Raw genomic sequence first — 115343 nt, 5'->3', positions numbered from 1 at the left:
GGCGCTGACCGGGTGTATTTCATCGAGAATTTTTCCGCCGAGCGTGGGCTGGGTGAGAATGTATTTTTGCAGATTCGCCAGAACGGCAAGATCTCGACCATTCTGGCCGATCAGGGTGGGATGGAAATCGACGAGCAGGGCGACCGCTGGATGTGGCTGAAAAATGCCACCGCGTATCAGGCCATTCCGGGTAGCCCGCAGTACGATATTCTGACCTTTGAAACGGGTAAAATCCGCATTGATGTGCCCAGCAAACCGCTGGTCAGCCCAGCCATCGAGGCGATGAAAACGCCCCAGTTGCTGGAAAACCTAAGCCCGCAAGCCTGGGCCGAGCTGCATTGGCGTATGGCTTTGCCGATTCAGGCGCTGATACTGATGCTGGCTGCCATCCCGCTGGCCTTTGCCAACCCGCGCGGCGGGCGCTCGTTCAATTTGCTATTTGCCGCTTTGCTGGCTTTCTCTTATTACAACGCGATTAACGTCTTGCAAGCATGGATTGCCACCGAAAAAATTCCCGGTCTGATCGGCATGTGGCCGCTGCATGTGCTGGCGGCGCTCCTGACGCTGCTGCTTTACCGCTGGCGCAGCAAGGTGAGGGCTTAACATGAATCGCATGGGCCGTTATGTCGTTTCTACCATCGCCTGGCATGTGCTGCTGGCCTTGCTGGTGCTGTTTGGCTTGTTTGTCTTTTTTGACTTGATCGGCGAGCTACGCGATGTGGGCAAGGGCAGCTATCAGTTCGGGCATGCGCTGGTGTATGTCTTGCTCAGCTCCCCGGCCCGCGCCTATGAATTACTGCCGGTGTCCTTGCTGATTGGCGGTATTTTTGCCTTGTCCAGCCTGGCCGATAGCTCGCAAATTACCGTGATGCGCGCTGCCGGTGTGTCTATTTTGCGCATTTGCCGCTGGCTGCTGGCTGCCGGCTTACTGTTTGGTGGTTTGACTTTTGCCATCGGCGAATATATTGCACCTTTAAGCAATGACGCGGCCACGCGCTATCAGGTGGCGGCCAAAGAGTCGGTGCTATTCGGGCGCTTTCGCTCTGGCGTATGGCTGAAAAATAATCAGGAAATTATCAATGTCTCCGCCATGCAGTCCGATTTAAGCCTGCAAGCCTTGCGGATTTATGTGCATGACAATCAGCATAAATTGCTGAAAATCATTGATGCGCAAGGTGGCCGTTATCAGGGCAACGGGATGTGGCAGCTCGAAGACGTGACACAAACGCGTTTTCTGGCCGATTCGGTGTCGGTGACGCGCGCTGGCAGTATGCCGTGGGCAACGCAGGTGGACCCGAAGATGCTGGCTGTGCTGATGATCAAGCCCAAAGATATGTCGGTGCAGGCTTTGCAGCAGTATGTTGAGCATCTGAAAGACAATAAGCAAAGTACGACGCGCTATGAACTGGCGCTGTGGGCCAAGATTTTCTATCCCTTTGCCTGTCTGGCCATGATGCTGATCGCCTTGCCCTTTGCCTTAAGCCAGCGCCGCAGCGGCAATGTCGGCATGAAAATCTTTCTCGGCATTTTGCTGGGCGTTTCGTTTAATTTTGTTAACCAGATGATGAGCCACATTGGCGAGCTTTATCAGCTGCCGCCTTTGCTGGCTGCGGCCCTGCCAACGCTGGGCTTGTCGATGCTGGCGATTTACTTTTTGTGGCGGCAGGAAAAAGGTTGAGCGTATTTCATGCGCTGTCGCTGGATGAGCGGTGATAAGTCGCTGAACACAAATTTCCGGGCACGGCGAAGCAGCTTGGCTATTTTTGATCTAGCCCAGGGTCACGCCCCACTCGCCGCTGGTACTTTATATATTCTTTGAGTTGGATGGATACCCTTGCTATGTATGTCTTGCTAACTGGCGGTGCAGGTTATATTGGATCACATACCTATATAGAATTGCTCGCAGCGGGTTTTACGCCCGTCATTTTTGATAATTTTTACAATTCAAAACCCGAAGTTCTGCACCGACTGAAAACGATTACCGGGCGCGATGTGCTGTGCATTGAAGGCGATATCCGAGATCGCGCCGCAATGGATGCCGCTTTTGCCCAGTACCCGTTTAGTGCGGTGGTGCATTTTGCCGGCTGGAAAGCGGTGGGTGAATCGGTCGCCAAGCCGCTGGAATATTACGATAACAATGTGGTGGGCACGCTGCGTCTGCTGGACGCAATGAAGGCTGCTGGCGTTAAAAACCTGGTGTTTTCATCAAGCGCGACAGTGTATGGCGACCCGCATGCGGTGCCGATTTTGGAGCATTTCCCGCTCTCGGCCACCAATCCCTACGGCCGCAGCAAATTGATGATCGAAGACATGCTGCGCGATTTGCGCGTCGCCGATCCGAGCTGGAATATCGCGCTGCTGCGCTATTTCAATCCCGTTGGCGCGCATGAAAGCGGCCTGATTGGTGAAGATCCGCAGGGTATTCCGAATAATCTGATGCCGTTTGTCACGCAAGTGGCCGTTGGCAAACGCGAAAAATTGTCGGTGTTTGGCGGCGATTATGCAACGCCGGATGGTACCGGCGTGCGCGACTATATTCACGTTGTTGATCTGGCCTTGGGGCACGTTAAGGCGCTGCAAAAACTGCAAACCAAACCGGGCAATGTCACTGTCAATCTCGGTACGGGCATCGGCTATTCGGTGCTGGATATGGTCAAAGCGTTTGAAGTGGCGTCCAATCGTGCAGTGCCGTATGAGATCGTCGCCCGCCGCGCTGGCGATATTGCCGCCTGCTACGCCGACCCGCAAGCCGCTTTCGAGCAACTGGGCTGGCGTGCCGAAAAGACCTTGCAGGATATGTGCAATGACAGCTGGCGCTGGCAAAGTGCCAACCCGAATGGCTACGGTGCTTGAGACTTATCTTTTTTCTGACTATACCTGTAAACACATAAGGTGCAGGTTGGGTCTATAGGGGTATTGCCCTGCAAGTTATGATCTACATGACTTAGAGGGCAATACCAATGATGGGTAATTGTGCGGCGCGACGCCTGGCTCAGCGAGGGGCGGCTTTATTACTGCTGCTGATGTTGCTGGTGCTGGCATGTTCGGCGTTTGCCTTATCGGCGCTACGTGGCCGTGACGCCGAATTACTGCGCCGCGAGCACAACGCCCGCATTCTGGCGCAAGCGCGTCAGGCCTTGCTGGCCTGGTCTTTAAGTCGTGATGGCACCGCCGGGCTGGGTCATTGCTCACCCACCTCATCCCCCAATGGCCGTGCCTGCTCGCCGCTTGAGCTGCCTTGCCCGGCCAATCCCAATGAAAGCGCCATCAACAGCATTGGCACGTCGATCACAAGCTGCAATAGTGCGGCCAATCCGGCTTCGCGCCAGGGCTGGCTGCCGTGGAAAACGCTGGGCATTCCCAAATTACTCGACGCCTATGGCGAGCCACTGTGGTATAGCGTGGATCGAGGTTTTGTAGTGCGCATGCAAGATACCGAGGCCCGCAAAATCAATCTGGATAGCCAGGCCAGCCTGCGGGTTTTTCAGGATGGTGTCGAGTTAACCGCCACAGGTGATGGTGCGGCGGCCATCCTCTTTGCCCCCGGCCCGGCACTGGCCGGGCAGAACAGATCGCCCCCGTATCAGGCGGCGCAATTCCTGGATGCGGCAGGTATTTATAATAATGCGCAGGCGGGCGGGCCGTATGTTGCTGCGGGATTGGCCAGTAATTTCAACGACCAATTGCTGTTGATTCGCGGGCAGGAGCTGATCGAACTGGTGCAGCCACGGCTAGGCGTGGCGATTGCCAGCCAGTTGCAAAGCCACTGGGAAGCGTTTCAAATCGCCTATCCACCAGCCCCTTCTGCGAGTCCTGTACCGAGTGCGCCGCCTGCACCAACTGCCATTCCCGAAGCGTATCCCTATCCCGCCAATATGCTGGGTGATGCCAGCTGCCGCGATAATGTGATTTACGCGGCCAATACCGGATGCCGCAGCCAGACCGACTTATGCGCAGGCATTTTGCCGCGAGCGGCGAACGATTGGACAGGGCAGGGGCGCTTTGCTACTCCGGCGATCAATCGACTTCCGGTATGGTTTCGGCAGAATATCTGGCACCGGGCAGTGTTTTACGCCGTCAAACAGGGCGCTCATTGCACGGCCGATTTTATTCTGGATAGTGTGGCTGAGCCGGATATTGACGTGCTGCTGATTCTGCCCGGTGCCAGTCAGAGTGCCAGAGCCGACAATACCCAGCTGGCTGCCAATGCCAGCCTTGATCTGGCGCTGTATCTGGAAGATGCGGCGCATCAGAACAAATGGTTGCAGCCGCAAACGCGTGAGTTTGTCACCCCTGCGTGCACCAGCAATGATCTGATGCTGGTGTGCCGGCAGGGCGTGTGTAGCGAAAGGACAAGACTATGTTAAAGCAGCGCGGGTTTTCATTGCTGGAGCTGGCCGTGGTGCTGCTGATCATCGGCATTATGCTGGCCAGCGGGCTTGGCGCATTTAGCGGGCAAATGGCCGCCCAGCGCCATCGGGAAAGCAAGCTGATGCTCGAGCGCGCCAACGAAGCCCTGCTTGGCTTTGCACTGGCCAACCATCATTTGCCATGCCCGGCAGACCCGGCCCTAGGCAATACCGAGGCCACTGCAGGCATGCAAGAGCGCCAGGACGCAGGCAACGCCAACGCCTATCGCTGTGTTCGCAGCTACGGCGATTTGCCATGGCGTGAGTTGGGGCTGCCCGAGCTCGATGCGTGGGGGCGACGGCTTAAATATGCCGTGGCCACCAATCCGGGCGGAGGTTCGGCCAGCTACGCAGGTGATTTTGCTGGATCCAACCCCACCGCTGGCACTGCCTGTGGTCTACCCGCCAGCAAACCCTGTTTCACACTACAAAGCGCCAGCAATCTGATCACCCTGCGCTCCGCCACCCGTCGCAATGGCGCAGCCGTGACATCCCGCATCCTCGTTAGCAACGCCGTCGCAGTGGTTTATTCCGAAGGCGAACTCGGTGCGCTAGGAACGAGCGATGAAAATGACAACCGCAACGCCGACGCTAATTACCGGGCGGATTCCCCGGATGCCGAGCTGGACGATATGGTGCTGTGGCTGCCTAGTAGCCAGTTTTTATACCAGATGACTCAAAGCCGGGTGCTACCGTGAATGGATAGTTGATTAGTAGTTACTGATAAGGGCAATGTACTGACGATAAATGTCACTCGCCCGGTATTGAGGTATCAGATGTGGAAACGTGCGCAGGGGAAACAATTGCAAAGCATGGCTGCAGATCGCCCGATTCAACTAGCAATACGGGGAATCCGCAGCGATTTTGCCCTGTTTGTGTAAGCAGGATCACACCAGAAATGGCCTGCGAGGCATAGAAAAACAAAGTTGGCACACCCTATGCTTATACTAAGCCCAAGCAAGGTGATAAGCCTGCTCAATCCAAACCCAAGGAGAAGCAAAATGACTCAAACTATGAAACGTGCTCAACAAGGTTTTACCCTGATCGAGTTGATGATCGTTGTAGCGATCATCGGTATTTTGGCTGCGATTGCGATTCCAACATACACCGATTACACCAAGAAAGCGAAAACTACGACTGCTTTGGGTAGCTTGGCAGGTCAAAAGTTGAAAGTGGGTGAAAAATATTCAGTAGATGGCGTTCTGGCTTGTACAGACTCGAATGGTGCAGCAATCCCAAATTGTACTAGTACTGGTATTCTTTCATTCACTTATGATGGCGCTACTGTAACCTTGACGCCAACAGCCCCTACTGTAGTGGGTGATAATATCACTTGGAATTGCGCTCCATCTGGTACAGCTGTTGCAATCAAGGGTTGTGGTGCGTAATTAATAGTGATATGTTGATATTCGTATGATGTAACCAAAAAAGCCCGCGAAAGCGGGTTTTTTTATTGGGCATAATCATTTTTATAATTTCAAGTGATGGTATATTTTTATGAGTGTCCTAACAATAGATGTCGTGCAGAAAATTTATAAATACTATGCACCATTTTATTATTTTATTTTTGGTTTTTCATTAGAGCACGGTCGCAAAGTATTGGGGGCCACATTATCACAGCAAAGATTTAATAATATTCTAGAGATTGGTGTTGGTACAGGTATGTTACTTCGGCATTACCCTTTTGAATGTCAAGTTGTAGGCGTTGATATTTGTGAACCAATTTTAGCTCTAGCGCAGAAAGAAGCAAATAAAATAGCGCATCCTTCTATATCATTGATGATGATGGATGCAGAAAATATGCATTTTCCGGATGAAAGTTTTGATTGCGTGGTGCTCCCCTATGTCTTGTCTGTAACCCCCGACCCTGAGGCCCTGATTGCTGAAGCCCGTAGGGTTTGTAAGAATGGTGGGCATATTTTTATTCTTAATCATTTTAGTGGAGGGGCTTTTTTATATAGAGCTTTTGAGTGTATTTTGGCTAAATTTCCATCATTGATTGGTTTTCGTTCTGATTTTTGTTTTAAAAAATATGTATTGGATCAGCCTTGGGAAATTCTTGATGTTTGTGCCGTCAATTTTGGCGGGCTGTCAAAGTTTGTAACAGTGCGGAATGTTAAATGATTAGAAATGCTACTTGTTTTCTGTATGAGCTATTCTTGTGGATTTTTTTTCCTTTTCTATTTTGTCTATATTATGTACTAGGGCATGATAAACCATGGTTGGCACTTGTTGAACATATCTACTTTGTTATTGTTGTTTTTTCTTTTTTTCAGGTTCTGAAAATAATATTGCTGAGAGTTTTAGGCTCGTCTGCTTGGATTAAAGTTCTTAACTCGATGTTGCAAGGAACATTTTTATTTTTGCTGCTGCTTTATTGGCTTGCAGTCGTTGCTTTGTTGAATATATGGGGTAGAGTAATTACAGAGGAAATTATTGTTAGCTATTCTGGGCAGCTTGCATATTTTGTAGAGATTTTTGGTTATTCTTTATATGAGGTTGCCGGGTTGTTCTTTCTTGTTTATGGTTGTTTTTTGATTTTTTTCTTTTATGTCGGCCAAGTGCGTACTTGGGAGCCGGCATGGTTTTTCCTGAAGATACGATTCTTCGGTTTTTTTATTTTTGTGGTAATGATGTTTTTTGGTAAGCTGATTTTTGATTGTTTTTATTTTGCATCTGATAACCTTGAGCCAATTTCAACTACATTATATTCAGGTAAAAAAAACCATCTCCTCACAAAATTTGATCAAGGCTTGATTGTTCCCGATTCAGTTAATCGCGAGGAGTTGCTGGCTTCTGAACACTATCTTCCAGGAGTAAATAAGAAAAATAAAAATATTATTATTATTGTTGTGGATGCATTGCGATTTGATCATATGAGTGTATACGGCTACGCACGCAAAACTACACCTTATTTGGACTCACTTGCTGATTTGGGCATTTTGTCTATTGCCAGTAATGTAAGGGCTTCCTGTGGTGAATCGGTGTGCGGGCTTTCTAGTATGGCTGGCAGTCGATATAGTCATCAGATGCCAAACTCTCCTTTTTCCTTATCTAAAGTTATGCTGAGGAATGGTTATGATGTTCGTATGATACTGAGTGATAATCACTTAAATACTTACAGTACATCTGATTTATATGGCGCAGTGACTCAGTACTACGATGGTGGGATGGCTGCCGCTTATATGTCTGATGATGGGCATGTCCTTAATGCTCTGCAAGGCGTTAAGTCTTGGAGTGGGCGGCCGACTATGATGCAATTTCATTTAATGTCAGCCCATCAATTAGGTAAAAAATATCCTGAATTTAAAAAGTACATTCCAGCAAAAGGGCATGCAGGAAAGATGAAAGGTGATCCTACAATCGAGAATACTAATTCATATGATAATGGTGTTTTGCAGGCTGATGATTTTATAAGAAAAATATTGTCGATGCTGGCTGAGAAAAATTATTTAAATGATGCGCTTGTAGTTATTACAGCAGATCATGGAGATAGTTTGGGTGAGCATGGTTTGTTTAATCATACTAATAGTGTCAGAGAGCAATTGTTGCATATTCCATTGCTGATGCTGAACTATCAGGAAGGCAAAGCGTCACCTGGTGTTCGTATTGATTCATTTATATCGCAAATAGATATTGCCCCATCAATTTTATTTGAACTTGGAATTGAAAGGCCTTCGGTTTGGGAGGGGAACCCATTTCAAATTTACAAGAAGAAAGATTTTACATATTTCCAAATGGTTCCCAGTATTGGTCTCTATGATCACCGAAACGATCAATTTCTTTGGAAGTATTGGATCGATAATAGCAATAATATAGAGTATGTTTTTGACTTGATTTCGGATCCTGCCGAGAATAATAATAAGATTCAAAGTGTTGATAGAGTGCTTCTTAGTCAGTGGAGGGAAAAAATTAGAGCCGTAAATTATGAAAGAAAGTAAAATACCTTCTGATTAAATTCTATGGTTTTGGTCTAATTAACGTTGAGACTTGAGTTGGTGTTGCTGTTCTCTGCCTCAGTGACTTTTACAATCTGGCATGCTTCATGCTTCTATTTAAATATGAAGGAGCCATAAAGTTATTCTATGCACGGAGGGCGTGTGATGACTCAACTTAATGTAAAAGCACAAAAAGGATTTACTTTGATTGAGCTGATGATCGTGGTAGCGATCATCGGTATCTTGGCTGCAATTGCGATTCCTAGTTATACGGATTACACGAAGAAAGTAAAAAGCACCAATGCGCTAGCCAGTCTGGTGGGGCAAAAAATTAAAGTAGGTGAGAAATACTCTGTAGATGCTGTATTGGCATGCACTGATTCCAATGGCGGAGTGATTCCAGGTTGCAGTGGGGATGGCATACTTTCCTATACCTATGAGGATGCAACAGCAACACTAACCCCTGCTGCGCCTTCCATTGCAGGTGAAAATATCGTATGGACTTGTGTCATGTCTGGTGCCAATGGCGTTGCAGTCAAAGGCTGTGGTCTATAGTCGCTAATCAAAAGGCGATGGAAGTGCGACCATCCGCTGATTCCCCGACCCCCGCCACGGCAGTGTGCTGGGGTTTTCTTTTTCGTATTTGCCGTCGATTACCACATCCACATACTCAAACACGGCCAGCTTGCGTACTTCTTCGTACAAATACCCCGTCCACAGCCAGATATTCTTGTCCGGGTAGCGGGTTTTGAAGGCTTGGCAGAGTTCCAGTATTGCTTCGCGGTTGGCGGTGTGAAGTGGATCACCGCCGGATAGGCTCAGGCCATCGTGCTCTTCGCAGGCGTCGAGGAGTTCTTGCTGCACTTGTGACGTAAAAGGTAAGCCCGATTTTCTATCCCACGTCGATGGGTTGTAGCAGCCGGGGCAGGCGTGGCTGCAGCCGGTGACAAACAGCGTCACGCGGATGCCGGGGCCGTTGACCAGATCGTGGGTGTAGTAGCGGTCGTAATTCATAGTGCTGGTAGCAATGCAGGGGTATTGCTCTGTGGCTCTTGATTGGTATTGCCTTTGGAGAAATACCCATTAGTGTATTGGGCTTGGGCGTGGTGTTTTACCCGGCGCATTACTTCTTTCTGTTTGCCGGTATTGAATGGGCGGGCGTTGGGGCTGCCCAGATAGCCGCAGACGCGGCGGGTGACGGAAAGTGTCGCACTGTCGTGGTTGCCGCATTCCGGGCAGGTAAAACCATTAGCTGTGGCTAATGTTTCGCCCATAAATCCGCATTTTCCGCAGGCATCGACCGGGGTATTACTGCCAAAATACGGCACCTTGGTGATGGCGTAGTCCCAGATGCGTTCCAGTGCCCGCAGGTTGTGCTGCATATTGGGTAATTCGACGTAGGTAATATGCCCGCCGCTGGCGAGCTCGGCGTAGCCTGCTTCAAAGTCGATTTTTTCAAATGGATTGACCTTATGCGCAACGTCCAGATGGAATGAATTGGTGTAGTAGCCTTTGGCGCATAATTCGTTCACCTCCGGCAGGTGGCCAAAGCGGGCCTGATCGAGTTTGCAGAAACGATGGCACAGTGATTCGCTAGGGGTTGAGTACAGCGAATAGCCAAAGCCAGTCTCGGCTTTCCAGCGTTGGGTGACCTCGTTCATGGTGTGCACGATGCGCTGCAGAAACGCTTGCGCGGCCTGGCTATTGGCGGGGTGTTCGCTAAACATCAATATGCCCACTTCGTGCAGGCCGATGAAACCGAGCGAGATCGACGCACGGCCATCTTTGAAAATACTGATGATGTCGTCATCAGGCTGCAGGCGAATGCCGAAAGCGCCCTCGGTATATAAAATAGGCGCCACATTGGCTTTGACGCCTTTCAGGCGCTCAATCCGTACCGACAATGCACGGAAACACAGCTGTAGACGTTCGGCGAGCAATTGCTCAAAGCGCGCCAGATCGCCCCGCGCTTCAATGGCAACTCGTGGCAGGTTCAGGCTGACGACGCCCAGATTATTGCGCCCGTCGAGTTCTTCCTCGCCTTGCGCATTGCGCCACACTGGCAGAAAGCTGCGGCAGCCCATCGGCGAGACGGGAACGCTGGAGCCGGTGATCTGGCGATTGAGTCTGGCCGAAATAATATCCGGGTACATGCGCTTGGACGTGCATTCCAGTGCGAGCTGCTTGATGTCGTAATTAGGGTCGGTCGGTTTGAGGTTGATGCCCTCGTCGATAAAGAATACCAGCTTGGGGAAAACCGGCGTTGTGCCTTCTTTACCCAGCCCCTTGATCCGCACGCGCAAGATGGCTTGCTGGATAATGCGCTCGGCCCAACTGGTGCCCATACCGAATGAGAACGTCACAAATGGCTGCTGGCCGTTCGAGCTAAATAGCGTGTTGATTTCATACTCGCAGGCCTGAATGCCATCGTAGGCTTCTTTTTCGGTGCGCTCCTTGGCATAGCGCTCGGCATCGGCGATTTGATATTCGCGGGCGACGCCGAGATTTTTCTCGTAGGTTTTTAATACATACGGCGCAAGGGTTTGGTCGATATTCGGAATCGTCGTGCCGCCGTATTGATGGCTGGCGACTTGCGCGATGATTTGCGCGGTGACCGCGCACGCCACGCCGACTGATTTCGGGCTTTCTATTTTGGCGTTGCCCAAGCGGAAGCCATTTTTCAACATGCCTTGCAGATCGACCAGGCAGCAATTGGTAAACGGCAGAAAGGGCGAGTAATCCAGATCGTGAAAATGAATATCGCCGCTGTGATGCGCTTCCAGGATATCTTTGGGCAGGAAGGTGCTGGCAAATTGCTTGGAGACGATACCAGCCATTAAGTCGCGCATTACCGGAAAAACATTGGCGTCTTTATTGGCATTTTCGGTAGTGGCTTCAAGATCGGTTTTATTAACCAGACCCATCAATTTGGCGTGCAGCTCCGAACCTTGGGCGCGGATCCGGTCGCGATCCGAGCGGTACTGTATATATATACGTGCCACTTCCGGGTATTGCGCCATCAGCGCGTCTTCGACCAATTGCTGAATGGTGGGAATATCCAGCTGCGGCGGCGTTTTGCTAAATAGATCGGCCTCGGTCAGCTTGCGGCATTCATCTTCGACGTAGGCGGTGATCTCGGCGGCCAGCAGCTCGGGCTCCGGATAGCGGGCGGCAGTGGCGGCGCGGCGGCACGCTTCAAAGATTTTTGCGCCGTCGTAAGCGGCTTTGGCACCGTCGCGTTTGATGACTTTCAGCATAAGCTTGGCTGTTCCTGTATCAGATTGTGCCCGGTATCGAGCTGCTGCCAGCGATGCCCAAGGCCAATACGCACCTGTCGCGCCAAGGCGGCGCGAAAAAGCGGGCGAGCTCGTGTGCTCGCCCCAAGTGGCTCATTTCAGCGGTATCAGACCTGAACCGGATCAGTGCTGCCATTGCGGTGTGCGCGCTGTGAGCTGGCGCTGCGGCGCAGGGCGGCATTGATCGGCGGTCTTTACGCGTAAACACAATATATGGTGTTTTTATGGCTTGATGTTCGCTAGATGTGCTGTTTTTGACCCGAATCAAATTCTGACGGCCAGCTCTTGAAGCTGACATCCACCAGTGGGGAGTGGGGCAGGAAAGTGCTTGATAGACAAGTAACTAGAAGAGGGTATTGCCCTGTAGGTATTGATAGGTTTGCGCTACAGGGCAATACAGTGTGGTGTATATTGGGTGATCGTTGTCTGCGCCGCGTTACAGCATATAGCGGGCCAGGTCTTCGTTGCTCGCCAGATTGCCAAGCTTTTGCTGCACAAAGCTCGCATCCACATTCACTGTGCCGCGTTTGGCATCAAAAGACACGTCTTCCAGCAGGCGCTCCATAATGGTGTACAGACGGCGCGCGCCGATGTTTTCGGTGCTTTCATTCACCGACCACGCCATTTGTGCCATTTCCTTGATCCCATCGTCGGTAAAACTCACCTCGATCTCCTCGGTGGCCAGCAGCGCCTGATATTGCTTGGCCAGGCAAGCGTCGGTGCCGGTGAGGATGGTGGCGAAATCGTCAACGGTCAGCGAGTTGAGCTCAACGCGGATCGGAAAACGGCCTTGCAGCTCGGGAATCAGATCGGATGGTTTGGCCAGGTGGAAAGCGCCGCTGGCGATAAACAGAATATGGTCTGTTTTCACCATGCCGTACTTGGTGGTGACCGTGGTGCCTTCCACCAGTGGCAGCAAATCGCGCTGCACGCCTTGGCGCGAGACTTCGCCGCCGCTGCCTTCTGATCGCGTTGTCACCTTATCGATCTCGTCGATAAACACAATGCCATTTTGCTCAACCGCTTTCAGTGCTTCGGCCTTGGCATCGTCTTCATTGACGAGTTTGGCGGCCTCTTCCTCGATCAGATGTTTAAGCGCATCGGTCACTTTCATTTTCTGTGTTTTGGTTTTGCCACCCATCGCGCCTTTGAACATTTGCTGGATCTGGCTGGAAAAATCTTCCATTCCCGGCGGGCTGAATACTTCCATGGTCGGTACGGCGGCGGCGACTTCGATGTCGATTTCCTTATCGTCAAATTTGCCCTCGCGCAGCATTTTGCGGAATTTCTGCCGCGTTTCCGCCATCGGATCTTCACCATTGACGCTACCGTAGTTATTGTTGGTCGACGGCGGTGGCAGCAGGACATCCAGAATGCGATTCTCGGCGGCGTCTTCAGCGCGGACGCGATTACGGCCAATGGCCACATCACGCACCTGCTTGATCGCAATTTCCATCAGATCGCGGATGATGCTGTCCACGTCTTTGCCCACATAGCCGACCTCGGTGAATTTGGTCGCTTCCACCTTGATGAAAGGCGCATCAGCCAGCTTGGCCAGTCGGCGGGCGATTTCGGTTTTGCCCACGCCAGTCGGGCCGATCATCAGGATGTTTTTCGGCGTGATTTCATGGCGCAGCGGCTCGGCCACCTGCTGGCGGCGCCAGCGGTTGCGCAGCGCAATTGCTACGGCTTTTTTAGCGGCAGCCTGGCCGACAATGTGCTTGTCGAGTTCGTGAACGATTTCCTGCGGCGTCATCTGCGTCATATTGGCGATCCTTTAATACGAATATGCAAGAGATCGGGGCAGGCGTACCACTTTTAAAGATGCGCCAGGCGACATTTCCCGCGCGGTGTTGTGTGGATGATTGTCTATAGTGGAAAAACCCTAACGAATCGAGCCGAGTGTTGAAAGCTGATCCACTCTTTGCATCCCGCCCCTCGCGCATCCTGCTGGCCCTGATTTTCGGTCTGCTGCTGGCGACTGATATTTATTGCCTGCAAGTGGGTTTCTATTCTATCGGTCTATGGGGTATTGCCGTACTGGTATTGATTCAGCTATTGTTGATGGCAATACCTATGCTGTTTGTGTATTCGCTGATTCAGCAGCATCTGCGTGAAGCTTTACATGTTTTGCCCACTCTAGGGCAGCTCAATGATCAGCAACTAGCGGGGTTAAGCGGATTTTTTGCGCCCTTATTGCGTGCGCTGCAGCCTATTTTGAGCGAGCAAAATCGCGCCATTATCGAGCTTAATAACAAGAATGAATTATTTGCCGATGCGCTCGATGAGATTAATGAAATGGGTTTGCAGCTGCGCCGCTCCGAGCGGCGCTGGTCTATGGCGCTCGATGCCACAGGCGACGGCATCTGGGAGTGGGATGTGGGCAAAGACAGCTGGTATTTCTCGCCACGCTGGAAAAGCATGCTGGGATACGCCGAGCATGAATTGCGCGATGAAGCCGCCACTTTGTATGCCCTGATTCATCCTGATGATGTAAGCGCGGTGGGGGCGCGTTTTTCTGCCTTTTTGCAAGGGCAACAATCCGCCGAGCATTGTGTACTGGAAGCGGAATTCAGAATGCAGCACAAAGCAGGCCATTGGCTCAATATCCTGTCGCGAGCGGTGGCCTACCGGGATGCCGAGGGGCAAATTCTAAATGTGGTTGGTGCGCAATCCGATGTCACTGAGCAGCGGTGCGCCACGGCCGATCTTTCTGCTGCCAAGGATGCCGCCGAGCTGGCCGTGGCGCAATTGCGCAGTGCGCAGCTGCAGATGATCGAGTCGGAAAAGCTCGCCGCTTTGGGCTCGCTCGTTGCGGGGGTGGCACACGAGGTCAATACCCCGCTAGGCATTGCGCTCACTGCCGCGTCCACTTTAAGCGAAGATACACAGGCGATCGTGGCCCAGATTCAGGACGGCCAGCTGAAAAAAACCGAGCTGCAGCACTATCTGGGGCTGGCTCAGGAGGCCAGCGCCCTGATCTTAAAACACTGTGATAACGCGGCCGCGCTGATTCGCAGCTTTAAGAATATCTCGGTCGATCAGACCTCCGATGCGCTGCGCGAATTTAATCTGGGCGCCTATCTGGACGAAATCCTGCAATCGCTCAAGCCCAGCCTCAAACAAACGCCACATCACGTCGAGCTCGCTTGTCCGCCCGAGCTGATGGTGCGTACCTACCCGGGCGCGTTTACGCAAATTCTGAATAATTTGCTCAACAACGCCATCCTGCATGCTTTTCCACCCGATCAGGTGGGGAGCATCATGATTCAGGCCGCTCCGTATGGCGACCGTTTTGTCGAGTTGCGCTTTATCGACAATGGCGTGGGCATTGCGCCAAGTGTTCGAGCAAAAGTATTTGAGCCGTTCTACACTACAAAGCGGGGACAAGGTGGCAGCGGTTTGGGAATGAGTATTGTCCATAACTTGGTCGTCGCCCAATTAAAAGGCACTATTAGCATTGAAGAAACGCCGGGCGGTGGCGCAAGTTTTGTGATTCTTTTTCCCCGAGTCTTATAAGGGAGACGTTTGGAATGAATATGCTTGACGATGATAACTGGCTGGAAGACGACACGCAGGATGATCATGCCGTCAAAGTAGCACCCTGGAATGTACTGGTGGTGGATGATGAACCCGATATCCATCATGTCACCAAACTGGCTTTGTCCAATATCGATTTTCTCAAGCGTCCACTCAATATCCTGTCCTGTTATTCAGGCAAGGAAGCATTGGCCTTGCTCGCGTCACGCGATGATATTGCGCTGGTTTTGCTCGATGTGGTGATGGAAACCGAAGATGCGGGCCTGGTGGTGGCGCGCGAAATCCGCGAAACGTTGGACAATCATCATATCCGCATTATTTTGCGTACCGGACAGCCGGGCGTGGCGCCCGAGCGCCATGTGATTGAAAACTACGACATCAATGATTACAAAGCCAAAACCGAGCTGACCCGCGACAAGCTGTATACCTCGGTGCTGGGGACGCTGCGCTCGTATAACGACATCATGCTGATCGAGCATCAGCGCCGCCAGCTCGATGCCAACCGCCGTGGCCTGATCAAGGTAGTTGATGCGTCGACTAGTATTTTCCGTTTGCAATCCATCCAGCAATTTGCCCAGGGCGTGCTTGAGCAGTTGCAATCATTGTTGTTCTTCGAACAGGATGCTTTGTATCTGGTGGTTAATGGGGGTATGGCTGCGCTAACCCATGATAATCAAGTGATGGTGATGTATGCTACCGGGGGGTATCAACAATATTGTGGCCGCCCGCTTGGGCAGACCGAGTTAAGCCGCCTGCAGCCTTCGATTGACGAGGCCATCGCCAAGCAGCAAAGCGTTTTTGCCAGCGATCATTTTGTCGGCTTTTTCCTCTCGCCACACGGCCCGATTAATCTGCTGATTATTGATGGGCCGGTTGAGCTATCGCATCCGGATGCCAATCTGGTCGATCTGTTTTGCAAAAATGTCTCGATTGCCTATGAAAACCTGATGTTGAATAAGGAAATCGAAGACACCCAGCGTAGCATTATTTACCAGCTCTCCGAGGTCATCGAGAACCGCTCCAAAGACACCGGCAAGCATATCCACCGCATGGCCGAGTTTTCCTATGTGCTGGCGCTGGAATTGGGGCTGGACGAAGAAGACGCGCAAATCATCCGCGCCGCCAGCCCTTTGCACGATATCGGCAAAGTGGGTATTCCCGATATGGTTTTGAACAAGCCCGGCCCACTCGATACCGCCGAGCGCGCCATTATGGATACGCATGCCCAGTTAGGCTATGACATGCTGCGCGAATCCAAACCCCGGATTTTGAAAATGGCCGCCATTATTGCGCATGAACATCATGAAAAATGGGATGGTTCGGGCTATCCGCGCAAACTCAAAGGAGAAGAAATTCATATTGCCGGGCGGATTATTGCGCTCGCTGATGTGTACGACGCGTTGACGCATGCGCGCTGCTACAAAGATCCATGGCCGCGTGCCAAGGTGCTGGAGACCATACGCGAGGGCTCGGGGCAGCATTTTGATCCGCGCGTTGTGGAGGCTTTTTTCAATTGTCTGCCCAAAATCGAAGAAATCAGGCAAGGTTTAACCGATCATTGAAATCGTTAGGTCTCTTTTAAGGTTAAAATGGGTGAATTGCGACGACATTTCGCCCATTTTGGCCAGACCGATATGACAAAAGACTATCTTGAACGCACGCTTTCCGCCCGGGTTTACGACGTAGCGGTTGAATCTCCACTGGATTTTGCGCCGAATTTGTCGCGCCGTATTGGTAATACGGTGTATTTCAAACGCGAAGACATGCAGCCGGTTTTTTCGTTCAAGATTCGCGGTGCCTATAACAAAATGGCGCAATTGAGCCGTGCCGACCTTGAGCGCGGTGTGGTTGCCGCATCAGCGGGGAATCACGCGCAAGGCGTTGCCATGGCGGCGCAACATCTGCAATGTCGTGCCACCATCGTCATGCCGGCAACCGCGCCACGCATTAAAGTCGAGGCGGTATCCCGCCGTGGCGCAGAGGTGGTGCTGGTTGGCGAGTCATACTCCGATTGTTACGAGCATGCCGTCAAGCTGGCGGCCGAAACCGGTGCCACGTTTGTTCATCCCTATGATGACCCCGATGTGATCGCCGGGCAGGGTACGGTCGCGATGGAAATTTTGCGCCAGCATCCCGATCCGATTTATGCCGTGTTTATTCCGGTGGGCGGTGGCGGCTTGCTGGCAGGGATGGCCGCGTATATCAAACGCTTGCGCCCCGATGTGAAAGTCATTGGTGTTGAGCCAACCGACGCCAATGCGATGTATTTGTCGCTCAAGCTTGGTGAGCGCATTACCTTGCCGCAAGTTGGCATTTTTGCCGACGGTGTTGCGGTCAAGCAGGTGGGGGAAGAGACTTTCCGCCTGTCGCGTCAGTTTGTTGACGATGTGATTCTGGTCGATACCGACGCGATGTGCGCGGCGATCAAGGACGTATTTGAAGACAACCGCTCGATTCTGGAGCCTGCAGGCGCGCTGGCGATTGCGGGCATGAAAGCTTGGGCGGCACGTGAAGGCGTGCAGGGGCAGACTCTAGTGGCGATTGCTTCAGGCGCAAACATGAATTTTGACCGCCTGCGCTATGTCGCCGAACAGGCCGAAATGGGCGAGCAGCGCGAAGCGATTATGGCCGTGACCGTGCCCGAGCAGCCGGGTAGTTTCCGCAAGTTCTGCAGCCTGATCGGCGCACGGGCGGTAACCGAATTTAACTACCGCTATGGTTCGGACAGCCAAGCGCATGTCTTTGTCGGCTTATCGATCCAGCAACGCAGCGAAGTAGTCGAATTAATCGAAAAACTGGCTGCCGAGGGCCTTCCTGCACTCGATTTGACCGACAATGAAATGGCCAAGCTGCATATTCGCCATCTGGTCGGCGGACAAGCGCCACAAGCCTTGCATGAGCGCGTGATCCGTTTCGAGTTCCCTGAGCGCCCGGGTGCATTGCTCAATTTCCTCAATGGCATGAGCGATAACTGGAATATTTCCTTGTTCCACTATCGCAATCACGGCGCAGACTATGGCCGCGTGTTGGTTGGCATTCAGGTGCCACCCGAAGACGACGCGCATTTTCAGGAATTCCTGTCCCGTTTGGGTTATCCGTACTGGGTGGAAACCCAAAATCAGGCTTACCAGCTTTTCTTGGGTTCGAATTAAGTTGTAATTAACCCCGTAGAAAGAGATCATGCTTGGAGGCAGGGAGATATACTGTAAGAATAAAAGGGGCTTTATGCCCCTTTTTTGATCGACCAAGGAGTTGGCTTTGCACTTGATCTGGGCATTCTCCCGACGCTACTTTGTCTTTTTCTCGGTATTGCTGGCCGGATTGCTGGTGATTGCCGGCACGCTGCTACTGATTCAGAAGCAGATTCAAGCCGCGGCACAGAACAGGCTGGAAATGATCGGTGCCGTGCAGGCCGCCCAGCTCGAGGCGCGGCTGGTGCAGCAGCAGGAAGTGCTGCTCGGTTTGCAGGCCGCTTTGACGCTCAACCCCAAGCTTGATCGCCAGCAGTTCTACAATTTATTGCTGCAAAGCAATGTCATGTATCGTCACCCCAGCTTGCTGGCCGTCGCACTGGCCAGACCAGTCGCTCATAATGAGCTGCCGCAGTATCTGGCGGCGGTGCGCGCCGATAAACGGGTTGCGCCGCTACCTTACAAAAAATTCACCGCCAGGCCCGTTGTGGGCGACTCATCCTTGCTGGTGCTGGAGCATCTGTACCCGATCAATCGCTTAACCGAGCAATTTCTCGGCAACAATCTGGCCGAGTCGGAAGATTTGAAGGAGGGTGTGGGTATTGCCCGTGATACCGGGCGCATGCTGGCCAGCCCTGTTATCCGGCTGGATCAGCACGATGAGCCCATTTTTTGCCTGTTTGCACCCATCTATGTCAATTTGCCCGTCGAGCCCACCGTGGCCGAGCGGCGCACGCATCATGTGGGCACGGTACTGGTTTATGTCCGGCTTAACGAGATATTGCGCCCGATCAGCCGCGTGCTGGAGGAGCATGATTTAAGCTGGCAACTGTTTGATCAGGGCTATGCGCTGCAAACCTGGCTTAAAGCGCGCGCTGCCAGCGAAGTAATGCGCAGCGCAACGACGGAGGGTGCGGCAGCGTCGCAATCAATGACGCAATTGGTGCACTTGCCAGGGCGACAATGGCGGATAGACCTGCATTCTTCGCAACCCATCTGGAGCGAGAAAGAAAATGAATGGCTGATCATGGTGGCGGTAATTGCCACGCTAAGCCTGATTCTGGTCGCAGCGCTGATGCAGTTTTTATATCTGTCGCGGCAGTGGTCGCTGCAAATGCTGATGAAGGCGCAAGGCGACGAGCAATTGCGCCAGCAGCAAAGCCAGCTATTGATGCAGGCCGTGCAAAATAGCCGAGATGCACTGGTGTTGCGTCAGCCCGACGGCAAGATCATTTATGCCAATGAAATGGCGCAGCAGTGGTTTGCCCCTGAGCAGCATGATTTGCTCGGTAAATACGACGTATTGCTGGGGCAGTCCGAGCTGGGTGATATGACGCATTCGTCCACTTTCTCGCTGCATTATCCGCCGGGCGATCCGGAGGGCCGGCAGCTTGATGTGGCGGTACAGCCAGTGCGCAATGAAATCTTGCAGCCGGTGGCGATCGTGATGCAAGTGCGCGATGTGTCCGAATCCTATGCCCAGTATCTGGAGCTAAAAGCCTCCAACCTGCGCCTGTCCGAAATGGTCGAGCTCTCGAGCGACTGGTTTTGGGAGCAAGACACCGAGGCGCGCTTTACGCTGGTGACAGGCGGGTTTTTTAGCCGTTTTGATGTCTCGCCCAGCTTCTTTATTGGCAAGCGGCGCTGGGATCTGGGCTCCGGCGGTTTGAGCCAGGTGCAATGGGACGAGCACCGCGCCATTCTGGCCAAGCAATTGCCTTATCGTGATTTTGAATATTCATCCACGCTGGGGCGTGAAACCATTATTGTCAGCGTTTCGGGCTTCCCTTGTTTTAATGCCGAAGGCCAGTTCACGGGTTATCGTGGTATCGGGCGTGATGTTACTGCCGTGCGGATGGCACAAAAAGCATTGCTTTCCGAGCAGCAGCGCGCGCAGGCAACACTGGAGTCCATTGCTGATGGCGTAATTACCACCGATATTTATGGTCGGGTCGATTACATTAACCCGGTGGCTTCATCGCTGGTCGGTTGGGAGTTGGCGGCAGCCAAGGGCCAATTGCTGTCGGTGATTTACCAATCGGTTGATCGCCTGAGCCGCTTGCCCTTGCCTGATCTGGTGGATGAAGTTTTGCGCGAAGGCGGGCAATACCATGGCACGCGGCGCAGCGTGCTGCTCAATAAATTCGGGCTTAATTTTCAGGTGGAAGAATCCGCCGCCCGGATTCGTGACGAGCAAACCCGCACCATCGGTGCCGTGCTGGTTTTCCGCGACATCAGCAATTGGCGGGATCTGGACGACAGGGTTGAATTGATGATTAATTAGTGATGATTTTGCCTTATTGAAAAATATAATGGGTATTGCCGTGTAGCCCTTTTTTAATAAAGGCTGTATGGCAATACCCATTGGTATTGCTGCGCCGCTTTGTTTTTCGGCGTTAGTTCGTCGCTGGCTTAGTCGGCCAAACCTTCAAACAGCTTGGTCGACAAATAGCGCTCGCCAAATGACGGGATAATCACCGCAATCAGCTTGCCGGCGTTTTCCGGCCGGCGTGCAACCTGAATCGCTGCCCATGTAGCTGCGCCGGCTGAAATGCCGCACAAAATCCCTTCCTGCGTCGCCATCGCACGTGCTGTCGCGAAAGCGTCGTCGTTCGTTACGCGAATCACTTCGTCGTAAATCGCTGTATTCAACACCGCTGGCACAAATCCCGCGCCAATCCCCTGAATCGGGTGCGGGCCTTTGGCACCGCCGCTGAGTACCGGGCTGGCATCGGGCTCGATGGCAATCGCCTGGAATGATGGCTTTTTCGCTTTGATCACTTCGGCCACGCCGGTAATCGTGCCGCCGGTGCCGACGCCGGAAATCAGAATGTCGATCTGGCCATCAGTGTCTTCCCACAATTCAACGGCGGTGGTGTTGCGGTGAATTTCCGGATTGGCCGGGTTTTCAAACTGCTGTGGCATAAAGTAATTGGTGTGCTCTTCGGTCAGCGCTTTGGCTTTGCCAATCGCGCCACCCATGCCTTCTGGCCCGGGCGTCAGGATCAACTCAGCACCGTATCCGCGTAAGAGTGCGCGACGCTCTTTCGACATCGTTTCCGGCATCGTCAGCACCAGTTTGTAGCCGCGCGCCGCGCAGACCATTGCCAGACCAATGCCGGTATTGCCCGAAGTCGGCTCGACAATCACCGTGTCCGGGCCGATTTTGCCAGCGGCTTCGGCCGCGTCGATCATGCTGACCGCGATGCGGTCTTTGACCGAATGCGATGGATTCATATATTCAAGCTTGGCGACGATGGTCGCGCCGCCGTCGTTGATGCGGTTCAGGCGCACCAGCGGTGTTTTGCCAATCAGTTCGGTCACATCATTTGCGATTTTCATACGGCCATCCTTGGAGTGAAATAGGGGATAATTAGAAGATTGTAGTCTTACTTGCTGGGCCAGTTGAAGTAACTCTTCATTTTAAGGAAAGAATATGCAGGTCTATCGTGTCGGCGGCGCAGTGCGCGACCGTTTATTGGGTTTGCCCGTCAAAGATATTGATTGGGTCGTTGTCGGCGCGACACCGCAGCAGATGCTGGATTTGGGCTATCAGGCGGTGGGCAAAGATTTTCCGGTGTTTCTACATCCAGATACCCGCCAAGAGTATGCGCTTGCACGAACCGAGCGCAAAAGCGGCCATGGCTATACCGGATTTACTGTTCATGCCAGCCCGGAGGTGACGCTGGAGGAAGACTTGCTGCGCCGCGATTTGACGATCAATGCCATGGCTCAGAGCGACGATGGCCAGATTATTGATCCATTCAATGGTCAGGCCGATTTGCAGGCTAAATTGCTGCGTCATGTCTCGCCGGCGTTTTCTGAGGACCCGGTGCGCATTTTGCGCCTCGCCCGATTTGCTGCCAGATTTGGTTTTAGTACCGCACCGGAAACCATGAGGCTAATGCAGCAAATGGTCGTCGACGGTGAAGTCGATCATCTGGTGCCCGAGCGCGTCTGGCAGGAGCTGGCTAAAGGCCTGATGGAAGATAAGCCCAGCCTGATGTTTGCGGTGCTCAGAGAATCGGGCGCGCTGGCGCGCATTGCGCCGGAAATCGACGCGCTGTGGGGCGTGCCGCAGCGCGCCGACTACCACCCCGAAGTCGATACCGGGCTGCACACGATGCTGGTGCTCGACTACGCCGCAGCGCAAGGGGCGCCGCTAGTGACGCGTTTTGCCGCGCTGTGCCATGACTTGGGCAAGGCAACGACGCCGCCCGATGTTTTACCACAGCACATCATGCACGAAGCGCGCGGCGTGCCGCTAGTTGAGGCGCTGTGCCAGCGTTTGCGGGTACCCAGCGATTGTCGCGATCTGGCGGTCATGACATGTCGCGAGCACACGCTGGTGCATACCGCGCAACAATTACGCGCTGAAACGGTGCTGAAATTATTTATCCGCTGCGACGCCTTCCGCCGTCCGGAGCGTTTCGGGCAGATGCTGGATGCCTGTTTGGCCGACGCGCGCGGACGTTACCAGTTTGAAAATTGCGATTATCCGCAGCCCGACTATTTGCGCCGCTTGCTGGCGGCGGCCAATGCGGTCAACGCGGGTGAAATTGCTCAGCAATGCAGCGATAAAAAGCAGATCCCACAGGCGGTGGAGAGCGCCAGAATCGCGGCGATCAAGGCAGCAATTTTGAACTAATGCCTGAAATGATCGTTTTAAAAATTGGTTTGATACCAGTTGATCTGCTTGAAAAAGGGGCGTTGATGTACGGGTAATCCCTTACTTTTCCAGTATTTATGCGGTTTCTATGTGGTATAGCGCACAATTTTGGCGCAGCACTATTCTAATCGGCAAAGCTCTTCTGGTATTATCCTTCCCAGATTGATCTGCTGGTTGAGGTGCCCATCTTGGCGAGCAGTTGCTTGGTTTTTACGAACCATTTGATCTGTGGTTAGAGTTTCTCTAACTGATTTTTGCGCACATCGGGAGTATTTGCTCTTGATTTGAAACCGACCCTTGGGTCGGTTTTTTTTTTGCCCCTGCGCTGTATTTTTACACAGAGCAGCGCCTGCGCATGCCGCTGATCCGCTTTAGGCATGATGTGAAAGCCGCCGTGATCTACAGGTTTGTACTGATGGTTTAAGCCCTTGAATTATCAGTTCAAATTTTGGCTACTTTAACCCGGTTCGGCAGGGAAATGCCTGTTTTTACAGAAAAAATAATCGCTTGGCGTTTCGAGTGTGTCCAAACCTGGACCTGCAACTTACATCACTTGCGGGTTTCAATTACGTTAAAACGATGATAATAATGTCGGCATCATGACTTTGGCCCCCCAATGAATGTCGATTTATCAACTCAAATCCGCTTTTCAGCAGCTGCTACGGCCGCTGGTGCGTCAGCTGGCACGTCTGGGTGTCACTGCGAACGCGGTGACTATGGCCGCGCTGCTGGTTTCGGTGGCGCTGGGCATACTGCTGTGTGTGGCTACGTTATTGCACAGTGAAGCACGCTGGGTCTGGTTGTTATTACCAGTCTGGCTGTTTATCCGCATGGCCTTGAACGCGATTGACGGTATGTTGGCACGTGAGCACGGGCAGCAAAGCCATCTGGGCGCAATTCTGAACGAAGTGGGTGATGTGCTCGCCGATGCGGCGCTGCTACTGCCATTCATGATTCTGGCCTGGTATCTGGATGAGGCGCTGGCCGTGCCCCTGATTCTGGCGTCGCTGATTTTATCCATGCTGACCGAATACATCGCAGTGCTCGGCCCCATGCTGGGCGCAAGCCGCCGTTACGATGGCCCGCTGGGTAAAAGTGACCGTGCTTTTGCACTGGGCGTGCTGGGGCTGGCGCATGGGTTGGCTTGGCTGCCCAGCGGCACATCACTGCTGAGCTGGGTGTTTGCGGCGTTCACGCTGTTATTGCTGCTCACCTGCGTCAAGCGCGCCCGCGCCATGTTAAGCGAGGTAAAACATGCCTGACTTTCTGCTGCAGATGGCACCAGCGCTGCGCTGGGCACTGCTTGCCGTATTTGCGCTACTGCTTGTGGCCAGCAGCACGATAGCCCTTCTGGGCGTGCGTTATCCCGGCAAGGACTGGCGCGAGCTTAAAGCGCGGATTAACACCTGGTGGTGGATTGTGCTGGTGTTTTCGCTCACGCTGATCGGGCAATTGCACATTGCACTGGCCGTATTTGGTCTGATTAGCTTTCTGGCGTTTAAAGAATATCTAACGCTATCGAACACCCGCCAGGCCGACCATGTGGTGCTGTTCTGGGCGTATCTGGCGATTCCGCTGCAGTATTTCTGGATCGGCATTTCGTGGTACGGCATGTTTGTACTGTTTATTCCGGTGTATATGTTGTTACTGTTGCCGATGCGCATGGTGCTGATTGGCGAAACCAAGGGCTTTTTGCAATCGGCGTCTAGCTTGCATTGGGGCCTGATGATTTGCGTCTTTAGCCTCTCGCATCTGGCCGCGTTGCTCACTTTACCCGGTTCGCCTGCAGAAGGCGCGAAGTTGGTGTTCTTCTTGGTCGCGCTGACGCAAGCCAATGACGTCGCGCAGTATCTGTGGGGCAAATCCATCGGTCGACGCAAAGCCAGCCCGACGGTTAGCCCGAATAAAACCCTGGGTGGATTACTGGGCGGGATTTTCACGACGACCTTGCTGGCCTGGCTGATCGCGCCGTATCTGACACCACTTTCGCCGCTGTATGCTGCGTGTGCTGGCGTACTGATCGGCACCATGGGATTTATTGGCGATATTGTGATTTCGGCGGTGAAGCGCGATTTGGGCGTCAAGGATTCGGGAACGTTATTGCCGGGGCATGGCGGGATACTCGACAGGCTCGATTCGCTCACCTATACCGCGCCACTGTTTTACCACTTTATCCGTTACCTCTACTTCTAGAAGTGAAGGCAAAAGCATGCATGCTGCGTTGTTACGGCCTTGCCTGCATGCTTTTGGATTTCGAAATCTTTCGAAGGCCGCATTTTTCGGCAACGAGGAGGGGCATGTTTAACCTCAGAACCTTATTCGTCCTGCTGATCGCGCGCCCTGTCGTGCGGCTGTGGCTGGGGCTGACGGTGCGCAACGCCGATCGCCTGCCGCACCAAGGCCCAGCCATTGTGATCGCCAACCACAATAGCCACCTCGACATTCTCACGCTGTATTCGCTGTTTGATTTAAAAGACATCGCTAATGTCCGCCCGGCTGCGGCGGCGGATTATTTTTTGCGCAACCGTGCGCTGGCGTGGTTTGCCACGCAGGTGATCGGCATTATTCCGGTGCAGCGCGGCACCGCCAAAAAAGGTAGCGATCCGCTCGCCGGCTGCCGCGAAGTGCTGCAGCAAGGCAAGGTATTAATACTGTTTCCTGAAGGCACGCGCGGCGAGCCTGAGCAGCTCTCCGAAATTAAATCCGGCCTGTGGTATCTAGCGCAGGAGTTTCCTAATGCGCCCATTGTGCCGGTGTATATGCACGGCCTTGGCCGCGCGATGGGGCGCGGGCAATGGTTACCGATTCCATTTTTTGTCGATGTTGCCATTGGCCGGGTTTTGCCGTGGCGGCCAGAGCGACCTTTGTTTAAAGCCGAAATTACCGAGCAGTTTCAATATTTACGCAAGAAAGTTGTTCCAACACAGGAGTAAGATCTGATGCGTCAAATCCGTGAATGCCAGGAAAAGCAGTTTTCATCGTTTGATCAGCACGGGGTTTTTTACCGTCACTGGCCTGCGGTGGGCGAGGGTGGGGCACGGCGAGCGGTGGTGCTCTTGCATCGCGGACACGAGCACTCCGGCCGCGTGCAGCATATTGTTGACGAGCTGGGTCTGGATGATGCGGCTTTCTTTGCCTGGGACGCGCGCGGCCATGGCCGCAATGAGGGGCAGCGTGGCTATTCGCCGAGCTTGGCGAGCACGGTGCGCGATCTGGATTGCTTTATCAAACACATCACGCATGAGCACGGCTACGCGCCGCAAGACATTATCGTTATCGCGCAAAGCGTCGGCGCGGTGCTGGCCAGTACGTGGGTTCACGATTATGCGCCGAATATCCGTGCGCTGGTGCTGGCGGCTCCTGCGTTTAAAGTGAAACTCTACGTACCTGCGGCGCGTACCGGCATTGCGCTAATGCAAAAACTGCGCGGCCAGTTTTTTGTCAATTCCTATGTTAAAGCGCGCTTTCTGAGCCACGACCCCGAGCGCATCGCCAGCTATGAGCGCGACCCGCTGATTACGCGCCCGATTGCCTCGCATATTCTGCTGGCGCTGTATGACACCGCCGAGCGCATTATCGACGACGCCGGCGCGATCACCGTGCCGACGCAAGTGCTGATTTCGGGCGCGGATTTTGTGGTGCACCACGGCCCGCAGCACGCGTTTTTTGATCGTTTGGGCTCTAGCGTCAAAGAAAAGCACATTCTGGATGGCTTTTACCACGACACCTTGGGCGAGCTGGAACGCGAAAAAGCCTTTGTGCTGATCCGCAGTTTTATCGCCAAAGTCGATCAGGGGGTATTGCCTCCTGATCTAAGTCAGGCTGACGTTCAAGGTTATACCTATAACGAGTATCGTTCCCTGCAACAGCCTTTGAGCGTGCTTAGCCCCAAGCGCTGGGAATTTGGCATTACGCGCCGCACTTTGGCGAGCATCGGTAAATTATCCAGCGGGATTCAATTAGGTTGGCAAACCGGTTTTGATTCGGGCTCGACGCTCGATTATGTGTACCGCAATCAGGCCAACGGCATTACGCCGCTGGGCAAGCTCGGTGATCGAGCCTATCTCGATTCGGTCGGCTGGCGCGGCATCCGTCAGCGCAAAATCCACTTGCAGGAATTAATTGGCGACGCGGTGCGCAGCCTGCACGCGGCGGGAAAACCAGTGCGCATTGTCGATATCGCCGCCGGGCATGGCCGCTATATTCTCGATGCGATTGACGGCCTGCCGTTTGATGATGTGCTGCTGCGCGACTACAGCGACATCAACGTTAAAGCGGGGCAGGACATGATTGCGCAGCGCGGCCTGAGCGATAAGGCGCGCTTTGCCCAGGGCAATGCCTTTGATCGCGAGAGTCTGGCAATGCTAGACCCGCAGCCGACGCTGGCCGTGGTGTCCGGCCTGTACGAATTATTCCCCGAAAACCAAGGCATCCGCGATTCGCTCGCCGGTTTGGCCGCCGCCGTTCCCGAAGGCGGCTATCTGGTTTACACCAATCAGCCGTGGCATCCGCAGCTGGAAATGATTGCCCGCACGCTGACCAGCCATAAGGATGGTAAAGCGTGGGTGATGCGTCGCCGTACGCAAGCTGAAATGGATCAGCTTGTCGCTGCGGCAGGCTTTGAAAAAGTCGGCCAGCGCATCGACGAGTGGGGAATTTTTACCGTTTCGATTGCACAGCGTAAAATCGCGCCAACGGTCGCCAGTGCAAACACTCGCGACGCTCTGGGCGAAGTGATGCCCTAAATTTGAAGCCCGCCCAGAGCGGGCTTTGCAAAGGATTTTTATGAATCAAAAACACATCAACGAGCTATTTGAAATCATTGCCGATGGCAGCCTCGATGCCGAAGATATTGCGGCGATGAGTGATGAAGTGCTCAAGGCGCACGCCGATGCGGCGGCGTATTTGCTAGACGACGCTGAGTCGCAATATCAGCAATCGTACCCGCTGCCATTGTGGGAATGGGTGCTGCTGGAGCAGTTGGAAGGCGGGCTGATTTTCCACGCGCCGCACATCGACGCGTTGTATGCGCAAATCGTTGACGCTTTTGGCGACGATGAACTCGATCTGGCCGTTGCTGATCTGGCCGGTTTGGATGCGGCAGCTGCTTTGGCCAAAGTGCAGGACGAGCTTGCGCCGACGTATAGCGTCGTCGATTTCAGCAAATCAGTGGCTGGCGAAAAACAAGTCGTTCTGGTTCGCACCGCCAAGCTGGCGCGCTTTCTTGAGTTGAGTGCTGCCTTGGGTTTGCAGGCTAGCGCGTAGGATTTTACAGCCAGTTTGGGCTGAAAAAATTTGATATTCATGCAAGAAGCTGATGGGGTATTGCTCTGTAACCCATGTAAAAATTGGACTGTAGGGTAATACCCAGTACCTGCTGTATTTTTCTAGCGTTTTCATCCCGTGTAAATACGCTGTGCTATGCCGCAGCTACAAAAGCCGTGTAACTGGGGCAATGCCGTTCACTTAAGAAACAAGCCTCGATTCCTTAGCTAGAAATCGAAGCTTTTTCATGATCTTCGGATGAATTTATGGCTCAAAACCGACCAAATTATCGAAGATCAACAGGAAAACGCAAAATAAACATCAAAAAATGCTGCTCGCTCGGCTTAAGTGAACGGCATTGGCGTTACTGGGAGGGCTCTTGTCAGTGAAAGGATTGCTACTGGGTGTGTCTTTGCGGGTAAGCCCACTCCCGCGATGAATATAAACCCAGGCTGTAAGGGTATTGTGCTGTAGGCGAATTGGAGCCTGGTTAATAGGGCAATACTCTAGCGCTGTTAGGGCTCATTCGAATTGCACGCCTTGCTGGCGCAGTTGGCTGATGAGTGCAGGGCTTAGGCCGTGGCATTCGTTGATTTTCTGAAGCTTGAGCTTGAGTAGCAGCTCGGCGTCGCTCACTTTGCTAAGGTCTAAAAACTCAAGGCATTTCAGATTGACAAGCTGTTCTATACCTTCGAAGGATGTCAGGGTGAATTCTTCGCCTTCGCCGTCCCAGTTGGGCATGACGAGAAAGTGGGTGTCGCAGCATTCAGCAGAGAGCAGGGTGACTTTTTCCAGCTGCGCCGGGGATATTTCGATTGCGAGCAGTAATGCTCTGGCCTCAGGGATACAGTCGTACCAACCGTATTTTGGATTTTCGCCGCGAACCAGCTCCTCTAGGTTGAGTGAGTTTATGTGCTCGATGGCAGCTTTAATGGCTTCGTCTTCGTGGTATAGATCGTCCAGAATGAGTAATTTCAGCTGCTCATTCATTGGGCTTAACTCCGTAGTTTTAAGAAAGATCTGGGCTTGCGCGGGCAAGCGTTACTTCTGCGCCATGATGCTGCTTTCCGGTGCGATGAGCCTGGCCAGTGTTTTGCGCAAATCGCCTTTGAGCGGCGTGCCGTCGCGGTACATAATGACCGGGTCCAGCAGCGGCTTTTCCCGGATCGCCAGCTGCGCCACATTATCGGGGCTGATGGTATAGCGGCCCAGTGTTCTGGCCAGCGGCCAGGGCAGATCGGGGAAAACCACGTAGGCCAGCTCCGAGCAGACAATCCGTTCATGCGTTAGCACATCAAAATTGAAATCGTATTCCTTGCCCACCTGTTCAATCGCAGTCAGCGCGGCGGTCTTCTGATACGTGTTACGGATATCGCCGTTCTGGCGCAGCACCAGCAAATCGTCAATGTCCAGAAAGCGTTGTAGCGGGCTGATGGTAACACCGCTGCGCAGCGCTTCAACAATCCGCCCGCCTTCGCGGATGCTTTGCTGGTATTGCGCCGGAATTTGCGACCAGATGCCCAGCTCGCGCAATTCCTGCTCGCTGCCCAGCCAGATCGCCACATGGCCGTAATGACCGGGAATCATTTTGTCGCTCAGGCGGAATGGCGTTTTTTCCAGCAAGATGTCCAGCGGTTTAAGCTGCTTTTCCAGCGCTGCCACTTCATCGGGCTTGAGTCTGGATAGTTTGCCGCCCCGCGTTTTGACCAGACCGATCATATTGCCAAAGCCCATACTCAGGCCGTAGCTCAGCGTGTTGTGCAGTTTTTTCTCGCCTTGCCCCACTGTATTGAACAACTGGCGCAATGAGCCGGTGAGCGCCAGCGGATTGCCCTGATGCAGCGTGACGTACCAGATGGTGCTCTGGCTGAGTGCGTAGTAATTGTTTTCGTTCTCACTGGCCGCTTTGCCCTGGCTGCGCCGATAGGCCATCAACTGATCGACAAACTGCGTGGCGCGCTGCAGGCGAACCCGGTATTCGGACGAATAATAATTATTCGATAGCTCGCGCAGCGTGGTTTTGCTGCGCACATCGTAGGTGAGCAAGTAGCCGATGGTGGCGTTGTCGCGGTAGGGCTCGATGGCAATCTGGTAGCTGTCCATCAGCACTAGCGCAGCAGCAAGACCGCGCTGGATGTCATGCAGCAGCCGTATGCCTTTGGCGTCGTTGGGGTTGACGTAGATAGTGCGAATACCGCGCTGGATGCTGGGTGGCGGCTCGCTCAGAATCTGCTCGGCGTTGGTCGCGTGTTCGGTACTCAGCGTGAGCTTGACGTTGGTTTGAAAGAGCGGCGCCATCTCGCTGGCATAGGGCAGCAGACGTGCGCGCAATTCGATATAGCGCAGCGCCAGCTCGCGCATCTGGTTGCTTTGCGCACGGGTCAGCGCCGGGGTTTTCTGCTCGGTGATCTTGTGTTTGACGGCAAACTGATACGCCTCGGTGCGCAGCGCGACCAGATCGGCCACCTGCTGGCCAAATTCACTGCTACTTGAACTCGCTTGCACACTCAGCGGCCAGACCAGTGTCAGTACCAGACCAAGAATAAAACGCCACATATCACCTCCCCAGCAAGGCGCAAATCATCGCCTTGCTGGCGCGATCTGTAAAGAATTGCCCTGATAGTGTGCCGATTTCAGCCCATCGCAACCCCTTACTGCGCATCTTCGCTTATTGCCCGCACTGCTTTGCATAGCACCATTGAATCTATGCTTTTGCATGATCTTGGCATGCTGCTTGGGTAAACTTCGACCCAGACATTATTCTGCACCACTAGGACAAGCAATGAATACACCGCAGGATACGGGAGGCGTGAGCTTCTGGCAGGCTTTTCGTTTCTGGCTGAGGCTAGGTTGTGTGAGCTTTGGCGGGCCAGCCGGGCAAATCGCCATCATGCATCAGGAGCTGGTCGAAAAACGCCGCTGGATTTCCGAGCGCCGTTTTCTGCATGCGCTGAATTACTGCATGCTGCTGCCCGGCCCGGAGGCGCAGCAGCTGGCGACGTATATTGGCTGGCTAATGCATAAACGCCTTGGGGGTATTGTTGCAGGGGCCTTGTTTGTATTGCCTTCGCTGGCAATACTGGTGGCAGTATCCTGGCTGTATCTGGCATTTGGCGATGTGCCGCTGGTCGCCGGCCTGTTTTACGGCATCAAGCCGGCGGTGACGGCCATTGTGGCGCAAGCCGCGCACCGGATTGGTGGCCGTGCGCTGAAAAACCGCGCGCTGTGGGCGATTGCCATTGCCGCCTTTGTCGCGATTTTTGTCCTGCATCTGCCTTTTCCGCTAACAGTCGCGGCCGCGGCGCTGGCCGGATGGCTGGGCGGGCATTACACGCCGCAATATTTTCAGGCTGGTGGCGGCCATGCGGCAGCGCAGGCCTCGTATGGCCCGGCGTTGATTGATGATCACACGCCCACCCCGGCGCACGCACACTTTCGCTGGGCTGGTTTGCTCGGTGTAGTGCTGGCCGGGTTGGTTTTATGGGCGCTGCCGATGGCTGCGCTGACGCTGTATTTTGGCTGGCAGCATACGCTGACGCAGATGGGCTGGTTTTTCACCAAGGCTGCGCTGCTGACTTTTGGCGGCGCGTACGCCGTGCTGCCCTATGTGTATCAGGGTGCGGTGGGGCAGTATGGCTGGCTGACGCCGACGCAAATGGTCGATGGGCTGGCGCTGGGTGAAACCACGCCGGGGCCGCTGATTATGGTGGTGGCGTTTGTCGGTTTTGTCGGGGGCTATGTGAAAGGCGTTTTTGGCCCTGACAGCCTGTTTCTGGCCGGTACAGTGGCCGCGTGTCTGGTGACGTGGTTTACTTTTTTGCCCTCGTTTGTGTTTATTCTGGCGGGCGGCCCGCTGGTTGAATCAACGCACGGCAATCTGAAATTCACCGCGCCGCTCACGGGCATTACCGCCGCCGTGGTCGGCGTGATCGTCAATCTGGCGCTGTTTTTTGCCTATCACGTGCTGTACCGGCCTGCGCCGCAGGGCGGCACTATCGACTGGATTGCACTCGCCATCGCGCTAGCCGCTGCTGTGGCCTTGTTCAAATTCAAGCGCGGTGTGATCGAGGTGATCGTGGGTAGTGCATTAATAGGCTGCGTACTCAGCCTGAGCGGTCTGGCAGGCTAATCGGGCACCACAAGCCTGTGTGCCCGATGGTCAGACCTCTAATGAGAGCGCTGGCCAGAGTGTGCCTTGCCGATGAAAGTACTCAGTAGCTGCATGTTAGTAATCGCGAACTCAGCTAGTGTGTCGGTTAAAGCAGCGCAGATTCCAAGCAAGCTTGGCGAAATTCAGTGTTGATTTTATCGCACCGGTCGGCAAACAAAGTTACCGCCCGGAAAAAAAATTGGCACCTGCGTTACGCAGAACGCAGATGCCAATGGGTCAAGCTTAATCCTTAAGCAGAACCGGGTTTATTTCGGATAGGTATTCAAATACGCTTTGTGACCTTTGGCAAAATTGTAGCCATTGGTTTTGTCCCAGTTGATCGACCAGGTCATCACGCCGCGCAGGTCTGGCTGCGCTGCGGCTGGCTTGTAGCTGCCGCAGTTTTGCAGCTTCATCAGGCAGTCGAGCGCTTTTTGCACTTCGGCATTATTCATATAGCCGCCCGAAGGTGCCGCAGCAGGGATCGAAGGCAGACCAATACCAACTTGATCCGGGCGCAGCGGCGGGAAGAACTTGTTCGGGTCACGGCCCACATTGAAGCCGGTCAGCAGCATATCCGTCATCGCTACCTGGAAGTCGACCGTACCCTGGTTGTAGACTTTGTCGTCTTTACCGGTAATGCCGCCGGAGTTGTAATGCTGAACATGCAATAGGTTCAGCTCGTCACGCAGGCCGTGGATAATGCCTAGGTAGCCACCCCAGATACCGCCAGATACGCCATAACCACCCTGCACATAGGCGGTTTCTGGTGCCATTGTCAGCGTAAAGCCTGGGCCAAAGCGTTGTTTCAGCGCTTTCACACCGGCAACCAGATTCACGACTTGCGGCGTGGTTGGATTGCGGAAGTCTTCGCCAGCGGCAATCGACAGATTGTTTTCAATATCGATGTCCACACCGTTAAAGCCGTATTTGGCAACGATGTCACCCAGAGTCTGGATAAACACCTCACGTGCAGCCGGGCTGTCGATCACGATCGTACCGTTAGCGCCGCCGAGCGAGACTTGTACGATCTTGCCTTTGGCTTGTTTTTCCTTGATGTCGGCAATGAATTCGGCCTCGTTAAATGCTTTGTCCAGTACGAACGTGGCTTTGCCCTTGGTCCAAGGATCGCCTTCGACGAAAGACACGTTAATGATGTCGTATTCATCCGGTACGTCTTTGATGCGAATGACGCCAGAGCCATTTTCAAAGTTATGCCAGTAGCCCACGACAGCGTGTTTGGGCAAGATTGCTGCACCTGGGGTGGTGTTTGGTGTTGGTGTTGGCGTTGGTGTTGCTGTGGCTGCAGGTGGAGTTGTTGGAATTGGAATGAGCTCAGCATTAATCATGCAACCATTGGCGTCATAGGTATATTTATAAGTGTAACCCGCTGGTGGAACTGGGGGGCCAAATGGCGGGCATGTAGGCTTTGGAGACACTGTGGGGGTTGGTGCTGGTGGCGTCGCCGTTGTACCGCTTACCAGTTTCCATGGGCCCCATTGATCGGCACCCGGTGCGTTATTTTGAGTCCACCATTTGGCTTCGTACACTGCGCCGTTGTAGCTCACACGCTGGCCGCCGGTGTAAACCGCCGAGCTGCTCCAGGCGCTCACTCCGGTGATGGGGGTCGCTGTTGGCGCTGGTGTTGCCGTGGCGGGTGGCTGGGTTGGTGCATTGTCGTGCGGGGTTGGCGGTGGCGTCAACGTAACGAGCGTCACCCAGCGTTTCTCGCACGTGAGCTGATTTACAATTTCCCAATACCCGAACTGATTTGGCGTGCCAATTGGGCAAGCTAGTGGGGTTGTTACTGGCGTTGCCGTCGGTGCAGGGCTGGCTGTTGGACTGCTAACACCGGTTTCTTTCCACAGCGTTGGTGTGCTGGCCGGATTCCAGCCTGCGCCAGAGTAAGCGGTGTGTGTCACCAGCGCGCTGTAGGTTTTGCCGTTGTAATCAACGACGGTGCCTGCGCTATACGTGCTGCCTTCCTGCCAGGTGGCTGCGCTGACGCTGGCGGCGAGCATCAGCCCGCCAATGATTGCAGCAATACGGGTACGACGCATCAGGGTGCGTTGAGTCATTTTACGTCTCCATCCAGTTATTATCGGTATGCGGCTATTCTGTGGCCGCTATGGGTGCCGAATTTTCTCGGCCAGTTGATACTAAGTGATTCGGATTCATGAGGCAATCGTGCGGCAAGTGCTTGTTGCAAAATAGAATTACTGCTTACAACCATATGACTAATACGGGTATAGAATGAATATATTTCATCATTAAACATGGTTTGTGGTGATATTGTTCATGCATTGTGAATCAAGAAGTGATCGTCATGCCCCAGCCATTACGCCCCGTTAGCTTTGAATTTTTCCCGCCCAAAACCGCAGAAGGCGCTGCCCGGCTGGCACAAACCCGCCAGCAGCTGGCGCAGTTTTCACCTGCGTTCTTTTCGGTGACTTTTGGTGCCGGTGGCACAACGCAGGAAGGCACATTGCATGCCGTGCAAGCGATCCGTGCCGCCGGTTTCGCCGCCGCGCCGCACTTATCGTGCATAGGCTCAACACGCGATAATATTCGTGACATCGTGCGCCAATATCAGCAGCACGGCATCCGGCATATTGTGGCGCTGCGCGGCGATATTCCGTCCGGCATGGTCGGGTTGGGCGAATTTCGTCATGCCAACGAGCTGGTGAGTTTTTTGCGCGAAGAATTTGGCGACTGGTTTCATATCGAGGTGGCGGCCTATCCCGAATTTCACCCGCAGTCGGTCAGCGCGGCGGCCGATCTGACGCACTTTATCAACAAGGTGCGCGCTGGCGCCGATTCGGCGATTACGCAGTATTTTTTTAATGCCGATGCGTATTACCGTTTTGTTGACGAAGTGCAGGCGCGCGGCGTGAATATCCCGATTGTGCCGGGCATTATGCCAATTCAGAATTACAGCCAGTTGCAGCGTTTTTCGGATATGTGCGGCGCAGAAATCCCGCGCTGGTTGCGCCTGCGCTTGCAGGGGCTGGGTGACGATAGCGCATCGATTCGCGCCTTTGGCCTTGATGTGGTCACCGAGCTGGCCGAGCGCTTGCTGGCCAATGGCGCACCGGGCTTGCATTTTTACACGCTGAACTCGGCCTCAGCCGTGTCTACGATATGCCATCGCTTGGGGTATAGGGCTGTAGGCAATGATCAGCTTGCCCTGCAGAGCGATACCCTTGAAGTGGTTTAAAGTGTTTTCTTTACGGGTGCCGCGCGGTTGCTGGGCACGATGCGGGCGCTCTGGCCATCGCTGATCACGTCAACCTGCTGGCCCACACTTAGTGCCAGATCGGCATCCTGAATCACCACCAGCCGCTCGCCATTATCGTGCATATGGATGGTCAGCTCTTTGGCCGGTTTGCGCATGATGTTCTTTTCAATCTGGTTGCCCAGCAATCCGCCGAGTAAAGCGCCGATTGTGCCGCTAATCACCGTACCGCTGCCCTTGCCGATATTGGACGATGCGCCCACACCGCCAATCACCGCGCCCACAATCGAGCCGATGCTGGTGCTGCTATCGTCGATCTGCACATCGCGCACATTCTCGATCACGCCAGCGCGCGCGGTGGCCAGCTGTTTCATTTCGTTTTTCTTGTATACATTGGCTGAATCGGCAGTGATGCAGCCTGTCAGTACCGTGCAGAGGGCGAGCAGGGCGCCGAGCAAATAGTGTCGGGTGCGCATGGCAAGCTCCTTGATCTGTCGTTGAAAGAATAAAAACTATTCTACTCTTTCAAACCGATGATTTCACTGTGCATTCTGCCAAGTCTTAGTTGTGCTGGGAAAACCGCTGCGCTTCGAGCGCCTCGTCTGCGCTAGTCTGTTTCATAAGGCGCTTGGCTGTATACATTCGCAGGTCAGCACAGCTTAGCAATTGCTGTTCAGTTAGGCCATCAGCCGGGTAGCAGCTAAGTCCTACGCTGGCAGCTACGCGGATTGTGTGACTGCCGACTTGCGCGGGCGCGTTGATCTGCGTGACCAGCTTATCGGCGACCGCCTGCGCGATCGTGCCATTCGCGTTGTCCAGCAAAACCACAAATTCATCGCCACTCAGGCGTGCGACCATATCCATCTGGCGGACACCGGCGCACAGCCGCCGGGCTACTTCTTGCAATAGGCCGTCTCCGGCCGCATGCCCGAAGCAATCATTGATGGCTTTAAAGCCATTCAGATCCAGAAACAGCAAGGAAAAAGGGTGGTGCTCGCGCTCAGCACGGGCGATGGCATTGCCTATGCGTTCGGCCAGCAGCACGCGGTTGGGAAGCTGGGTCAGCTCATCGTACAAGGCCATTCGCTTGAGCTGTTCCTGCAGGGTTTTGTACTCGATGGCGGAAGCAATCTGGCCGGAAACAAATTGCAATAACTCAAGATCCGGGGCCTCGTAGCTCACGCTGCCTTCATAGCTGCCCAAGGCCAGCACGCCAAACGGTCCCCGTCCGGCATTTAAAGGAACGCCCAGCCAGCTGCTCAACCTGCGGCCATCAGCATGCGGGCTTGCGCAGGACAATTGCGCAGCATCATTCAGCAGCAAGGGCTCACCAGAGGCGAGAATCTGGTCGAACATGAGCGACAGCCCCATCGCCGCTGCGTGCTGATTGGCCAGCGCAGGCGGGTAGGGAAAAACCAGTTTTGCGTCCTGACTGGGCCTGATGGCAACTGTGAAAGCCGTAGCAGGCAGCAGCTGGCCAATGATCTGATGGGTTTGTCGATACAGGGCTGGCAGATCGTCGGCTTCGATGACCAGCTGAGCAATTGCATACATTGCCGCTTGCATGGACTGGGCACGTTTGCGGACGGTGACATCCCTGGCCACCGCAATGCGCACGCGCTCGGTCTCTGACCACATCGCCGACCACATGATGTCCACCAGATGGCCGTTTTTATGGATATAGCGGTTTTCAAAACCGACCCATGGTCGTCCGGACATGACGTTAATGGCTTCGGCCAGCGTGCGTTCACGGTCTTCGGGGGCAACCAGGCTGATCATTTCGCGCCCGATCATTTCGGCCTGCGTATAGCCAAATACCCGCTCGCAACCCGCGCTGACATAAATAACGCGACCATGCTCATCAACCACGCAAATGGCATCCAGCAGCTGGTTCAGTATGCTGGCCAGCAGCGAGTAATGTTTGACTTCCATCTTCATGAAACGTCTTCCAGAAATAAACCGCCACCGGCTTTCAATGTTGGATACAGAGTAGTGAGTCGAGCCACAGTCGTGATGAGTCCATGGCTTGAGGCAATTGCAGGATTCATCTTAAGTCAAGTCTGCGTATCTGCTAGGTTCGATTTTGACCAGATTGTCTCCTTGCCGCCCATTGGCTGCAAAACTTAAGTTGCGCAATGTCGTGGCAGACGCACATCAATTGGGGCCGGACCAAGGAAATTCCCTGGCGCATCTACGATGCCTGCTCCAGCATCGGCAGCAGGGCAGACAGGCCTTGATCGAGTACTGTGCGCTGCGCGTCTGATAGTGGCGACAGGATGTGCTGCAGATTGCGGGTGTGCGCTTCGATGGCTTCATCAATCAGCGTCAGGCCGTTCTCGCTCAGCTGCACCAGCAGGCTGCGGGCGTCTTGCGGGTTGGCTATGCGGCAGACCAGGCCCCGGTTTTCCAGCTGCTGCAATTGCCGGGTCATCGTGCCCGAGGCCAGCATCAGTGCCGAAAACAGCGCGGTGGGCGCCAGGCAATATGGCGCACCAGCACGGCGAAGCGTGGCCAGTACATCAAACTCCCAGCTGCTTAAATCGTATTGCGCAAAGAGCTGATCCATTTGTCGCTGCATCAAGGCCGCACTGCGCTTGAGCCGGCCTGCCGTGCCCATGGCGCGGGTGTCGAGTGCTGGTTTTTCCTGTTGCCATTGCGCTAGGACACCATCGACAAAGTCGGCTGGCCCTGTTGCTGCTGTCTGTGGTGCTTCTTTCATTTTTATTTCCCCAATATATCTTGCATCCGAGATAAATTGCCCGTAGAGTGATTATATCTTGAATACGAGACAAAATCATGCGCGCTTTGTTGAAACCTCATTTACTGCTCACTGCACTGGCTCCGCTGATCTGGGGTTCCAGCTATATCGTGACTTCCCAGCTCTTGCCGCCCGATCGGCCGTTTACGGCGGCGCTAATCCGTGTGTTGCCCGCCGGGCTGATTTTGCTGGCGCTGCAATGGCAGCCTCCAGCTGCGGGTCAGTGGGGCAAGGTATTGCTGCTGTCGCTGCTCAATATCAGCCTGTTTCAATCGCTGCTGTTTATTGCGGCTTATCAGCTGCCCGGTGGTTTGGCGGCGGTAATCGGCGCGATTCAGCCTTTGCTGATTCTGGCGCTGATCTGGATGCTGGAAAAAATTAAACCTTCGCTCTGGCTGGTGTGCGCCTGCCTGATGGGCGTGCTGGGCATGGCCGCTTTGCTACTGGCACCCGATAGCAGCTGGAGCATTTCCGGTGTACTGGCGGCACTGGCAGGAGCGGCGTGTATGGCGACGGGTACCTACCTAACCCGGCACTGGGCTTTGCCTCTGCCGGTGCTGGCGCTCACGGGTTGGCAGCTCTTACTGGGCGGGGTGCTGCTCCTGCCGGCCATGCTGTGGCTGGATGCGCCACTGCCAGCCTTAAGGCCCAGCCAGCTGCTGGCTTATGCCTACCTGTGCATTTTTGGCGCGTTGATTGCCTATGTGCTGTGGTTTCGCGGCATGCGCTCGCTATCGGCAGTGGCGGTGTCTGCTCTGGGCCTGCTTAGTCCGCTGTCGGCAGTGCTGCTGGGCTGGTGGCTGCTGGGCGAGGCAATGAGCCCGCTGTCACTCGCCGGTTTGCTGATTGTTTTTGCCAGTGTCATGGCGGTGCAGTGGTTTGCTCGGCCTGTTCCTTCATCCTTTCAGGAGAAATAAACCATGTCATATTTCATCCCGCATCCTATCCATCAACTGATCGAGGCGCGCCGTTCGATCAATCATTTTGACCCGCAGTGCCAGCTGGACGATCAGCAGATTGAAATGCTGGTCGATCTGGCTACACGCTCGCCCAGCGCGTTTAATTAATCTGAGGTAAACCCCCGGCTTTGCCGGGGGACTCACCAAGGTTTGACCTATACAACGGTCATTGTGAAGCTCCGATCTCGACCAAGAGAAGGAGTTTCAAATGAAAGAGTATCAAAGTCTGAGCCATACGCGTTGGGATTGTAAATATCACGTGGTGTTTATCCCCAAGGCGAGAAAGAAGCGATTATTCGGCGCATTGCGCCGTAATCTTGGGGTTATTTTCCATGAGCTGGCACAGCAAAAAGGTTGCCAGATTGTAGAAGGGCATATCATGCCCGATCACGTGCATATGTGTATCAGCGTGCCGCCGAAGTATGCTTTGTCGAATGTGGTGGGTTTTATCAAAGGAAAAAGCGCAATCACGATAGCGCAGCAATTTGGTGGTAGGACGAAAAACTTCACCGGTGAAGTTTTTTGGGCGCGCGGCTATTTTGTTTCGACGGTGGGTTTGGATGAAGCAATGGTCAGAGCCTATATCCGAAATCAAGAAAAGGAAGATGAGCGTTACGACCAGATGAAGCTGGGGTTGTGACTCGCCGCCTTGGGCGGCACTTGGTTTGTTGACGCCTTCGAGGCGTTCCTCTAATAAGCCCCCAGCTTTGCTGGGGGTCATTTAACTTGCAAAACTGGCAATTTATCGCCGTGCGCAGCCAGCCGCACAAGTTGCGCTTGCAGCAACTGAGTTTTGGCCAGCAAAAAGTGGCCGACGCAGCGGTGACATTTATTGTGTGCGGGGTGCGCAATGGGTATCAGGCGCTAGCCAGCGTGCTGGCGGGCTCGGTGCAGCAGGGCGCTATGCCGGCGGCACTGGCCGATAGCTGGGTGGCGATGGCCAGCGCCACCCAGCACGAGCAGCCGCAAGCGCAGCGCGACGAGGCCATCCGTTCGGCCTCCTTGGCCGCAATGACACTGATGCTGGCCGCCGAAGGCATGGGGCTGGGCAGCTGCCCGATGACAGGCTTTGATCACGACGCGCTGATTGAGGCATTTGCCCTGGGCGACGAGCTGATCCCGGTCATGCTGGTCACCGTAGGCCGCCCGCTGGCCAGCAACTGGGCGCAAAAGCCCAGAAAGCCATTACAGCAGGTGCTGACTGTGGTTTGAGGATTGGTTGGAGTAATGCCTGAAATATATTCAGCCACCCACGGGTGGCTGGCGCGAATCTGATCGTCGAGACTATCTGGCGCGGCGCCGCAGCTCCTTCGGACACCTCGGACAGGGGTATTATAGAAATATTGAAAGTGCAATGGGTATTGCTTTGTATGCCAACCTGTGTTTGGCTTGAGCGGCAATACCCATGCTCTATTGAGGTGGCTCTACACACCAGATGGCTTAGGCTGCTGTACTGTCAGGAGACGAGATCAACGACATACCCAGAAAAATTTTCATTGCAGTGGATGCTCTTTGCGGTGAATTCGCTCATTGATGGTGCCAGAAGCCATGCTAATCCAATCTCTTCGTCGGCTAGCAAATCGGCTTTTTCGCTAGGAGAGAGTGCTGCAAAATTGTCTAACTCAAATTCTTGAATGAATTCTTCCTGCGAATCGCAAGAGGCATATAGATCATGATCTAGGCTGGCAATGTAGCCTTTGAATTTGCCATGCAATATTTCAACAAAATCATTGCCGCCATAATCAACCCCGATGGGGAAGAATAAATCTTTGAAAATAAAAGCGTGTTGCTGCTCTTCCAGGTCGTAATATTTGTCAGCTGAATCAAGGCCATAGAGCACTCTAAAATCTGGCTTGCCATCTTCTTCTTCCGGTGAATCAGCCATATATTCTGGACTATCTGCAGCCTCCTCAAGGCTGGAAATCACAAAACCATTTTGCTGGCGTAAGAAGGCCGAATAATCATTTGAAAATTGATATTTTTCCTGGATTGCAGCAACACGATCGCTTGACGGTAGCTCGTAGCCGTATGGGTTGGGGAATAGGATTTTCATTAGGCTTGAATTGAAAGGTTTGAAGCAGGTAGTTTAACTTTTGTTGACATTTTTTGTCATCTTTGACTGGTGATTAATTCTAATCCATTGCTGCTGTGTGGAGTTTTTGCGGGCAAATTTTTAAAGTAATTGAACGAAAGTTTCTTTGCATGATGTCAATTCTGCAAAGCGAAGACTTCATACAGCTTGTGTCATAAGACGAGAAACTAGCTGGGTGAAGCCATGTGCCGCTTGGGTTTCAAACTGCGCGGCGGCGATACCAGCCGGTGAGGGAGTAGCGATCACGCCGGGCTGGTAGCACTTCGTGCTCGAATCGATCCGACATAAACACCGCCAGCGTACCGCCGTAGGGAGTGACATCCAGCTGCTCGCCGTCATTCAGGTACAGCCGCAGCTGGCCGCCATCGTCGGTGTGCCAATCCGGATTGAGGTATTGCACCACGGTCACCACGCGTGTGTCCTGCGCGCGGTGCTGATCCAGATGCCGCTGGTAAAATGCGCCCACCGGATAGTGGGCAAAATGCCATTCCAGCTCGGCCAGCCCCAGAAACAGCTCGCGATTGAGGTGCTGCTGCAATTGGGCCATGCGTGCATTGGCTTGCTGCATGGCTGCATCGTGATCTTCAATCCACAGCACCGAATCGCCGCGAATATCATTGCGTACCTGATGCGCTGTCTCGCGGCCAACACCAGCGCGGTGAAAAGCTTCACGCCTTTGCTGCGCCAGCTGATGCAGCTCGCTCACCGTTTGGGCATCAAGAAAATCGGGCACAATGATCCAGCCCTGTTCGGCCAGCGCATCGCAGATCGAGGTGTATACCGCTTCACTCATTGACTTTGTCTACCTGTTTGGGCGCAATAAAAAAATCTACCGGCCGCTGCCAGAACCGTTTCCACAGCAGGCCGAGCACGGGTTGCAATTCGCCCAGGCGGCGTTTGCGCGAGCGCAGCGCCACCCACAGCGCCAGTACAAAGCTGGTGACTAGATTGGTGGTACCGATCAGCGCCACGCCGAGCAAGCCCCAGATCACACTCCACATCGGCAGGTAAAAATCATTGGCTGCCAGCACAAAGGAGAAATTAGCCGCCGAGAAAGTAATGTGGCGAATATCAATCGGTAGTCCTAGCAAAATTCCTACCGTGCCAATGCAGCCGAGCATAAAGCCGAAATAGAAATTCCCCGCCAGTGCGCCCAGATTGTGCTCGATATACTGCGCCAGCCGCTGGCTGCGAAAATCGCCGATGGTTTTGCGCAGCAGTGGCAGGGCGGCAATGCGCTGCGGAATCTTGTTATACAGCGCCTTGTTATCGTAGTAGCCCGAAATCAGCCCGGCCATAAACAGGCAGACACCGGCAATCGCGGCATGCGGCACGCCCATGCCGGAAATCGGCATCAGATCATGCATTAGATGCGCAGCTTTTTCGGGACCGACCACATGGCTGCCCAGGCTATCCCACCACAGCCAAGCAATCGCCAGCGCCACCGGCATGGCCAGCAACACATTGCCCAGAATGGCAATAAACTGCGTGCGTACCACTTTGACGATCAGCTCGACCAGCGTGCCATAGCCCTCCTTGCTGCCCGGTGCGGGTAGAGCCGCGGCGATGCGGGCTGCGGTCATGGCGGGCTGCTTGGTGGCAATGGTGCAATGCATAATGTGAATCAGCATAAAGCCGATGGCGTAATTCAGGCTGAAAGCAAACGCTTCGAGCAGCAGCGGCAGATGCGCCTTGCTGATCAGGATTTTAATCAGCGCCATAAAGCCGACCACCACGCCCGCGCCCGCCGCCGAGCGGAACATATCCAGCCATTCGCGGCGCGATTCGCTGGTGTAGTGCTCGCCGGTATGGCTGGCATGCTCGGTAATCTGCAGCGCCAGCAGCTCGGTGTTTTCGCTAAATACATCGCGCACGCTGTTTTTGCGGTTTTCCGCCTTGACCAGCGCCTTGAACAGGCGAATCAGCGCATCGGCCTGCTCGCCTTTGGGGTCGACCAGCTCAAAGAGGAGCTTCATGCGGTCGATATGCTGCTTCAAGCGCAATAAATGATAAGTCAGGCTGACCGATGCGCCGTTTTTGGACGCGTATTTCCACACCTTGCCCATGATCGCTTCGCACTGCTCCAGCAACACCAGCAAATGGCTGTGGTCTTCGTCGGGTGGGCGGCGTGCGGTGAGATCGTGGCGGTATTGTTCGATGTAATTGAGCACTTCGGCATTCAGGCGCACAAAGGGCGACTCGAAACGCTCGACATCCGGGTGATTACGGATGATTTCCGGCTCCAGGCCAATGGCCGAAATCCGGCACGACAAAACCTGAATGGCTTCTAGCTGCTGCAGGCGGATATGCGGCGGAATTTCGTTCTCCTGCAGCTCGTGCATATGCAGAGCCTGGCCGACTTCATACCATACCTCCTGGGGGAGTGCGTCTAGCCACAAGTAATCACTTGGCTTGTGGAAGATTACCCCCAGTAAATCGCTGAAATGTTCTTCATTGATGGTGGGCGGCAACAGCTTGGCACCAATGCGGCGCTTCACCGCCGTCATCATGCTCTCGTTGAGCAAGATGCCCGTCTCGGTATACAGATTCACTTGCCGGGTATTGTCGAGCAGCGAAAAAAACTCGCGACGCAAAGAAGCCCGGTACTCGGGATTTTGTTCCAGCAGATAACACAGCGCGCGAATATTATTCACCGCCGTCACCTGATCATCCGCCCTGGTCGGGCGCAGTGCATTAACCAGCGCAGTGAGTTTGCCCAGTGAATCCTGATCGGTCTTGCTGTTTTGCATCTCGCGCAGCAGTTGTTCCATGCCTAATCCTTTTTCTAGCTTCAAGACTATCCCGCCTTATGACTGATGCGGCCGGGTCTGGTTCTCCAAATCGGTCAGCCAATGAATCGCATAGTGCTGACTATCGCCGCACATTTCAATATGGGGCTGCAAACCTGCACATACCGCTGGACGAGCCGGGTCGAGGAAAATCTTGCAGCGCAAATCATCATCAAGCTGTACGCACGGAACACCTGCGGGCTTGCCTTTGGGCATGCCCGGAATGGGGCTGGAGATGGATGGGGCGGTGCAGCAGGCACCGCAGTGTGATCGACATTGCATTGGGCAAGTATACCCGATACCGGTGCGAACCCTGCCGCCCTGCCCGTTGTTGCACGACCGCTGTCGCACCCGGCAGTGATACCCGTCAGCATCAAGATGGCGATGGATGATGCTTTGCGAGCGCCGCTTTGGTACATTGATGCCCTAAGCGCAATCAGCGCGGTAAGACAATAACAAAGGCCAATAGAGCCTAATGGATGGAGTTGCCAATGATGTTCCGTAAACTGATGCTGGGTGCCAGCTTAAGCCTGCTGCTGGGTGCTGTGCATGCAGCAGAAACCAGCGCGCAAGCGCTATTGCTCAATGAATCTTTTGAGCAGGGGGCGGGTGCCAATCTGCCCGAAGGCTGGTCATTAATGACCTGGCAGCCGAATGTTTCCAGCGCCACGCTGGCAGCGGCCAGCGCTGCCGATGGCAAGCAAGTGCTGCATTTAAGCAGCAGCAAGCCCAATCATGTGCGAGTGAATAAAACCATCGCCGTTGAGCCCAATCAGACGTATTTATTTCAGGCCAAAGTCAAAGCGCGTGGCGCGAATGCTGACAAACTCGCCGCCGTGATCGGCGTTGAGGGCGTGTACGATGTGAGCGAAACAGTGCGTACCGATGCCGACTGGCAGCTGCGTCAGGTGTATATCAAATCGAACGATGCGCAGGAACTCCAGCTCTTGCTCGGCCTTGGTCATTTTGGCAATGAAAATCAGGGCGAGGCGTGGTTTGACGCGGTGAGCTTAGAAAAAGTAGCCGAGATTCCCGCTGGCGCCAAAGTGCTCGAGATGCCGCGCTCGCAAGCCAAGACTGAGAACGTCACCGCAGCGCTGAGCCCCGCCGCGCAAGGCAAAGCCGCGCCGTGGCTGATGCTGGTGGGATCGACGCTGGTGCTGTCGGTGATCGGCATGGGGCTGGCTATGCTGCTGATGCGCCGCAATGTTGTGGAAAAGGGCGTCGTCGCCAAGGATGCAGCATGATGAGCGCGCCAACCTTAGAAAACCCGCACGCACCGACGAGCGCTGCGCAGCATATTGCCATTGTCGACGGACTGCGCGGCTTGGCGATTTTGCTGGTCGTGCTGTTTCACTATTGGCAAATCACGTGGTGGGTGATTCCTGTGCCATTCACGGGCGGGACGATCAATTTTGAAATGATTCAGTATGCTGGCGCGCTGGGCGTTGAATTGTTTTTCTTTTTAAGCGCATTTTGTCTGGCCTATCCGCACGCCAAAGTGATGCAGGGCAAGGGCAGTTTGCCGAGCATTGCCCACTACACTTACCGACGCGCAATCAAAATTTTGCCTTCGTACTGGCTGGCGATGCTGCTGTTGCTGGTGCTGCTGCCCGAGATGTACCCCACCAGCAGCCAACGCGGCTACTGGACCGACATCCTGATGCACTTGGGCTTTGTGCATAATCTGTTTCCCGACACGCACGGCAGTATTAATGGCGTGTTCTGGTCGCTGGGCGTTGAGGTGCAGTTTTACCTGATCTTCCCGCTGCTCGCGTGGGGTTTTCGCCGCAAGCCGTGGTTGGTGTTTACGCTGATGTGCGCCGTGGCGCTGATCTATCGCCACTGGACACGTACTTTACCGATCGGTGAATTTACCAATCTGAATAATCAGCTACCGGGTTTTCTCGACCTATTTGCTGGCGGCATGCTGACCGCGTATTTGCTGGTTTGGGTGCGAGAACAAGGTCAGAGTGCTATCAGCGCAGTAAAGTCAGGCATGGGCGTGATCGTTGCGCTCGCGCTGCTAACGATGCTGCTGCTGTTTAACGATCTGTATCAAATCCGCTTTGAGCCCGATTCCTACCCGATCTGGCAATCGCAACACCGCTTGTTTTTCTGCTTTGTGCTGATCGCACTAACGGTGGCAGCGACCTACGCGCACGCAATTTTCCGCACCATCCTCGCCAATCGCGCGCTGACCTTTTTGTCGCTGATATCGTACAACCTGTACATCTGGCACCAAGTCATCGCCCGCGTCATCAAAGAGCACGGCTGGTGGACCGCCGCCACGCCTACGCCCACCGACGATCCCACCTGGCGCTGGACGATGTTTTTCATCGCTTTCATCGCCTCCATCATCGTCGCCAGCCTGATTACCTATTGTTTCGAGCGGCCATTGCTGCAATACGGTGTGAAAGGCAGCTGGGCTAGATTAAAAGCAAAGATGGCGGGGTATATGGCTGAGGATCAATCTGGTGTTGAGCTAAAAGGCAATACATAGTGGTTGTATCTGGGTGAGGGGCGTAAATCTTGTAGGGGATTTGTAATCCTTGGCTGTTGGAGTCTTTGCAAGTAAATACGCCATTCTGGTGTTAAAAAGGCCGCAATCGCGGCCTTTCTGACTTTGAGTTGCTCGCAAGCGCCTCCGCGCTTTTGAGCTGCCGTTTACCAGGTGTATTGCAGGTGCGTGGAAAATGCGCCGCTGCCTTTTGATTTTACCAATGGGCTATCGGCGGCATCGCCCAGTAGCTGGTTGTATGTCAGATTGCTGACCAGCCGTAATTCCTTGCTGATCGGCACAATGCCCGTGATGCCCACGCTGGCCAAAGTCAGGCCGCTGCCCGCCTGATACGCTTTAAAGCGGCTGTTTTTGGCTTGTTGGGCTGTTACGCCATACCAGCGCTGCTGATATTTGCCATTGCTGGCTGTGAGCGAGCTGTTGAGCGTCAGGGCAAATTGTTCGCTGGCGTATGCGGTGTAATCGGCACCCAGCGTCAGCTGCACGCCGCGATTTTTGTCCGATAAGCCGGTTGTGATCACGCTGGAAAGCTCGATATCTCCCAGGTTGTAATTGATCGACGCACCAGCCTGCAGCGCAGAATCAATCTTGCCCATACCTTTGAAGGTGATTTTGTCGGTGAGCTGGTCTTTTTCATCGCGCGAGGCGCTTGCACCCAGAAAAACGGCGGCTTGCCAGGCCGGATTGTCGGTGTAGCTCCAGCCTATGCCATTGCTGCTACTGATAAAAAAGCCCGAGCGATGCGCGACATCCAGGCTGACCAATGGGCTGGCTTTGTACTTCTTGCCACCTAGAACTTCGGGCGCATAAGCCATGCCCAGCCCGGCAGCGAGCTGCCAGTTGTCGCCCTCGCTGGCCTCGGCCCACAGGCTTTGCAGGCGCAACAGACCTTGCTCGGTGCCCGAGCCCAGCGTGAGCTCGCTGGCAAAACTGATCGGGCTCAGAATACATACAGATAAAATCAATGGTTTAAGCATGATGTTGGACTTCCTTGGTGGTGATAATTTCTGCTGGGTACGGAGCTGAATCAGGCTGCGGGGTTTGTTGCTGTGCCTCGCTACTGCGTTCTATTGCCGGGCGTTTTGCTGCGGCTGATGTTTGCGCGGCGATGATGCGATCCAGATCGATTGGACAGTGGCCAAAACCCCACATGATGAGCTCCCGCTAAAAAGCCGAATTCAAGCTTGACTGTTAGGGCCTGATTCGACGTGATTGATCATGTCCAGCACTATGGCAGGGGCAAGCTTTGGCTAAGCTTAAGGTTGTTCGGGTAAAGTGACGGCATGCATATCCTCATCATTGAAGACGACCTCGATCTCGGGTTCGCACTGCAGCAGGCGCTCAAGGCCGAAGACATCAGTAGCGAATGGCGGCGAAGCATTGCCGATGCGCCGCATGTCGCACAGGACATGGCTTTTGATTGTGTGCTGCTTGATCTGACGCTGCCCGACGGGCTGGGCTTTGATTTGCTCCGGCGCTGGCGGCGGGCGGGTATTGCCACGCCGATTATTGTGATTACCGCGCGTTCGGCGCTGGATGATAGGCTGGCGGGGCTGGATGGCGGGGCGGATGATTTCATTATCAAACCGTTTGCCACCGAGGAGTTGATTGCTCGCATGCGCGCCGTTTTGCGCCGTTATGCCCAGCAGGCCAGCGATGTCTGGATCATTGGCGAGCTGCACATTGAGCCACGACGCTATCAGGTAAGTCTGGCGGGCGTGCCGCTGGATTTGTCGCCGCGCGAATTTCATCTCCTGCTTGAGCTGGCCAGAGAGCCCGGGATTGTGGTGCCGAAAAGTGCATTGGCGCAGCGTCTGGAGCCCTTGGGGGACGCGATTGATTTTGGTGCGCTGGAAGTGCATCTATCGAATTTGCGCCGGAAAATCGGCGCGCAAAAAATTCGCACCGTGCGCGGTGTTGGCTATATGTTGGTGAAATGAACCGCTATCTCGACTACTTTGGCCCCAGCCTGATTCGCCGCGTAGTGCTGGCGATTTTGCTCGCTTTTGCGCTGATCTGGGTGGTGCTCGCCCTGTATGGCTATTGGTCCGAGACCAATCCAGCCGAGCGTGATCGCATGCTGCTCACCCAGGGCAAAATGATGGTGCAGGTGCTGGAGAAAGCGCAAACCGATACCGAGGCCAAGATGGTGATGGCCACTCATTCCGATTTGTACAACTTAAACTATCGCGAGCTGCAGATACCCCGAGTGATGTTATTTCAGCTCAGCAATGCGCAGGGGCGCTTGCTGTATCTGTCGCCAGAGGCCCAGGGGCGCGCTCTGCCGCAGGGGAACGCGACGCTGTACGATATCCGGCGTAATGGCGAGACTTACCGTGTTTTTCACGCCAAGACCCCGCGCTGGGAATTGATGTGGGCGGTGCCCAGCCTGAATTCATTCTGGTTTTTCAAAATGGTGGTCGTCAGTATGAGCATTGAAATGCTGATTGCCTTACCGATTATGATCCTGACCATCTGGCTGGTCGTTGCCCGTGGCTTGCGCCCATTGCGCGTTTTGTCCGGCACCATCGCCGCCAAACACCGCGATGATCTGTCGCCGCTTAACTTTGCCAGCCCCTATGCCGAATTAAAGCCACTGACTGCTGCGCTGGATCACCTGCTTGATCAATTGCGCGGCAAAATCGAGCGGGAACACGCTTTTGTACAGGATGCCGCCCATGAGTTGCGCACGCCCATGGCAGTTATTTCAGCGCAAGCGCATGTACTGACACTGGCGGCCACGCCCGCCGAGCGAAAAACCGCCGAGAAAAATCTGGAGCAGGCCATTCATCGCGCCTCGCATCTGATCGCGCAGCTGCTCGATATGTCGCATATCGATAACGATCGCCTCAAGCCGGATGAGCTGATTGATGTTGCGGCCTTGTTGCAGCGGGAGCTGGCACACCTTGTCCCCGCCGCCATGGCGCGGCAGATCGAGTTATCACTGAATGCGCCCGATACGCTGCCATGCCGCACGGACAGCAATGCGCTGCAAACTATCGCGCAAAATCTGCTGAATAACGCCATTTTGTATGTCAACGAAGGTGATCAGATCGAGGTGCAGTTGCAAGTGGCCAACACCTGCCTGATTCTATCGGTGGCCGACAATGGCCCGGGCATTGCAGAGGCGGATCGGGAGCGGATCTTTGAGCGCTTTTATCGCGGCGCGGGGCACGATGTGGCAGGTACCGGGCTGGGGCTGGCGATCGTCGCGCAAGCCGTAGCCCGCTTGAATGGCCACATCAGTTTGGGCAGCGGGCTGGGCGGGCAGGGCTGCTGCTTCACGGTGACACTGCCGTATCAGGTCTGATATGACAAGGTTTACTATCATTAGGTATATCCATCAAGATCAATTCCAGATTGCTATTGCTGGATATACCCTTGTTGATTTTCAAGATTTCTGGCTGTGGCTTGGACCAATTTGGACGTAGTTACTGTGCGCAATATTGGGCTAGCGCTGGTAATTTTGCGCATGCTGAGACACCGCCAGCACCTGCACCTGCCCGTTATCAAAAATCACCGGATACAGGCCAAACAGGCTGGCAAAGGCCGGATAGTTGCTACGCTCGAAATCGCTGATGAAAATATAATCCACCTTGTACTTGGCGATCAGAGCCGCGCGCTCGGACGGGCTCTCGTAGATTTTGCGCACGTCGTCGTGGCGCTGCTTGGTATCCAGGCCGTGGAAGAACAAATAGGTATCCGTGCCGACGACAATATTGCGGCCGGTGAGCGCGGCGACGGTGTTGTTGTGGTTGTCGGCAGTGACAAACATCGCATCCACCGGCGTGTTGTTATCAATAAACTGCGCCGCAGCAACATGCGCGGGGTTGTACGCGGTGTACGTTGAAACCCATTCGCGCGCCAAAGTCAGCCCGCCCGAAATGCAGCCAATGACGATGCTAAATACCACCAAATTAGCAGCCAAAATATAGCGGCCACGCGCCAGCCAGTAGCGGAAAGCCGCGATAATCACGCAGGCAGCGGTGATGGTGGCAAACGCATACCAGATATAAAACAGCTTGTTGTTGTCATATAAATTGGGCTGGAAAATAATCAGCTCGGCAACGATGTAAATCACCAGCGGGCCAAGCTGCAACAATGCCAGATGTTTATCGAGTAGCGAGCCTTCTGCTCCATCAGCCGCGATGGCGAATTTCTCGCGCCATGCGCTACGCGCGAGCAGCGCCAAGCCCATCAACCAGCCCACATACACGACACCCATGTTTTTGAGGTAGAACCACAAATACGGGTCAATCTCGAGTTTGTTGACCCAGTTCAGATGAAAATGGACAAAACCGTCCCCTGCCGTGGCCTGCTGGAAAGTCCAGAACATTAATTGACCGATGCCAAGGCCAATCGCCGGCAATCCATACCAGCACCAGTCGATAATCACCTGCACGATAGCTTTACGACGTAGCACCAGATCAACACCCAACCAGCCGAGCGAAATCAGGCCGATGGCCATAAATGAATGGGTATGGATCATCGGGAGTAATCCCACCAAGACCCCGGCGAGCATACCCCAGCCGCGTTTATCGCGCCCTTCACTGCGAGTGAAACGCAGTAGCGCCCACAGCGCGAACAGCGCGACAGACCAGCCCGCCATTGTCGTGCGCTGCGGGATGATCATATCGGCGATAACGTTCGACCAGCGGATATTCATCTCGTTGTAATTGGTCGGCGTTTTGTAAAATTCGGTCAGAATTTGCGCGAAGGTGTATTCGTGCCAGCCAAAGAAATAAATAAAGCCCAGGCCACCATTAAAGAAAAACAGCAGCGTTGCGAGCTGCGTCGCGCGCTTGTCTTTGCTGACCTCAAACGCGAGCAAGATAAAGCTGAACACAATCATCGCACACATCAATAGCGACGGTAGCAGCAGCGACCAGCGCAGCGAGAAACCCATCTGATACAGCGATGACGACACCAGATTAACTAGAAACGGATAGCTCAGGCGTTGGCCGGGCAAGATGCTGTATTCGGGCGGGAAAATCTGCTGGCGCGCCAAGGAAGTCACCATGCCCATATGCATTTGCAAATCGCCAAACGTTGATTGGCCAACGTCATAGCCATTGGCCGTTGGCAAAATCAGATGGGTGTGCAGCAGATAGGCCATGACAGCAAAGATCGGCAGGCCCAGCCACAGTAGCGTTTTTTGCATCGCGCCGTAGTTAATCGGGCTGGCCGCGAGCGGGCGGGCTTTGGCATAAATTGCTCCGGCCAAGGCGCACGATAGCGCCAGACCGAGCCCGTGGCTCAGCGGACTAAATTGCACAAAGAATGCAAACGGCACCGGCGCCCACATCAGCGCGGTGGCGCCTAATACGCCACCTGCGCCCAAGCGTATCCACTGTGGATGCGTAGCAAACAGCTTTTGCGCGGCATAGCCCCAGGCGATCAGGTGGGCGATAAAGTAGATCAGTGCGAAAAACATGGTTTTTTCTCTTTTAGCAATCTTTAAGCGCTGGCTGGGTGACGAAATGCCCACCAGCGGCTACCAGCAAAATTCCACAGCAGACCAATCGCGGTGGTCAGCAATTGTGCAGGCCAGTAGGCCCAGGCCAGCATATCGACAAACAGCAGCATTAGGCCGGTATTCAAAACCCAGCCCAAGCCGGCAATGGTGTAAAACTTCGCCGCCGCCTCGCGGTGCGATTTCTGCCCGTGCTGGTCTTTGAACGTAAAGAAATAATTAAGCAGATAGTTCGCCACCGAGCCGAGCAGATAGCCGATGCCGGACGCCAGCGCGGCCTTCATGGCCAGAAACTCAACCCCCAGCCATAGCACCAGATATTGAATACCCGTGCCACAGAGGCCGACGGCGGCGAAGGTGAGAAATTGTTTCAACAGTTTTGGCATTTCATTTCTTTTTAGTGAGTGTCACGAGCTAGCAAGCTAAAGCGCAGCAGATCGTGAATCATGGCCAATCAAGGTAAAGCCATAGTGCGCCATACGCATTAATCCCCAACCCAAACAGTGCCAGCATCAAATCTTTGCCATCAAACTTGCTGCGATTGAGCCACAACAGCAGCACCACCGCCGGAATCATATCGATAAAGTAGCGATTACCAAACTGCCAGCCGCCCATGGTGCGATGGCTCCAGGTGGCGAGCATATGGATGGCGATGGCGGCAAACAGCAAGGCATTGACTTGCCAGAATTCGCGCTTGAGCTGCGTGAGCTTGCGCGCCAAGATCAAAAAGATCGGGTTGACCAGGAAGAACATCACGCCATCCATGCGCGGGAAGCTCAGCCCGCCCTCGGGCGTAAAGCTTGGCAGGCGCAGGCTGCGCAGGATGTTTTCCGGAATATACGACAGGCTAAATTGCCCCTCGGTCGCACGCTGGAATTCTGGCAGGTAGTTATGGCCAAACTCAATCGGATTGCCAAAGCGCAGCCAGTTATACCAAGCCAGCGCACCACCAATGATGATTGGAAAAATCAAAAACTGTTGCAGCGGTTCGGCTTCTTCGCGGCCTTCGGGCGTTTTGGTCTTCGGTGCTCCATTGCCAATATGGCCAAGGTGATAGGCAAAAATCCACAACAGCGCCGGGAAGTAGACCAGCTGGAAGGGGCGGCAGCCCACCGCCAGCGCTAAACTGAGCGCCGACAGATGCATGGCCCACGGTCGATTCAGGCTCTTTACCGCGAAAAAGAACGCGCTGATCGTGAATAAAAACGCCAGCACTTGCGCCTGAAACCACACGCCGCCATTGAGCGAAACGGCAAGCAGATTGCTACCAAATACCGCCGCCAACGGCACGCAGAATTGTTTCAGTTGGGCTTGCGGGTTAAACCAGAAGCTCAGTAGTGCAAAGCTCAGGATGGTGTAGGCCGAATTAAGGAAATGATTCGGCGTGCCCTCACCAAAGAAAGGGTAGAGCAGGAATTGCGGAATCGTCGGAACCGGCGGGAAGCTCACATAATACTGGCCCTTGAAAATCGCCAGCTCCAGATACGGATAATCGTGCGCCAGCATGGTTTGCCCTTGCCACCAGGCTTTCGCTTGCAGAATGTACGAGTCCCAGCCACTGTGTGCAAACCACGGCTGCTTGAGCGCCGCGTAAAACAGCACATACATCAGCACAATGGCAAACAGCGTATAGCGCCATTCTTTGCGCACAAACAGGCTGCTGCGCCAGCGTGCATTCCAGCGCGGCAGGATGGCATCCAGTTTGCGACCAACAAGCAGGGTATAAGCCTGGCGGCTAAATCTAACGCTGCTTTCATCGATATACCTAGCAAAAAGGTGCGATGAGCCCAACACCGCCAGCAGGTAGACCAGCAGCGTGAGTACGAATGCTGCGGCATAGCCGATGTTAGGCACCAGCGTCACAATCAGCCACGAGCAGATCGAGCCCAGAAACAGGCCGTGCATTAAATACATTGAAAACGAAATCCGCCCCAGCCAGCGCCACGGTTGGCGTGACAAAATCGCCTGCCAGTTTGGCGCGTGCAGCACGGCGATCAGCAAAAACAGCGCGCCCCAATTGTGCGTCCACTGCGCATTGGGCATTGATCCGCCGTCCAGCCAATACAGCCAGCTAAACCAGAAGTTCTGGCTGGCGTCGATGCCCTTTGGAAAACTGCCCAAATAGAGGCCAATAATCGCCAGAGTCCAATACACCGCAGGGCGGCTCAATAAAGCGCGTGCTTTCGCTGCGCTCGGCGCATACATAAAATCAGCCAGCGCCACCCCCATCACAAAACACAGATACGGCGAATTGCCCAGATACCAGCCCAGTGCCAGATAGCCCCAGCCGCGCCAGCTCTGCCGACCGAGTACCGCCACCATCGCAAACGCCAGCAGCGAGCCATAAAACTCGATGCAGATCGTCCACAACACATTGTTGTAGCGTGGTTCGGGCTTAAAAGGCACCTCTAAGAAAGTATTGCGCAGTACATCAACAAAGCCCGCATTCGGCGTATGCCATTGCAGCGCCAGCCATTCAAACGACAGGGAGTATTGCGCCGCTTGTTGATGAAACAGCCCGCCCATCTGCATCACGAGCAGCACAATCAGTGACGCAGCAAAAATCGGCAACACCAAGCGTGGATAGCGGCGCAGCGTGGCCGAAGTTAAAAAGCTCACTCGGCTAAAGTTCGGGTCGTGCTGATCGCGGAAGAAGCGATAGGTGAGCACAAATGCGCTCATCACAAAAAACACCATCACCGCATAATCGCCGCTCCACAGGATATTGAGCGGTGTTTGCGCAATCGCCATTTCAAACGATGGGAAAATCAGCCCCTTATTGCCCGCCGCACCCCAAATTAGCGCGGGCAGAAAGGCATAAAAGAAATGGTGCATGGTGACAGAAAACGCGGCAATGCCGCGCACGCCGTCGAGATAGTCAAAGTGACCAGCTTCTTGCTTCATGTTTTTCCTCCATCCATCCCGCGCTTTAGTTTTGTGTTTCCGTTGCGGGGATTGGCTCAATCATTGTGGTGTGTTGCTCGGGTGCGGCTTTGAAGGCCGCTTCAAGGCGGGCAAATAATTGCGGTAATCCATAGCTGGCCAGCAGTAAGAGCGGAATCGTGCTCGATAAGATGTAGCGCGATTTGGATTCCCACAGCATATACATGCCAAATACCATCAGCGTGTAAAACGCCAACAGCAGCAGGGTTTCATCCAGTTGCGCATCCTGATCGCGGCTGGCGCGTTTGAAGGCCAAAACAACGACACAGGTCGCGGCAAACAAATACAGCCAGTTTTGCAATTGGGTAATGCGGCGCACTGCGTAGCGGAAAGTCTCGCCATGCGCGCCATGGGCAAACTGCGTCGCTGCCGTGGGGTGAGCAAAATAATCGGGGCGGGCCGGATCACCAATGCCGTAATACACCGCTTGGTAAGTGCCTTCAGTCCATTGCCAATAGGTTTTTTTCGCCCAGTGAGCCAGCGTGCCGCTCAGGCCAATCTCTTGCCATTTCTTGGCGATTTCCTGTTTGAACAGCGCGTTGACGGCGTCTTCGTCAATTGGCGCTTCGCTAACAAAAGTCGCGTACGCTTCGTTGTACGACCACACGCCAAGCCGCTTATAGTCGTAGCCAATATTGAGCCACATCCATTTAGGCGCGGGTGCGCTGGTACTGACGCCGCTATAGGTCGGCACGCCACCGAGCGCGAGCGCGCCGTTGACGAGTTTGTGCGGTACTTGAATCGCAATAAATAGCCCAAACAAAATCCACAAGTAGTTAAGCAAAAGTTTTCTGGCATCGTTGTCTCGCCTGGTCGTACTAGATGTACTGTCTGCGGCTTCGACGCCTTGCCATAAACCTTTTGCACTCGTCCTTTGATAAGGCTTGTGTTGGCCGGTTTTAATCCAGCGCAGCACAATAATCAGTGCAAAGCTCAGCGCTAGCAATAGCGCAATCGGGCGAAATAGATTGGCAAAGGCCAGTGCAATCAGGCACAGAATGATTGCGCGTTTGCGGCCTTGCTGTTGCCATAGCGTAAAAAAGTAAATCGATACGCAGCTGAGGAAAATCGCCGGGAAATCGTTATACACCCACGCGCCGAGCAAAATAAACGGAATAAAGGTCGTGCAAATCAGTGCGGCAAAAAAATCATGCCGTTTTTGCTGCCACAGCAAATAAATCTGATAAATCACATAGCTGCAACCGGTGATCCAGACGGTATTGATAATGCGTGTATAGGTGTAACTATCACCAATCAAGCTGTGAATGGCGTAGGTGTAGAGCGTAAATGGCACTTGCAATGGAAACAGGTAAAGATAATTTTTGGCCTTGTTTTCCAGCGTCATCGTGTCGAAAAACGCAATGAAATTGCCGCGCAATAAATCATCGACCACGATGCGGATCACCAGTGCATCGTCATACGCATGCACTGGAAAATAATAAATAAACAGATTAATCAGGCCAAAAAAGCCCAGAAACAGCGCGGCAATCATCAGGCGGATAAATCGGCTTTGATCCAGGCGTTTTGCCACGCGCCACGCGCCGTATAAAACCAGAAACCACGCCGCAATACCCAGCGCCTGCAACAGCGGGTTTTGTGGTCCTAGCATTTGCAGATCGCCCCGCGAAAACCAGGTATCGCTTTTCCAGAATGCATCGACAAAAAAGGCGATGGCCAGAAAAACGGAGAAAATACTGGCAAAGATCAGATAGATCGACTGCGGAACGAAATGGCGCAGCAGTGTGTTCGACGGGGGCATGATGCTCTCTTCGAGGGTATGTGCTTGGCGGTATTGCTCTGCTTTGTCTGGCGAGCAATACCATTATGGGTATTGTGGGTAAAAAACAACCCAGCCTTGAGACAGGCTGGGTTGTTTTTATTGCTGCTCGTCGGGGAAACCCAAACGATCTTGCACCACGTACAGCGGGCGGCGCTTGATTTCGTTGTAGGTGCGGCCAACGTATTCGCCCAGAATCCCGATACACAAGAGCTGAACGCCACCTAGGAACAGAATCGCCACCATGATCTCGGCCCAGCCCGGCACCCAGTGATCGGTGGTTAAACGCACAACCAGTGTGTTGATAATGCCGATCAAGGCAAAGAAGGATGACAGCAAGCCCAGCGTCACGGCCAGTCGCAGCGGCTTGGTTGAGAACGACATAATGCCGTCGGTGGCGAAACGCACCATTTTGCGCAGCGGATATTTGCTCTCACCGGCAAAACGCTCGGCACGGCGGTAAGGCAGGGCAATCTGTCTAAAGCCAACCCAGCTGACCATGCCACGGATAAAGCGGTCGCGCTCGGGCATGCCTTTGAGTACGTCAACGACTTTGCGATCCATCAGGCGGAAATCACCCGTGTCGAGCGGAATCGGTACGTCAGACAGGCGATTGAGGACGCGATAGAAAGCGCGGGCGGTCACGAGTTTGAATGCCGATTCGCCCGGACGATCAACTCGCGTGCCATACACCACGTGGTAGCCGGTGCGCCATAGCGCAATCATTTCGCTAATGACTTCGGGTGGGTCTTGTAAATCGGCGTCGATCAGCACCACCGCATCGCCACTGGCGGCGTCAATCCCGGCGGTAACAGCGGTCTGGTGGCCAAAATTGCGCGCAAAGCCGACCACGCGGATTTCGGGGTTGGCTTGCTGGGCGGCGGTGAGTAATTGGCGAGTACGATCTTTACTACCGTCGTCGACAAAAATGAACTCAACGTCTAGGTCAGTAACGGTGGCACGAAATTCGCCCAGGCGTTTGAGCGTTTCACCGATCACTTCCTCTTCGTTGTAGCAGGGGATTACTACGGACAGGCGTTGCTGTGTTGGGCTTTGCTGCATTGTCTCATCCTCCATGCGCTCCAGGCTCTGATTTGCACTCGGTTGGCGCTAGGCACGTGGCCTGTTTGTTATGGTTTTTTCGCGATTACATTGCGATTGGGCTTAACCTTACATCATCAAGCCTGGATTGAAAACCCCGCTTGCCAAGCTTTGTGCCCCAGCTCTCGCTAGGCGGTATTGCAGGTGCAAAATGACTGAGGCAAATTTGCCACAACACTAGGAAAATAAACGCTTTAGCGGATGCTGATATAGCAATTTGAATGTTGCAGTGCGATGGGCGTGTCAGGCCGCAGCACTCTTGGGCTTGTAAGGAATTGCCACGCCGATTTGGCTCCGGCTTGTTGCAACTGCGCACTGCCGATGTGATGTCAGGAACTAGGCGTCAGGATATAGAGCCGTTATAGTGCCACCTTCCCCCGCTGTTTGATCGAGTTTGAATCATGTCGATATCTACCACGCTATTTGCTGGCCGCCTGAGTCTGCAACGGTTTTTACTGGCCTGCTGGTGTTGCTTGCTGGTACTGGCGCTGCCTGCGCACGCCGAGCTAGCGCGCAATGCGGGAGCGGAAGAGAGCAGCCCGTCGGGCGGTGCATCAGGCTGGACCTTTGATCACTGGACGCAAGGCGAGCCGCAAAGCATCGGTACGCGCGACGAGAGCGTGTTTCGCAGCGGGAAATCTTCACTCAAGATTCAACTGGGGCAGGGCGATGATGGCAAGCTGACCCAGCTGATCAAGGTTAAACCGGATACCTGGTATCGCGTCTCGGCCTGGGTCAAAACACAGGGCATTGCTGCCGACGCCAAGGTGGGAGCCAATATCAGTATTGTCGACGCAATGGATCACTCGCGCGATATCAAAGGCGATCAGGATTGGCAGGAGCTGGTGGCCTGGGGCAAAACCGGCCCCGAGCAAAATGAAATCAAAGTGGCTTTGCGACTGGGTTTTTATGGCAGCCTGGCCACAGGTACGGCCTGGTTTGACGATATTTCGGTGCAGGAAGGCGAGCCGGGCGAGCAGGATTCGAAAACCCAGATTATCAGTTTTACCCCGCCGCCAGCTGCAGCACCCGCTGCAAGCGCTGCCGATGGCAGCCCCTCGGCACTGAGCGCCAATGTGGTGCTCTGGCTGGTGACACTGGGCTATATCGGGCTGGTCGCGTGGCTGATTCGGGCTCGCGATGGCGCGTATCAGCGCTTTGGCGCCGTGCTCGATGGCATTGCCCCGCTGAGCAAAACCTGGCCAGCGATTGCGCTGGTGCTGGTGGTTTTCCTGATCAAAATCTACTGGGCTGGCGCGTATCGCGGGCATTCATATGACATCGGTACATTCAGCGCGTGGGCGTTTGATATGTACCAGCGCGGTTTCGAAGGCTTTTATCGCCCCGGCTATTTTGCCGATTATCCGCCCGGCTACATCACCGTCTTGTGGCTGGTTGGCGGTGCTGCCAACTGGTTTGGTCTGGCCTACGATACGCCCGGCTTTCTGGCCGCGCTGAAAATGCCCGCCATGCTGGCCGATATTGCCGGTGCGCTATTTCTGCTCTGGGTGGGCCGCAAAGATAATACGACGCGCGCGATTGCGCTGATTGCCGCCATTCTGTGGCTGTTCAATCCGCTGGCGATTGTGACCTCAACGTTCTGGGGGCAGGTGGACAGCATCTTCACGCTGATTCTGGCTGCATCCTTCCTGATGCTGGAGCGTCGCCGCATTGTGCTCTCGGCGGCTCTGTATGCCGCAGCGGTGATTTTCAAGCCGCAAGCCTTGTTGGTGGGCCCGATTGCGCTGATTGCTTTGCTGACTTTTGGTGATATGAAGGTTCAACTCAAAGCCTTGGGCGCGGCGATTGGTACCTTTATTCTGCTCTCGCTGCCGTTCACCATTTCGCGCGAACCACTGTGGATTTTCAGCCTGTACGGTGGCACGCTGGCTAGCTACGACTACCTGACCATCAATGCGTTTAATCTGTACGCCTTGTTCAACGGCAACTGGCTGGCCAATAGCACGCCTTTCCTGGGGCTGGCCGTTGGTAAATGGGCGTGGCTGCTGACGCTGTCGTCGCTGGCGGCGGTGGTGTATGGCGTGGTCAAGGGCAAAGGTGAGGGCCGCTATCTGTTTGGCGCGTTTGCCATTTATGTGCTGTTTTTTGTGCTCGGCCCCAAAATGCACGAGCGTTATTTATTCCCCGCCGCCTTCGTGGGCCTGACCGCCTTTATGGTGATTGCCGATAAGCGCGTGCTGTGGCTGGCCGTTGCCGCCAGCTTGACGACCTTTGTCAATACGCTGGTCACGCTCGATATTCTGACCCGCCTTAATAGCACTGCGGTGCCCAATGGCAGCTTCTTTATGGTGGTGTGCTCGCTGGCGAATGTGGCTTTGCTGGTACAGACCTTCCGCATTGGCTACGATATTTTCCTGCGCGGCAATCGTCAGGCGCTGGTTTTTAGCGATACCTCGGCAGGTATTGAGCCCAGTAGCAATACAGTTGCTGGTTTTGTAGCTATACCCCCGGTTGAGCAGCCGCTTGCGCCTGTCAGCCGCCGTGCGTGGGCTGCGCTGGCCATGATTTGTGCCGCGTACAGCGTGGCGGCATTTACCTATCTGGGCAATGGCCAGTCGCCGCAAAAATTCTGGAATCCGCCTGCTGCGGGCGACTGGGCGGTGTTTGATCTGGGCAAAATCGAGCAGGTGAGCCAGCTGCAATACCATCACGGCTTGGGCGAGGGCGAGTACGCCTTGCAATGGTCGGCCGATGGCCAGAACTGGACGGTGGGCAAAGGGATTGTGATCAGCAACCGCTTTTCCGAATTCCGCTGGCGGCCGCTGGAAGTGAATCTGCCTGCGCGTTACTTCAAAATCGGGCTCAGTACCGGCGCGCTGCAAATGAACGAGATCGCGGTGCGTGGCCAGCAAAATGCCTTGCTTACGCCGGTGTTGCAGGCGGGGCCGAGCGACGCGGCGGCGCTGATCGACGAGCAGGACAAAACAGTTACGCTGTCTACTGCTTACAACGGCATGTATTTTGACGAGGTGTATCACGCGCGCAGCGCGTGGGAAATCTCGCAAGGCATTGATGCTACCGAAAACACCCACCCGCCGCTGGGCAAAATCATTATTGCGATTGGCGTTTGGCTGTTTGGCATGAATCCGTTCGGCTGGCGCTTTATGGGCGTGGTGTTTGGCATTGCCATGCTGCCGGTGTTTTTCGGCCTGTCGCGCCGAGTATTTCGCTCGGAAAACTTTGCGCTGCTGGCCACTGGCTTGCTGGCGCTCGATTTCATGCACTTTACGCAAACACGAATTGCGACCATTGATACCTACGGCGTGTTCTTTATTCTGGCCAGCTCGTACTGGATGCTGCGCTGGATGCAGCAGGAACCGGCTACGCAGGACTGGAAAACCGACTTCAAATCACTGCTGCTGTGCGGCACGATGTTTGGTCTGGGCGCAGCCAGCAAATGGATCGTGCTGTATCACGGCGTGGGTCTGGCGTTCTTGTATTGCTGGAATGTGTGGCGTCAGTATCGCGTCGCGCAAAGCCTGCCTCCGAAGCTACCGGGGCAGCGCACTTATGCCGATTGGGTGACGCAAAGCGTACTCTGGTCGGTGCTGGGCTTTATTGTGATTCCGGCGCTGATCTATACCGCGGCCTATATCCCGCTGATGCAAGCGACCGGCCAAGGCATTTCGGGCATGTTGGCCAATCAGACCGGCATGTATCAATATCACAGCCAGTTGAAAGCCACTCATCCGTTCAGCTCGATGTGGTACGAGTGGCCAACGATGCTCAAGCCAATGTGGTACTACTCGGGTACCGAGTGGACTGGCCCGCTGAAAGTGTCGTCAATCAGCGCGTTTGGTAATCCGGTGACCTGGTATCTGGGTACGCTGGCCTTCCTGATCGCCATTGGCTGGCGACTCGCAATGGCAAGCTCCAAATCCTTGGTGCAACGTTTTGCCGTGAGTCAGAGCCAGCTGTTTGCTTTGAGCTTTATTATTGCCGCAGGCTTGATTCAGTTCCTGCCGTGGGCGCTGATCCCACGCAAACTGGTGTTTATCTACCATTTCTTTGCGTCAGTGCCGTTTATTATTCTGGCGCTGGTGTGGCTTCTTCAACAGTTGCAGCGTTTGCAGCTCGATAACCCACTGCGTGTGTGGGTGAAATACCTGCCATGGGGGGTGGCTGCGGTGGCTGCGGTGCTCTTTATTGCCTACTTCCCGGTGATTAGCGGTTACCCGGTGCCACGCGGCTGGGTCGAGTTCATTAATAAAGGGCCAGTGACGCTGTATTTCTAATCGGCACTACTGCGGAAAAAAGGCCGACTTGAAAGTCGGCCTTGGGTATGGCCCTGAATGCCAATGCTGGCTTTGCGTTCAGGGTTATACTGCTCGGTGTATTAGCCGAATAATTTGCCCTTGAGCAAGTCCAGCCCTGCGCTGAGCAAGTCGCCACTGCCGCCAGCGGGCAATTCACCATTTGGTGTCAGGCCGTCGATCAATTGGGGCAGCACTGAAGATAGCTGGCTTGCGGCCTGTTGCGGGTCAACGCCAAACTGGGAAGCCAGATTGGCAATGGTTTCATTGCCCAGCACCGACTCGATTTGCTCGGCCGAAATCGGCAGATTGCTACCCGTTGAAATCCACGACTGGGCAATTTCGCCCAGACCGCCATTCTGGAATTTCTCGATCAGGCCGGCTACGCCGCCTTGTGATTCCAGCAAACCCGCCAGTGCGCTGCTCTGCTCGCTGCCGCCGAGTACTTGTGATGCCAGGGTGTCGAATAAACTCATTAGTAGGAAGCTCCGTGGGTGAAAGACATAAGACGCGGAAAATGCAGGCCTATCATAGCAGTGATCCTTGTCGGTTTCGTGTCAAATGATTCACCCAGTGATCAGCTAATGCTTTCATTGCTCAATCTGTGGCAATAATTATCCAGACAGAATCTGCACTGCACCAATTTCGATCGTGTTCTACACTGATAAAAAAATAACCAGCAGTCAACATGATCAAAAAAATCCCCTCCGAAGCAATACGCGTTGGTATGTTCATTCATGACCTGAATGTGGACTGGATGAATCATCCCTTTGTTCGTAATAAATTTCTGATCAGCGATGATAATGCGCTTGCCCAGATCGCCGCTACTGGCGTGCGCGAGGTTTACATCGACACCAGCCGTGGACTGGACATGCCTGACGCGCCGACGGTGGAAGAAGTTAACGCCGAACTCGACGCGCAGCTGATCAAGATTGCCGAAGCGCCGTCACCGATCATCAAAGTATCGTTTGCCCAGGAAATGGGCCGCGCTCAGAAAATTCATGGCCAGGCGACCAATGTCGTGCGCATGGTGATGCGCGATGTCCGGCTGGGGCAGGCCATTGAGCTTGACGGTGTGGCGCAGGTGGTGGAAGACATTACTGATTCGGTGCTGCGCAATAGCGGCGCGCTGCTGGGCTTGAGTGCGATTAAAAACAAGGACGAATACACATTTTTGCATTCGGTGAGTGTGTGCACCCTGATGGTGACTTTTGCCCAGTCGATGGGAATGGACAAAGAGCTGATCCGGCTCGCGGGTGTCGGTGGGCTGCTGCACGATACCGGCAAAATGAAAGTGCCCAACGAGATTCTGAACAAGCCCGGCCGCCTCACCGAAGACGAGTTTGCGATTATGCGCACCCACCCGGAGGAGGGCTGGCATATTTTGCGGCAGATCGATGGCCTGGAAGACATTCCGCTCGATATTACCCTGCATCATCATGAACGCATGGATGGGACGGGCTATCCATATCGCCTGCCAGGTGAGCAGATTAGCCAGATGGCGCAAATGGCGGCCGTGGTGGATGTGTATGACGCGATTACGTCCGATCGCTGCTACCACAAAGGCATGCCTGCCCCTGAAGGGTTGCGCAAATTATGGGAGTGGAGCAAGTTTCATTTCAATCCCGAGCTGGTACAGGCATTTATGCGCACGATCGGTATTTATCCGGTGGGTACACTGGTCCGGCTCGAATCAGGCCGTTTGGCGGTGGTGATTGAGCAAAATGAAGCGGCCATGCTGCAACCCATCGTGAAAGCCATTTTTAGCACAAAATCAAATACCTATATCACGCCGCAGCTGATTGATCTGGCCAGACCGATGGGCAAAGGCGGAGCCGACAAGATTGTCGGGCATGAAAACCCGCAAAAATGGCAAATCAATACCACACGCTTTTTGCTTGAATCCGGATAGAGTGCAGTCATCGCTATGACTGTGGTATCGGATTTTTATTGAATCATCTTTCAGCTCAGGGCTTTAGTATGCAGGATATGAACAGAAAACGGATTTTGATCATTGATCGTGATGTACGTTTGAGTGCCAACCTCGCCCAGGCCTTGCAGCATTTGGGAGAGATCAAGCAGCTGGCGCTGGCCGAGGGTGTTTTGCCGCAGGTTTTGGCAGATGCGCCGGATATTGTGGTGCTCGACACCCATACTCCTACCATGGCTGACTTTGACCTTTGCCAGCAAATACTTGAGTCCTTGCCTGATACGCGGATTGTTTTTCTGGCAGCCGAGGATTCGGCAGAAAACCGTGATCTGGCTTATTCGGTTGGCGCAGACGATTTTATTGTCAAGCCTGCACATCTGGCTTCGATTGCTTTTAAGCTTGAGCGGCTGTGCTCGGTGATTACCGATGCATCGCGCTTGAAGCAATCGTTACAGGAAGCGACTAACATTGCCATGATGGCGATTTCCAATAGTGGTGAAATGGGCGGCGTGATTGATTTCATGAAGCGCACTAGTGATTGCCACGATATCGAAGCCCTGCTCAAAGCGCTGGTTTCCAATTGCGCTGGCCATTTCCAGCTCAAGGTGTCTGCGCAAATCCGGACCGAAACCGAGCAGAAAACCTTGAATAGTGAAGGTCGTTCCAGCCCGCTGGAGGCTGAATTGCTGCTTAGTCTGAAAGAAGGTGAGCGGATTTACCAATATGGTAGCCGCATGATTATCAACTATCCCAAAGTGACTTTGCAGATCAAGGATCTGAACTGGGAAAACAGTGATTACATTGGCCGAATTCGTGACCATATCGCCATTATGGTTGAGGCTGCAGATCACCGTGTTGACGGTATTGTGCTCGAGCAAAGAATGGCGGCGCAGAGCCGAAAAATCCGCGAGTCACTGGCCGCCATTGCTGATGTAGTCAGGCAGGTTGAAAAAGATTACAAATATCAGCAAACCGCTTCGCACGAGCTGTTTGATAATCTGCGCACCCAGTTTTCAGCGTCCCTGGTGGGCTTCGGCCTGACCGACGCACAGGAAAATGAGCTGGCTTTCATGATCGAAGCCAGTGCCCTGTATGCCGACAATCTGTTTGAAGCCGGGTTTAGTCTGGATGATAAGTTTTCCGGCGTGATTTCGGTATTGAACGAGCTGGTGATTGAAGACACCGAGCTGGCATCAATGCGCCCATCCGATCTGGATGACTCGGTGATCCTCTTCTGACATTGATGTATTGAGGGGCAGTATCATGTTCGCATCCGCAGAATTGGGGCACTCACTGAGCAAGGAACACTATAAAACCGCAGCCGATACGCTACGGCAGAAGTTGCTAAATATGCAGTTCCAGCTCAAAGAGCGTGGTGATTTTCCCCTGATTATTCTGCTTGGCGGCGTGCCGACTGCCGGCCGTGGGCAGGTGGCTAATCTCTTGCTCGAATGGATGGACCCCCGGCATATTGCCACGCATGCTTTTGCTGCGCCCAATGATGAAGAACGTGCCCGCCCGCCTTATTGGCGGTATTGGCGTGTATTGCCGCCCAAAGGCAAAATGGCCATGCTGTTTGGCGGCTGGTATAGCGGGCCGATGTGGGAGCAACTGACCTCGAACCCGGATTCGGTGAGCTACGAGCATGAAGTAGGGAAAATCATCCATCTGGAAAAAATGCTCTCGGATGAAGGTGCGCTAATTCTGAAATTCTGGCTGCACCTGCCTAAAGAGCAATTAAAGAAACGCCTGAAAAAACTGGCCAATGATCCGCGCACGGCATGGCGTTTTGATGAGTCTGATCTGTGGTTTCTGGATCATTATGATGAAGTGATGGCCTCGCAACAGGATTTGCTATTGCGTACCAATCTGGCCGATGCGCCCTGGCGGGTTATCGAAAGCACCGACGAGCGCTATCGAAATATCACGATTGCAACGCATATCGTCGAAGCCATCAGCCATCATCTGGAGCGTGAATCAGTACGGCAAAAAAGGGTTGATGCCGCCCCACTGATGCCTTCGATTGATGGCGTTCGTCTGCTGGACAAATTGGCGCTCGATGCAGATCTGGACAAGGCGCAATACAGCGAGCAGCTGGAAGTGTTGCAAGGGCGTTTGAATGGTCTGACACGCCATCCCGATTTCAAGCAGCATTCGGTCGTTTGTGTGTTTGAAGGCATGGATGCGGCGGGCAAAGGCGGCGCGATTCGCCGGATTACTGCGGCACTCGATGCCCGGCAGTATCGCACTGTCCCGATTGCAGCACCGACCGAAGAAGAACGGGCGCAGCCTTATTTATGGCGCTTCTGGCGGCATTTACCGCCGCATGGGCAAATTACCCTGTTTGATCGTTCCTGGTATGGGCGTGTGCTGGTCGAGCGCGTCGAAGGTTTTGCCAGCCGTGCCGACTGGATGCGGGCGTATGGCGAAATTAACGATTTCGAAGCACAAATCAGCACTGCCAATGTGATTGTGGTGAAGTTCTGGCTGGCGATCAGCAATGAGGAGCAATTGCGCCGTTTCAAGGAGCGCGAGAGCATCGAATATAAGCGTTTTAAAATTACTGAAGAAGATTGGCGTAACCGGGAAAAATGGGACGCGTATATCGAGGCGGGCAGTGATCTGATCGAGCGTACCAGCACCCAGGTTGCGCCCTGGCATCTGGTCGGCGCCAATAATAAATACCACGCACGGCTTGAAGTACTACGGCATCTGTGCGAGCGCATCGAGGCGGCGCTGGCGGCAACTGCCAAAAAACGCAAGAACAGCAGCAAGTAAATATTGGCACTGCACACTTTGCGGTGATAACTCTCCTTTTGTGCGGCTTCAACGTTAAAATAGACGCCAGACAGGGAGAGTAATGTGGCCGATTGGAGTATCTGGAAAACGCTGGAAGATTGGCGGAACAAGCGACACGAGCTTGATCCCATCTTTGCCCGCGCTGGCGTTGCCCCCGAGCTGGAATCGCTGGCGAACCGTCTGGCCACCGATCTGCGCCGTGTTCCGCCGACCAAACCCTTGATGTCGGGCGATAGCAGTCGCGACGACAAGGAAATGTTGGCTTACTATGACGCCTACTTCAGGCATTATGACGAAGCCTTGTACAAAGCCGAAACGCTGGTTCGCATGCCCTGGGTGCCCGAGGCGGCGCCCACTGGCCGTGCGGTGCTGGCCGAAGTTGAGCGTATCCGCAAAGAAATGCGTACCCACCCCGGTACGCATCCGCCATTCGAGCCGCTGGATCAGCTGATTCAGCAGTACATCCGGCTTGACGATCCGGATTTGAAAATCCCTGCCGAGTTGATGAATGCTCGTCGGCAGATGCTGATCGAAATTGCCGGTTATCCTTTGACCGTGCAGCATTCGATTAAAGATCCTTATGACGATTCGGTGCCCCCCTTGTCGAGTGAGGATTTTTGTACGCAGCTGCACGACAAAATGCAGCAATATCTGGAACAGGATTGGCTGCATTGCCGCGTTGTCACCCAGTGGTACATCAGTCTGGCGCTGGATGCTGCGCTGGCGCGCAAAAAGCGCGACGCGGGCGACGATAGCCGTATCCGTTCCATGCTCAAGCGCCGCTGGCCGACGTTGTCAGTGCTGTTTCCGGACATCGAGCATATTGATCAGGTCTGGTATCTGGGTTTATCGATGGGAGCAATTGCCTGTTTGCTGATGGAGCTCTGGCTGCTGGCGGTGCCCTTGATTCTCTGGCTGAACCTGTCGCTGGGGGGGCACAGGCGCGAGCGCAAGGAAATGGAAGCCAGGCGCGCCCAGCTGGCATCCCGTGCGCAAAGCCTCAAAACCGTGCGGGATCGTTTCTCCCACAACCAGCTACCGCTGGAGCGGATCGCGCCGATGCTGCGTCAGCTGGATGAAAAAGGCGAATATTTTGACGACCGAGTTTTTGCCCTGCTGAATCTGCACCAATTTGCTGCTTAGGGGTATGTGGCTGCAGCTATTGGCGGTATTGTGCTCTATGTATATACCCTAGGCAGTTTGGCCGTCTATAAACATCAGTAGCTGTCCGATTTGCATCGCGATCCAGTTTTCATTATCGGTCAGTGGTTCGGTGGCAATCATCGCTACTCTATCGTTAGGCGTCGTTTCTCGGGAAAAATCCACTGCCAGATCGGTATCGCTCAAATGGGCGTGGCTAAATGGCGCTTGCCGCACCAGATAGTGCAGCTTGGTGCTGCAGTGGGCAAATAGCGCCTGGCCGTTGGACAGCAGAAAATTGAACGTCCCCCGTTGCGCCAGCTCGGCGCTCAAACCGGCAATTGCCTCGCGTAGCGTGAGCAAGTCGGGCTGGGCGGGAAAGCGCAATGCCAGCTGATTGAGTAAATAGCAAAATGCCAGCTCGCTATCGGTGCTGCCGACAGGCAAAAAGCGGCTGTTCTCCAGCGTGGGCAGCGTATTCAAATTGCCGTTATGCGCAAAAATCCAGTGCTGTCCCCATAGCTCGCGGCCAAACGGATGGGTATTGGCCAGATTGATCTGCCCTTGCGTTGCTTTGCGGATATGGGCGATGACATTTTTGCTTTTGATCGGATAGGCCCGCACCAGATCGGCCACCGGGCTGGAGATCGACGGCAGGTAATCCAGAAACAGCCGGCAGCCCTGATCTTCGAAAAAGGCAATCCCCCAGCCGTCGGAATGCTCATCGGTCAGCCCGCCACGACGCCGGAAACCTTCAAAGGAAAAAATAATGTCGGTAGGGGTATTGCAATTCATGCCGAGTAGTTGGCACATGGTGGATAACCTATTGATTTTGAAACATTATGGCGTAAAATAAAGCAGGGTGCTCTGGATGATGATTTCCTGTGTCTTGTAGGAAAAATCCGCGAGCATTGGCAGGTGATGCCCATGCTGAATAGTATATCTGGCCGCACAGATTTTTACTCGCGCTACGGCAGCGCAGACGCAATTTATGGTCGTGGTTCAATCACGCAGTCTGCCGGTTTGTCATCCCGATTGCTGGATCGCATTTACCAGCTCAGTGCGGTGGAGAGGCTGGGCGCATCCAGCCTGCGGCTGAATAACTCCGATTCGTTCAATCGTTTATCAACTGACTTTCAGCAAAAACGTGCTGACAGCACCTCGGTCACGCTCTCCACGCCCGCCAGAGTCCAGTCGGCGATCAGTAATTTGAACGCCGAGTTGAAAACTCTGGCCGCGCCCGCTGCGCGAAATCCATTACAAACCAGCTCGAGTGAGCCCGATATTCTGACCGCCCGGCCCATTGGCGGTGGCGAGCCCCGTGCGCCGCAAAACGTGCGGATTGAGCAATTGGCGCAAGGGCAGTTAAGTCAGAGCGGCAATTTGGCCAGCAAAGATGAATTGGTCGGGCAGGGGCGGTTGAGTATTCAGTTTGGCGCGCTGGGGACAGGCGGTACATCACAACGTGAGGAGTCGCGTATCACGATTGACGTTGCCGCCAGCGATACGCTGGGTGATGTGACAAGAAAAATTAGCCAGTCCCAGCCCGGCTTGAAGGCGAGTGTGATTGAAGACGCTGCAGGAGCCCGTTTGCAGCTGGAAAGTGCGGCACTGGGCGCTGCGCAGGCGTTCACGATCACCGCCCAGACCAATCAGGGCGCTGCAGCAACGGGTAATTTGGCCAAACTGAGTATTGATGCCAGTCAAGCGGCGGCGGCCAGCCGTGTCGCGCGGGATGCGCGCTTCCAGATTGATGGCCGGGAAATCCGCAGTGCGAGCAATCGCGTACGCGATAGTGCCAGTAATCTGCAGCTGGATTTGTTGCAGACAGGCGAAGCGGATGTCGCGCTCAGCCGCGATGCCACGCAGCTGGGCAAGAATATTTCCCAACTGATAGGGCGGGTCAATCAGGCGCGGGAAAAATTGAACGCAGTCAATGCTGCAGAAAGTGGCGCTGGTGCATCGGGTCTTGCGCGGCGTGAAATCAACCGGCTGGAAGGTGTACTGGGCAATCTGGCCACAGGCCTGGGCAATGAGCGTTTATCGCTGAATGATCTTGGCATCACGACGGCGCAGGATGGCAAGCTGGTGGTGAACGAAACCCGGCTGAGCCAGCAGGCCTTGGCGAGGACTGATGCGGTTAACCAGCTCTTTAACGACGCTGTAGATAAATTGGGGGGCAGTGTATCTACCGCTCAGCAGGAGCTGGCAGTACTAAATAGTCCATTGCAAATATTGCGCAGCAATACGGTTAGCCAAGCCACTACTTCGCCAGTGGGTGCGGCTGGTTTTTCCTTGTTGCAATCGGGCGAATCGGGGTTTAGTTGGCGCGGATTGTATGGAGTATCACAGTATCTGCAGGTAGCCCAATTCCGATAAGGTGTGCAGCCGTATACGTACAGAGGTAATAAAAAAGCCCGCGACGAAGCGGGCTTTCTCATGAGCGAAACGCCAAACTTATTCGCTGGCCAATGCGCCTGCACCAATAAAGAAGCCCACATCAACGTGCAAAATTTCGCCTGTCATGCCAGAAGCCAAGTCAGAGAGCAGGAAGGCCGTGACATTGCCGACTTCTTCCTGAGTGACATTGCGCTTGGCCGGGGTGGCGTCGGCGGCACCTTTCAGCAATTTGCCGAAGTTGGCGATACCTGCTGCCGCCAAAGTTTTGATCGGGCCCGCCGAAACGCCGTTAACACGGATCTCTTTGCTGGTGCCCAACGAGGCTGCCATATAACGTACATTCGCTTCCAGGCTGGCTTTGGCCAGACCCATCACGTTGTAGTTCGGAATGGCGCGCTCTGCGCCCAGATAAGACATGGTGACCAGTGAGGCACGTTCATTCAGCATCGGACGTGCAGCTTTGGCCAAGGCGGCAAAGCTGTACGAGCTGATGTCGTGTGCGATGGCAAAATTTTCACGTGTTACCGCATCAAGGTAGTCACCTTTAAGCGCGTCACGTGGCGCAAAGCCAATTGAATGAACCAGGCCGTCAAAACTTGGCCAGTGTTTGGCCAGCTCGACAAACAAATCACCAATCTGCTCATCGCTTGCCACATCACATGGCAGCACAATGCTGGAGTTGAAATGGCTAGCAAGTTTAACTACGCGATCTTTCAAATCGTCGCTGACATAGGTAAATGCCAGCTCAGCGCCTTCACGGTGACAGGCTTGCGCAATGCCATAGGCGATTGAGCGATCAGACAGAAGACCAGTAATCAAAATCTTTTTATTAGCGAGAAACCCCATGGGGCATAGTCCTCGAATATCAATAATCGGCCGATTATAAGCTTAAATATCAATTCATGGCATAAGGGAGCGCCAAGTTGTGCAGCAATGGGCCATTTGCATCACCTAAATGAAGGCCGTGCTCAAGGCTGGCAATCTGTGCTACGACCAGCAACTCCATGCCACCTTGTGGCGCCGGGGCGGCCAGCATGATTTTACCGCTGGGCTGACCATTCATTTCGGCACTAAATACATCCTGCCCCTCTGCGGCGTCGAGGCTGTCAACATGCATGCGGTAGGTGCGGCGCTTGAGTTTGCCTAGGTATTGAGTTCGGGCGACAATTTCCTGGCCCGGATAGCAGCCTTTGGTAAAGCTCACGCCGCCGATCAGCTCCAGATTGGCCATTTGCGGAACAAACTCTTCCTGAGTGGCAGCCGTGATCCATGGTGATCCGGCTTGGATTTCGCTTAGGCGCCAGATTGGTTCGCCTGCCGGATTGGCTCCTGCTGCCACTAACTTATTCCAGATGGCTTCAGTCTGATTTTGCTCGAGCAGGATCTGGTAGTGCTCATTGGGAAGACCAATTAGCTGGACGCCATCTTGCTCAATCAGCTGCATTGATTCTGGAGCCTGACCGAATACTTGAATCATGGTGGATTTGGCGTGTTTGCCAGCTACGCCCAGCAAGCCGAGCTCGCTGCTGGCATCGCTGGCTTTGGTTTTGCTGCGCAAAATAAACATCGACAAGCGCTTCTGAATGGCTGGCTGGATTTCGGCTGCTATTTGCAATAGGTAATCATCGCCGCGACGGATGACATAAAAGCTCGCTTGCATGCGGCCTTTGGGTGTTGAGTAACTGGAAAATTGAATCTGCTCGCGTTGCAAAGCGCGAATATCGCTGGACAGTTGCCCTTGCAAAAAAGGCTGGGATTCTTCCCCGCTAAAGCGGATCAAGCCAAACTGGCTCAGTGGACAAATCACAGTGTGTTCTGCGTAGGCTTGCAACTCGGCGGCTGGGTTGCCAAACGAGGTGATGATTGCCGGGTTTGTCTCTGAATAAATTGCGCCTAGCGAAGCGAGCCAAGTCATATTGAGGCCTTCCTGTCTGGAGATAAAAAGTGCGCTCAATCTTATCACGCTCCGCGTCGTAAGACGCGGCAGCGAGATTATTCGCCAGAGGCGGCTGGCAGGGTTTCCGGCTGAACAGTTTCAGTGATTGGGGCTGCTTCGTTTGAGGGGCGGTACGCGCCGCCGCTGCGCAGCTCTGGCGCGTCTAAAGTTCCACCCACTTGCAGCTGATTGCTGGCTGTGACAGTACCTGCTGCCAGTTGCGAAATAATATTGCCGCTAATTTTGTTGTCACGAATAACTATATCCCCTCGCGAGCGGAATTTGCCCGCATCCAGCGAAAGCTGACGCAACTGTACGCTTTGGCTGCTGATTGCAATTGCGCCGGAAAGGGTGTTGAAATTGGTTTGCCCCCCTCTGCTTTGCACGCTAGGGCTTTGAGATTTTAATGGTGTGACCAAGTCAAAATTGCTGAGCATACCGTCTTGAATAATAAAGCGGCCACTGATTTGAGGTTGCTTAAATAGAGTATTGTAGTGTGCCGCCTGAAAGCGAAATTGCGCATCAGCGTTCATCCTGCCGCTGGAGCGGGTGACATGGCTGAATACTTTAATAAACGGTTCTGCCTGGATGTTCTTGCTAAACAATTGGCCTGCCAGAGTCCAGCCTTGATCCCATTTGAGTGCGGCATTGCCCGTAACCAGGCCGCCGTACACATCCGCCCGGATGTCCGCTATCTCGATACCTTCACGGTTGGCTGTGCCGATTAGCTTGAGGTATTCAAACTCTACCGGATAAGTAAATGGCAGTTGCCAGCCCTTGGCGTTAAATTGCACCTTGAATGCATCACCTTCTGCTGGCTGCACTTGCAACTCAGCGCGGCCTTGATCGGAAGTGATCAGCAGATCATCAATGCTGCCATCGGCTTTGAAACGCAATTGTCCATTCACCGGCCCAACTAAGCCGTTCTCGAGTTTGACCGAGGTGTCCTCCAGATTGATCCGGCCTATTTTTAGCCCAGAGCCTGCCTTGGGCTGCAAGCGATTGGGGAGGTCAATGGCAAAAGCACGGGAAAACTGGGCTTTTGACAAGGTGATATCGCGGATGGAGTTACCCAAGTTGAGTATATTGTATGTGTTCAGCGGGATTGAAATCCGCTCGATGCTTGCGGTTTCGCTCGAATCAAGAATGACATTCGATAGAACAAATTCAGGCCGTGGGCTGTAGTTGAACGATATTTCACCGATCTGCGCTTTGGTATTTGACAGCATCGAAAGCTTTGATTCCACATCGGTTTTGAAGATTGAATATGGAAAAAAAAGCGGCGCAGCGGCAATAATGCCCGTGCTTACTAGAAAGCTGATCAGGATATTTTTAGACATGAGTTTATTTTCGTCGATAAATTTATACGGTTTTTCTTGACAGAGCAGCAATGGGTGTCTATTATACGCCCCATACCGCTTCCCCGATAGCTCAGTTGGTAGAGCAACGGACTGTTAATCCGTGTGTCCCTGGTTCGAGCCCAGGTCGGGGAGCCAAAATTACCATATTTAAGTTTGTAATCCTTACTAACTTAAATGATTTGATTGTAAAGATCAATTCCCCGATAGCTCAGTTGGTAGAGCAACGGACTGTTAATCCGTGTGTCCCTGGTTCGAGCCCAGGTCGGGGAGCCAAATAAAAAGGCTAGCTGTCAAGCTAGCCTTTTTTCTTTTCCACAGCAAACTATTCTTTTTTGTGCTTTGCTGTTGTCGCGATTATGCTAACTCCTATTTCATATCTGCTGTGATGGAGTTGAGTATGTCGGATGATGCCGTAGCTGCTACGCCTTCCCCTGTTGATGAACCGCCGCAATCCCGTCCTAATTTACTGGTGCAATATCGTCTTCATCTGATTATTGCGGCAGCAGTGATCTCTTTGCTTTTTTCTTTGCTCGCGGGTGTCGCCATTGGCATGGCCAAGCGCCATTTTGAGAAAAAATTCTATCTGGAGCAGATCGAGAAGCTTAAAGACAGCCTCTCGGATGTTTTGGAGCGCAATGAAGAATTGGGTAAAGAGCTGAAAGAACTCAAAATCGATCTGCGTGCCAAGCAGGATCACGTTGCAGATCTGGAAAGCAAAATAAAAAGTCTGGAGCGCAAAGCTAAATCGGTGGAGAAAAGCGCTCCGGCTGCCGCAACCAGTCGTGAGTCTGAAGTATCAGGCTCGGGGGATGCTGGGGTTGATTATCTGCGTTTGAAGGCGGGTGATTGTGTTGTTGATGGCAGTTCGGCAGCAACGGCGACAAAATGGCGTGAATGTTTGCAAAAAGCCAAAAAATCCCCTGGATCAGCCCATTAGGCTGCCGCTAGGGTCTTGTGTGATTTGCCAGTAGCGTGCTTGGATGCTTTATAAGTACTGCTTAATGTCTATTTCATCGATTTGCTCGGGTTTCATATAACGCCGGGCGTATTGCAAATAGACGTCTGAGTGCAAAAACAGCGAGAAAAGGTCAGCATCAATATGTTGGCCTTTTTTCATTTCAGCCATGATACGGATGGTTTCCGAGAGCTGTTTTCCTTTTTTGTAGGGTCTATCCACGGCTGTGAGTGCTTCAAAAATATCGGCGATGGCCATCATGCGCGCCGGGATACTCATTTCATCGCGAAGCAGGCGTTTGGGGTAGCCTGTCCCGTTCATTTTTTCATGGTGCCCGCCGGCGATCTCGGGAACACGCGACAGGTGGCGGGGGAAGGGGAGCTTTTCCAGCATGATGATGGTCTGGATGATGTGCTCATTGATCTTGTAGCGCTCCTCTTCCGAAAGTGTGCCGCGTGTGACGCATAAATTGTAAAGCTCGCCCCGGTTGTAGAGATATTCGGGCACTTTGACTTTGAAACCCCAGGGGTTATTTTCTGGCATTTGCTCTTTGGCACTACGAATAATCAGGTGCTCGGCTTTGTCGGCCAGCAATGGCTCCAGCGTTGGCAGGGTAGGTTCCGGATTGCGTTCTTTGCGCGCTTTTTCTTCGTGGGCGATGCCGATCCGGTCTGATAAGGTGCGCAGCCAGGTTTTGCTGGCGATTTGCTGCAGACGGCTGATTTTTTCGGCGGCCATATCTTCGCCTCCTTCATTGCAAGCGGCAACGAAGGCAAAATCTTCATCCAAGCTGACCAGTTGTGCATCGCGCTGGGCGGCAAGCCTGTTTTCGTCGCCGCCAGCCGAGAGCGCCTGCCAGTATTCAATGATTGCGTCTCTTTTTAAAACTTCAAAGCGCATGCGGATTTCGTGGATACGATCGTACAAAGTTTCCAGCTTGCTAGCCTTGTCGACGACGTATTCGGGCGTCGTTACCTTACCACAGTCGTGTAGCCACGCGGCGATATGCAATTCGTCCCATTCATTTTCATTCAACTCAAAAGTCGCGTACGGGCCTTCTTTTTGCTCGCAAGCTGCTTGCGCCAGCATTTTGGTTAACTCGGGAACCCGTTGGCAGTGGCCGCCGGTGTAGGCACTTTTAGCATCAATCGCCCCGGCAATCAGCTGGATAAAGGCTTCAAGCAGCTTTTTTTGCTCCAGAATCAGGCGCTGATTTTCGATGGCGACGGCAGCGTTACCGGAAATGGCCTCAATCAGGGCTTGCTGCCCGGTATCCACTTTGCCGCTGGGTAGCAGCAGGAGAATAACGCCGACCAGCGTTTTATTACGATCTTTCAGGGGAACGGTAATGGCTGTGCTGGTGCTGTTCAGCGCAGAGTGCGAGCCCAGTAGTTGTTGTAAGGTGGCAGAATTCAGCTGATCAATCACGGTGCTATTGCGGGCTGCCCGAGCGATCACGGTTTCATCGTGATCAAGCTCGATCAGTGCTTGCGTGCTCATATCAAGCTGCTTGCCGTCGATCACGCCCAGTTTGGCCTTGAGTAATTGAGGATTGGTTTCTGGCAGATAAATCGCCCCCCCTTTGGCGCCAGCGATATCGGAGAGTTCATTGAGTACGCGTTCAAGCAGACGTTCAAAGTTGGTCTCGGAAGCTAGGCTGGTTGATAAATCCAGAAATGAATTGATAGTCGATTTCATATTGTTCATGGCATGCGCGAGTTCGAGTACCTCGGTAATGCGCGACTTCATTTCAATTGGCGACTCAAAATCAAATTGTTCGATTTTTTGTGCTTCTTCACTCAGCTCTTTCAGTGGTTGTGATGCCATACGAGAAAACTTGAGGGCGGCCACCAGACCGGCTAATAGCAAGATGGTAAAAATCAGCATGGCCTGATTGCGCGATGCGGTGACTGTCTCGAGTAATTCGGCCCGAGGCGATGTAATCAGCAAGCGCAGCGGAGAGCCGCCGGGAATATCGATTCGGGCAATATAGCCTTGCCATTCTTCGCCATGAATATCCAGCGGGGCAGGGTGCTGGCTGTACTGTGCTTCAGCCGCCAGCAAGGCTTTGAGTTCGCGCGCATCCTGATTGCTGACGGTGGGCAGGGACATGCTGCCGTCAGCATTTTTGCGCAGTTTGGGGATGCCACTAATTGATTGCCCCAGCTGCCAGCAGAGGATTTCTTCTTGTGGGTTGATCAGTGCCAGCCGGCTGTTGGGCGTGATTTTTTGTTGCAGCGCTTGCTGGATACGCGTCATCTGGATATCCATCGCCACGACCGCTTTTTCGCCAGCCGCTTTTTTTGAATAGCTCAGGCCGACTGTTTCGCTGGTCGCAAAATAATACGGATCAGTGGCAATTGCGCTATCGGGGGATTGCCAGCCGCTGACATACCACGGACGTGGGCGGGGGTCGAACTGGTAATCAGGGTCGATGCGGCGTTCCAGCTCATTGAGCTGCCCGTCGTAGTAGCGATATTCGCCCTGCATGATATTGCCCCGCAGGTTGACGCTCTGAATAACCCAGCGCGTTTTGGCGGGCGGATTGAGCTTTTGTCTGAGCAGTGCGCTTTCCTGCCATTTTCTGACCATGAAAAATTCGCCATTCTCATACCCTATATAGGTAGAGATCGCTGGCTCAATACTATCAAGGGCTGTAGTCAGATACCTCAGGCTTTCTACGCGTTCCTCCAGCGTACTGGCGCGCGTGATGCGGTGATGGGCAAAGATTTCGACAAATGTTTTGGTCGGCTGATAAACGCTGAGCACGCTGGTGGCCGCCATTTTGCCGATCATCTCATAGCGCTGGTTGGTCGCATCCAGTGCTTCCTTGCTCATTTTGCCAAACAGCACGATCCCCACCAGTAGCGCAAAAGCCAATATCAGGCCGATGAACAGGTAGGAAATATGCAAGTGCAGGGGAATATTGCGATTGCTAAATGGCATGATAATGACCGCGTAGGTGTATGCCAAACCAGTATAGAAACAAAAAAGCCCGCACAAGGCGGGCTTTCGGGCAAATGATTGCAGAGCCGGAAATTACAGCACTTTCGCGATCGAATCTGCTACGTAGTCGATGTTGTTCACGTTCAGCGCCGCCAGACAAATGCGGCCAGTTGATACAGCGTAAATGCCGTATTCGGCGCGCAGCTTTTCAACTTGATCAGCAGTCAGACCGGTGTACGAGAACATACCACGCTGTTGCGTTACGAACGAGAAGTCTTGTGCCACGCCGCGCGCAGCCAGTTTTTCCACCAGACCTGAGCGCATCGCGCGGATGCGAACACGCATGCCGCCGAGTTCTGCTTCCCACATTGCGCGCAATTCTGGGCTCGCCAGCACTGCAGCAACGACCGCGCCACCGTGGATCGGCGGGTTAGAGTAGTTGGTGCGGATCACGCGTTTCAGCTGGCTCAATACGCGGCCAGATTCTTCTTTGCTTGATGTGATGATCGACAATGCGCCAACGCGCTCGCCGTACAAAGAGAAGCTTTTCGAGAACGAGCTAGAGATAAAGAATTGCAAGCCAGACGCGGCAAAGGCTTTAACAGCGACTGAGTCTGCGTCGATGCCTTCGGCAAAGCCTTGATAAGCCATATCGAGGAACGGCACCAGACCGCGTTCGCGACACGCTTCAACCACTTCGCCCCATTGTGCGTCAGACATGTCCGCGCCAGTTGGGTTGTGGCAGCAAGCGTGCAGGATAATGATCGAGCCAGCTTCCAAACCCAACAAGAAGGCTTTCATTGCTGCGAAATCAACGCCGCGTGTCGTCGCGTCGTAGTATGGATAATCGCCCACTTTGAAACCCGCTGATTCAAAAATCGCGCGGTGGTTTTCCCAGCTTGGGTTGCTGATGTAAACGGTGGCATTTGGGTTTAGACGTTGCAGGAAGTCGCCACCGATTTTCAGTGCGCCAGTGCCGCCCAAAGCTTGAGCAGTTACTACGCGACCTGCAGCGATCAATTCGCTTTCTGCGCCGAACAACAAGTTTTGCACGCCCGCGTTGTACGCTGGGTTGCCTTCGATGGCTTGGTAGCCGCGCGGAGGTTGCGCAGCCAGACGGGCTTTTTCCGCTTCTTTCACCGCAGCGAGCAAAGGAATCTTGCCTTCGTCGTTGTAGTAAACGCCTACGCCCAAATTCACTTTGGTGCTGCGGGTGTCGGCATTAAACGCTTCGTTCAGGCCCAGAATCGGGTCGCGAGGTGCCATTTCTACGGCGGCGAAAATCGAGGATGTCATCCTATGCTCCATCAATTGAGTGTATCCGGGCAAAGGCCTGTACGTGCGGTTGCCGCGGTTTTGGGAAAAGATCGGCGTCGATTTTAGCACGACTGCGCACCTTACGCTGCAGTCCGTTTTTGCACCGCGGCTTGATGGCTTAAGCGCGTATTGGCATGATTTGAACTATGGGGTATTAGCTTGTAAGCTCTGTTTTTAATGGCCTAGGTGGATATACCATCGTGGGTATTTTGGGGCGCTAGCATTAGCTCGCGCCCCGGGCAGGCTTTAATTACGCGGTAAACTTGAAACCTTGAGCCATTGCGGTCGGTGCCACTTCGGGAAAGTAGATGCTTTGATAAAACTGGGCGGTATTTTCTGACCAGATTTTACCGTCGCCACGCCCGATGCTTTGCCAGAATTGCGCCAGCGTTTCGTCATAAGCGTCAATTTGCTGGCGCAAATCGGCGCTTTGATATTGTTCATGATGAACAAAACTGGCTCGTGGCAGGCGTGGTTTTAGCGGGCTGTCGTGCTGGATATGACCAAGTGCGAGCCCGGCAATCGGGAATGTTTTGGCTGGCAGTTGCAGCAAATCAATCATTGCCTGTGGATTACGCCGAATACCCCCGATAGGTACGACGCCCAAACCGGCTGAGCGCGCCGCAGTCATCAGATTACCCAGGGCTATACCGGCATCGACAGCGCCAACGGCAAAACCTTCGACACTTTCATGAATGAGTTGCTCCTTGCCTGCTTTAGCGAGCGCCTGCGCGGTTTTATAAAAATCGATGATCACGGTGATAAATACTGGCGCTTGCGCAATCCACGGCTGGCCACCGGCGATATCGGCAATTTGTGCGCGGCGGCTAGCGTCTTGCGTCACCACCAGCGAAACCTGTTGTCCATTGATCGACGTTGGGCCTTTGTAGGCTGCATCCAGAATGGCGTCCAGCGTTTCAGTGCTGATTGCTTGGTCTTGAAAACTGCGGATGCTGCGATGCTGGTGCATCAGTTGGAGGGTGTCGTTCATGCTGATTTCCAGTAATGTAAATTGATGGTCTGGATTTTATTAGACCAGTCGTCTAGTTTGCAAGTGTAAAAAAACCACATCATCAGCCTGACGATGTGGTTTCTGCTTTTAAGTGCTACGCCGTGAAAAATCGCGAGGGCGGAAACCCAGTAATCCCAGCGTTGCAAAGTAGGCAGCAACACCGACCAAGACCAGGCTGGCAAGGCGTAATAGGCGCGTCAGCATATTGCCTTGCGACCAATCGGGCATCCATTGCATCAGGCCAAAGAGTGCGGCGGCCATGATGCCCACTGCGATCAGCAGTTTGCACATGAAGATCAGCCAGCCCGCCTGGGGAGTGAAAATTTGCTGCTTGCGCAGCTGATAAAACAGCAAACCCGCATTGGTCAGCGCACCTAGACTAATGGCCAATGCCAAACCCGCGTGTTTGAGGTGACCGATCAGCAATAGGTTAAATAGCTGCGTGACCGCCAGCGTAAACAAGGCGATTTTGACCGGCGTTTTAATGTTTTGCCGTGCGTAAAAGCCGGGCGCCAGAATCTTGATCAGAATCAGCCCGACCAGACCGACGGCATAGGCACTCAGTGCCTGTTGCGTCATGGCGGCATCGTGGGCGGTAAATTTGTCGTACTGAAACATCGCCACCGTGAGCGGCTCGGCAATCAGCGCCAGTGCGACTGCGGAAGGAATTGCCAGTAGTAGCGCCAGACGTAAACCCCAGTCGAGCAGGCGGGAATATTCAGCGGTATCGTCGTTGGCGTAGGTTTTGGAAAGCGAAGGTAGCAAGATGGTGCCTAAAGCCACGCCCAGCAATCCGGTGGGAAACTCCATCAAACGATCGGCGTAGTACATCCACGATACCGAGCCGGAAATCAGGAAGGAGGCAAAAATAGTATTAATAATAAGTGAAATCTGGCTGACTGAAACGCCCAGAATAGCTGGCCCCATCTGCTTGATCACGCGCCACATTCCGGCGTTTTGAAAGTTGAGCTTGGGCCGGGACAGCATGCCGATTTTGCGTAAATGCGGCAGCTGGTAAGCCAGTTGTGCCAGGCCACCAACGATGACGGCGACGGCCATCGCCATTATTGGCGGATCAAAATAGGGTGTTAAAAACAGGGCGAATACAATAAATGAGATATTCAGTAGTGTTGGAACAAAGGCCGGAACCGAAAATTTATTCCACGTATTGAGTACTGCGCCAGCCAGTGACGAGAGCGAAATCAGCAAGATGTACGGAAAGGTAATGCGCAGCAGATCGGTAGTGAGGGCAAACTTGTCGGGGTTTTTGGCAAAGCCCGGCGCAGATATCCAGATTACCCATGGTGCGGCAATGACGCCAATCGCGGTGACGATGGCTAGAATCAGCGTCAGCATGCCTGATACGTCGGCGATGAATTCGCGCGCAGCCTCATCGCCCTGCTTGTTTTTATATTCAGCCAGTATCGGCACGAAGGCTTGGCTGAATGCGCCCTCGGCGAAGATACGTCGTAATAAATTCGGTAATTTGAACGCAACATTGAATGCATCGGTTGCCACGCTTGCACCAAAAATCCGCGCCATGATGGCATCGCGCGCAAACCCCAGCACGCGTGAAACCAGCGTCATCGAGCTGACGGCTGCCACTGCTTTTAATAGATTCATCGTGTTTCCTCACCCTGTGGGGGCGAATGATACGCCGCTCTTGCGCTTGCCGTGAAGAACGAATAAAATCGTCGGCTTTCTAGGGTTGTGTGTGCTGCCGAAAGTCCGTGTCTCCGGCCAAGCAGTAGACCCGTTACACCTACTAGGAGCATTACAACATGGCAAATACAGCACAAGCACGCAAACGCGCTCGTCAAGCTACCGCAGCACGTGAACACAATGGCGCTCAGCGTTCAGAGTTTCGCACTGCAGTTAAAAAGGTACTGAAAGCGATCGCTGCTGGCGACAAAGCTGCAGCAGCTACTGTTTACCAGCAGGCGGTTAGCACGATCGACCGTATCGCTGACAAAAAGATTTTCCACAAAAACAAGGCTGCTCGTCATAAGAGCCGTCTGGCTGCTGCTATCAAAGCAATGGCTTAAGTTTTTGCCCGAATCGCAAAAAAGCCCACTTTCGAGTGGGCTTTTTTGTGCCTGTCGCCTGCGGAACTGTTGGTTTTCAAGTGAAGCAGGTCTCGGCTTAGCCGAGCCCTAGATGATTAGGTTGATTAGTTCGCAGGCTGATGTTCTATACCCACACCCCCCCGCCCTCTCCTTGAGAGGGAGCCTCACTGCGCGAGAGGGTATTTCATAGTACTCAGTTTGTTTCGTAGAAATTGCTATATTTCAGTTTTTTGAGTATTTCAATTAATGCGGGTGCGAGAGGCGAAAGCTTTCCATGATGCGCCAGTAAGAAGCTTCTTCGAGAATGAAGACGCGGCCATCAGGGGCTTCGTGCGGGGCGATGTCGATCATAATGCGGACAAAGCGTCCTACGTCCTGCCAGAGCGCTGCCGCCATGCGCTCGACAAACCAGTCGGCGCTCTCGCCGGGCTTGAGTGCTGCTTCATGGCGCACTTCAAGCAGTAGAACACCATCGCCCAATGGTTGTTTGCGCACCCAGGAGGGCATGCACCAGATGCGGCGGATCGTGGCCAGCGCCACTTCGGCTTCGGAGGGCGAGAGTGGAGACAAGCCAATTTGTAAGCGGTAGGTGCTAGCCATCGGATTGACCTTGATCGAGAGGACAATGTCGCAAGAATGCTTGTTTTTTACACGCCATACCGGGTAATGTCTAGTGATATTGCACAAGTCGCACTGCTGATTCACACGTTTTGCGGCTCATTATGCTAGGCTAGGTAATACGTTTAAAGCATAGACTGAATCTTATGAACGAGAATACCGAGCTGGTCAACCGTCCTAAAATTCTGGTTGTTGATGATTCACGGATCGTGCGGGCAACCATCAAGAAACATCTTTCCGAAATGTATGATCTGGTCGAAGAGGCCGATGGTGAAGCAGGCTGGCGTCGCCTGATGAGCGATGACAGCATTAATCTGCTCTTGTCCGATCTGACCATGCCCGAGCTGGATGGGCTGGGGCTGCTCGCGCGCGTTCGCGCTTCGGGTGAGTCACGCTTGCATTTTTTGCCGGTGATTATTATTTCCGGTGAAGAAGATGAAGCGACCAAATTGCGCTGTGTGGAGTGCGGTGCGAATGATTTTGTGACCAAATCTACCGATAAAACCGAAATGCAGGCGCGGGTGAAGGCCAATCTTGAGCTGGCCGAAACCCGGCGTGAGCTGGCCGAATCGCGCTCGGTCCAGGTGCAGACCAGCACCACGGACGCGCTCACTGGCGTGGGCAGCTCGCACTTGCTCAATTTGCAGCTGGAGCAGGCGATGGCGTTTGCCCTGCGGCACAATAGCGAAGTGACGGTCATGTTGCTGGAGGTCAATCACGGCCAGGCTCTGCAGCAAAAACTGGGTGAGCGGGTGTATGGTCAACTGCTGGGCATGCTGGCCAAGCTGATCGAAGCCCGTCTGCGCAAGGAAGACACGCTGGCGCATTTGAATGATTCGATGTTTGCTGTGGTTTCGCCGGCCACGCCGCTGATCGAGGCCAGGGTGGTCGCCGAACGATTGCGCCAGACGATCGCCAATGCGCGGGTTAACTTCCGTAGCGAGCAATTGCGCGTCACTGCGTCGGTCGCGGTGGCCAATTCATGGCATGACGATGTGCATTCGGCCGAGCGGATTCTGGCGGTGCTGCAAGATCGCCTGTTTGCGCAGCCGATGGACAATCATGTCTTTATGCCTGATGCGGCCAGTGTGCAGGTACCCACGCCGCTGATTTCCGAGGCGCTGGTGATGCTGCACAAAGGGCGCGAAGACGAGTTGCGCCCGCATCTGGCTGCACTGATGAATAATCTGAAGCCTTTGCTGGCGCTGGCTAATCAGGATCTGAATCTGGGTTGGGATTTGTCCGGCCTTGATGGATTGCAGCAATAGGTAGCAAGGCCAAAGTCTTCACGCATCGTTGCTTCGCTTCACCGTACTACTTGTTCTGTCTTCGGCTTTGCATCTTGCTTGAAAACTTTTGTCCGCTTACTCAAGCCCTCGACTTACTTGGATTGCAGCCATGGAGACAAACCCGGCACGATGATGCCGGGTTTGTGCTTTTAACCATTCAGTTCGGCATTGTTTTGCTTAGGGTATTGCTCTGTAGACCTTATTTGTATTGCCTTTTCGGCATATACCTTGCCAGTTTCAATCGGATTGGGAATGCGGCGTTCAATAAACAGCGCATTGCCGCTTTCGCGCTTGGCCATGCTCTTGGCGCTGCTGGCGATGCTGGCTACTTCATGATGACTTTTATACCACTTGGCCACGATATGCGCCGCGCCCAGCGAGAGCGACACTAGCGGGTGGGCTTGCAATTGCCCCTGTCGATTGGGGGCGACATAGCTGCCGCTCTGTCTATCCTCTTCATTAAAAAACGCCGCAATCCGCAGTTTGAAATCGGCCAGCAATTGCTCGCAACGTTGTTGCCAATCCGGGCTGCGCAGCAGCAGGATAAAATCATCCCCGCCTATGTGGCCGACAAAATCGACTCCGGCGTCAAAATGATCCTGCATTAATTGCCCCAGACACTGCAGTAATTCGTCGCCACGCGCGTAGCCATACACGTCATTATAGGGTTTGAAGTGATCCAGATCGGCGTAGACCACGGTGAAGTCGTGCTGCGCGGCCAGCAGCTGGCTCATGGCGTCCTGAATCGGCACATTGCCTGGCAAGCCGGTCAGCGGGTTGGCGTGGCGTGCAGCGGCCAGCTGCAGCTCGGTCATCGCCCGAATCAGGTCGCGCCCGGTGCCCATGCCCAGATACCGCCCCTGTTCGGTAATGATAAAACCGTCGTCCAGCTGGCGGCGCTCGCACGAAGTCATCAGCCGCGCCAGCTCGGTCAGGCTCATGGCGTGCTCGACAATCAGCGGCTGGGCGTCCATATGCAGGCTGCAGCTGCGCCCGCCAAACAGCTCGCGGCTATAGGGGCGGGCAAACAGCTCGAAAATTGCATTGCGTTTGATCAGCCCGATGGCCTTGTTCTGCTCAACCACCGGCAGAGCCAGCAGCTCGGGCTGGGCACGAAAGCGTTGCCAGACCACGTCATGGCTATCGTGCGGCGACACCGCGCTCACTTCCTGCAGTAGCGATAGCGCAGTGGTGCTGGCCTGCTCGCTGCTGTAATCGTGGGTCAGGCACGGCAGCTTCAGTGCAGTATCGGGCTGCACTGCCGGACGGCCAAGCAGAAAACCCTGAGCCAGCTTGATGCCAGTGCGGTTCACCACTTCCAGCTCGCCACGCGTTTCAATGCCCTCGGCGATTACCGTGGTGTGGGTATTAAGTGCAATTTGCTGGATAGAGCGGACAAATTGCCGCTTTTGCGCATCCTGATCAATTCCGTGGATAAAATATTTATCGATTTTGACAAAATCCGGCTTGAGTTCCGACCACAGCCTGAGCCCGGAAAAACCCTCGCCCAGATCGTCCAGCGCAATCTTGAAGCCCATTTGCCGATAATGCGCCACCGCGCGCGATAGCAGAGCGTAATCACGAATCGCCTGGCTTTCTGTTAGCTCGATCACAATGCGCTGCGGTGCCAGCCCTAACTCGGCCAGATAATCGAGCGTGGCCGCGGCACGTAAATCGGCCTCTATCAGGCTGCCGGGGCACACATTCAGAAACAGGCGGCCGGGCAGTTGGCGCTCGACAAAGGCGCGCAAAATTGTTTTGCAGCAGGCTTGATCCAGCTCGGCCAGCAGGCCACATCGTTCAGCGGCCTGAAATAGCTGAATCGGCGAGTGGAGTGGATGATGCTCCGGCCCCCGTATCAAGCCTTCAAAGCCAAAAGCCTGCCCTTCGCTCAGCGCGGCAATAGGCTGGAATAAGGCGCTCAGTGCTTGCGTCTGAATGATGTTCAGCACTTGTTCGGCTTGGTGCTCGGGAAGATTTTCGGATGGCATACCAGTATGTCGGTGGTGCGATAAGTCTTGTAAGGTATCAGTGCAAGATTGCATTTATGTTACATCAAGATGAAAAGTCGCTACTTGTGGTGGCTTTGGGCGACTTAAGTATTTAGTTTGCAAAAGAAAATTGCGCATGAAAAAAGCCGCCCGGAATGGGGGCGGCCTGTGCCTTGTTACAAAGCAGTCCGTTTCAGGAGCTGACCAACAGTTCTGGCTCAAGACCAGCTCGTCGTTCCCTCGTAGAAGGGCGGTGAAGCCGAAGAGAGTACAGATCGCACCGCAAGGCGAGCCAGGGAAGTACAGGCACTTTGGTCTGGCTATTTACAGGCTAAAACGCTGCGTGATCGGCATGCGCCAGTCTTTGCCAAACGAGCGCTCGGTAATGCGCGGCCCCACTGGCGCTTGGCGGCGCTTGTATTCGTTGATTTTCAGTAGCCGCACCACTTTATTTACATCGGCCTCGGCGTAGCCGCGCGCGATAATGTCGGCGATGCTGAGGTTTTCTTCCACATACGCCGCCAAAATCGCGTCGAGCACGTCGTATTCCGGCAGGCTGTCTTGGTCTTTCTGATCCGGGCGCAGCTCGGCCGACGGTGGGCGCGTGATAATGCGCTCAGGAATCGGCGCCGGCAGACCTTGAGCAATTGCTTGCTGATTGCGCCAATTCGACAGGCGATAGACCATCGTTTTGGCCACGTCTTTCAGTACCGCAAAACCGCCGGCCATATCGCCGTACAGCGTGGCGTAGCCGGTGGTCATTTCGGACTTATTACCCGTGGTGAGTACCAGCTTGCCAGTCTTGTTGGATAAGGACATCAACAGCATACCCCGGATACGGCTTTGCAGATTCTCTTCGGTGGTGTCCATTTCGCGACCCGCAAATTCGTCGGCCAAGCCCGCCATCATGCTTTCATACATCGGCCAGATTTCGATTTCTGCATATTTGCAGCCCAGAATATCAATCATCGCGCGCGAGTCGGTGACCGAAATATCGGCGGTGTAGCGCGACGGCATCATCACCGCGTGGCAACGCTCGGCACCGAGCGCGTCAACGGCAATTGCCAGCGTCAGCGCCGAATCAATCCCGCCCGACAAACCGAGCAAAATGCCGGGGAAGCGGTTTTTGCCGATATAGTCTTTCACGCCTTGTACTAGCGCGCCGTAAATGCTTTCTTCTATCGAGGTATCGGCTTCAACCTTAGAGGGTAAAAGGTCGTCAGCGTTATACTCGCAGTAGGTAATTAGGTTTTGATACGCAGGCGCTTGCAGTACTAACTCGCCAGACTTGTTTAAGGCAAACGAATGGCCATCAAACACCAATTCGTCTTGCCCGCCAACCAGATTGCAATACACGATTGGGAAGCCGTTTTCTTCCACACGTTGGCGCGCTACTTCGCGGCGGGTTTCTTGCTTGGCTTGATGGAACGGCGAGGCATTGAGCACCAGCAAAATCTCTGCACCTTCATCGCGCGCCGCCGCTGCTGGCTCGGTATCCCAGATGTCTTCACAAATCGCGATGCCGACCTGAACGCCATCCTGTTCAAACACCAGTGGCGAAAAGCCAGGGGTAAAGTAGCGAACTTCGTCGAAAACAGCATTATTCGGGAGCAAAAGCTTGTCGTAGCGGCCGAGCAGATTGCCGTCGCGAATCACGCAGGCCGAATTGAACACTTCATCGCCCGCCACACCGCTGGGGTGGCCAACGATCAGCGTAATGCCGTCCAGCTCGTCGATAAAGCGCGCCAGCATCTGTTTGCATTGCTTGAGAAAAGCTGGGCGCAGCAGCAGATCTTCCGGTGGATAGCCGGTCAGCGCGAGCTCGGGTGTGAGCAAAATATCGGCACCGGCAGCGATGGCTTCGCGGGCTGCAGCGAAAATCAGCTCGGTATTACCGGCAAGGTCACCAACAATCGGGTTGATCTGGGCGAGGGCGATTTTCATGGCGGCATTCACGCAAAGATAAAACCGCCATTTTACCCCAGAATGACGTTGTGGCAGCGGCTCTGGCTGATGGCTGCGTGGGTACAGGCTGACCCGGCTCAACAATGCGTCGCTTTGTCTGTGGGCAAGATCACCTTCGGGGGATTGGTGCTGCGCTGCAGCGGGTCGGCACGGTACAATGCGAACCGATTGATTCCCCAATATTTTTTGCCATGAGCCAGCCGAAAATCGCGCATTACCAGTTGCAATCCCGCCTTGGTCAAGGCGCGATGGGCGTGGTGTTTCGTGCGCGGGACGAAAGGCTGGAGCGCGATGTGGCGCTCAAGCTGGTACAGGTCAATCTGGCGAGCAATGAAGCGGCTGATTACGCTGCGCGGCTGCTGCAGGAGGCCCGCTCGGCAGCGCGGCTCAATCACCCCGGCATTATCACCGTTTACGATTGTGGCCAGTGGCGCAACAAGCCGTATCTGGCCATGGAGTTGGTACAGGGCGTCACTCTCAAGGACATGCTGGAAAAGCGCGGCCCTTTGTCGATCCGGCAAGTGATCAGTATTGCACGCCAGATGTTTGCCGCGCTGGGGCACGCGCACCGGCATAAAGTCATTCACCGTGACATCAAGCCTGCCAATCTGATGCTGACCCGCGAGGGGCGGCTGAAAATCACCGATTTTGGCATTGCCCAGATGCCAGCCAGCGATCTGACGCGCACCGGCACCATACTAGGCTCGCCACGCTATATGTCGCCCGAGCAACTGGCGGGCAAAAAACTCGACGGCCGTGCTGATCTCTATTCGGCGGGGGTCGTGCTGTACCAATGCCTGACGGGCAATGCGCCGTTTGACGGCGAAACAACGATGAATATCGTGTATCAGGTTTTGCACAGCAATCCGCCACCGCCGCACGAGTTGCGAGCCGAAGTGCCACGGGCCTTGTCCGAGCTGATTATGCGCTGTCTGGCGCGCCACCCCGAAGCGCGTTTTGCCCATGCCGACGAGGCGCTGGCGGCCTTGCTGGCGGGGGCCAATGGTCCGGTGAGCGAGGCCAGGCTGGCGAACGAGCCCACACTGACGCTGACTCCCGAGGGAGGGGCAGGCGGATCACAGCCCGATTCGGCTTCGCCAGCCGCTTCTGCCATGTCACCCCCTTCAGCCGCTTCACCTGTGCTGCCCTGGCTGGTGCAAACCGGTAGCTTGCTGGCCTGGCTCTGGCAACATGGGGTGCGGCTGGCGACCTGGCTGGCTCGCTGGTGCTGGCGTACGTTGCAGGCGATGGCCGCGCTAATGCAACGCTGGACACCGCTGCTGTGGGCCAGATTGCAGCGGGGCTGGGATAGGGGCTGGCGATGGACGCAACCCCGATTGCGCAGCACCGCGCTGGCTGGCAAACAGCGCTTTATGGCCTTGCCGCGCGCTGCTCAGGTCGTGGTTTCGCTAACCAGTCTGGGCGCTGTGCTCTGGCTGGTCTGGCCGCAGCCAGATCAGCTGCAGATCGAATTTGCCCAGACGCAGATCAGCGTCGAGGGCGAGGCGGTTGAGCCGGTCAAGCAATGGATAGCGCAGGGTGAAGACCTGCAAATGGAGCAGCAAGAACGTGCGCAAACGCTGGCAAAAATGGCTGCCGATGACTTGAATGAGATCGCCCAGGCCAGCGCTCCGCCGCAATGGCAGGAGCAGGCACCTGCTGAAGCGATCGCGCAGCCGCCGGGCGAGCGTAGCAGCAAGCAAAAAGTTGCCACCCGACCAGCCCAGCCGCCCGCCGCCGATACTCCGCCTGCGCCAGATGAAGAGGGAGGCCTTTCCGGTATTGGCAGCCATCTGAGCAAGGCGGGCGAGCAATTAGGCACCGGCGTCAAAGGCGTCTTTGACTGTATTCGCGGCCGCGCAGTGTGCCCAACCTCAGCGCCCATGCCTGAACAACGAGGTGCGCGTTAGAATCTGGTTGGCATGTGCCGCTTTGATCTGATCTATTTCATTTGATCAATGACGTCGAATGTTTGGTCGATAATCAAGTTTCTGGATCTACATCCTATAGGTATATGGCTGTAGGATTAATTAGGATTGATCTACAGCGATATACCCTTGTTGGTGTTTGGCCGCTTTGATTTGCTCAATCAGCCAGCAGGCGGCCGGGCCGAGTTGGGCCTGGCGAAGCCACACCAGATCGACGTGGACGGCACGCGGCCAGGTGGGGACGTCAAGCATCACCAGCCGGTTTTGCCCGAACATCTGCACCAGCCAGCTCGGTAGCGCTGCCCAGCCAAAATCGCGCAAAGTCATTTCCAGCAGCATCAGATAGCTTGGTGCCAGCCAGCAGCGCGGGCTGTGCGTGCTGGGCATGGTTTCGCTATAGCTGCTGAGCTTGAGCTCGCGATGTGCAGCCAGCTCGGCATTGCTCACGGTGCCTGCGCTGGCCAGCGGATGTTGCTGGCCGACATAAATGGCAATTTCGGTGCGCCCGGGCAGTGGGTGGCGGTAGACATCGGCTTCGTCCGATTCCAGCGCCCTGATCAGCCCCAGCTGCGCGCGACCGCTGCGCAGCAAGGCCAGCACATCCTGATCTTCGCCCACCAAGCATTCCAGCCGCAAAAGCGGAAACGCGCTGGCAAATTCGCTCAGCAGGGCTTCAAATTCCAGCGACTGGAAAGTATCGGACAACACAATGCTGAGCTGCGCTTCCAGCCCGGCTTGCAGCGAACGCGCCTGATGCGTCAAATCGGCGTGGCTATTGAGCACATGCCGGGCGTGGCTCAGCAGGCGGGTGCCCGCCGGAGTCAGGCTGGGCTGGCGCGAGCTGCGATCAAATAGCTGCAGACCAGCGTCGATTTCCAGCTGGCTGATGGCCTCGCTGATGGTGGACTGGCTTTTGCCCAGATGTCGGGCTGCGGCGGAAAATGAGCCAAGCTGGGCGGCGTGGACAAAGGCATTCAGTGCGTCGATTGAATTGAACATGGCGGCGTACCCGCTGTGTTGTGAACTGATGTATCGGATTATCCGATGGAAGCTAATTTAGTTCTATCGGTTTTTTGCCGGATAATCGGCGTATCCGTTTAACTCGTACAGGAAGACCCTCTTGCTGAACACGGCTCATCAGTCCGACACCCTCTTATCGCTCCCGGAAAAAACCTGGCTGGAGCGCGCCGCCCACGCGCTGCTGTTTGAAGTGGGCGGCGTGATTCTGGTCACGCCGCTGGCCGCCTGGTTGATGGGGTCAAGCATGGCGCACGTGGGCGTGCTGGCGGTGATTCTGGCCAGTATTGCCATGCTGTGGAACGCGGTGTTTAATTTTCTGTTTGAAAAACTCGAACGCCTGCGTGGCTGGCAGCGCACGCCACCCATCCGTGCCTTGCACGCCTTGCTGTTTGAAGGCGGCTTTATCCTGATGGCCTTGCCGCTGACGATGTGGTGGATGGATTTAAGCCTGTGGCATGCGCTGGCGATGGATATTGGCTTTTTTCTGTTTTTCCTGCCCTATACCTATTTATTCAACTGGGGCTACGACACGCTGCGCCGCATGTATTTCCGCCGCGTTTGCCCGGCCTAAAAGCCTGTTCACAATCTGCTGCGCTTCGGAGATGCGGCGTTAAAAACGCCTTCGGAATGCTCATTTACAATGTGTAAACTCCGCTTCCTCTGCCGTTTTTGCCTTGCCTCGCTCTAGCTCGCTAGATTGTGAACACGCTTTCAATCTAAAGGTCTGCTGATTAGCCCAGACGGCGATCAACGCCATTCCATGCTGCGCTGACTAGCTCTGGCGCGACATCAGGGTGGAGCAGCTTGTATTGGGCCAGTGCATCGTGCACATGGGCAAAAAAGCTGTCGGCACCCAGTGCGCTGGTGACGCCGTAGCGGTCAAACGCCTCGCGCAGCGGGCGGTTGCAGCGGGCAAACTTCAGATCAATGCCCGCTTCTTCCAGTAGGCGATTGAGTGTTAGCAGCTGCTCGGCAGCGGTGACGTCAAGAAAAGTGATCGCTTGCGCGTCAATCAGCACCCAGCGCGTGTCACCGTCTTCGGCCACCAGCTGGCTGATGCGGTCAACAAAATAGCTGCTATTGGCAAACAGCAGCGGCGCATAAAAGCGGTAAACCAGCAGGCCTTGCAGATAGCGCGATTCACCGCTTAAATGCGCCTCGGCCACATCATGAAAGCCCTTGCGGCCAGCCACCGAGCACAGCACAGCATCAAAGGGGCGGGCCATAAACTGTATGAGGTATGCCAGTGAAAGCAAGATGCCAACAATGATCCCGGGCAATACCCCCACAATCAGCACGCCAGCGGTGGTAATCAGCGAGAATATTGCCGCAGTGCGGTCAAGCCGGTACATCTCGACCCAGGTGCGCACCTCGATCAGGTTTAGCCCGGCAAAAATCAGCAGCGCCGACAGCGTGGTTACTGGCAGATAGCGCAATGAGCCGGATAGAAAAAGCAGAAACAGCAGCAAGAGCAGGGCGGCAAACAGGCCGGACATTACCGATTTGCCGCCAGCCGCATCGTTGATCGCCGTGCGCGACTGGCTGGCACCCAGCGCAAACCCTTGCCACAGGCTGGCCGCTACATTGGCCAGCCCCAGCGCCATCAGCTCGCGGTTGGGGGCAATTTCATAGTGATTTTTTTGTGCAAAAGCGCGGGCCAGCAAAATGCCCTCGGGCATCGCCAGCAAGGCAATACCGGCAGCGGCAGGCAATAGCGTGGTGATCTGGGCCAGGCTGAGTGCTGGCCAGGCCAGATCGGGCAGCCCCTTGGGCAGATCGCCCAGCAGCGCCACGCCATGCTCGGCAATATCGAGCAGATACGCACCGCTAATGGCCACAATAAACAGCAAAATCGCTGCTGGCAGCCTAGGTTGCAGCTCGCGCAGCAAGGCCAGAAACAGAATGGAGAGCAGGCCAATAATCAGGCTGGTGGCGTGGATCTGTTCATGTCGGGTGATTAACTCCAGCACGCGCGGGAAAAAAGCCGATTCGTGCAGACTCAGCCCGGTCCATTTGCCCAGCTGGCTGGCGATCAAGATCAGTGCTGCGCCATTCATAAAACCCAGCAACACGGGTTTGGACAGTAAATCGGCCATCGCGCCCAGCCTGGCCTTGGCTGCAATCAGCATCAGCACGCCCACCAGCAGCGTCAGTACGCTACTGAGCATCAGGTATTGCGCCGGATTGCCATTGGCCAGCGGGGTAATGGCCGCCGCCACCAGCAAGGCGAGCGCGGCATCCGGCCCGACAATCAGCTGGCGCGAGCTGCCCAGCAGGGCGTACACCAGCATGCCGGCCAGCGCGGTATACAGGCCATACTGGGCCGGCATGCCCGCCAGATCGGCGTAGGCCACGCAGGCCGGAATTAGCACCACGCAGACGCTGATCCCCGCACCCAGATCGTCGGCCAGATATTCACGGCGGATTTTGGCCAGCCCCGATTGCTGCGACAGTTGTTGAAGCAGCCGAAGTACCTGCCTGCTTGCGGCACTTGCCGATGGTTTCGCCATTATTTTTATCCTGTTGCGAGCATCCCTGTTTTCAGCTTAGCCAGCAAATTGTGTTCTGGCGCACGATCTTCTTGCCCGGTTGGCGCTGTAAGCTTTTCCAAAGGCAGGGGGTGAATATTTACGTTAAGATCTGCGCACTTCTTTTATGGTGTGTTGCTGTGCGCCCACGCGGTTTTCCTGCCCTTTTCCTGCCCCGTCGTGCCACGCTGGCCAGCTGGCTAGCGCTGCTGGCCATCGTGGCGCAGCTGTTGCTGCCGTTTGTGCATGCGGCAGCGATGGATGCTGGCGTGAAAATGGCCTGGTGTGGTACTGGCCCGGTGCCTGCTGCGCTGAATGGTAATGTGCTGACGCCCGATACCGATCTGCTCGAGATCGCCGAGATGGCCGTGCTGGCCAGCGAGCGTGGCGACGCCAAGCTGATCGTCAAATGTGCTTTGTGTTCGGTGGCCGGGTTGCACGCCATTGCACCGCTGCAAGCGCCAGTCAGCCTGCCTTTGCTTGCACCCCTGCAGCATGCGCCGCCGCCGTGGCAACAGGCTTTTGTCTCCCCGCTCTCATTCTCCACGCCGCCGCCACCGCGCGGCCCGCCGCTGATTTCCTGATCAATCTATCTAGTGTCTGCTGACTTTGGGTTTTCAAGCCCAAGGTCAACGTCAACAATCTGCAAATCCTTGTTGTGCTGCTGCCGGTCTGTCCGCGTTGGCGCCAGCCACGCGGTGTTTGCAGGTATGGATTCGATTAGCCCTGCTGCATTTGGCAGCAGGGCTCGCCGAGTCTGGCCGCCTGCTGCGCGCCAGACCGTGAGGAAAAAAATGTCTGCTATTCCAACTTTGCGCAGCAGTGTCTGCGCCGTCCTGGCCACGCTGGGGCCTGCGAATGGGTTCGCCAGCGAAATCACACAACTGGATGAAATTGTCGTTACCGCCACCCGTGAAGCCACGCCGTTGACCAAAGCACCAATGGCGATGGGCAAAGTGAACGAAAAAACCATCGCAGAGACCAAGCCCAACTTTATCGGCCAGGTGCTCGATAAAATTCCCGGCGTGCATATGACCGATCTGGGCAACGAGCAGCACAATATGTCGATTCGCCAGCCGATGACTTATTCGGCGGTGTATCAGTATCTGGAAGACGGCGTACCGATTCGTCCGGTCGGTATTTTCAACCACAACGCGCTGTATGAAATCAATCTGCCCGGCAGTGACGGTATTGAAGTCGTCAAAGGCCCAGCGTCCAGCCTGTATGGCAGCAATGCGGTTGGTGGTGCAGTCAATTTCACCACCGCTGCGCCCAGCGCGACACTGAGCTGGAATGCTGTTGCGCAATTAAGCTCCGAGGGGTATCGCCGTACAGACCTTGGTGTATCTAATTCCTGGGGTGATACCGGCTTGCGTATCTCTGGCTATAGCGCCACGCGTGGCAGCAGCTGGCAAGACTATAGCGCGATGAATAAAACCGGACTGACTGCGCGGCTGGATCATTGGCTCACCGATTCGCTGCTGTGGAAATCGGTGCTGACCTATTCCAAGCTCGATACCGATATGCCAGGCAGTGTGAATGAAAGCGACTATCAGACCCGCCCCGGTTATTCGTATCAGACCTTCACCACGCGTCAGGTTGAAGCCCTGCGCGCCAGTAGCAGTCTGGCGGGCGAATTGAACGCGGGCGGTTTTAGTAGCGCCACGCTGTATTACCGCGACAACAGCACCTATCAGTTACCGAGCTATCTGATTTTCAATACCGGGGCGAGTTCGGCCAGCGGGCGAACGACCGATAACAGCTTCACATCTTTGGGGCTAAGTGCCTTTCATCGCCAGCAATGGGGCGATTTGAAGCTGACCGTGGGTGGCCTGATCGAGGCCAGCCCGAATGATCAGCGCGAAGTAAATCTATCTATCGTCCGTGATCCGAAAACTGGCAAATACCTCAGCTACCAAACCGGCAGCGTGCGCCGCGATTACCGTGTTGATCTAGGCAATCAGGCGCTGTTTGCCGATGCCAGCTATGCATTGGCGGCGGGCTGGGCGATCAATGGTGCAATCCGTTACGACCGGGTGAAATACGATTTTACCAATCATTTAACGCCGTCGGCGAGCACTGGCGCGGCTTCGCAAACGCAGTCGTTTGCAGCGACTTCGCCCAAAGTCGGCTTTACCTGGGATGCAGCCAGCCAGGTCTTTGTTTACGGTGGCTACAGCCAGGGCTTTACGCCGCCCGAAGTCGGCTCGCTATTTAGCAGCGCCACTGTGCCCGATCTGAAGTCGGCCAGTTTTGATCAGTTCGAGCTGGGCGCGCGTTTTTCGCCGCTGGCTGGTGTGAAGGTTGATGCAGCGGTGTACCGCCTCGACGGTGAAGACGAGCTGGTGAGCTACAGCATTATCCCAGGCAAATCCGAGCCACGAAACGCGGGTAAAACGCGGCATCAGGGGGTCGAGCTGGGGCTGGACTGGGCTGTGAATCCACAGTGGACTGCCCGTCTGGCTGGCCAGTACGCGCAGCATCGCTACCGCCAGTACAGCCCGTCACCAAGCGAAAACTACGCGGGCAAGGACATTCCGGCAGCCCCCAAGTGGCAAGGCACGCTGGAGCTGACCTACAAGCCGTTCAGCCAGGCCAGGCTGGCATTGGAAACGGTATACCTGGGGCCGTATTGGATGGATAGCGGCAACACCGTTGAGTACAAGGGACATACCCTCTTTAATCTGCGGGCGGAATATCGCCAGCAGAACTGGACCTTCTGGGCGCATGCGCTCAATTTAAGCAATGCACATTACGCCGAAATGGCCGCATCCAGCTACAAGGGCAGCGGTGCACATGGCCCTAATACGCAGGATACCTACAGTCCTGGCGCACCACGCAGTTTCTTTGTTGGTGTGAGCTATGCTTTCGGCGCCAGTCCCTTTGGCGCTAAAGGAGAACAGTAATGAAGCGCGAAGAGATTGAATTGGCCCCCCAGAGCACGCAGCGCAGCAAGGGCAACAGGGTCAGTAGGCTGGGCTGGCTGAATCGCTGGCATAAAAAGCTGGCGTGGGTGGCCGGGATAGCGGTGATTTTCTGGGGCTTAACCGGGGTCTTGCACCCGATTATGTCGGCGCTCTCGCCCAAGGTGCAGCCCTTGCCCGTGCCAGCTGCGCTGCCTGCCGATCTGCAGCCGGTGACGCTGCACAGCCTGCAGCTGCCCGCCGGACAAATCCAGTCGGCCCGTTTGCGCATGCTCGGCGAGCAGCCGGCGTGGCGGATTGGTTTGCAGGGGCAGGCGAGCGGCCTTTGGTATGACGCGCAAAATGGCAAGCTGCTGGTGAATGCCGACGCGGCCGAGGCCGAGCGTCTGGCACGTGCGCTGGTGGGCGATATGCAGTCGCCGATTGCGCGCATCACACCGGTGACCGAGTTTAGCCGCAGCTATCCGGCCATCAATAAAATGCTGCCGGTCTGGCGGGTCGAGTTTGCCCGCGACGATGGCATGGTGGCCTTTGTCGATACCGAAGGGCGGCGTCTGGCCAGCTTGTCCGACCAGACCAAGCGCAGCCTGATGCCGGTGTTTTCGCTGCTGCACACCTGGAGCTGGGCGAGCGAACCGGTGAAAAAAGCTGGTATTACGCTGGTGCTGGGCATTGCGCTGCTCAGCATGCTCGGCGGCTTGTGGATGTACTGGCTACGTTACCGGATGGGCACGCTCAGAAGCGAGCAGCAGCGTTTGCGCCGTCTGCATCGGGCACTGGGTCTGGGCGCAGGCGTCGCCGGTCTGGTGATTACCGTATCCGGTTTGACGCATTTATGGCTGCAAGCCGCGCCGTTTCAGGCGGCCAAAGCGCAGCCTCTGGCGCAATTGCCCGACTTGCACCATATCCCGCCCGGCGTGGCGGTGCTCACTGCAGTGAATGTCGCTGGTAAGGGGTATTGGCTGGTAGAGCATACTAAGAAAGAGCTGCAGGGCAATACCCAGGTGGCTGCTCATCAGCATCATGCCAGCACCGCCCCTTCGCAGCTGCCGGACTATCTGGATGCGCACGGCCAGCCACAGCAGGGTTTGGCGCAGATTCATGCCATGCAACTGGTGCGTCAGCTGGCTCCGCACGATGCTACTGTGCAAAACGCGTCGGTGAGCAAGGTCAGCCTGATCAGCCAGTTTGGCGGCGAATACGGCTTTTTCCAGAAACGGCTGCCGGTGTACCGCGTAGATCTGGCGCTGCCCAATCAGCCCAGCTGGTACCTCGAGCCAGCGACGGGCACATTTTCCACCCGAGTGGACAATGCCGATCGATTTGAAGGCTATCTGTTTGCCAATCTGCACAAATGGCACTGGCTCGATGGTTTGGGCAAAACCAGCCGCGATGTGATTCTAGCCGGTTTTGCCGCTGCCAATGTGCTGCTGGCGGTAATGGGTTTGTTTTTAATGAGGCGGGCCAAGGGTCGAGCTGGCCGCTGAATCGGGGGAGGATGAGTCGGCGGTATTTTTAAGCGGAACCTGACTATCGCGTACCTGATTGCGCCCGTTCTGTTTGGCAAAAAACACCGCCAGCTCGGCTTCCTGTACCAGATAACTCGGGTCAAGCTCGTGGCTGGCCATACTGCCGGCGCACCCTATGCTGGCACTGACATAGCCGGTGGGCGATTGCGGGTAGGGGATCTGCAGCTGGTGAATCACGTCGAGCAGGCGCAAGCCGATGTTCTTCGCGCCGATCAGCGGCGTATATGGCAGCAGCACCACCAGCTTGTCGCCGCCAAAGCGGGCGATCAGATCTTCCGGGCGGCGCAAAGTGCTTTGCAGGGCTTTGGCAATTTTCTGCAGGCATTGATCGCCAGCCAGATGGCCTTCCTGTTCGTTAAAGCGGGTGAAATGATCCAGATCGATGATCAGGATGGAGATTTCGCTGCCTTGCCGCCCGGCCAGCCGCCAGAGGTTTTGCAGTGTTTCATTGAAAAACGTGCGGTTGGGCACGCCAGTCAGCTCGTCCTGATAGGCATAGCGGCGCAGCGATTCGGCGCGCTCTTGCAGGATTTCTTCGCGCATCACCGAGTTGGTGACGTCGTGAATCTGGATCAGCGCAAATTGCTCGTCGTTGTACTGCGGCAGAGGCGTGATATGGATGGCCTGCTGCATGCGCGTGGGCATATCCCCTTGCTGCTGCGGGGCGCGAAACAGATTGAACGGCGCTTTGTTCAGCGATTGCGACAGCGTGGCCGACAGGTTTTTGTGCAGCGCCTGCTCCAGTGCCTGAATCAGACGGCTGTGCTGCAGCTCGGGGCAGGCTTCCACCAGCCGCATGCCCGCGACCTGATCGGCACTCAGGCCGGAGGCACGCTCGAGCCAGTGATTCCACAGCACAATTTCGCCGCGCTGATTGAGCAGGATAATGCCCAGCTCCAAGGTATCAAAGGCGCTATAGAGCAATAAAGGATAACGATTTTTCATAATGTATATGGCCCTGAGCTAATCAATAACTGGCCTGCGGCCCTATACCTGATAGAAATTTCTCGATTTCACAAACCAGCAAATCCAGCGAGTCCGAGTTCATGATGAAAATGACATAACCTTCAATTTTGCGATCAGCCAGTGTGAACTGGATATGCAGCAGCATGACCAGCTGTTCGGGCTGACAGCGCTGCAGCACTTCCTGGCTGCTGCCGATGTGCAAGATGGGCAGGCCGCAATGAAATTGCTGCTGGAATACTTCGGATAGCGAGGCCAGACAGGCATTGAGGATGATATTGCCCACCTCGGCCAGCGCGTCTTGCTCAAGCTCGGACAGGTACTCGATCGGCATGTTTTTACCTATCATCAGCCGTACCAGCTCCAGCGAGCGGTTTTCCGGGAAAATCAGAAAAGCGTGGCCGTTAAAACAGCCGTCAAAATCCTGCTGGACACCGCAAATGCGCAGATTGCTCTTCGATAGCAGCTCGCAGGCGTTTTCCAGCGTGTAGAACTGGAGATAGGGCACCGAAAGTAGGACTTCTTCGCCGACCATCTGGCTCATTGTGGCGGCAGCCTGCCCAACGCTGATATTGAAAATCTCGCAGATGGCATCCTGCTGCAAAGGCGTAAACTCGCGCATTATTGGCCCTCGGCAAAAGCAATAATCTGCAGCAGTGTTTGCTTGTTGATTGGTTTGGGGATGAAGTAGAGTTTGGCTCCCGCTGCGCGATCACGTGTACTTTGTTGCACATTGGCTGTGAGCAGGATGATTTTGGCTTCGCTTTGCAGCGCATGCAGCTGGCGGGCGGCTTCAATGCCATCCATGCCCGGCATGTTCAGATCCATGCTGACCAGCTGGATAGTTTCGCGGATAGCATGGTCAATGGCTTCCTGACCATTGGCGGCCTCCAGAAAATGCCAATTCGGGCGCAGATCGGCCAGTTGCGAGCGTAGCATCAGGCGTGAAACCCGGCTGTCGTCAACAATAAGCATGGTGTAGGTCATCGTAGGCTGCCTGTGGTGGGATAATCCACTTTAGCAGTTTTTATTTGAAGCGCAGCCGGGCTGCGATGGGTCAGCAGATCCACCCGCGGCTGCTTGTGAATGGCCAGCTGAAAGCCTGTAGGGCGCACCTCAGCTGGCATTCGGGAAACACAGTATGACACTGAGTTGGAAATGGATTGTCCTGTTGTCGCTGCTGATCCACGCCAGCCTGATCGTCTGGCTGCCGTACACGCCGCCTGAACGGGCCAGCGCGGTGATGATGGTGTTTGATCTGGCGCCTGTACCACCACCTGCGCCATCGGATCGAACCACCGTGCAGCAATCTGCCGTGCAGCCCGCACCGCAAGCCGTAAAACAGCCGGGAAAAGCGCCGCTGCCGCCTATCCAGCCCGGCTCGCTGGTGTCCAAGCAGCCGGAACTGCCAGCCCCAGCTACGCAGCAAAGCCCATCTGCCAGCGCACCCGTAGAAAAAGCGCAATCAGAAGCGGCTGCTGAACGCATGGCTACAGAGCGCAATCCTGCCGCTTCAGCAGGCCCGCAATCAACCGCAGCCAGCAAGGTTGCAGAGAGTGGCAATAGCGGCCCGGCATTGCTGCGCCATCCGACGCCGGAGATTCCACGCCAATTGCGCCAGCTCAAAGCCAATGGCACGGTCAGGCTGCGCATTGTGCTGGCGGCCAGCGGGGAGGTACGTGAGGTCGAGATTATGCAAAGCAGCGGGTATGACGCTTTTGATCAGGTGGCCAGAAAGCAGGTCTTGAATGAATGGACATTCAGAGCGGCGCGGCGCGGTGGCGTGGCGGTTGAGAGCGAGCTGATTGTGCCGCTGCGCATGCAGGTGATTGATGAGGCGGTGCCCTGACAACGGTAGCTAGATACTCGGTTTGCTTAAATCGGGCTGCTGTATGTTGGGTGCCAGTAGCGGCAGATGCAGCGTAAAGCGGGTAAATTGCCCCGGCTCGCTATCGAGATACAGCTCGCCGCCCAGTACGCCGGTGGCCAGATTGTAGGCAATATACAGCCCCAGCCCGCTACCGCCTTTGCCCAGCTTGGTGGTAAAAAACGGATCGAACACGCGTTTTTGCAGCTCGCTGCTGATGCCGCAACCATTGTCCTGATACACAATGCGGCAATAGTCGGGCGCGTGCTCGGCCAGCGATATGGTGATCTGCCCCGAGGGCAGGCTTTCAAAGCCGTGCAGAACGCTGTTCAGAATGAAATTACTGAAAATCTGCTCAAGCGGCCCCGGATAGCTGTTGAACAGCACACCAGTTGGAATCTGGTTTTGCACGCGATGCTGAGTGTGTTTGAGCTGCGGGTGCAGCATCAGCAGCACTTCGTCGATCAGCTCGGCCAGATCGAATTCGCGGCGTCTGGTGCTGTCGGTATCGACGGCAACCTGCTTGAAATGCGAAACCAGATCGCTGGCGCGGCGGATATTGCGCTCGATCAGCTGGCTGGCGTCCAGATTGTTGCTGATATAGCTTTCCAGCGTTGATTTTTTCAGCGTATTGCTTTGCAGCTGCTGATCGAGCTCTAGGCTGCTGGTGCTTAGCGCGCTGCTGCAGGTCAGCGCCGCGCCCAGTGGGGTATTGAGCTCGTGGGCAATCCCGGCGACCAGACTGCCCAATGCGGCGAGCTTTTCCGATTGCACCAGCTTGTCCATCGCTAGATGCAGCTCCTGATTACTTTGCGCCAATGCTTTGGTGCGCTCCTGCACCCGGCTTTCCAGCGCTTCGTTCGATTCGATCAGCCGCACATTAAGCTCGTGAATTTCATGCTGGAATTGTCTGCGCTCCTGATTAGTCATCGCGCGCACCGCAATATCGGCGATCTGGCTGGCGTGCTGGATATCGTCCGGAATCCAGTTACGCTGCTCGCCACGGTGCTCGAACATCAGCACATAATGCTGGTTGCTACTGTGAACCGGAAAAGCCAGGATGGATTGAATCTGGCGTGGCTGCAGATAATACTCGGCCAGATCCCAGGCATCAGGGTGATGCAGCGCGTCGTGGGCAATCAGCGATTTGTGGCGCGATATCAGGCGCATGAATACCGGCGCCGCTGAGGCCAGAATCGGCGCCTCGTGGATAAATTGCCCGCTTTCCCGACAATACATACTCAGGCAGCGAAGCTGATCGGCTTCGCACAGCCATAATCCCACCCGATCCAGATTCAGAATCCGGGTTGCCGCCTGGGTGATTTCGGGGCAAAACTCGTCGGGTTTGCCTTGCTCGATGGCCGGGTGATTAGCCAGATTGATCAACATGCTGCCCACGCTCAGGCGCAGGCCGGTTTTTTGTTCCAGCTCGGCGCGCTGTTCGGGCTGACTGCTGTTGTTGAGCTGCTGCTGAAATTCAAAACCAGCTTTCAGTTCGGCCAGTGCTAGCGGCATATTGAATAAAGCTTCGGCGTAGCTGGCGGCCGCCAGGTGCAGGCGCATCAGAATGTGCGAGAAATCATTTTCCAGTGCTATACGCTGGCCTTCGTGAATGACATCCAGCGCTTGCTGCCAGTGTTCTTGCCGGGCGTGGATTTTGGCCATCGCGCTGTAGATATTGGCCAGCCCCCACTGATAGGCAACCTGTTGCGCCAGCTTGAGCGCATTGTCGAGCAAGTGCATGGCCAGATTCAGATCACCTTCATCCAGCGCGATTTCGCCCAGCCGGTAGTAGGATTCGGCCGCGTAGTCGGGGAAATGATGGATCAGACACAGATCGCGCGCGCGCTCCAGGATTTGTCTGGCTTCGGAGTTGCGGTGGCAGCGTAGCAGATTGACGCCCAGATTGATGTAGATTTTGGCTTCCAGATACGGATCGTTCACTTCATTAATGCGCGCTGCGGCGGCCTGATGAAACTGGATGGCCGCTTGAGGATCGTCCAGCGCGTCGTAAATCTGCCCAACGCCCACTTTGGCTTGCATCCAGGTTTTGGCGTCGCTCTCGGCCAGCTCGATGCAGGTGAGCCAGTTTTGCAAGGCGGTGCGGTATTCGCCCTTGGTGTAATGCAGGCGGGCAATCTGCTCGTAAATCCGTGCTTCCAGAATAAAATCATGCAGCGCCTGCGCCTGCTGGACGGCTTCGTATAGCACATTGCGCGCTTCAAAAGCGCGGCCTTCGTGATCCATGATTTTGCCGTACAGCTCGGCAGCACAAATCTGGTAATAGGGCTGGCGCATTTCGCGCGCCTGAGTAATCAGCTCAAGGCAGGCCAGCCGCGCCGCTTCGGGCTGACTATGCCAGATGTGTTCGATTTGGATGAGCTGGGCGGCCAGATCGGATTGCACGGTGCTTTCCTGTAGTAATAAATGCTTGGGTCTGTTTCACTAAACCCGCAATGAATGAATTCAGTGTGGCATAGTTTTGGGTTTTTTCTGCCGTTTCTGGCCACCCTGGATTTAGGGCGCGCGCAAGGGGATTTCCAGTTTGATCAGGGTGTATTGCTTTGTAGAGCTTTCTACATAAAGCTTCCCGCCCAATACCTCCCTGGCCAGATTGCTGCTGATATACAGCCCCAGCCCGCTGTGCGCCTGATCGCCATGCACAAAAGGCTCCATCACCTGCGCAAGCAAGCCAGGTGCAATGCCGCTGCCGTTGTCGCAGCAACTAAGCACCAGCTGCTGGCCGATTTGCTGGGCGTTCAATTCGATCATGCCGTTCTCCCTGCCGGCCAGACCATGCTGCAGCGAGTTCTGGATCAGATGCGTCAGAATCTGCTCCAGCGCACCGGGGTAGCTGTCGAGCTCGATGGCCGGATCGATGGCCAGCAAAATCTGCTGTGATGGCCCGGCCAGCGAGCGCGACAGGATTCTGACCAGATCCTGCACGGTCTGGTACAGATTAAAGGTGCGGCGGCGCTCGCTGCTGGTATCGACGGCCACCAGCTTGAACTGGCTGACCAGCTCGCTGGCTTTGGCGATTTTTTGCTCGATGCTGCTGCTTTGCATGTGAATGGTGCCCACCATGCCAAGCAGGTCGGATTTTTTGAGGGCATTGTCGGCCAGTTGTCGTGCAATTTGCGTGCTGCTCTGATTGAGCGACTGGCTATACAGCAGCGCTTCTTCCAGCGGCGTCACCAGCTCGCTGGCAATGCCCGACACCAGCCGCCCCAGTGCCGCCATTTTTTCGGTTTGCACCAGCTGGTGCATCGCCTGCTCCAGCTCGCGATTGCTCTGTGCCAGCACCTGCGTGCGCTCTTCAACGCGCTGTTCCAGCTCGGTGTGCGCTTCGCTCAGGCGTGCATTCAGAATGTGGATTTCGTCCTGGAAATGGCGGCGGTCTTCATTGCTAAGTGCGCGCGCGGCAATATTGCTCAGCTGATGGCCGTATTGCACCTCGTCGGGCAGCCAGTTGCGCTGCGTGCCCTGATGTTCGAACATCAGCAAAATCTGCTGCTCATTGTACTGGAGCTGGAAAATCATCACCGAGTGCACCTGCCGTGGTAGCAGATAATGCTGCGCCAGATCCCAGGCGTAATGATGGTGCTCGGCGTCGTGCGCAATCGTCGCCTGTTTGCGGGCCAGGCTGGAGAAGAACACTGGAATCTGCTCGCGATACAGCGTTAGCCGGGCAGGGTAGAGGCGCTGTTCGCTGCAGTACAGATTATCCAGCTGTGCCGCATCGGCGCTCAGCTGCCATATGCTGACGCGATCGAGCTGCAATATATCGCAGCCTGCCTGCGCAATCAGCGGCCAGAAGTCGCAGCTGTCGCCGTGTTCGATCAGGTGATGATTGGCCAGATCAACCAGCTTGCTGCTGGTGCTGGCGCGCAAATTGGTTTTGCGTACCAGTGCATCGTTTTCTGCGGACTGATTGCTATGCTGCAAATGCGTTTGCAGCGCAATACCGGCTTTCAATTCGCTAATGGCCAATGAGATCTGGCCGGTCTGCTCGGCAAAGTGCGCGGCAGACTGATGCAGGCGCATCAGCACCGGGGAGAACTGCGCGGCGCGGGCAATACCCTGCGCAATAAACACCCGTTCCAGTGCCGCCTGATCATCGTGCTGGCGCGAATGAATCAGCGCCATATTGTGCAGAATATTGGCCTCGCCCCAGCGATAATTGACCCTGCGCGCATAGTGCAGCGCATTGCTGAGCAATTCCATGGCCTGATCGAGCGCGTTTTCCTTGAGCGAGATTTCGGCCAGCCGGGAAAACGAGGTGGCGGCATAGTCGGGAAAATCATGCTTGAGGCATAAATCCAGCGATTGAGTGAGCGCCTGTTCGGCGGCTTTGAGTGAATCGAGCTTGAGCTGGACTACGCCGATATTGATCAGGATTTTGGCGTGCAGATACGCATCGTCCACTTCGCCAATGCGGCTCAGTGCCTTGTTGTGAAACAGCAGTGCGGTCTGGCATTCGCCCAGCGCATCATAAACTTGGCCGACGCCAATCTTGGCCAGCATCCAGACGCTGGCTTCGCCATCCTTGAATTCGGCCAGCTCGATACAGCGCAGCCAGCTTTGCAACGCAGTGGGGTAATCGCCTGCAGTGTAATAAGAGCGAGCTATCTGCTCGCATACCCTGGCTTCGAGCTTGAAATTATGAATCGCCTGCGCCTGCTGCAGCGCCTCGTACAGCAAATTGCGTGAGCTGATTGGCTCGCCCATATGATCCATGATTTTGCCGTACAGCTCGGCAGCATGGATTTGCAGCAAGGTGGCATGCTGCTCGCGCGCCTGCCCGATCAGTTGCTCGCAGTGCTGGCGGGCCAGATCAGGTTGCTGATGATAAATGCCCTGGATGTGCGCCAGCTGCGCGGCAAGCTCATCGGTCATCGTGGTTGAATTAGGCATAGGGGCTTGAACAGAATCGGCTAAGCGGGAGGGGCTACAGTGTCACGACTCAGGTCAACACGGTGTACCCTAAAACGGCCAGCAGGTCGCTGTGGCAGCATAGCTTACTTGCCCGAGTGAAGCTATGCCGCCACTGCGAAAACCCAGATCAAAGTGCCACGATCAGCCGCCGCTGCCCTTATCCGTGCCCTTACGCCGCAGCGAGTGACGGGCTGTGTCGTGACGAGCGCATATTGCCGGGCTTCAGGCGGCGCAAGGCCTGGCCAGCAGCGTTAAAGACGTGGAAAGACTGGCACGCGGCGCTGATTTCGATGCTGCTGCCCAGCGCCACATCGCGCTCGCCATCGCCGCGTACGACGATATCGCTGCCATTAGCTAGCGTGATATACAGGTAATTGGCTTCGCCCAAGTGTTCGACCAGATTGACTTTGCCGTTGAATTTTTCGCATTCTGTGACGCCTTCGAGCCGGTCTTCCTGCAGATGCTCGGCGCGAATGCCGACGGTGACGTCTTCGTTGACTTTCAGATTTGCCGCGTCAACCATCGCGCGAATTTCCTGCCCGCCTGCCAGCGTGATATACACGCCGCCCGCGTCAATCGACGTCACCCGGCCTTTGAGCAAATTCATTTTGGGCGAGCCGATGAAAGTCGCAACGAATAGATTGGCCGGTTGCTGGTACAGCTCCAGCGGCGTACCGGCTTGCTGGATATGGCCGCCTTCCATGACGACGATTTTATCGCCCAGCGTCATCGCTTCAACCTGATCGTGCGTCACATAGACCATCGTTGCGTTCAGATCGCGGTGCAGTTTGGCGATTTCAAGGCGAGTTTGTACGCGCAAAGCAGCGTCCAGATTCGACAGTGGTTCATCAAATAGAAAGAGTTTCGGCTCACGCACAATCGCGCGACCAATTGCCACGCGCTGGCGCTGGCCGCCCGACAATTCACGCGGCAGACGCTCAAGCAGGTGGTCGATTTTCAGAATTTTGGCAGCGTTTTTGATGCGTACATCAATCTGCGCTTTGTCTTCGCCGGCGATTTTTAAGCCAAACGCCATGTTTTTGTACACGCTCATATGCGGGTAGAGCGCGTAGCTCTGGAACACCATCGCGATACCGCGCTCGGCGGGTGGCAAATCATTCACCACCGCGTCGCCAATCGACAGCTCGCCGCCGGTGATCGATTCCAAACCGCACAACATGCGCAGTAGCGTCGATTTGCCGCAGCCCGATGGGCCGACCAGCACCACGAATTCGCCGTGTTTGATATCCAGATTAATGCCATCCAAAACCTTGGCTGTGCCGTCGTAGGATTTGGATAGATTATTGAGTTTTACTGTTGCCATCTGCGTACTCCTATTGCGACCTCCTGGGTATGGCCAGAGAGGTCAATTTCTATTTGTTCTTGATAGCAATACCCGTGGTGGTATTGTGAACGTGTCATATTTTTCGGTTTAGTGCCTTCGGCACTCTGTTTTACAGTCGCGATCCGCGACAGGGACTTACTTCTCTTGCTTCGCCAAGAGAAGTAAGCAAGAGAAGGCGACCCGGGCGAAAAGCGCTCCGCGCTGCCCTTGCGTCGTCGTGAGCCAAACGATGAAACTGTTTGTCTCTCTCCTCGCCGCGGTTTTCGCTACACGGGGTTTTAAGCCCCAGCTCAATCAGCGCGCTTCGTTGTGGCTCCTATAAAACACAAACTTATTTCACCGCGCCCGAAGTCAGGCCTCGGATCAGTTGGCGCGAGAAGATCGTGTACATAATCAGCACCGGAATCACCGCCAAGCTCAAGCTCGCGAGCACGGCGTTCCAATCGGTGACGTATTGGCCAATAAATTGCTGCACGCCCAGCGTGACCGTTTGCGTTTCTTCACCCGGCGCCAAAATCAGCGGGAACCAGAGATCGTTCCAGACCGGAATCATCGTAAATACCGCCACCGTCGCGACTGCAGGGCGAATCAGCGGCAGGATGATCTGGAAGAAAATCTTGAACTCGCCCACGCCGTCGCAGCGCGCAGCTTCTTTGAGCTCTTTCGGGATTTGCGAAATAAACTCGGACAAAATCATGATCGCCAGCGGCAAGCCTTGCGCGGTGTAGACCAGCACCAAGGCCGTCAGCGTATTGATCAGATTCAATTCGACGATCAGCTCCAAGATTGACACGGTGCCCAAGCGGATCGGCACCATAATGCCGATCGCCATATACAGCGCCAGCAGGCGATTGCCGCGAAATTTATATTCCGATAATGCCCACGCTGCCATCGCGCCAAACAGCAAGATCAGCGCCAGCGACACTAGCGTCACCGTCAGGCTATTGCCGAAATACAGCATGAAGTTCGATTTGGCGATGACCTTCTCAAAGCCGCCAATAAAGAAGGTTTCGGCGTTCGGTAAAGCCAGCGGATCGTCAAAAATGCCCGAGCGGCTTTTAAACGCATTAATCAGAATCAGGATGATCGGAAACAGCGCCAGCAGCGTGTAGCCGCCGAGTGCGAGATGAACGCCTGCTGCCGAGAGCGGCTTAGTGACTTTATGTTTATTCATGGCGCGCTCCTTAAAGCTCGTAACGCGTCAGCTTGCGCTGAACAAAGTAGAAATACGCACCGACACCAGCGAGGATGACGAGGAACATCAAAGTCGCGACGGCTGCGCCCATCGTTGGGCTGCCGATCTGGCTCTGGTAGCCAAAGAAGGTGCGGTAGAACAGCGTGCCCAGAATATCGGTGCTGTAGTTCGGCCCGGCGATGGCGCCTTTGACCGAGTAAATCAAATCGAAGGCATTAAAGTTGCCGACGAAAGTCAGAATCGTCACCAAGCCCAGCGTCGGTAAAATCAGCGGCAGTTTGATTTCCCAGAAAATGCGCCAAGCGGAAGCGCCTTCCACGTGCGCAGCTTCAACGATGTCTTCCGGCACGGCCAATAGCGCAGCGTAAATCAGCATCATCGGGATGCCGACAAACTGCCAGACTGAAATCAGCGCTAATGTAATCAAGGCCGAGCCTTCTTCGCCCAGCCATGGCGCGAAGTAATCAACGAGCCCCACTTTATCCAGCAAGCCTTCGGAAACACCCCACAAAGGCGACAGAATCAATTGCCAGATAAAGCCGATAATCACGACCGACAGCAGCGTTGGCAGGAAAATCAGCGTGCGATAGTGACGCGCGCCCTTGAGGCCTTTGAGCGAGAGCAAGGTGGCCAGAATCAGGCCGATGGGGTTCTGGATCAGCAAGTGAATCAGGAAAAACTTGCAGTTATTCCACATCGCATTCCAGAACGATTCCGACCAGGCCGGGTCGGTCAGAATCGTGATGTAGTTGGCCAAGCCGACAAAGCTGGTTTGGCCAGCGTCATTGCTGGTGAAAAAACCCAGACGCAGCGTATCGAGCAGCGGCAGCGCGCTAAAGACCGAATACAGCAGCACGGCGGGGGCTAAAAAGACGGCGATATGCCAAGGCATGCGTTTCATCGCAAGCTCCCAAACAAAGTCCATGGCTGGCATTGCCAGCGCAATGTTGCGGAAATAAAAAGAACCGGCGGTGGTGGATGGAACGCACCGCCGGCTGAAACCCACATCCATCACTGTGAGAGGAGGAGAGGAGGGTATAGCGCCATAGCTCATATTGAATATGCTCTACATTGATATACCCACTTGATGGTCGTGTTGGCCCGTTGAGAAACCGGGTGGTTTATTTCTGCTGTGGCTTATGCCATTTGGCAAAACCGGTCTGGATTTTGGCGGCGGCGTCTTTCGGTGCCATTTTGCCGTTCAGCACTTGCGAGCTGACATTCCACAACTCGTTTTCCATCGCTGGCTCGCCACGGTTCATGATCTGCGCGTTTAGGCGGATGGTTGAACCGCAGGATTTGCGCCAGTCCAGCATCTGTTTGGCCACCGGGTCTTTGACCGAAATCAGGTGGTTTGAGAGCGAGAAAAAGCCGGTGACTTTATTGGTGTACAGGTCGGCAAATTCTTGCGAGCCCAGCCAGGCGAGGAATTTGTACGCTTCGGCCTTGTTTTTGGCTTTTGGATTGATACCCATGCCAATGTCGGTGTGATCCGAGATGTAGCACTTGTCGCCTGCTTTGGCGACTGGCGGCGGGAAGGCGCCAAAATCGAGGCCTTGCTGGTTAAAGTAGGCAATATCCCACGAGCCAGCCGGGTAGATCCCGGCCTTGCCCATCGCGAACAAGTTTTGACTGTCAGCATAAGTTTGTGCTGACGCGCCTTTGCCCATATACGGGCCCCACTTGGCCATTTGTTCCCACGCCGCCACAAATTGCGGATCGGTAAATTTGGCTTTACCAGCGATCAGCGCTTTACGGCCTTCTTCACCTTTCCACGCGTTCGCACCAATGCTGGTGAACACGATCTGGTTCGATTCCCACTGATCGGCAGTGCCCAGTGCGATCGGCGTTTTGCCCGCTTTTTTCAGGGTTTCCAGCGCGGCAAAAAATTCAGCCTGCGTTTTTGGCTCTTTCAGATTCAGGTCTTTGAAGATTTTCTTGTTGTAGAAAAAACCATGCATGACGGAAGCCATCGGCATGCAGTAGGTGTTTTTGCCATCGTCGGTTTGCCAGGCCACTTTGGCCGAGGCTGGGAAATATTCCATGCCGGGCTTGCCATCGAGTTTTTCCAGCTGGCCTTTTTTGAACAAGTCGAGCGACTTGTCAAACGGGCGGCAGGTGATCAGATCGCCCGCTGTGCCGCCTGCCAGACGCGCAGTTAGTGATGAATCGTATTCAGTGGGTGCGGTTGGTGTGAATTTGACCTGAATGCCGGGGTTTTTCTTCTGGAACGCCGGGATCAGCACGTCTTCCCACAGTGTTTTGTCATCAACGCGCCATGATTCAATGTTAATGGTGCCGGCTTGTGCGGCGCTGCCAGCCAGCAATGCAGCGGTGATGGCGGCGCGAACTGATGCTTTGTAAAGCGTGTTATGCATGATCGAATATCCTCGTGTTGCCGTGATCTACTGCCACGGTGCAAGGAAATTATCACGTTGATTCATGTGACACGATTTTGCCCCGACGCCCAGCTTGTTAATACGCTAACTATCTGATTTATATCATCTATGGTGGTTTTTCTGCCTGATTTTCTGCCCGGCAGGCTTTACAAATATTAACGAAAGCCCTCATCGCCAAGGGCGGGGAACTCAGCAAAAATAAGCCCAAGCGGGCGTATCGGCAGTGTGAATCGTGTTAGGGTTCGGCAAGAATATGTGATGTTTTATTACAATTTACTGTCCTTGCTTACGATATAGTGACCGCATCTTGGTGGAGTACACAACAGGTGTTTGAATTCAAAGCAAAAATCAGTGTGCTGGGCTTGCTGTTCTGTGCCAACGCCTGCGCCAGCGAATCGGTCGATGTGCTGCATTGGTGGACTTCCGCCAGCGAGCGCGGCGCGACCCGGTTTTTGCAAAGTAAATTACTCGAAGAAAAAATCGAGTGGCGCGATGCCGCGATTCCCGGTGGTGGCGGTATTGGCGCAATGCGGGTCTTGAAAAGCCGTGTACTGGCGGGTAAGCAGCCTGCGGTGGCGCAATTGATTGGCCCGGCGATTGCCGAATGGGCCGATCTGGGGCTGATTCTGGAGCTCGATCAGGTGGCCAAAACCCATGGCTGGCACAAATCGCTCTCGCCCACGGTCAGCAATTTGCTGATGCACCGCGAACACACGGTGGCGGCGCCGCTGGGGCTGCACCGGATCAATAATCTGTATTACAACGTTCGCCTGTTCCGCCAGCTCGGTTTGCCCGAGCCGCGCACCATGGATGATTTCAAGCGCGCAGCGCTGCGGCTGGCCGCGGCCAATATTATTCCGCTGGGGCAAAGCAGCGAAGCCTGGCAGGTGGCCACGCTGTTTGAAACGCTGGTGCTGATGGAAGGCGGGCCCACGTTCTACCGCGATGTCTTTGTCGAGCGCAGCGCCACCGCCTATCTGGATGCGCGCTTTGCCCGCGCTCTGAATCGCTTGCGCCAGATGCGCACCTATACGCATGTGGGGGCAGGCAAATTGCCACGCGAGCAATCTTGGACGGACGTGGCCCAGCAGTTTGCCGCCGGACAAATTGGCATGGTGATTATGGGTGACTGGTTCAAAGGTGAATTGCTGAGTATGGGGCAAAAGCTCGACACCGATTTTGCCTGTACCACCGTGCCCAATACCCAGCAATATCATCTGTACAGCATTGATAGCTTTGTGATGTTCAGCGGCGATTATTCGCAGCAAGCCGTGCAGGAAAAGGTGGCGCAGCTGATGGTGTCCATGCCGGTGCAGCAGGGCTATAACCGCATTAAGGGCTCAGTGCCGGTGCGCCGTGATCTGGACCCCAAAGCCGTAGCTGCGCTTGATCGTTGTGCCGCCAGCTCCTGGCAGACATTTAACCGTGGCAAAGTGGTGCAGGCGCCCAGCCTGGTACACCGCATGGCCACCGACGAAAAATTCAAAGACGCCATCGTGGCGCAAATCCAGAAGTTCTACCTGGACGACAGGATCAGCGTGGCCGATTACCAGCAGCGCATGTCGGCTATGGTGCGGGCTCTGAATATACAAGAAGGAAATATGGAATGACGCGAAAAATCCTGATCGTCGACGATGACCAAAAAACGCGCATGCTGCTCAAGGCGTATCTGGAGCGCAATCAGTACGAAGTGCGCCTTGCGCACGATGGCGAGAGCTTTCATCAGGAATTCGAGCGCTGCCGCGACGAGCTCAGCCTGGTGATTCTGGACGTAATGCTGCCCGATACCGATGGCTTTGTGCTGTGTCAGGCCGTGCGCAAGCAATGCAATGTGCCGATTATTATGCTCACGGCCAGCTCGGATGACACCGACCGCATTGTCGGGCTGGAGCTGGGCGCCGATGACTACATCGCCAAACCTTACAACCCGCGCGAATTGCTCGCCCGCATCAAGGCCATCCACCGCCGCGCCGGGCTGGATAATGCCCACACTGGCGGGCGCTATTACCGCTTTGTCGGCTTTACGCTCGATACGGTTGAACGCACTTTGCATTCGCCCAGCGGCGATTCGGTCAAGCTGACCGGGCTGGATTTCCAGCTGCTGAAATTCTTTCTCGAGCATCCCGGGCAGATTCTGGATCGCAGCCAGCTAGCCGAAGAAACGCGCGGCCGCGATATTGGCCCGCTCGATCGCTCGCTGGATGTGCAGGTCAGCCGTCTGCGCCAGCGCCTGTCGGATGACGGCAAGCAGCCTAGCCTGATTAAAACCGTGCGCGGCGCAGGCTATGTGCTGTCGGCCGAGGTGAGCCTGAGCAATGTCTGAACCGCGCATTACGGCGGCGATGATTGAGGCGGGGCAGGAGCTAGCCAGCCCCAGCACGGCGCGCTGGCGCACTGAGGGCAATGAGCAGCCCGCCCGTTTGTCTGATCGCAAGATCGGTCGCTGGATAGGCCGCTGGGTTGGCCGCCGCGCGCCCAACTGGGTGGAGCGCTTGTTGCCAGCCAGCCTGCTGGCCCGCTTTCTGCTGGTGATGGCGCTGGGGGTATTGGCGTCGCAGCTGCTGGGTAATCTGATCTGGGCTACTTATCTCAAGGGTAAATCCGAGCAGGAAGTGCGGCAGGCTTCATTGCATCTGTCGTCGGGCGCGGTGAGTGCGATCCGCTATTTTCACAGCCTGCCGCTCAATTACCGCCAGCTGGTGATCGAGCAGATCCGCGAAATCGGCGGGACACGTTTTTTCATCAGCGCCAATAGTGATCTGGTTGAGCTAGAGGGTATAGAGCCAGAGCCCTTGTCCAATGTGGTCTTGGAGGCAATACATCAGGATATTTCCAGCAAGCTGCCGCAACTGCATGCTGTACGGGTCAGCTTTGCCTGGCCTGACAAGCTGGCGGTCAACAATGATGGCACCCTGATTGCCGAGCTGCCCGATCACTGGATCAAAAACACCCTGCTGATCAAGCCGCGCCCCGCGCCCATATTAGTGATTCAGGCGCAACTCGAGCCAGGGCAATGGCTGTATCTGGCCACACTGATGCCTGACCCGTTTTTTCTGGAAAATAGCAATCCCTTGCCGCCCGAGCGCTGGCTGCTGCAATTTGTGACCTTGCTGACCGTCTTGTTGCTCAGCTGGGTGGTGGCGCGCTGGATTACCGGCCCGCTGGCCGCGCTATCGAATGCCGCTGAAGCCTTTGGCAAGGGCGAATCGCCTGTATTGCCAGAAACCGGCAGCGTTGAGTTTGTCCGCACCGCGCAAGCCTTTGCCGCCATGCGCGAGCGCATTGTGCGCTATCTGGAAGACCGTGAAAAACTCTTTACTGCGATTAGCCACGACTTGCGCACGCCGATTACCCGGCTGAAATTGCGCACCGAAATGCTGGACGACGACGCCACGCGCGCCGAGTTTCACGAAGACCTCGACGAGCTCGATATGATGGTCAAGGGCGCGTTGCAAAGCGTGAAAGACAGCGATATTCACGAAAATCACACTGCAATTAGTTTGGATGCCATGCTCGGGCGTATGGTGCGCGACGCGCGCCTATCGGGGCACGAAGTGGCGTTTACCCGCTGCGGCCTGCGCGTCAAAGGCAAACCGCTGGCGCTGAAACGCGCCATCGGCAATCTGCTCGACAATGCGCTGTTTTATGGCCAAAGCGCCGAAATCAGCGTGTTTGAAGGGGTGGGCAAATGCGTGATCATCATCCGCGACCACGGCCCCGGCGTACCTGAAGAAGCCCTGCACACGCTGTTTGACCCCTATGTACGGCTAGAACACGGCCGCCACAGCAACAGCCACGGCCACGGGCTGGGCTTGGGCATCGCCCGCAACATCATCCAGGCGCACGGCGGCGAGCTGGTGCTGAGCAATCACCACGAAGGCGGCTTGCAGGCGATGATTATGCTGCCAGCGGATTGAGTGTGATGAAAAGGGAAATGGGAGACTGTTTTATTTTGGCGAGTTCGACCCAAAGCGCTCAATCAAGAGCTTGAAACTGTGCGAATGATATTTGATCTTAGCTGCCATAGGTCTTTTCTAAGCCTTTGTTTAAATCCGTGCACGTAAGCGAGTTGAGCCCTTAATTAGGCCCGCTGTTGGTTTTTTTATAAAATTGCTCATACGAGGATTGAGCTTCTATTTTTTCACTGCTTCCGTGATATTCCGGAAGCACAAGAAATTTCCACGCTAACTGATTAGTTGGGTCGAGCCTGTTAGTGTTTGCGTCTTGATCCAGTTGGTGTGCTGTCAGTATTTCACTAAAAGCTTTTGTTTTTGGCTGAGAGGTGGCGCTAATGTATTCGCTGCACATTGAGTAGTAGCAGTCGATTACCTCATTGTATAAATTTTGTGCGGAAAAAGCTAAGTAATCACGCATAACTAATTTTAAATTTCGAACCGAAGCCGGATAAAAGGGTGTGGACTTCTTCGACCAATTTATCCTTGCTCCACGACTTGAAGCTACGCCAAAAATGCTTGGCGTGTTTCCACACGATCTCGATCAAATTGAGCTCAGGGCTATACGCTGGCAAGTACATCACCACAAAACGATGATCCACCAACCAACGATTGACCACCTCTTCATCAAAATGGTGATGCACTGTCGCGT

At 54.7% G+C, this 115343-nt stretch carries 92 protein-coding genes and 2 tRNA genes (1 of these 94 running past the window's edge); 49 read left to right on the top strand and 45 right to left on the bottom strand.

Annotation, left to right across the window (positions count from 1 at the left end):
* From lptF to FLS37_RS17005, 9 genes are all read left to right on the top strand, one after another.
* Nucleotides 1-603 carry the 3' portion of an LPS export ABC transporter permease LptF gene (lptF, locus tag FLS37_RS08535; RefSeq protein ID WP_232522551.1) on the top strand. It extends 459 nt beyond the left edge of the window, so only the last 603 of its 1062 coding nucleotides appear in the window; its start codon lies off the left edge, out of view; it ends in the stop codon at nt 601-603.
* 1 nt (nt 604) lies between these two features.
* The gene (gene lptG, locus FLS37_RS08530) at nt 605-1678 is read left to right on the top strand and encodes an LPS export ABC transporter permease LptG (protein WP_157669464.1); all 1074 of its coding nucleotides are present in this window, start codon (nt 605-607) and stop codon (nt 1676-1678) included.
* Nucleotides 1679-1839: 161 nt separating this feature from the next.
* On the top strand, nt 1840-2853 hold the full coding sequence (gene galE, locus FLS37_RS08525; RefSeq protein ID WP_157669501.1) for a UDP-glucose 4-epimerase GalE: 1014 nt from the start codon (nt 1840-1842) through the stop codon (nt 2851-2853).
* A gap of 107 nt (nt 2854-2960) precedes the next feature.
* Nucleotides 2961-4367, top strand: coding sequence for a hypothetical protein (locus FLS37_RS08520; RefSeq protein ID WP_157669463.1), 1407 nt, complete (start codon nt 2961-2963; stop codon nt 4365-4367).
* Nucleotides 4361-5107, top strand: coding sequence for a type II secretion system protein (locus FLS37_RS08515; protein WP_157669462.1), 747 nt, complete (start codon nt 4361-4363; stop codon nt 5105-5107). The genes FLS37_RS08520 and FLS37_RS08515 overlap by 7 nt, the downstream gene beginning before the upstream one ends.
* Before the next feature lie 303 nt (nt 5108-5410).
* Complete coding sequence (locus FLS37_RS17010) at nt 5411-5797, top strand: prepilin-type N-terminal cleavage/methylation domain-containing protein (protein ID WP_308418752.1); 387 nt, start codon at nt 5411-5413, stop codon at nt 5795-5797.
* Between the two features lie 109 nt (nt 5798-5906).
* Nucleotides 5907-6533: a class I SAM-dependent methyltransferase gene (locus FLS37_RS08505; RefSeq protein WP_157669461.1), complete on the top strand. Its 627-nt coding sequence runs from the start codon at nt 5907-5909 to the stop codon at nt 6531-6533.
* A complete protein-coding gene (locus FLS37_RS08500; RefSeq protein ID WP_157669460.1) occupies nt 6530-8350 on the top strand; it encodes a sulfatase-like hydrolase/transferase in 1821 nt (606 codons plus the stop codon). Before FLS37_RS08505 ends, FLS37_RS08500 begins: the two co-directional genes overlap by 4 nt.
* A 162-nt stretch (nt 8351-8512) precedes the next feature.
* Nucleotides 8513-8902, top strand: coding sequence for a prepilin-type N-terminal cleavage/methylation domain-containing protein (locus FLS37_RS17005; RefSeq protein ID WP_157669459.1), 390 nt, complete (start codon nt 8513-8515; stop codon nt 8900-8902).
* 3 nt (nt 8903-8905) lie between these two features.
* Here the strand turns inward: FLS37_RS17005 and nrdG are convergent, their stop codons facing one another.
* The 3 genes from nrdG to hslU all read right to left on the bottom strand — a co-directional run bounded on the left by nrdG (nt 8906) and on the right by hslU (nt 13408).
* A complete protein-coding gene (gene nrdG / locus FLS37_RS08490; RefSeq protein WP_157669458.1) occupies nt 8906-9361 on the bottom strand; it encodes an anaerobic ribonucleoside-triphosphate reductase activating protein in 456 nt (151 codons plus the stop codon).
* Nucleotides 9358-11604, bottom strand: coding sequence for an anaerobic ribonucleoside-triphosphate reductase (gene nrdD, locus FLS37_RS08485; protein ID WP_157669457.1), 2247 nt, complete (start codon nt 11602-11604; stop codon nt 9358-9360). The genes nrdG and nrdD overlap by 4 nt, the downstream gene beginning before the upstream one ends.
* 475 nt (nt 11605-12079) lie before the next feature.
* The gene (hslU, locus tag FLS37_RS08480) at nt 12080-13408 is read right to left on the bottom strand and encodes an ATP-dependent protease ATPase subunit HslU (RefSeq protein WP_157669456.1); all 1329 of its coding nucleotides are present in this window, start codon (nt 13406-13408) and stop codon (nt 12080-12082) included.
* Nucleotides 13409-13548: 140 nt separating this feature from the next.
* On the opposite strand from hslU, the gene FLS37_RS08475 reads away from it, so the two are divergent.
* The 4 genes from FLS37_RS08475 (at nt 13549) to FLS37_RS08460 (ending at nt 20658) form a co-directional block, all read left to right on the top strand.
* Entirely contained in the window at nt 13549-15162 is a 1614-nt protein-coding gene (locus tag FLS37_RS08475; protein ID WP_198314545.1) for a PAS domain-containing sensor histidine kinase, read from the top strand.
* A 14-nt stretch (nt 15163-15176) separates the two neighbouring features.
* Entirely contained in the window at nt 15177-16745 is a 1569-nt protein-coding gene (locus FLS37_RS08470) for a response regulator (RefSeq protein ID WP_157669454.1), read from the top strand.
* A gap of 27 nt (nt 16746-16772) precedes the next feature.
* Nucleotides 16773-18335 carry a threonine ammonia-lyase, biosynthetic gene (gene ilvA / locus FLS37_RS08465; protein ID WP_157669453.1) on the top strand — a complete coding sequence of 521 codons (1563 nt, stop codon included), beginning with the start codon at nt 16773-16775 and terminating at the stop codon, nt 18333-18335.
* 106 nt (nt 18336-18441) lie between these two features.
* Nucleotides 18442-20658, top strand: a complete 2217-nt coding sequence (locus tag FLS37_RS08460) for a PAS domain S-box protein (RefSeq protein ID WP_157669452.1) — start codon at nt 18442-18444, stop codon at nt 20656-20658.
* 128 nt (nt 20659-20786) lie between these two features.
* Here FLS37_RS08460 and cysK read toward each other — a convergent pair whose 3' ends face one another.
* A complete protein-coding gene (gene cysK, locus FLS37_RS08455; RefSeq protein WP_157669451.1) occupies nt 20787-21716 on the bottom strand; it encodes a cysteine synthase A in 930 nt (309 codons plus the stop codon).
* A gap of 94 nt (nt 21717-21810) precedes the next feature.
* On the opposite strand from cysK, the gene FLS37_RS08450 reads away from it, so the two are divergent.
* From FLS37_RS08450 to FLS37_RS08425, 6 genes are all read left to right on the top strand, one after another.
* Nucleotides 21811-23022: a multifunctional CCA addition/repair protein gene (locus FLS37_RS08450; protein WP_157669450.1), complete on the top strand. Its 1212-nt coding sequence runs from the start codon at nt 21811-21813 to the stop codon at nt 23020-23022.
* Between the two features lie 641 nt (nt 23023-23663).
* On the top strand, nt 23664-24305 hold the full coding sequence (locus tag FLS37_RS08445) for a CDP-alcohol phosphatidyltransferase family protein (RefSeq protein WP_157669449.1): 642 nt from the start codon (nt 23664-23666) through the stop codon (nt 24303-24305).
* Entirely contained in the window at nt 24298-25236 is a 939-nt protein-coding gene (locus FLS37_RS08440; protein ID WP_232522547.1) for a phosphatidate cytidylyltransferase, read from the top strand. Before FLS37_RS08445 ends, FLS37_RS08440 begins: the two co-directional genes overlap by 8 nt.
* Before the next feature lie 104 nt (nt 25237-25340).
* A complete protein-coding gene (locus tag FLS37_RS08435) occupies nt 25341-25976 on the top strand; it encodes a lysophospholipid acyltransferase family protein (RefSeq protein ID WP_157669448.1) in 636 nt (211 codons plus the stop codon).
* Between the two features lie 6 nt (nt 25977-25982).
* On the top strand, nt 25983-27788 hold the full coding sequence (locus FLS37_RS08430) for a bifunctional alpha/beta hydrolase/class I SAM-dependent methyltransferase (protein ID WP_157669447.1): 1806 nt from the start codon (nt 25983-25985) through the stop codon (nt 27786-27788).
* A gap of 40 nt (nt 27789-27828) precedes the next feature.
* Entirely contained in the window at nt 27829-28308 is a 480-nt protein-coding gene (locus FLS37_RS08425; protein WP_157669446.1) for a hypothetical protein, read from the top strand.
* A gap of 522 nt (nt 28309-28830) precedes the next feature.
* On the opposite strand, the gene FLS37_RS08420 is transcribed toward FLS37_RS08425, so the two are convergent.
* Nucleotides 28831-29298, bottom strand: a complete 468-nt coding sequence (locus FLS37_RS08420) for a hypothetical protein (protein WP_157669445.1) — start codon at nt 29296-29298, stop codon at nt 28831-28833.
* Nucleotides 29299-29349: 51 nt separating this feature from the next.
* Nucleotides 29350-30864, bottom strand: coding sequence for a YiiX/YebB-like N1pC/P60 family cysteine hydrolase (locus FLS37_RS08415; protein WP_157669444.1), 1515 nt, complete (start codon nt 30862-30864; stop codon nt 29350-29352).
* Between the two features lie 226 nt (nt 30865-31090).
* On the opposite strand from FLS37_RS08415, the gene chrA reads away from it, so the two are divergent.
* Nucleotides 31091-32437 (top strand): chromate efflux transporter, encoded by a 1347-nt coding sequence (chrA, locus tag FLS37_RS08410; RefSeq protein ID WP_157669443.1) that lies wholly within the window; start codon nt 31091-31093, stop codon nt 32435-32437.
* A gap of 287 nt (nt 32438-32724) precedes the next feature.
* On the opposite strand, the gene FLS37_RS08405 is transcribed toward chrA, so the two are convergent.
* Nucleotides 32725-34536 (bottom strand): chitinase, encoded by a 1812-nt coding sequence (locus FLS37_RS08405; RefSeq protein WP_157669442.1) that lies wholly within the window; start codon nt 34534-34536, stop codon nt 32725-32727.
* Between the two features lie 248 nt (nt 34537-34784).
* Between FLS37_RS08405 and metF the strand changes: the two genes are divergently transcribed.
* Entirely contained in the window at nt 34785-35675 is an 891-nt protein-coding gene (metF, locus tag FLS37_RS08400; RefSeq protein WP_157669441.1) for a methylenetetrahydrofolate reductase [NAD(P)H], read from the top strand.
* Here metF and FLS37_RS08395 read toward each other — a convergent pair.
* The 3 genes from FLS37_RS08395 to FLS37_RS08385 form a co-directional block, all read right to left on the bottom strand.
* Entirely contained in the window at nt 35672-36169 is a 498-nt protein-coding gene (locus FLS37_RS08395) for a glycine zipper domain-containing protein (protein WP_232522546.1), read from the bottom strand. The two genes, metF and FLS37_RS08395, sit on opposite strands and share 4 nt — an antisense overlap.
* 85 nt (nt 36170-36254) lie before the next feature.
* On the bottom strand, nt 36255-37631 hold the full coding sequence (locus FLS37_RS08390; RefSeq protein WP_198314544.1) for a diguanylate cyclase domain-containing protein: 1377 nt from the start codon (nt 37629-37631) through the stop codon (nt 36255-36257).
* Between the two features lie 253 nt (nt 37632-37884).
* Nucleotides 37885-38412 (bottom strand): MarR family winged helix-turn-helix transcriptional regulator, encoded by a 528-nt coding sequence (locus FLS37_RS08385; RefSeq protein WP_157669440.1) that lies wholly within the window; start codon nt 38410-38412, stop codon nt 37885-37887.
* 77 nt (nt 38413-38489) lie between these two features.
* Between FLS37_RS08385 and FLS37_RS08380 the strand changes: the two genes are divergently transcribed.
* The 4 genes from FLS37_RS08380 (at nt 38490) to FLS37_RS08365 (ending at nt 40622) form a co-directional block, all read left to right on the top strand.
* Nucleotides 38490-39368 (top strand): EamA family transporter, encoded by an 879-nt coding sequence (locus tag FLS37_RS08380; RefSeq protein WP_157669439.1) that lies wholly within the window; start codon nt 38490-38492, stop codon nt 39366-39368.
* A gap of 3 nt (nt 39369-39371) precedes the next feature.
* Complete coding sequence (locus FLS37_RS08375; RefSeq protein ID WP_157669438.1) at nt 39372-39518, top strand: nitroreductase family protein; 147 nt, start codon at nt 39372-39374, stop codon at nt 39516-39518.
* A 100-nt stretch (nt 39519-39618) separates the two neighbouring features.
* Entirely contained in the window at nt 39619-40050 is a 432-nt protein-coding gene (gene tnpA, locus FLS37_RS08370) for an IS200/IS605 family transposase (RefSeq protein WP_157669437.1), read from the top strand.
* Between the two features lie 86 nt (nt 40051-40136).
* Nucleotides 40137-40622 (top strand): nitroreductase family protein, encoded by a 486-nt coding sequence (locus tag FLS37_RS08365; protein WP_157669436.1) that lies wholly within the window; start codon nt 40137-40139, stop codon nt 40620-40622.
* Between the two features lie 244 nt (nt 40623-40866).
* On the opposite strand, the gene FLS37_RS08360 is transcribed toward FLS37_RS08365, so the two are convergent.
* The 4 genes from FLS37_RS08360 to FLS37_RS08345 all read right to left on the bottom strand — a co-directional run bounded on the left by FLS37_RS08360 (nt 40867) and on the right by FLS37_RS08345 (nt 44573).
* Complete coding sequence (locus FLS37_RS08360) at nt 40867-41463, bottom strand: SMI1/KNR4 family protein (RefSeq protein WP_157669435.1); 597 nt, start codon at nt 41461-41463, stop codon at nt 40867-40869.
* Nucleotides 41464-41701: 238 nt separating this feature from the next.
* Entirely contained in the window at nt 41702-42295 is a 594-nt protein-coding gene (locus tag FLS37_RS08355; protein WP_157669434.1) for a 2OG-Fe(II) oxygenase, read from the bottom strand.
* Nucleotides 42288-44273, bottom strand: coding sequence for a site-specific recombinase (locus tag FLS37_RS08350; RefSeq protein ID WP_157669433.1), 1986 nt, complete (start codon nt 44271-44273; stop codon nt 42288-42290). Before FLS37_RS08350 ends, FLS37_RS08355 begins: the two co-directional genes overlap by 8 nt.
* A 36-nt stretch (nt 44274-44309) precedes the next feature.
* Nucleotides 44310-44573 carry a YkgJ family cysteine cluster protein gene (locus FLS37_RS08345; protein WP_157669432.1) on the bottom strand — a complete coding sequence of 88 codons (264 nt, stop codon included), beginning with the start codon at nt 44571-44573 and terminating at the stop codon, nt 44310-44312.
* Nucleotides 44574-44782: 209 nt separating this feature from the next.
* Between FLS37_RS08345 and FLS37_RS08340 the strand changes: the two genes are divergently transcribed.
* Entirely contained in the window at nt 44783-45538 is a 756-nt protein-coding gene (locus FLS37_RS08340) for a carbohydrate binding domain-containing protein (RefSeq protein ID WP_157669431.1), read from the top strand.
* Nucleotides 45535-46794: an acyltransferase gene (locus FLS37_RS08335; RefSeq protein ID WP_157669430.1), complete on the top strand. Its 1260-nt coding sequence runs from the start codon at nt 45535-45537 to the stop codon at nt 46792-46794. The genes FLS37_RS08340 and FLS37_RS08335 overlap by 4 nt, the downstream gene beginning before the upstream one ends.
* Nucleotides 46795-46958: 164 nt before the next feature.
* On the opposite strand, the gene FLS37_RS08330 is transcribed toward FLS37_RS08335, so the two are convergent.
* Entirely contained in the window at nt 46959-47789 is an 831-nt protein-coding gene (locus FLS37_RS08330) for a MipA/OmpV family protein (protein ID WP_157669429.1), read from the bottom strand.
* Nucleotides 47782-47964 carry a hypothetical protein gene (locus FLS37_RS08325; protein WP_157669428.1) on the bottom strand — a complete coding sequence of 61 codons (183 nt, stop codon included), beginning with the start codon at nt 47962-47964 and terminating at the stop codon, nt 47782-47784. Before FLS37_RS08325 ends, FLS37_RS08330 begins: the two co-directional genes overlap by 8 nt.
* Before the next feature lie 131 nt (nt 47965-48095).
* Between FLS37_RS08325 and FLS37_RS08320 the strand changes: the two genes are divergently transcribed.
* Together FLS37_RS08320 and FLS37_RS08315 are read left to right on the top strand one after the other, a co-directional pair.
* Nucleotides 48096-48752 (top strand): response regulator, encoded by a 657-nt coding sequence (locus FLS37_RS08320; RefSeq protein WP_157669427.1) that lies wholly within the window; start codon nt 48096-48098, stop codon nt 48750-48752.
* Nucleotides 48749-50122, top strand: coding sequence for an ATP-binding protein (locus FLS37_RS08315; RefSeq protein ID WP_157669426.1), 1374 nt, complete (start codon nt 48749-48751; stop codon nt 50120-50122). The genes FLS37_RS08320 and FLS37_RS08315 overlap by 4 nt, the downstream gene beginning before the upstream one ends.
* A 141-nt stretch (nt 50123-50263) precedes the next feature.
* Here FLS37_RS08315 and FLS37_RS08310 read toward each other — a convergent pair whose 3' ends face one another.
* The 5 genes from FLS37_RS08310 to FLS37_RS08290 form a co-directional block, all read right to left on the bottom strand.
* A complete protein-coding gene (locus FLS37_RS08310) occupies nt 50264-52246 on the bottom strand; it encodes a hypothetical protein (RefSeq protein WP_157669425.1) in 1983 nt (660 codons plus the stop codon).
* A gap of 23 nt (nt 52247-52269) precedes the next feature.
* The gene (locus FLS37_RS08305; protein ID WP_157669424.1) at nt 52270-52671 is read right to left on the bottom strand and encodes a GtrA family protein; all 402 of its coding nucleotides are present in this window, start codon (nt 52669-52671) and stop codon (nt 52270-52272) included.
* Nucleotides 52672-52729: 58 nt separating this feature from the next.
* Nucleotides 52730-55189 carry an acyltransferase gene (locus FLS37_RS08300; RefSeq protein WP_157669423.1) on the bottom strand — a complete coding sequence of 820 codons (2460 nt, stop codon included), beginning with the start codon at nt 55187-55189 and terminating at the stop codon, nt 52730-52732.
* Nucleotides 55190-55214: 25 nt separating this feature from the next.
* Nucleotides 55215-56987, bottom strand: coding sequence for a glycosyltransferase family 39 protein (locus FLS37_RS08295; protein WP_157669422.1), 1773 nt, complete (start codon nt 56985-56987; stop codon nt 55215-55217).
* A gap of 117 nt (nt 56988-57104) precedes the next feature.
* Nucleotides 57105-58067: a glycosyltransferase family 2 protein gene (locus tag FLS37_RS08290; protein WP_157669421.1), complete on the bottom strand. Its 963-nt coding sequence runs from the start codon at nt 58065-58067 to the stop codon at nt 57105-57107.
* A gap of 440 nt (nt 58068-58507) precedes the next feature.
* Between FLS37_RS08290 and FLS37_RS08285 the strand changes: the two genes are divergently transcribed.
* On the top strand, nt 58508-62362 hold the full coding sequence (locus FLS37_RS08285) for a phospholipid carrier-dependent glycosyltransferase (RefSeq protein ID WP_157669420.1): 3855 nt from the start codon (nt 58508-58510) through the stop codon (nt 62360-62362).
* 101 nt (nt 62363-62463) lie between these two features.
* On the opposite strand, the gene FLS37_RS08280 is transcribed toward FLS37_RS08285, so the two are convergent.
* Nucleotides 62464-62856: a YidB family protein gene (locus FLS37_RS08280; protein WP_157669419.1), complete on the bottom strand. Its 393-nt coding sequence runs from the start codon at nt 62854-62856 to the stop codon at nt 62464-62466.
* A gap of 212 nt (nt 62857-63068) precedes the next feature.
* Between FLS37_RS08280 and FLS37_RS08275 the strand changes: the two genes are divergently transcribed.
* The 4 genes from FLS37_RS08275 to FLS37_RS08260 all read left to right on the top strand — a co-directional run bounded on the left by FLS37_RS08275 (nt 63069) and on the right by FLS37_RS08260 (nt 68252).
* A complete protein-coding gene (locus tag FLS37_RS08275; RefSeq protein ID WP_157669418.1) occupies nt 63069-64292 on the top strand; it encodes an HD-GYP domain-containing protein in 1224 nt (407 codons plus the stop codon).
* A gap of 68 nt (nt 64293-64360) precedes the next feature.
* On the top strand, nt 64361-65548 hold the full coding sequence (locus tag FLS37_RS08270) for a response regulator transcription factor (protein ID WP_157669417.1): 1188 nt from the start codon (nt 64361-64363) through the stop codon (nt 65546-65548).
* Between the two features lie 25 nt (nt 65549-65573).
* Nucleotides 65574-67088 (top strand): polyphosphate:AMP phosphotransferase, encoded by a 1515-nt coding sequence (gene pap / locus FLS37_RS08265; protein ID WP_157669416.1) that lies wholly within the window; start codon nt 65574-65576, stop codon nt 67086-67088.
* Nucleotides 67089-67172: 84 nt separating this feature from the next.
* Entirely contained in the window at nt 67173-68252 is a 1080-nt protein-coding gene (locus tag FLS37_RS08260; RefSeq protein ID WP_157669415.1) for a hypothetical protein, read from the top strand.
* Nucleotides 68253-68300: 48 nt separating this feature from the next.
* On the opposite strand, the gene FLS37_RS08255 is transcribed toward FLS37_RS08260, so the two are convergent.
* Complete coding sequence (locus FLS37_RS08255; RefSeq protein WP_157669414.1) at nt 68301-69062, bottom strand: class II glutamine amidotransferase; 762 nt, start codon at nt 69060-69062, stop codon at nt 68301-68303.
* Between the two features lie 114 nt (nt 69063-69176).
* Here FLS37_RS08255 and fliD point away from each other — a divergent pair, with 114 nt between their 5' ends.
* Entirely contained in the window at nt 69177-70628 is a 1452-nt protein-coding gene (gene fliD, locus FLS37_RS08250; RefSeq protein WP_198314543.1) for a flagellar filament capping protein FliD, read from the top strand.
* A 78-nt stretch (nt 70629-70706) separates the two neighbouring features.
* Here fliD and FLS37_RS08245 read toward each other — a convergent pair whose 3' ends face one another.
* From FLS37_RS08245 to FLS37_RS08235, 3 genes are all read right to left on the bottom strand, one after another.
* On the bottom strand, nt 70707-71495 hold the full coding sequence (locus FLS37_RS08245) for an enoyl-ACP reductase (protein ID WP_157669412.1): 789 nt from the start codon (nt 71493-71495) through the stop codon (nt 70707-70709).
* A 49-nt stretch (nt 71496-71544) separates the two neighbouring features.
* Entirely contained in the window at nt 71545-72564 is a 1020-nt protein-coding gene (locus FLS37_RS08240; protein ID WP_157669411.1) for a folate-binding protein YgfZ, read from the bottom strand.
* Nucleotides 72565-72641: 77 nt separating this feature from the next.
* On the bottom strand, nt 72642-73925 hold the full coding sequence (locus FLS37_RS08235; RefSeq protein WP_157669410.1) for a hypothetical protein: 1284 nt from the start codon (nt 73923-73925) through the stop codon (nt 72642-72644).
* A gap of 80 nt (nt 73926-74005) precedes the next feature.
* Here FLS37_RS08235 and FLS37_RS08230 point away from each other — a divergent pair.
* From FLS37_RS08230 to FLS37_RS08220, 3 genes are all read left to right on the top strand, one after another.
* Nucleotides 74006-74081, top strand: a tRNA-Asn gene (locus FLS37_RS08230).
* A gap of 62 nt (nt 74082-74143) precedes the next feature.
* A tRNA-Asn gene (locus FLS37_RS08225) sits at nt 74144-74219 on the top strand.
* Nucleotides 74185-74883: a hypothetical protein gene (locus FLS37_RS08220; protein ID WP_157669409.1), complete on the top strand. Its 699-nt coding sequence runs from the start codon at nt 74185-74187 to the stop codon at nt 74881-74883. Before FLS37_RS08225 ends, FLS37_RS08220 begins: the two co-directional genes overlap by 35 nt.
* 48 nt (nt 74884-74931) lie before the next feature.
* Here FLS37_RS08220 and FLS37_RS08215 read toward each other — a convergent pair whose 3' ends face one another.
* The 4 genes from FLS37_RS08215 to murJ form a co-directional block, all read right to left on the bottom strand.
* Nucleotides 74932-77847, bottom strand: a complete 2916-nt coding sequence (locus FLS37_RS08215; RefSeq protein WP_157669408.1) for an HD domain-containing phosphohydrolase — start codon at nt 77845-77847, stop codon at nt 74932-74934.
* Nucleotides 77848-77940: 93 nt separating this feature from the next.
* Entirely contained in the window at nt 77941-79143 is a 1203-nt protein-coding gene (locus tag FLS37_RS08210) for an amino acid aminotransferase (RefSeq protein WP_157669407.1), read from the bottom strand.
* Between the two features lie 271 nt (nt 79144-79414).
* Nucleotides 79415-80155 (bottom strand): NADPH-dependent oxidoreductase, encoded by a 741-nt coding sequence (locus FLS37_RS08205; protein WP_157669406.1) that lies wholly within the window; start codon nt 80153-80155, stop codon nt 79415-79417.
* Between the two features lie 108 nt (nt 80156-80263).
* Nucleotides 80264-81799, bottom strand: coding sequence for a murein biosynthesis integral membrane protein MurJ (gene murJ / locus FLS37_RS08200; RefSeq protein ID WP_157669405.1), 1536 nt, complete (start codon nt 81797-81799; stop codon nt 80264-80266).
* A gap of 158 nt (nt 81800-81957) precedes the next feature.
* Between murJ and rpsT the strand changes: the two genes are divergently transcribed.
* Nucleotides 81958-82221: a 30S ribosomal protein S20 gene (rpsT, locus tag FLS37_RS08195; protein ID WP_157669404.1), complete on the top strand. Its 264-nt coding sequence runs from the start codon at nt 81958-81960 to the stop codon at nt 82219-82221.
* Between the two features lie 264 nt (nt 82222-82485).
* On the opposite strand, the gene FLS37_RS08190 is transcribed toward rpsT, so the two are convergent.
* A complete protein-coding gene (locus tag FLS37_RS08190; RefSeq protein ID WP_157669403.1) occupies nt 82486-82842 on the bottom strand; it encodes a hypothetical protein in 357 nt (118 codons plus the stop codon).
* A gap of 164 nt (nt 82843-83006) precedes the next feature.
* Between FLS37_RS08190 and FLS37_RS08185 the strand changes: the two genes are divergently transcribed.
* Nucleotides 83007-84128: a response regulator gene (locus tag FLS37_RS08185; protein WP_157669402.1), complete on the top strand. Its 1122-nt coding sequence runs from the start codon at nt 83007-83009 to the stop codon at nt 84126-84128.
* Between the two features lie 170 nt (nt 84129-84298).
* Here the strand turns inward: FLS37_RS08185 and FLS37_RS08180 are convergent, their stop codons facing one another.
* Nucleotides 84299-86140 (bottom strand): GGDEF domain-containing protein, encoded by a 1842-nt coding sequence (locus tag FLS37_RS08180; RefSeq protein WP_198314542.1) that lies wholly within the window; start codon nt 86138-86140, stop codon nt 84299-84301.
* 324 nt (nt 86141-86464) lie between these two features.
* On the bottom strand, nt 86465-88084 hold the full coding sequence (locus FLS37_RS08175; protein WP_157669400.1) for an NAD+ synthase: 1620 nt from the start codon (nt 88082-88084) through the stop codon (nt 86465-86467).
* A 212-nt stretch (nt 88085-88296) separates the two neighbouring features.
* On the opposite strand from FLS37_RS08175, the gene FLS37_RS08170 reads away from it, so the two are divergent.
* On the top strand, nt 88297-90015 hold the full coding sequence (locus FLS37_RS08170; protein WP_157669399.1) for a serine/threonine-protein kinase: 1719 nt from the start codon (nt 88297-88299) through the stop codon (nt 90013-90015).
* Nucleotides 90016-90135: 120 nt separating this feature from the next.
* Here FLS37_RS08170 and FLS37_RS08165 read toward each other — a convergent pair whose 3' ends face one another.
* Nucleotides 90136-91032 carry a LysR family transcriptional regulator gene (locus tag FLS37_RS08165; protein ID WP_157669398.1) on the bottom strand — a complete coding sequence of 299 codons (897 nt, stop codon included), beginning with the start codon at nt 91030-91032 and terminating at the stop codon, nt 90136-90138.
* 121 nt (nt 91033-91153) lie between these two features.
* Between FLS37_RS08165 and FLS37_RS08160 the strand changes: the two genes are divergently transcribed.
* Nucleotides 91154-91624: a multidrug/biocide efflux PACE transporter gene (locus FLS37_RS08160; RefSeq protein WP_157669397.1), complete on the top strand. Its 471-nt coding sequence runs from the start codon at nt 91154-91156 to the stop codon at nt 91622-91624.
* Nucleotides 91625-91784: 160 nt separating this feature from the next.
* Here FLS37_RS08160 and FLS37_RS08155 read toward each other — a convergent pair whose 3' ends face one another.
* On the bottom strand, nt 91785-93563 hold the full coding sequence (locus tag FLS37_RS08155; protein ID WP_157669396.1) for a SulP family inorganic anion transporter: 1779 nt from the start codon (nt 93561-93563) through the stop codon (nt 91785-91787).
* Nucleotides 93564-93721: 158 nt separating this feature from the next.
* Here FLS37_RS08155 and FLS37_RS08150 point away from each other — a divergent pair, with 158 nt between their 5' ends.
* From FLS37_RS08150 to FLS37_RS08140, 3 genes are all read left to right on the top strand, one after another.
* Nucleotides 93722-94165 carry a DUF2946 family protein gene (locus FLS37_RS08150; RefSeq protein WP_157669395.1) on the top strand — a complete coding sequence of 148 codons (444 nt, stop codon included), beginning with the start codon at nt 93722-93724 and terminating at the stop codon, nt 94163-94165.
* A 210-nt stretch (nt 94166-94375) separates the two neighbouring features.
* Nucleotides 94376-96487 (top strand): TonB-dependent receptor, encoded by a 2112-nt coding sequence (locus FLS37_RS08145; RefSeq protein ID WP_198314541.1) that lies wholly within the window; start codon nt 94376-94378, stop codon nt 96485-96487.
* Nucleotides 96487-97992, top strand: coding sequence for a PepSY-associated TM helix domain-containing protein (locus FLS37_RS08140; protein WP_157669393.1), 1506 nt, complete (start codon nt 96487-96489; stop codon nt 97990-97992). The genes FLS37_RS08145 and FLS37_RS08140 overlap by 1 nt, the downstream gene beginning before the upstream one ends.
* Here FLS37_RS08140 and FLS37_RS08135 read toward each other — a convergent pair.
* From FLS37_RS08135 to FLS37_RS08125, 3 genes are read right to left on the bottom strand one after another with little or no spacing between them, the layout of a single operon-like run.
* Nucleotides 97957-98979 (bottom strand): sensor domain-containing diguanylate cyclase, encoded by a 1023-nt coding sequence (locus FLS37_RS08135; RefSeq protein WP_157669392.1) that lies wholly within the window; start codon nt 98977-98979, stop codon nt 97957-97959. The two genes, FLS37_RS08140 and FLS37_RS08135, sit on opposite strands and share 36 nt — an antisense overlap.
* A gap of 22 nt (nt 98980-99001) precedes the next feature.
* Nucleotides 99002-99619: a chemotaxis protein CheC gene (locus FLS37_RS08130; RefSeq protein WP_157669391.1), complete on the bottom strand. Its 618-nt coding sequence runs from the start codon at nt 99617-99619 to the stop codon at nt 99002-99004.
* Nucleotides 99619-99984 (bottom strand): response regulator, encoded by a 366-nt coding sequence (locus tag FLS37_RS08125; protein ID WP_157669390.1) that lies wholly within the window; start codon nt 99982-99984, stop codon nt 99619-99621. The genes FLS37_RS08130 and FLS37_RS08125 overlap by 1 nt, the downstream gene beginning before the upstream one ends.
* A 154-nt stretch (nt 99985-100138) precedes the next feature.
* On the opposite strand from FLS37_RS08125, the gene FLS37_RS08120 reads away from it, so the two are divergent.
* Nucleotides 100139-100846, top strand: coding sequence for an energy transducer TonB (locus tag FLS37_RS08120; RefSeq protein ID WP_157669389.1), 708 nt, complete (start codon nt 100139-100141; stop codon nt 100844-100846).
* A gap of 9 nt (nt 100847-100855) precedes the next feature.
* Here the strand turns inward: FLS37_RS08120 and FLS37_RS08115 are convergent, their stop codons facing one another.
* The 6 genes from FLS37_RS08115 to FLS37_RS08090 form a co-directional block, all read right to left on the bottom strand.
* Complete coding sequence (locus FLS37_RS08115) at nt 100856-103270, bottom strand: ATP-binding protein (protein ID WP_157669388.1); 2415 nt, start codon at nt 103268-103270, stop codon at nt 100856-100858.
* A 111-nt stretch (nt 103271-103381) separates the two neighbouring features.
* Nucleotides 103382-105778 carry an ATP-binding protein gene (locus tag FLS37_RS08110; RefSeq protein ID WP_157669387.1) on the bottom strand — a complete coding sequence of 799 codons (2397 nt, stop codon included), beginning with the start codon at nt 105776-105778 and terminating at the stop codon, nt 103382-103384.
* 190 nt (nt 105779-105968) lie between these two features.
* Nucleotides 105969-107123 carry an ABC transporter ATP-binding protein gene (locus FLS37_RS08105; protein ID WP_157669386.1) on the bottom strand — a complete coding sequence of 385 codons (1155 nt, stop codon included), beginning with the start codon at nt 107121-107123 and terminating at the stop codon, nt 105969-105971.
* 352 nt (nt 107124-107475) lie between these two features.
* Nucleotides 107476-108318 carry a carbohydrate ABC transporter permease gene (locus FLS37_RS08100; protein WP_157669384.1) on the bottom strand — a complete coding sequence of 281 codons (843 nt, stop codon included), beginning with the start codon at nt 108316-108318 and terminating at the stop codon, nt 107476-107478.
* 10 nt (nt 108319-108328) lie between these two features.
* Nucleotides 108329-109240, bottom strand: a complete 912-nt coding sequence (locus FLS37_RS08095) for a carbohydrate ABC transporter permease (RefSeq protein ID WP_157669382.1) — start codon at nt 109238-109240, stop codon at nt 108329-108331.
* A gap of 220 nt (nt 109241-109460) precedes the next feature.
* A complete protein-coding gene (locus FLS37_RS08090; RefSeq protein WP_157669380.1) occupies nt 109461-110717 on the bottom strand; it encodes an ABC transporter substrate-binding protein in 1257 nt (418 codons plus the stop codon).
* A 347-nt stretch (nt 110718-111064) separates the two neighbouring features.
* Here FLS37_RS08090 and FLS37_RS08085 point away from each other — a divergent pair, with 347 nt between their 5' ends.
* The 3 genes from FLS37_RS08085 to FLS37_RS08075 are packed head-to-tail and all read left to right on the top strand — an operon-like array spanning nt 111065 to nt 114655.
* Nucleotides 111065-112348, top strand: coding sequence for an ABC transporter substrate-binding protein (locus tag FLS37_RS08085; RefSeq protein ID WP_232522545.1), 1284 nt, complete (start codon nt 111065-111067; stop codon nt 112346-112348).
* Complete coding sequence (locus FLS37_RS08080; protein WP_157669378.1) at nt 112345-113061, top strand: response regulator; 717 nt, start codon at nt 112345-112347, stop codon at nt 113059-113061. The genes FLS37_RS08085 and FLS37_RS08080 overlap by 4 nt, the downstream gene beginning before the upstream one ends.
* The gene (locus FLS37_RS08075) at nt 113054-114655 is read left to right on the top strand and encodes an ATP-binding protein (protein WP_232522544.1); all 1602 of its coding nucleotides are present in this window, start codon (nt 113054-113056) and stop codon (nt 114653-114655) included. The genes FLS37_RS08080 and FLS37_RS08075 overlap by 8 nt, the downstream gene beginning before the upstream one ends.
* A 449-nt stretch (nt 114656-115104) precedes the next feature.
* Here FLS37_RS08075 and FLS37_RS08065 read toward each other — a convergent pair.
* Nucleotides 115105-115343, bottom strand: a 239-nt coding sequence (locus FLS37_RS08065; RefSeq protein WP_198314540.1) for a transposase, incomplete at its 5' end; no start/stop codon positions are given.

The organism is Chitinibacter sp. GC72, assembly GCF_009760905.1.
Taxonomy (GTDB): Bacteria; Pseudomonadota; Gammaproteobacteria; order Burkholderiales; family Chitinibacteraceae; genus Chitinibacter.
This window is presented reverse-complemented; position numbering and strand designations above follow the sequence as displayed.

Coding starts and splice junctions, on each gene's coding strand:
- lptG (WP_157669464.1), top strand. CDS start 605: ATGAATCGCATGGGCCGTTATGTCGTTTCTACCATCGCCTGGCATGTG.
- galE (WP_157669501.1), top strand. CDS start 1,840: ATGTATGTCTTGCTAACTGGCGGTGCAGGTTATATTGGATCACATACC.
- FLS37_RS08520 (WP_157669463.1), top strand. CDS start 2,961: ATGATGGGTAATTGTGCGGCGCGACGCCTGGCTCAGCGAGGGGCGGCT.
- FLS37_RS08515 (WP_157669462.1), top strand. CDS start 4,361: ATGTTAAAGCAGCGCGGGTTTTCATTGCTGGAGCTGGCCGTGGTGCTG.
- FLS37_RS17010 (WP_308418752.1), top strand. CDS start 5,411: ATGACTCAAACTATGAAACGTGCTCAACAAGGTTTTACCCTGATCGAG.
- FLS37_RS08505 (WP_157669461.1), top strand. CDS start 5,907: ATGAGTGTCCTAACAATAGATGTCGTGCAGAAAATTTATAAATACTAT.
- FLS37_RS08500 (WP_157669460.1), top strand. CDS start 6,530: ATGATTAGAAATGCTACTTGTTTTCTGTATGAGCTATTCTTGTGGATT.
- FLS37_RS17005 (WP_157669459.1), top strand. CDS start 8,513: ATGACTCAACTTAATGTAAAAGCACAAAAAGGATTTACTTTGATTGAG.
- nrdG (WP_157669458.1), bottom strand. CDS start 9,361: ATGAATTACGACCGCTACTACACCCACGATCTGGTCAACGGCCCCGGC.
- nrdD (WP_157669457.1), bottom strand. CDS start 11,604: ATGCTGAAAGTCATCAAACGCGACGGTGCCAAAGCCGCTTACGACGGC.
- hslU (WP_157669456.1), bottom strand. CDS start 13,408: ATGACGCAGATGACGCCGCAGGAAATCGTTCACGAACTCGACAAGCAC.
- FLS37_RS08470 (WP_157669454.1), top strand. CDS start 15,177: ATGAATATGCTTGACGATGATAACTGGCTGGAAGACGACACGCAGGAT.
- ilvA (WP_157669453.1), top strand. CDS start 16,773: ATGGGTGAATTGCGACGACATTTCGCCCATTTTGGCCAGACCGATATG.
- cysK (WP_157669451.1), bottom strand. CDS start 21,716: ATGAAAATCGCAAATGATGTGACCGAACTGATTGGCAAAACACCGCTG.
- FLS37_RS08450 (WP_157669450.1), top strand. CDS start 21,811: ATGCAGGTCTATCGTGTCGGCGGCGCAGTGCGCGACCGTTTATTGGGT.
- FLS37_RS08445 (WP_157669449.1), top strand. CDS start 23,664: ATGTCGATTTATCAACTCAAATCCGCTTTTCAGCAGCTGCTACGGCCG.
- FLS37_RS08440 (WP_232522547.1), top strand. CDS start 24,298: ATGCCTGACTTTCTGCTGCAGATGGCACCAGCGCTGCGCTGGGCACTG.
- FLS37_RS08435 (WP_157669448.1), top strand. CDS start 25,341: ATGTTTAACCTCAGAACCTTATTCGTCCTGCTGATCGCGCGCCCTGTC.
- FLS37_RS08430 (WP_157669447.1), top strand. CDS start 25,983: ATGCGTCAAATCCGTGAATGCCAGGAAAAGCAGTTTTCATCGTTTGAT.
- FLS37_RS08425 (WP_157669446.1), top strand. CDS start 27,829: ATGAATCAAAAACACATCAACGAGCTATTTGAAATCATTGCCGATGGC.
- FLS37_RS08420 (WP_157669445.1), bottom strand. CDS start 29,298: ATGAATGAGCAGCTGAAATTACTCATTCTGGACGATCTATACCACGAA.
- FLS37_RS08415 (WP_157669444.1), bottom strand. CDS start 30,864: ATGTGGCGTTTTATTCTTGGTCTGGTACTGACACTGGTCTGGCCGCTG.
- chrA (WP_157669443.1), top strand. CDS start 31,091: ATGAATACACCGCAGGATACGGGAGGCGTGAGCTTCTGGCAGGCTTTT.
- FLS37_RS08405 (WP_157669442.1), bottom strand. CDS start 34,536: ATGACTCAACGCACCCTGATGCGTCGTACCCGTATTGCTGCAATCATT.
- metF (WP_157669441.1), top strand. CDS start 34,785: ATGCCCCAGCCATTACGCCCCGTTAGCTTTGAATTTTTCCCGCCCAAA.
- FLS37_RS08395 (WP_232522546.1), bottom strand. CDS start 36,169: ATGCGCACCCGACACTATTTGCTCGGCGCCCTGCTCGCCCTCTGCACG.
- FLS37_RS08390 (WP_198314544.1), bottom strand. CDS start 37,631: ATGAAGATGGAAGTCAAACATTACTCGCTGCTGGCCAGCATACTGAAC.
- FLS37_RS08385 (WP_157669440.1), bottom strand. CDS start 38,412: ATGAAAGAAGCACCACAGACAGCAGCAACAGGGCCAGCCGACTTTGTC.
- FLS37_RS08380 (WP_157669439.1), top strand. CDS start 38,490: ATGCGCGCTTTGTTGAAACCTCATTTACTGCTCACTGCACTGGCTCCG.
- FLS37_RS08375 (WP_157669438.1), top strand. CDS start 39,372: ATGTCATATTTCATCCCGCATCCTATCCATCAACTGATCGAGGCGCGC.
- tnpA (WP_157669437.1), top strand. CDS start 39,619: ATGAAAGAGTATCAAAGTCTGAGCCATACGCGTTGGGATTGTAAATAT.
- FLS37_RS08360 (WP_157669435.1), bottom strand. CDS start 41,463: ATGAAAATCCTATTCCCCAACCCATACGGCTACGAGCTACCGTCAAGC.
- FLS37_RS08355 (WP_157669434.1), bottom strand. CDS start 42,295: ATGAGTGAAGCGGTATACACCTCGATCTGCGATGCGCTGGCCGAACAG.
- FLS37_RS08350 (WP_157669433.1), bottom strand. CDS start 44,273: ATGGAACAACTGCTGCGCGAGATGCAAAACAGCAAGACCGATCAGGAT.
- FLS37_RS08345 (WP_157669432.1), bottom strand. CDS start 44,573: ATGCAATGTCGATCACACTGCGGTGCCTGCTGCACCGCCCCATCCATC.
- FLS37_RS08340 (WP_157669431.1), top strand. CDS start 44,783: ATGATGTTCCGTAAACTGATGCTGGGTGCCAGCTTAAGCCTGCTGCTG.
- FLS37_RS08335 (WP_157669430.1), top strand. CDS start 45,535: ATGATGAGCGCGCCAACCTTAGAAAACCCGCACGCACCGACGAGCGCT.
- FLS37_RS08330 (WP_157669429.1), bottom strand. CDS start 47,789: ATGCTTAAACCATTGATTTTATCTGTATGTATTCTGAGCCCGATCAGT.
- FLS37_RS08325 (WP_157669428.1), bottom strand. CDS start 47,964: ATGTGGGGTTTTGGCCACTGTCCAATCGATCTGGATCGCATCATCGCC.
- FLS37_RS08320 (WP_157669427.1), top strand. CDS start 48,096: ATGCATATCCTCATCATTGAAGACGACCTCGATCTCGGGTTCGCACTG.
- FLS37_RS08315 (WP_157669426.1), top strand. CDS start 48,749: ATGAACCGCTATCTCGACTACTTTGGCCCCAGCCTGATTCGCCGCGTA.
- FLS37_RS08310 (WP_157669425.1), bottom strand. CDS start 52,246: ATGTTTTTCGCACTGATCTACTTTATCGCCCACCTGATCGCCTGGGGC.
- FLS37_RS08305 (WP_157669424.1), bottom strand. CDS start 52,671: ATGCCAAAACTGTTGAAACAATTTCTCACCTTCGCCGCCGTCGGCCTC.
- FLS37_RS08300 (WP_157669423.1), bottom strand. CDS start 55,189: ATGAAGCAAGAAGCTGGTCACTTTGACTATCTCGACGGCGTGCGCGGC.
- FLS37_RS08295 (WP_157669422.1), bottom strand. CDS start 56,987: ATGCCCCCGTCGAACACACTGCTGCGCCATTTCGTTCCGCAGTCGATC.
- FLS37_RS08290 (WP_157669421.1), bottom strand. CDS start 58,067: ATGCAGCAAAGCCCAACACAGCAACGCCTGTCCGTAGTAATCCCCTGC.
- FLS37_RS08285 (WP_157669420.1), top strand. CDS start 58,508: ATGTCGATATCTACCACGCTATTTGCTGGCCGCCTGAGTCTGCAACGG.
- FLS37_RS08280 (WP_157669419.1), bottom strand. CDS start 62,856: ATGAGTTTATTCGACACCCTGGCATCACAAGTACTCGGCGGCAGCGAG.
- FLS37_RS08275 (WP_157669418.1), top strand. CDS start 63,069: ATGATCAAAAAAATCCCCTCCGAAGCAATACGCGTTGGTATGTTCATT.
- FLS37_RS08270 (WP_157669417.1), top strand. CDS start 64,361: ATGCAGGATATGAACAGAAAACGGATTTTGATCATTGATCGTGATGTA.
- pap (WP_157669416.1), top strand. CDS start 65,574: ATGTTCGCATCCGCAGAATTGGGGCACTCACTGAGCAAGGAACACTAT.
- FLS37_RS08255 (WP_157669414.1), bottom strand. CDS start 69,062: ATGTGCCAACTACTCGGCATGAATTGCAATACCCCTACCGACATTATT.
- fliD (WP_198314543.1), top strand. CDS start 69,177: ATGCTGAATAGTATATCTGGCCGCACAGATTTTTACTCGCGCTACGGC.
- FLS37_RS08245 (WP_157669412.1), bottom strand. CDS start 71,495: ATGGGGTTTCTCGCTAATAAAAAGATTTTGATTACTGGTCTTCTGTCT.
- FLS37_RS08240 (WP_157669411.1), bottom strand. CDS start 72,564: ATGACTTGGCTCGCTTCGCTAGGCGCAATTTATTCAGAGACAAACCCG.
- FLS37_RS08235 (WP_157669410.1), bottom strand. CDS start 73,925: ATGTCTAAAAATATCCTGATCAGCTTTCTAGTAAGCACGGGCATTATT.
- FLS37_RS08215 (WP_157669408.1), bottom strand. CDS start 77,847: ATGCCATTTAGCAATCGCAATATTCCCCTGCACTTGCATATTTCCTAC.
- FLS37_RS08210 (WP_157669407.1), bottom strand. CDS start 79,143: ATGACATCCTCGATTTTCGCCGCCGTAGAAATGGCACCTCGCGACCCG.
- FLS37_RS08205 (WP_157669406.1), bottom strand. CDS start 80,155: ATGAACGACACCCTCCAACTGATGCACCAGCATCGCAGCATCCGCAGT.
- murJ (WP_157669405.1), bottom strand. CDS start 81,799: ATGAATCTATTAAAAGCAGTGGCAGCCGTCAGCTCGATGACGCTGGTT.
- rpsT (WP_157669404.1), top strand. CDS start 81,958: ATGGCAAATACAGCACAAGCACGCAAACGCGCTCGTCAAGCTACCGCA.
- FLS37_RS08190 (WP_157669403.1), bottom strand. CDS start 82,842: ATGGCTAGCACCTACCGCTTACAAATTGGCTTGTCTCCACTCTCGCCC.
- FLS37_RS08185 (WP_157669402.1), top strand. CDS start 83,007: ATGAACGAGAATACCGAGCTGGTCAACCGTCCTAAAATTCTGGTTGTT.
- FLS37_RS08180 (WP_198314542.1), bottom strand. CDS start 86,140: ATGCCATCCGAAAATCTTCCCGAGCACCAAGCCGAACAAGTGCTGAAC.
- FLS37_RS08175 (WP_157669400.1), bottom strand. CDS start 88,084: ATGAAAATCGCCCTCGCCCAGATCAACCCGATTGTTGGTGACCTTGCC.
- FLS37_RS08170 (WP_157669399.1), top strand. CDS start 88,297: ATGAGCCAGCCGAAAATCGCGCATTACCAGTTGCAATCCCGCCTTGGT.
- FLS37_RS08165 (WP_157669398.1), bottom strand. CDS start 91,032: ATGTTCAATTCAATCGACGCACTGAATGCCTTTGTCCACGCCGCCCAG.
- FLS37_RS08155 (WP_157669396.1), bottom strand. CDS start 93,563: ATGGCGAAACCATCGGCAAGTGCCGCAAGCAGGCAGGTACTTCGGCTG.
- FLS37_RS08145 (WP_198314541.1), top strand. CDS start 94,376: ATGTCTGCTATTCCAACTTTGCGCAGCAGTGTCTGCGCCGTCCTGGCC.
- FLS37_RS08140 (WP_157669393.1), top strand. CDS start 96,487: ATGAAGCGCGAAGAGATTGAATTGGCCCCCCAGAGCACGCAGCGCAGC.
- FLS37_RS08135 (WP_157669392.1), bottom strand. CDS start 98,979: ATGAAAAATCGTTATCCTTTATTGCTCTATAGCGCCTTTGATACCTTG.
- FLS37_RS08130 (WP_157669391.1), bottom strand. CDS start 99,619: ATGCGCGAGTTTACGCCTTTGCAGCAGGATGCCATCTGCGAGATTTTC.
- FLS37_RS08125 (WP_157669390.1), bottom strand. CDS start 99,984: ATGACCTACACCATGCTTATTGTTGACGACAGCCGGGTTTCACGCCTG.
- FLS37_RS08120 (WP_157669389.1), top strand. CDS start 100,139: ATGACACTGAGTTGGAAATGGATTGTCCTGTTGTCGCTGCTGATCCAC.
- FLS37_RS08110 (WP_157669387.1), bottom strand. CDS start 105,778: ATGCCTAATTCAACCACGATGACCGATGAGCTTGCCGCGCAGCTGGCG.
- FLS37_RS08105 (WP_157669386.1), bottom strand. CDS start 107,123: ATGGCAACAGTAAAACTCAATAATCTATCCAAATCCTACGACGGCACA.
- FLS37_RS08100 (WP_157669384.1), bottom strand. CDS start 108,318: ATGAATAAACATAAAGTCACTAAGCCGCTCTCGGCAGCAGGCGTTCAT.
- FLS37_RS08095 (WP_157669382.1), bottom strand. CDS start 109,240: ATGAAACGCATGCCTTGGCATATCGCCGTCTTTTTAGCCCCCGCCGTG.
- FLS37_RS08090 (WP_157669380.1), bottom strand. CDS start 110,717: ATGCATAACACGCTTTACAAAGCATCAGTTCGCGCCGCCATCACCGCT.
- FLS37_RS08080 (WP_157669378.1), top strand. CDS start 112,345: ATGACGCGAAAAATCCTGATCGTCGACGATGACCAAAAAACGCGCATG.
- FLS37_RS08075 (WP_232522544.1), top strand. CDS start 113,054: ATGTCTGAACCGCGCATTACGGCGGCGATGATTGAGGCGGGGCAGGAG.